The organism is Kitasatospora sp. NPDC030952, from assembly GCF_055571335.1.
The window spans coordinates 398,906-510,341 of the sequence record NZ_JBVIFM010000002.1 but is presented as its reverse complement, the minus strand read 5'-3'; the positions used below and the strand labels follow the sequence as shown (position 1 = coordinate 510,341).

General features: G+C 73.6%; 105 protein-coding genes and 1 riboswitch (2 of these 106 cut by a window edge). Of the genes, 53 read left to right on the top strand and 52 right to left on the bottom strand.

The genetic code is table 11. The features are described 5' to 3' along the window. On the top strand, window positions 1–156 hold the end of the coding sequence (locus ACZ47G_RS07000) for an FtsX-like permease family protein (RefSeq protein ID WP_465740422.1). The gene continues 2,082 nt to the left of window position 1, outside the view; 156 of the gene's 2,238 nt are visible here — the last part of the coding sequence; its start codon lies off the left edge, out of view; the stop codon is at window positions 154–156. A gap of 113 nt (window positions 157–269) precedes the next feature. Here ACZ47G_RS07000 and ACZ47G_RS06995 read toward each other — a convergent pair whose 3' ends face one another. Together ACZ47G_RS06995 and ACZ47G_RS06990 are read right to left on the bottom strand one after the other, a co-directional pair. Further along, window positions 270–722 (bottom strand): nucleotide triphosphate diphosphatase NUDT15, encoded by a 453-nt coding sequence (locus tag ACZ47G_RS06995; protein ID WP_465740421.1) that lies wholly within the window; start codon window positions 720–722, stop codon window positions 270–272. 37 nt (window positions 723–759) lie between these two features. Then, window positions 760–2,259, bottom strand: a complete 1,500-nt coding sequence (locus ACZ47G_RS06990) for an SDR family NAD(P)-dependent oxidoreductase (RefSeq protein ID WP_465740420.1) — start codon at window positions 2,257–2,259, stop codon at window positions 760–762. Between the two features lie 292 nt (window positions 2,260–2,551). Between ACZ47G_RS06990 and ACZ47G_RS06985 the strand changes: the two genes are divergently transcribed. After that, entirely contained in the window at window positions 2,552–3,991 is a 1,440-nt protein-coding gene (locus ACZ47G_RS06985; protein ID WP_465740419.1) for a GuaB1 family IMP dehydrogenase-related protein, read from the top strand. Here the strand turns inward: ACZ47G_RS06985 and ACZ47G_RS06980 are convergent, their stop codons facing one another. Then, the gene (locus ACZ47G_RS06980; RefSeq protein ID WP_465740418.1) at window positions 3,992–5,035 is read right to left on the bottom strand and encodes a DUF5995 family protein; all 1,044 of its coding nucleotides are present in this window, start codon (window positions 5,033–5,035) and stop codon (window positions 3,992–3,994) included. Window positions 5,036–5,215: 180 nt separating this feature from the next. On the opposite strand from ACZ47G_RS06980, the gene ACZ47G_RS06975 reads away from it, so the two are divergent. Continuing rightward, entirely contained in the window at window positions 5,216–6,058 is an 843-nt protein-coding gene (locus ACZ47G_RS06975; protein ID WP_465740417.1) for a poly-gamma-glutamate hydrolase family protein, read from the top strand. Between the two features lie 49 nt (window positions 6,059–6,107). Here ACZ47G_RS06975 and ACZ47G_RS06970 read toward each other — a convergent pair whose 3' ends face one another. Beyond that, window positions 6,108–6,497 (bottom strand): DUF3224 domain-containing protein, encoded by a 390-nt coding sequence (locus ACZ47G_RS06970; protein ID WP_465740416.1) that lies wholly within the window; start codon window positions 6,495–6,497, stop codon window positions 6,108–6,110. A gap of 192 nt (window positions 6,498–6,689) precedes the next feature. Further along, on the bottom strand, window positions 6,690–7,778 hold the full coding sequence (locus tag ACZ47G_RS06965) for a PP2C family protein-serine/threonine phosphatase (RefSeq protein ID WP_465740415.1): 1,089 nt from the start codon (window positions 7,776–7,778) through the stop codon (window positions 6,690–6,692). A 126-nt stretch (window positions 7,779–7,904) separates the two neighbouring features. Between ACZ47G_RS06965 and ACZ47G_RS06960 the strand changes: the two genes are divergently transcribed. The 3 genes from ACZ47G_RS06960 to ACZ47G_RS06950 all read left to right on the top strand — a co-directional run bounded on the left by ACZ47G_RS06960 (window position 7,905) and on the right by ACZ47G_RS06950 (window position 10,853). Next, window positions 7,905–8,852, top strand: a complete 948-nt coding sequence (locus tag ACZ47G_RS06960) for a pseudouridine synthase (protein WP_465740414.1) — start codon at window positions 7,905–7,907, stop codon at window positions 8,850–8,852. A gap of 181 nt (window positions 8,853–9,033) precedes the next feature. Then, window positions 9,034–9,789 (top strand): SDR family oxidoreductase, encoded by a 756-nt coding sequence (locus ACZ47G_RS06955; protein ID WP_465740413.1) that lies wholly within the window; start codon window positions 9,034–9,036, stop codon window positions 9,787–9,789. Then, complete coding sequence (locus ACZ47G_RS06950) at window positions 9,786–10,853, top strand: S-adenosylmethionine:tRNA ribosyltransferase-isomerase (protein WP_465740412.1); 1,068 nt, start codon at window positions 9,786–9,788, stop codon at window positions 10,851–10,853. The genes ACZ47G_RS06955 and ACZ47G_RS06950 overlap by 4 nt, the downstream gene beginning before the upstream one ends. A gap of 30 nt (window positions 10,854–10,883) precedes the next feature. Here the strand turns inward: ACZ47G_RS06950 and ACZ47G_RS06945 are convergent, their stop codons facing one another. The 3 genes from ACZ47G_RS06945 to ACZ47G_RS06935 all read right to left on the bottom strand — a co-directional run bounded on the left by ACZ47G_RS06945 (window position 10,884) and on the right by ACZ47G_RS06935 (window position 17,636). Continuing rightward, entirely contained in the window at window positions 10,884–11,288 is a 405-nt protein-coding gene (locus tag ACZ47G_RS06945) for a nuclear transport factor 2 family protein (protein WP_465740411.1), read from the bottom strand. 113 nt (window positions 11,289–11,401) lie between these two features. Continuing rightward, on the bottom strand, window positions 11,402–15,082 hold the full coding sequence (locus tag ACZ47G_RS06940) for a SpoIIE family protein phosphatase (RefSeq protein ID WP_465740410.1): 3,681 nt from the start codon (window positions 15,080–15,082) through the stop codon (window positions 11,402–11,404). A gap of 1,102 nt (window positions 15,083–16,184) precedes the next feature. After that, window positions 16,185–17,636, bottom strand: a complete 1,452-nt coding sequence (locus tag ACZ47G_RS06935; protein ID WP_465740409.1) for an MFS transporter — start codon at window positions 17,634–17,636, stop codon at window positions 16,185–16,187. Between the two features lie 120 nt (window positions 17,637–17,756). Between ACZ47G_RS06935 and ACZ47G_RS06930 the strand changes: the two genes are divergently transcribed. Continuing rightward, entirely contained in the window at window positions 17,757–18,296 is a 540-nt protein-coding gene (locus ACZ47G_RS06930) for a winged helix-turn-helix transcriptional regulator (protein ID WP_465740408.1), read from the top strand. Between the two features lie 75 nt (window positions 18,297–18,371). Here the strand turns inward: ACZ47G_RS06930 and ACZ47G_RS06925 are convergent, their stop codons facing one another. The 5 genes from ACZ47G_RS06925 to ACZ47G_RS06905 form a co-directional block, all read right to left on the bottom strand. After that, window positions 18,372–19,595 carry an alpha/beta hydrolase family protein gene (locus ACZ47G_RS06925; RefSeq protein WP_465740407.1) on the bottom strand — a complete coding sequence of 408 codons (1,224 nt, stop codon included), beginning with the start codon at window positions 19,593–19,595 and terminating at the stop codon, window positions 18,372–18,374. A gap of 112 nt (window positions 19,596–19,707) precedes the next feature. Continuing rightward, entirely contained in the window at window positions 19,708–20,892 is a 1,185-nt protein-coding gene (locus tag ACZ47G_RS06920) for a thiolase family protein (RefSeq protein ID WP_465740406.1), read from the bottom strand. 77 nt (window positions 20,893–20,969) lie between these two features. Beyond that, complete coding sequence (locus tag ACZ47G_RS06915; RefSeq protein ID WP_465740405.1) at window positions 20,970–21,812, bottom strand: hypothetical protein; 843 nt, start codon at window positions 21,810–21,812, stop codon at window positions 20,970–20,972. A 335-nt stretch (window positions 21,813–22,147) separates the two neighbouring features. Further along, window positions 22,148–23,215 (bottom strand): serine hydrolase domain-containing protein, encoded by a 1,068-nt coding sequence (locus ACZ47G_RS06910; protein ID WP_465740404.1) that lies wholly within the window; start codon window positions 23,213–23,215, stop codon window positions 22,148–22,150. Between the two features lie 220 nt (window positions 23,216–23,435). Then, window positions 23,436–23,858, bottom strand: a complete 423-nt coding sequence (locus ACZ47G_RS06905; protein WP_465740403.1) for an HIT family protein — start codon at window positions 23,856–23,858, stop codon at window positions 23,436–23,438. Between the two features lie 178 nt (window positions 23,859–24,036). On the opposite strand from ACZ47G_RS06905, the gene ACZ47G_RS06900 reads away from it, so the two are divergent. Continuing rightward, complete coding sequence (locus tag ACZ47G_RS06900) at window positions 24,037–24,225, top strand: YegP family protein (protein ID WP_380666389.1); 189 nt, start codon at window positions 24,037–24,039, stop codon at window positions 24,223–24,225. A gap of 226 nt (window positions 24,226–24,451) precedes the next feature. Here the strand turns inward: ACZ47G_RS06900 and ACZ47G_RS06895 are convergent, their stop codons facing one another. Continuing rightward, window positions 24,452–25,147 (bottom strand): MSMEG_1061 family FMN-dependent PPOX-type flavoprotein, encoded by a 696-nt coding sequence (locus ACZ47G_RS06895; RefSeq protein WP_465740402.1) that lies wholly within the window; start codon window positions 25,145–25,147, stop codon window positions 24,452–24,454. A gap of 147 nt (window positions 25,148–25,294) precedes the next feature. On the opposite strand from ACZ47G_RS06895, the gene ACZ47G_RS06890 reads away from it, so the two are divergent. After that, on the top strand, window positions 25,295–25,609 hold the full coding sequence (locus tag ACZ47G_RS06890) for an antibiotic biosynthesis monooxygenase family protein (protein WP_465740401.1): 315 nt from the start codon (window positions 25,295–25,297) through the stop codon (window positions 25,607–25,609). Between the two features lie 77 nt (window positions 25,610–25,686). On the opposite strand, the gene ACZ47G_RS06885 is transcribed toward ACZ47G_RS06890, so the two are convergent. After that, window positions 25,687–25,932 carry an SCO4226 family nickel-binding protein gene (locus ACZ47G_RS06885; RefSeq protein ID WP_465740400.1) on the bottom strand — a complete coding sequence of 82 codons (246 nt, stop codon included), beginning with the start codon at window positions 25,930–25,932 and terminating at the stop codon, window positions 25,687–25,689. 308 nt (window positions 25,933–26,240) lie between these two features. Further along, window positions 26,241–26,368, top strand: a riboswitch (FMN riboswitch). Window positions 26,369–26,585: 217 nt separating this feature from the next. Between ACZ47G_RS06885 and ACZ47G_RS06880 the strand changes: the two genes are divergently transcribed. From ACZ47G_RS06880 to ACZ47G_RS06835, 10 genes are all read left to right on the top strand, one after another. Beyond that, the gene (locus tag ACZ47G_RS06880) at window positions 26,586–27,332 is read left to right on the top strand and encodes a riboflavin synthase (protein ID WP_465740563.1); all 747 of its coding nucleotides are present in this window, start codon (window positions 26,586–26,588) and stop codon (window positions 27,330–27,332) included. Beyond that, window positions 27,329–27,976, top strand: a complete 648-nt coding sequence (locus ACZ47G_RS06875) for a nicotinamide mononucleotide transporter family protein (protein ID WP_380457558.1) — start codon at window positions 27,329–27,331, stop codon at window positions 27,974–27,976. Before ACZ47G_RS06880 ends, ACZ47G_RS06875 begins: the two co-directional genes overlap by 4 nt. Beyond that, on the top strand, window positions 27,973–29,280 hold the full coding sequence (locus ACZ47G_RS06870) for a bifunctional 3,4-dihydroxy-2-butanone-4-phosphate synthase/GTP cyclohydrolase II (protein ID WP_465740399.1): 1,308 nt from the start codon (window positions 27,973–27,975) through the stop codon (window positions 29,278–29,280). The genes ACZ47G_RS06875 and ACZ47G_RS06870 overlap by 4 nt, the downstream gene beginning before the upstream one ends. 82 nt (window positions 29,281–29,362) lie before the next feature. Continuing rightward, window positions 29,363–29,836 carry a 6,7-dimethyl-8-ribityllumazine synthase gene (gene ribH / locus ACZ47G_RS06865; protein WP_188302747.1) on the top strand — a complete coding sequence of 158 codons (474 nt, stop codon included), beginning with the start codon at window positions 29,363–29,365 and terminating at the stop codon, window positions 29,834–29,836. A gap of 102 nt (window positions 29,837–29,938) precedes the next feature. Next, window positions 29,939–30,211, top strand: coding sequence for a phosphoribosyl-ATP diphosphatase (locus tag ACZ47G_RS06860; protein WP_360239859.1), 273 nt, complete (start codon window positions 29,939–29,941; stop codon window positions 30,209–30,211). A gap of 67 nt (window positions 30,212–30,278) precedes the next feature. Beyond that, a complete protein-coding gene (gene hisG, locus ACZ47G_RS06855; protein ID WP_465740398.1) occupies window positions 30,279–31,127 on the top strand; it encodes an ATP phosphoribosyltransferase in 849 nt (282 codons plus the stop codon). 141 nt (window positions 31,128–31,268) lie between these two features. Next, complete coding sequence (locus tag ACZ47G_RS06850) at window positions 31,269–31,709, top strand: PH domain-containing protein (protein WP_465740397.1); 441 nt, start codon at window positions 31,269–31,271, stop codon at window positions 31,707–31,709. Between the two features lie 236 nt (window positions 31,710–31,945). Next, on the top strand, window positions 31,946–33,289 hold the full coding sequence (locus tag ACZ47G_RS06845; protein ID WP_465740396.1) for a hemolysin family protein: 1,344 nt from the start codon (window positions 31,946–31,948) through the stop codon (window positions 33,287–33,289). Continuing rightward, entirely contained in the window at window positions 33,286–34,332 is a 1,047-nt protein-coding gene (locus ACZ47G_RS06840) for a hemolysin family protein (RefSeq protein ID WP_465740395.1), read from the top strand. Before ACZ47G_RS06845 ends, ACZ47G_RS06840 begins: the two co-directional genes overlap by 4 nt. Before the next feature lie 83 nt (window positions 34,333–34,415). Beyond that, window positions 34,416–35,402, top strand: a complete 987-nt coding sequence (locus ACZ47G_RS06835) for an NAD-dependent epimerase/dehydratase family protein (protein WP_465740394.1) — start codon at window positions 34,416–34,418, stop codon at window positions 35,400–35,402. 73 nt (window positions 35,403–35,475) lie between these two features. Here the strand turns inward: ACZ47G_RS06835 and ACZ47G_RS06830 are convergent, their stop codons facing one another. Both ACZ47G_RS06830 and ACZ47G_RS06825 read right to left on the bottom strand, forming a co-directional pair. Further along, window positions 35,476–37,488: an AAA family ATPase gene (locus ACZ47G_RS06830; protein ID WP_465740562.1), complete on the bottom strand. Its 2,013-nt coding sequence runs from the start codon at window positions 37,486–37,488 to the stop codon at window positions 35,476–35,478. 389 nt (window positions 37,489–37,877) lie between these two features. After that, window positions 37,878–38,513 (bottom strand): uridine kinase family protein, encoded by a 636-nt coding sequence (locus ACZ47G_RS06825; protein WP_465740561.1) that lies wholly within the window; start codon window positions 38,511–38,513, stop codon window positions 37,878–37,880. A gap of 330 nt (window positions 38,514–38,843) precedes the next feature. Between ACZ47G_RS06825 and ACZ47G_RS06820 the strand changes: the two genes are divergently transcribed. Beyond that, entirely contained in the window at window positions 38,844–40,007 is a 1,164-nt protein-coding gene (locus tag ACZ47G_RS06820) for an acyl-CoA dehydrogenase family protein (protein WP_465740393.1), read from the top strand. A 124-nt stretch (window positions 40,008–40,131) separates the two neighbouring features. On the opposite strand, the gene ACZ47G_RS06815 is transcribed toward ACZ47G_RS06820, so the two are convergent. Beyond that, window positions 40,132–40,632: a hypothetical protein gene (locus tag ACZ47G_RS06815; RefSeq protein WP_465740392.1), complete on the bottom strand. Its 501-nt coding sequence runs from the start codon at window positions 40,630–40,632 to the stop codon at window positions 40,132–40,134. A 383-nt stretch (window positions 40,633–41,015) separates the two neighbouring features. Here ACZ47G_RS06815 and ACZ47G_RS06810 point away from each other — a divergent pair, with 383 nt between their 5' ends. The 5 genes from ACZ47G_RS06810 to fxsA all read left to right on the top strand — a co-directional run bounded on the left by ACZ47G_RS06810 (window position 41,016) and on the right by fxsA (window position 46,056). Further along, a complete protein-coding gene (locus ACZ47G_RS06810; protein ID WP_030058365.1) occupies window positions 41,016–41,456 on the top strand; it encodes an Lrp/AsnC family transcriptional regulator in 441 nt (146 codons plus the stop codon). Window positions 41,457–41,506: 50 nt separating this feature from the next. Continuing rightward, window positions 41,507–43,114, top strand: coding sequence for an amidohydrolase (locus tag ACZ47G_RS06805; protein ID WP_465740391.1), 1,608 nt, complete (start codon window positions 41,507–41,509; stop codon window positions 43,112–43,114). Between the two features lie 41 nt (window positions 43,115–43,155). Beyond that, window positions 43,156–43,608, top strand: a complete 453-nt coding sequence (locus ACZ47G_RS06800) for an N-acetyltransferase (RefSeq protein ID WP_465740390.1) — start codon at window positions 43,156–43,158, stop codon at window positions 43,606–43,608. A gap of 167 nt (window positions 43,609–43,775) precedes the next feature. Beyond that, the gene (lnt, locus tag ACZ47G_RS06795) at window positions 43,776–45,422 is read left to right on the top strand and encodes an apolipoprotein N-acyltransferase (protein WP_465740389.1); all 1,647 of its coding nucleotides are present in this window, start codon (window positions 43,776–43,778) and stop codon (window positions 45,420–45,422) included. Window positions 45,423–45,477: 55 nt separating this feature from the next. Further along, on the top strand, window positions 45,478–46,056 hold the full coding sequence (gene fxsA, locus ACZ47G_RS06790; protein WP_465740388.1) for an FxsA family membrane protein: 579 nt from the start codon (window positions 45,478–45,480) through the stop codon (window positions 46,054–46,056). Window positions 46,057–46,260: 204 nt separating this feature from the next. Here fxsA and ACZ47G_RS06785 read toward each other — a convergent pair whose 3' ends face one another. From ACZ47G_RS06785 to ACZ47G_RS06775, 3 genes are all read right to left on the bottom strand, one after another. Next, a complete protein-coding gene (locus ACZ47G_RS06785) occupies window positions 46,261–46,635 on the bottom strand; it encodes an RNA polymerase-binding protein RbpA (protein ID WP_380457589.1) in 375 nt (124 codons plus the stop codon). A gap of 277 nt (window positions 46,636–46,912) precedes the next feature. Beyond that, a complete protein-coding gene (locus ACZ47G_RS06780) occupies window positions 46,913–48,523 on the bottom strand; it encodes a hypothetical protein (protein WP_465740387.1) in 1,611 nt (536 codons plus the stop codon). 112 nt (window positions 48,524–48,635) lie between these two features. Continuing rightward, a complete protein-coding gene (locus tag ACZ47G_RS06775) occupies window positions 48,636–48,830 on the bottom strand; it encodes a hypothetical protein (protein WP_189917198.1) in 195 nt (64 codons plus the stop codon). Window positions 48,831–49,262: 432 nt separating this feature from the next. On the opposite strand from ACZ47G_RS06775, the gene ACZ47G_RS06770 reads away from it, so the two are divergent. The 4 genes from ACZ47G_RS06770 to ACZ47G_RS06755 all read left to right on the top strand — a co-directional run bounded on the left by ACZ47G_RS06770 (window position 49,263) and on the right by ACZ47G_RS06755 (window position 51,904). Then, window positions 49,263–49,655, top strand: coding sequence for an ankyrin repeat domain-containing protein (locus tag ACZ47G_RS06770; RefSeq protein WP_380457594.1), 393 nt, complete (start codon window positions 49,263–49,265; stop codon window positions 49,653–49,655). Between the two features lie 24 nt (window positions 49,656–49,679). Next, window positions 49,680–50,195 carry a GNAT family N-acetyltransferase gene (locus ACZ47G_RS06765; RefSeq protein ID WP_465740386.1) on the top strand — a complete coding sequence of 172 codons (516 nt, stop codon included), beginning with the start codon at window positions 49,680–49,682 and terminating at the stop codon, window positions 50,193–50,195. 29 nt (window positions 50,196–50,224) lie between these two features. After that, window positions 50,225–51,298 carry a serine hydrolase domain-containing protein gene (locus ACZ47G_RS06760; RefSeq protein ID WP_465740385.1) on the top strand — a complete coding sequence of 358 codons (1,074 nt, stop codon included), beginning with the start codon at window positions 50,225–50,227 and terminating at the stop codon, window positions 51,296–51,298. 105 nt (window positions 51,299–51,403) lie between these two features. After that, window positions 51,404–51,904 carry an NUDIX domain-containing protein gene (locus tag ACZ47G_RS06755; protein WP_465740384.1) on the top strand — a complete coding sequence of 167 codons (501 nt, stop codon included), beginning with the start codon at window positions 51,404–51,406 and terminating at the stop codon, window positions 51,902–51,904. A gap of 15 nt (window positions 51,905–51,919) precedes the next feature. On the opposite strand, the gene ACZ47G_RS06750 is transcribed toward ACZ47G_RS06755, so the two are convergent. From ACZ47G_RS06750 to ACZ47G_RS06740, 3 genes are all read right to left on the bottom strand, one after another. Then, window positions 51,920–52,573, bottom strand: coding sequence for a vitamin K epoxide reductase family protein (locus ACZ47G_RS06750; RefSeq protein WP_465740383.1), 654 nt, complete (start codon window positions 52,571–52,573; stop codon window positions 51,920–51,922). Between the two features lie 90 nt (window positions 52,574–52,663). After that, window positions 52,664–53,482, bottom strand: a complete 819-nt coding sequence (locus tag ACZ47G_RS06745) for a DsbA family protein (RefSeq protein ID WP_465740382.1) — start codon at window positions 53,480–53,482, stop codon at window positions 52,664–52,666. Window positions 53,483–53,620: 138 nt separating this feature from the next. Beyond that, window positions 53,621–54,292: a hypothetical protein gene (locus tag ACZ47G_RS06740; protein ID WP_380463671.1), complete on the bottom strand. Its 672-nt coding sequence runs from the start codon at window positions 54,290–54,292 to the stop codon at window positions 53,621–53,623. Between the two features lie 196 nt (window positions 54,293–54,488). On the opposite strand from ACZ47G_RS06740, the gene ACZ47G_RS06735 reads away from it, so the two are divergent. Next, window positions 54,489–55,367: a CHAD domain-containing protein gene (locus ACZ47G_RS06735; RefSeq protein ID WP_465740381.1), complete on the top strand. Its 879-nt coding sequence runs from the start codon at window positions 54,489–54,491 to the stop codon at window positions 55,365–55,367. Between the two features lie 99 nt (window positions 55,368–55,466). Here the strand turns inward: ACZ47G_RS06735 and ACZ47G_RS06730 are convergent, their stop codons facing one another. Further along, window positions 55,467–56,240 carry a uracil-DNA glycosylase gene (locus tag ACZ47G_RS06730; protein WP_465740380.1) on the bottom strand — a complete coding sequence of 258 codons (774 nt, stop codon included), beginning with the start codon at window positions 56,238–56,240 and terminating at the stop codon, window positions 55,467–55,469. Window positions 56,241–56,405: 165 nt separating this feature from the next. On the opposite strand from ACZ47G_RS06730, the gene ACZ47G_RS06725 reads away from it, so the two are divergent. Together ACZ47G_RS06725 and ACZ47G_RS06720 are read left to right on the top strand one after the other, a co-directional pair. Beyond that, window positions 56,406–57,434 carry a slipin family protein gene (locus tag ACZ47G_RS06725; protein WP_465740379.1) on the top strand — a complete coding sequence of 343 codons (1,029 nt, stop codon included), beginning with the start codon at window positions 56,406–56,408 and terminating at the stop codon, window positions 57,432–57,434. Between the two features lie 111 nt (window positions 57,435–57,545). Then, complete coding sequence (locus ACZ47G_RS06720) at window positions 57,546–57,998, top strand: CBS domain-containing protein (protein WP_465740378.1); 453 nt, start codon at window positions 57,546–57,548, stop codon at window positions 57,996–57,998. 37 nt (window positions 57,999–58,035) lie between these two features. Here the strand turns inward: ACZ47G_RS06720 and ACZ47G_RS06715 are convergent, their stop codons facing one another. From ACZ47G_RS06715 to ACZ47G_RS06700, 4 genes are all read right to left on the bottom strand, one after another. Then, the gene (locus ACZ47G_RS06715; protein ID WP_465740377.1) at window positions 58,036–60,921 is read right to left on the bottom strand and encodes an FAD-binding and (Fe-S)-binding domain-containing protein; all 2,886 of its coding nucleotides are present in this window, start codon (window positions 60,919–60,921) and stop codon (window positions 58,036–58,038) included. 91 nt (window positions 60,922–61,012) lie between these two features. Continuing rightward, entirely contained in the window at window positions 61,013–62,017 is a 1,005-nt protein-coding gene (locus ACZ47G_RS06710; RefSeq protein WP_465740376.1) for a glycosyltransferase family 2 protein, read from the bottom strand. Window positions 62,018–62,229: 212 nt separating this feature from the next. Then, window positions 62,230–62,892, bottom strand: a complete 663-nt coding sequence (locus ACZ47G_RS06705) for an aggregation-promoting factor C-terminal-like domain-containing protein (RefSeq protein WP_465740375.1) — start codon at window positions 62,890–62,892, stop codon at window positions 62,230–62,232. Window positions 62,893–63,594: 702 nt separating this feature from the next. Next, window positions 63,595–65,037, bottom strand: coding sequence for an amino acid permease (locus tag ACZ47G_RS06700; protein WP_465740374.1), 1,443 nt, complete (start codon window positions 65,035–65,037; stop codon window positions 63,595–63,597). 331 nt (window positions 65,038–65,368) lie between these two features. Here ACZ47G_RS06700 and ku point away from each other — a divergent pair, with 331 nt between their 5' ends. Further along, the gene (ku, locus tag ACZ47G_RS06695; RefSeq protein WP_465740373.1) at window positions 65,369–66,358 is read left to right on the top strand and encodes a non-homologous end joining protein Ku; all 990 of its coding nucleotides are present in this window, start codon (window positions 65,369–65,371) and stop codon (window positions 66,356–66,358) included. Window positions 66,359–66,402: 44 nt separating this feature from the next. After that, window positions 66,403–66,684 carry a hypothetical protein gene (locus ACZ47G_RS06690; protein WP_465740372.1) on the top strand — a complete coding sequence of 94 codons (282 nt, stop codon included), beginning with the start codon at window positions 66,403–66,405 and terminating at the stop codon, window positions 66,682–66,684. Window positions 66,685–66,718: 34 nt separating this feature from the next. Here ACZ47G_RS06690 and ACZ47G_RS06685 read toward each other — a convergent pair whose 3' ends face one another. Together ACZ47G_RS06685 and ACZ47G_RS06680 are read right to left on the bottom strand one after the other, a co-directional pair. Then, window positions 66,719–68,107: an NADP-dependent succinic semialdehyde dehydrogenase gene (locus ACZ47G_RS06685; RefSeq protein WP_465740371.1), complete on the bottom strand. Its 1,389-nt coding sequence runs from the start codon at window positions 68,105–68,107 to the stop codon at window positions 66,719–66,721. Window positions 68,108–68,226: 119 nt separating this feature from the next. Next, window positions 68,227–68,508 carry a DUF6158 family protein gene (locus tag ACZ47G_RS06680; protein WP_465740370.1) on the bottom strand — a complete coding sequence of 94 codons (282 nt, stop codon included), beginning with the start codon at window positions 68,506–68,508 and terminating at the stop codon, window positions 68,227–68,229. Window positions 68,509–68,647: 139 nt separating this feature from the next. Between ACZ47G_RS06680 and ACZ47G_RS06675 the strand changes: the two genes are divergently transcribed. Genes ACZ47G_RS06675 through ACZ47G_RS06660 form a run of 4 tightly spaced genes read left to right on the top strand, consistent with a single transcriptional unit; the run spans window position 68,648 to window position 72,724 of the window. Beyond that, window positions 68,648–69,241 (top strand): ArsR/SmtB family transcription factor, encoded by a 594-nt coding sequence (locus tag ACZ47G_RS06675; RefSeq protein ID WP_465740369.1) that lies wholly within the window; start codon window positions 68,648–68,650, stop codon window positions 69,239–69,241. After that, entirely contained in the window at window positions 69,238–70,536 is a 1,299-nt protein-coding gene (locus tag ACZ47G_RS06670; protein WP_465740368.1) for an MFS transporter, read from the top strand. Before ACZ47G_RS06675 ends, ACZ47G_RS06670 begins: the two co-directional genes overlap by 4 nt. A 47-nt stretch (window positions 70,537–70,583) precedes the next feature. After that, window positions 70,584–71,582 carry an adenosine deaminase gene (locus ACZ47G_RS06665; protein ID WP_465740367.1) on the top strand — a complete coding sequence of 333 codons (999 nt, stop codon included), beginning with the start codon at window positions 70,584–70,586 and terminating at the stop codon, window positions 71,580–71,582. Window positions 71,583–71,638: 56 nt separating this feature from the next. Continuing rightward, complete coding sequence (locus ACZ47G_RS06660) at window positions 71,639–72,724, top strand: hypothetical protein (RefSeq protein ID WP_465740366.1); 1,086 nt, start codon at window positions 71,639–71,641, stop codon at window positions 72,722–72,724. On the opposite strand, the gene ACZ47G_RS06655 is transcribed toward ACZ47G_RS06660, so the two are convergent. The 5 genes from ACZ47G_RS06655 to ACZ47G_RS06635 form a co-directional block, all read right to left on the bottom strand. Continuing rightward, on the bottom strand, window positions 72,705–73,292 hold the full coding sequence (locus ACZ47G_RS06655) for a dihydrofolate reductase family protein (protein WP_465740365.1): 588 nt from the start codon (window positions 73,290–73,292) through the stop codon (window positions 72,705–72,707). The genes ACZ47G_RS06660 and ACZ47G_RS06655 overlap by 20 nt on opposite strands. Window positions 73,293–73,364: 72 nt before the next feature. Next, the gene (locus ACZ47G_RS06650; RefSeq protein ID WP_465740364.1) at window positions 73,365–73,988 is read right to left on the bottom strand and encodes a vitamin K epoxide reductase family protein; all 624 of its coding nucleotides are present in this window, start codon (window positions 73,986–73,988) and stop codon (window positions 73,365–73,367) included. Further along, window positions 73,985–74,779 carry a DsbA family protein gene (locus ACZ47G_RS06645; protein ID WP_465740363.1) on the bottom strand — a complete coding sequence of 265 codons (795 nt, stop codon included), beginning with the start codon at window positions 74,777–74,779 and terminating at the stop codon, window positions 73,985–73,987. The genes ACZ47G_RS06650 and ACZ47G_RS06645 overlap by 4 nt, the downstream gene beginning before the upstream one ends. Window positions 74,780–74,872: 93 nt before the next feature. Further along, window positions 74,873–75,550: a hypothetical protein gene (locus tag ACZ47G_RS06640; protein WP_465740362.1), complete on the bottom strand. Its 678-nt coding sequence runs from the start codon at window positions 75,548–75,550 to the stop codon at window positions 74,873–74,875. Between the two features lie 80 nt (window positions 75,551–75,630). After that, complete coding sequence (locus ACZ47G_RS06635) at window positions 75,631–76,116, bottom strand: SRPBCC family protein (protein WP_465740361.1); 486 nt, start codon at window positions 76,114–76,116, stop codon at window positions 75,631–75,633. A gap of 423 nt (window positions 76,117–76,539) precedes the next feature. Here ACZ47G_RS06635 and ACZ47G_RS06630 point away from each other — a divergent pair, with 423 nt between their 5' ends. After that, entirely contained in the window at window positions 76,540–77,409 is an 870-nt protein-coding gene (locus ACZ47G_RS06630) for an Fpg/Nei family DNA glycosylase (RefSeq protein ID WP_465740360.1), read from the top strand. Between the two features lie 29 nt (window positions 77,410–77,438). Here the strand turns inward: ACZ47G_RS06630 and ACZ47G_RS06625 are convergent, their stop codons facing one another. Beyond that, window positions 77,439–78,299: an SAM-dependent methyltransferase gene (locus ACZ47G_RS06625; protein WP_465740359.1), complete on the bottom strand. Its 861-nt coding sequence runs from the start codon at window positions 78,297–78,299 to the stop codon at window positions 77,439–77,441. A 182-nt stretch (window positions 78,300–78,481) separates the two neighbouring features. Here ACZ47G_RS06625 and ACZ47G_RS06620 point away from each other — a divergent pair, with 182 nt between their 5' ends. From ACZ47G_RS06620 to ACZ47G_RS06605, 4 genes are all read left to right on the top strand, one after another. Beyond that, window positions 78,482–79,348: a polysaccharide deacetylase family protein gene (locus ACZ47G_RS06620; RefSeq protein ID WP_465740358.1), complete on the top strand. Its 867-nt coding sequence runs from the start codon at window positions 78,482–78,484 to the stop codon at window positions 79,346–79,348. A 190-nt stretch (window positions 79,349–79,538) separates the two neighbouring features. Then, window positions 79,539–79,865, top strand: a complete 327-nt coding sequence (locus ACZ47G_RS06615) for a hypothetical protein (RefSeq protein ID WP_465740357.1) — start codon at window positions 79,539–79,541, stop codon at window positions 79,863–79,865. A gap of 137 nt (window positions 79,866–80,002) precedes the next feature. Continuing rightward, window positions 80,003–80,875, top strand: a complete 873-nt coding sequence (locus ACZ47G_RS06610) for a sulfurtransferase (protein ID WP_465740356.1) — start codon at window positions 80,003–80,005, stop codon at window positions 80,873–80,875. A gap of 160 nt (window positions 80,876–81,035) precedes the next feature. Then, window positions 81,036–82,562: a M1 family metallopeptidase gene (locus tag ACZ47G_RS06605; RefSeq protein ID WP_465740355.1), complete on the top strand. Its 1,527-nt coding sequence runs from the start codon at window positions 81,036–81,038 to the stop codon at window positions 82,560–82,562. 118 nt (window positions 82,563–82,680) lie between these two features. Here ACZ47G_RS06605 and ACZ47G_RS06600 read toward each other — a convergent pair whose 3' ends face one another. Continuing rightward, a complete protein-coding gene (locus ACZ47G_RS06600) occupies window positions 82,681–83,481 on the bottom strand; it encodes an AAC(3) family N-acetyltransferase (RefSeq protein ID WP_465740354.1) in 801 nt (266 codons plus the stop codon). Window positions 83,482–83,779: 298 nt separating this feature from the next. Further along, on the bottom strand, window positions 83,780–85,135 hold the full coding sequence (locus tag ACZ47G_RS06595) for a condensation domain-containing protein (protein ID WP_465740353.1): 1,356 nt from the start codon (window positions 85,133–85,135) through the stop codon (window positions 83,780–83,782). Window positions 85,136–85,423: 288 nt separating this feature from the next. Between ACZ47G_RS06595 and ACZ47G_RS06590 the strand changes: the two genes are divergently transcribed. From ACZ47G_RS06590 to ACZ47G_RS06580, 3 genes are all read left to right on the top strand, one after another. After that, a complete protein-coding gene (locus tag ACZ47G_RS06590) occupies window positions 85,424–85,612 on the top strand; it encodes a hypothetical protein (protein WP_465740352.1) in 189 nt (62 codons plus the stop codon). Between the two features lie 33 nt (window positions 85,613–85,645). Beyond that, on the top strand, window positions 85,646–85,885 hold the full coding sequence (locus ACZ47G_RS06585) for a hypothetical protein (RefSeq protein WP_465740351.1): 240 nt from the start codon (window positions 85,646–85,648) through the stop codon (window positions 85,883–85,885). Between the two features lie 180 nt (window positions 85,886–86,065). Beyond that, window positions 86,066–87,406 (top strand): MFS transporter, encoded by a 1,341-nt coding sequence (locus ACZ47G_RS06580; protein WP_465740350.1) that lies wholly within the window; start codon window positions 86,066–86,068, stop codon window positions 87,404–87,406. Between the two features lie 19 nt (window positions 87,407–87,425). Here ACZ47G_RS06580 and ACZ47G_RS06575 read toward each other — a convergent pair whose 3' ends face one another. From ACZ47G_RS06575 to ACZ47G_RS06515, 13 genes are all read right to left on the bottom strand, one after another. Further along, window positions 87,426–88,559: an iron-containing alcohol dehydrogenase gene (locus ACZ47G_RS06575; protein WP_465740349.1), complete on the bottom strand. Its 1,134-nt coding sequence runs from the start codon at window positions 88,557–88,559 to the stop codon at window positions 87,426–87,428. After that, a complete protein-coding gene (gene pgk, locus ACZ47G_RS06570) occupies window positions 88,543–89,718 on the bottom strand; it encodes a phosphoglycerate kinase (RefSeq protein WP_465740348.1) in 1,176 nt (391 codons plus the stop codon). The genes ACZ47G_RS06575 and pgk overlap by 17 nt, the downstream gene beginning before the upstream one ends. Next, window positions 89,715–90,794, bottom strand: coding sequence for an N-acetyl-gamma-glutamyl-phosphate reductase (argC, locus tag ACZ47G_RS06565; RefSeq protein ID WP_465740347.1), 1,080 nt, complete (start codon window positions 90,792–90,794; stop codon window positions 89,715–89,717). Before argC ends, pgk begins: the two co-directional genes overlap by 4 nt. Beyond that, window positions 90,791–91,855, bottom strand: coding sequence for a zinc-dependent alcohol dehydrogenase (locus tag ACZ47G_RS06560; protein ID WP_465740560.1), 1,065 nt, complete (start codon window positions 91,853–91,855; stop codon window positions 90,791–90,793). The genes argC and ACZ47G_RS06560 overlap by 4 nt, the downstream gene beginning before the upstream one ends. Further along, a complete protein-coding gene (locus tag ACZ47G_RS06555; protein ID WP_465740346.1) occupies window positions 91,852–94,347 on the bottom strand; it encodes an amino acid adenylation domain-containing protein in 2,496 nt (831 codons plus the stop codon). The genes ACZ47G_RS06560 and ACZ47G_RS06555 overlap by 4 nt, the downstream gene beginning before the upstream one ends. Next, entirely contained in the window at window positions 94,334–95,245 is a 912-nt protein-coding gene (locus ACZ47G_RS06550; protein WP_465740345.1) for a phytanoyl-CoA dioxygenase family protein, read from the bottom strand. Before ACZ47G_RS06550 ends, ACZ47G_RS06555 begins: the two co-directional genes overlap by 14 nt. Before the next feature lie 134 nt (window positions 95,246–95,379). Next, on the bottom strand, window positions 95,380–96,672 hold the full coding sequence (locus ACZ47G_RS06545) for a condensation domain-containing protein (RefSeq protein ID WP_465740344.1): 1,293 nt from the start codon (window positions 96,670–96,672) through the stop codon (window positions 95,380–95,382). Continuing rightward, on the bottom strand, window positions 96,665–98,395 hold the full coding sequence (locus tag ACZ47G_RS06540) for a thiamine pyrophosphate-binding protein (RefSeq protein ID WP_465740343.1): 1,731 nt from the start codon (window positions 98,393–98,395) through the stop codon (window positions 96,665–96,667). Before ACZ47G_RS06540 ends, ACZ47G_RS06545 begins: the two co-directional genes overlap by 8 nt. Next, window positions 98,392–99,315, bottom strand: a complete 924-nt coding sequence (locus tag ACZ47G_RS06535; RefSeq protein ID WP_465740342.1) for a transketolase family protein — start codon at window positions 99,313–99,315, stop codon at window positions 98,392–98,394. The genes ACZ47G_RS06540 and ACZ47G_RS06535 overlap by 4 nt, the downstream gene beginning before the upstream one ends. Then, window positions 99,308–100,129: a transketolase gene (locus ACZ47G_RS06530; protein ID WP_465740341.1), complete on the bottom strand. Its 822-nt coding sequence runs from the start codon at window positions 100,127–100,129 to the stop codon at window positions 99,308–99,310. Before ACZ47G_RS06530 ends, ACZ47G_RS06535 begins: the two co-directional genes overlap by 8 nt. A gap of 60 nt (window positions 100,130–100,189) precedes the next feature. After that, the gene (locus ACZ47G_RS06525) at window positions 100,190–101,050 is read right to left on the bottom strand and encodes an isocitrate lyase/phosphoenolpyruvate mutase family protein (protein ID WP_465740340.1); all 861 of its coding nucleotides are present in this window, start codon (window positions 101,048–101,050) and stop codon (window positions 100,190–100,192) included. Window positions 101,051–101,109: 59 nt separating this feature from the next. Further along, complete coding sequence (locus ACZ47G_RS06520; protein ID WP_465740339.1) at window positions 101,110–102,315, bottom strand: MFS transporter; 1,206 nt, start codon at window positions 102,313–102,315, stop codon at window positions 101,110–101,112. A gap of 74 nt (window positions 102,316–102,389) precedes the next feature. After that, the gene (locus ACZ47G_RS06515; RefSeq protein WP_465740338.1) at window positions 102,390–102,629 is read right to left on the bottom strand and encodes a phosphopantetheine-binding protein; all 240 of its coding nucleotides are present in this window, start codon (window positions 102,627–102,629) and stop codon (window positions 102,390–102,392) included. Between the two features lie 509 nt (window positions 102,630–103,138). Here ACZ47G_RS06515 and ACZ47G_RS06510 point away from each other — a divergent pair. From ACZ47G_RS06510 to ACZ47G_RS06480, 7 genes are all read left to right on the top strand, one after another. After that, complete coding sequence (locus ACZ47G_RS06510) at window positions 103,139–104,122, top strand: ABC transporter permease (RefSeq protein ID WP_465740337.1); 984 nt, start codon at window positions 103,139–103,141, stop codon at window positions 104,120–104,122. A 13-nt stretch (window positions 104,123–104,135) separates the two neighbouring features. Then, on the top strand, window positions 104,136–105,119 hold the full coding sequence (locus ACZ47G_RS06505; protein ID WP_465740336.1) for an ABC transporter permease: 984 nt from the start codon (window positions 104,136–104,138) through the stop codon (window positions 105,117–105,119). Next, window positions 105,116–107,344 carry a dipeptide ABC transporter ATP-binding protein gene (locus ACZ47G_RS06500; RefSeq protein WP_465740335.1) on the top strand — a complete coding sequence of 743 codons (2,229 nt, stop codon included), beginning with the start codon at window positions 105,116–105,118 and terminating at the stop codon, window positions 107,342–107,344. Before ACZ47G_RS06505 ends, ACZ47G_RS06500 begins: the two co-directional genes overlap by 4 nt. A gap of 69 nt (window positions 107,345–107,413) precedes the next feature. Further along, a complete protein-coding gene (locus ACZ47G_RS06495) occupies window positions 107,414–109,111 on the top strand; it encodes an ABC transporter family substrate-binding protein (RefSeq protein WP_465740334.1) in 1,698 nt (565 codons plus the stop codon). 113 nt (window positions 109,112–109,224) lie between these two features. Continuing rightward, window positions 109,225–109,590: a DUF485 domain-containing protein gene (locus ACZ47G_RS06490; protein ID WP_465740333.1), complete on the top strand. Its 366-nt coding sequence runs from the start codon at window positions 109,225–109,227 to the stop codon at window positions 109,588–109,590. Next, complete coding sequence (locus ACZ47G_RS06485; protein ID WP_465740332.1) at window positions 109,587–111,353, top strand: solute symporter family protein; 1,767 nt, start codon at window positions 109,587–109,589, stop codon at window positions 111,351–111,353. Before ACZ47G_RS06490 ends, ACZ47G_RS06485 begins: the two co-directional genes overlap by 4 nt. A gap of 2 nt (window positions 111,354–111,355) precedes the next feature. Continuing rightward, window positions 111,356–111,436, top strand: partial view of a cysteine dioxygenase family protein gene (locus ACZ47G_RS06480; RefSeq protein ID WP_465740331.1) — the beginning only. The gene runs 507 nt beyond the window's last position; the window shows 81 of its 588 coding nt (coding positions 1–81); the start codon lies at window positions 111,356–111,358; the stop codon falls past the right edge of the window.

Sequence of the window (111,436 nt, the reverse complement as noted above, 5' to 3'; positions counted from 1 at the left end):
TTCCTCAGGTCGCAGATGGGCTACGGCCTGGTCTCGCCGGACCTCACCTATTACGGGCTGACCGGTTTCGGACTGGCCGCCTCGCTGGGCATCATCGCCTCCACCCTGCCGCTGCTGCGGCGGATCACCGGGCCGGAGGCGGCCCGCAACGGCTGAGTCCCCCAGCGGCTCAGTCCCGTACGGCCGAGCTCCGCAACGGCTGAGCCCCGCAACGGCTCAGTCCTGTACCGGAGTCGACCACCCCGTCGCCCGTGGATCCGTCGCGCGGATCAGTGGGCGACGGGGTAGCTGTCCGTCCCGTCCCGCCGTACGCCGTCCAGCCCGGACAGCCAGCTGCCGAGCACCAGCGCGGACGGGTAGAACATCGGCTCGGGCAGCGCGTCCACCGGGAAGCGCTCCCAGCCGGCGCAGGCGTGCGGCTCGGTGACCAGCGCCTCGGCCAGGCTCGGCGGCGCCAGAACGGCGGCGGTCAGCCGGGGCCGGCCGAGCTCGTGGTCCAGGTGCACGGCGAGCACCCGCATCCCGGCCTCGGGCAGCACGATCCCGGTCTCCTCGGCGAGTTCGCGGGCCGCGGTCCGCTCGAAGGACTCGCCCGGGTCGACCTTTCCGCCGGGCAGGCTCCAGGTCGGCGGCTCACCGGCCGTGATGCGCCGGCCGAGCAGCACCCGGCCGTCCCCGGTGGGCACGACGATCCCGGCGCCGAGCAGCGGTGCGGTGGTCAACTCGGTTTCTCCTTGGGGCTGGTGGTGCCGTGGACGGTTACCAGTTGGCGCGCTCGTAGTCCTTGAGGAAGCAGCCGTAGAGGTCCTCGCCCGCCTCGCCGCGCACGATCGGGTCGTACACCCGGGCCGCACCGTCGACCAGGTCGAGCGGGGCGTGGAAGCCCTCGTCGGCGAGGCGCATCTTGTCCGGGTGCGGCCGCTCGTCGGTGATCCAGCCGGTGTCGACGGCGGTCATCAGGATGCCGTCGGACTCGAACATCTCCTGCGCGCTGGTGCGGGTGAGCATGTTCAGCGCGGCCTTGGCCATGTTGGTGTGCGGGTGGCCGGCGCCCTTGTAGCCGCGGTGGAACACGCCCTCCATCGCGGAGACGTTGACCACGTACTTGCGGCGGGACGCGGACGCGGCCATCGCCGGGCGCAGCCGACTGATCAGGATGAACGGCGCGGTGGAGTTGCAGAGCTGGACCTCCAGCAGCTCCACCGGGCCGACCTCGCTGACGGTCTGCACCCAGCTGTTGGTGGGCGCGAGGTCGGGCACCAGGCCGCCGGCGTCGATCGCGGTGCCGGCCTCGATCCGGGCCGGGGTGGCGGAGCCGGTGACCAGGGCGAGCGAGGTGACGTCCTCGGCGGCCAGCCGCTGCCCGCCGTCGCTCGCCTGGTGGGGGAGGGCGGGCAGGTCGACGCTGCCGCTGTTGAACCGGCCGATGGTGGTGGACTGGGGCAGTTCGCCGGCGGGCAGCGGGGCGCCCTCGGCGTTGACCAGCTCGCGGTAGGACTCCGCCGGGCGGCGGACGGTCTGCGCGGCGTTGTTGATCAGGATGTCCAGCGGGCCGTCGGCGGCGACCTCGTCCGCGAGGGCCATCACCTGGGCCGGGTCGCGCAGGTCGATGCCGATGATCTTGAGGCGGTGGATCCACTCGGCGCTGTCCGGCATCGCCGTGAAGCGGCGGATGGCGTCGTTGGGGAAGCGGGTGGTGATGGTGGTGTGGGCGCCGTCGCGCAGCAGCATCAGCGCGATGTACATCCCGATCTTGGCCCGGCCGCCGGTCAGCAGCGCGCGCTTGCCGGTGAGGTCGGCCCGGGCGTCCCGGCGGGACCGGTTCAGGACGGCGCACTTCTGGCACAGGTTGTGGTAGAAGGCGTCGACCTCGACGTAGCGGGTCTTGCAGGTGTAGCAGGAGCGCGGCCGCTCCAGGATGCCGGCGATCTCGGTGGTGGTGACGGTGGTCAGGCCGAAGGCGCCGGCCGTCTCGTCGTCGATCCGGGACGGGGCGCCGGTGGCCGTGCGGGCGGTGACCTCGCGGTCGTTGGCCGTCTTGCGGGCCCGGGTCTCCTGGCGGCGGCGCTGCTTGAGGGTCCGGAATATGCCGCCGACGGCCTGGCGGACGGTGATCGCGTCCGGGTGGTCGACGTGCAGCTCGTCCAGCTCGGCGAGCACCTCCAGACAGAGCTTCAGCCGCTCGGGGTCGAGACCAGGACCGTAGTCGATCTCCTCCTCGCCTAGACCCTGCCCGATGTCCGTCTGCTCGATGCTCACGCCTGGTGCCGCTTTCCCACTCGCCTCGCCGTTACCGCCTGAATGCTACGGGAGCGGCCCCGGCCGGGGCGAAAGCCGGAGCCGGGGCCGGGGCTTTGGAGGATCGCACATGTCTACGCGCGGAGCATTGATCATGGTTTGTGCACACCCCCAGCAATGCTCCTCGAACTGGCATTTGCCCCCGTCCTCACGGAGAATCGAATGCTGGGTGCCGGGCGCCCGAGTGCGCCCCGGCGGCATCGCCGCAACCGCACCCGAGGTGTACCTTCCCCCAGCCGGAGAGCCCCCCTTCATGCGCTTCCTGAACGACCTCAAGCCCTCGTACGACCTGACGTACGACGACGTCTTCATGGTCCCCAGCCGTTCCTCCGTGGGCTCCCGGCAGGCCGTCGACCTCTCCTCGAACGACGGCACCGGCACCACCATCCCGCTGGTGGTCGCCAACATGACCGCCATCGCCGGCCGCCGGATGGCCGAGACCGTCGCCCGCCGCGGCGGCCTGGTCGCCATCCCCCAGGACATCCCCACCGAGGTCATCGCCGACGTCATCTCCTGGGTCAAGCAGCGCCACCTGGTGGTCGACACCGCGATCACCCTGTCCCCCGGCGCCACCGTCGCCGAGGCCCTCTCGCTGCTGCCCAAGCGCGCCCACGGCGCCCTCGTGGTGGTCGAGGACGGCAAGCCCGTCGGCGTCGTCACCGAGTCCGACTGCCAGGGCGTCGACCGCTTCACCGGCCTCGCCGACATCATGTCCCGCGACCTGCTGCTGCTGGACGAGGGCACCGACCCGCGCACCGCCTTCGACAAGCTCACCGAGGCCCACCGCAAGCTCGCCCCGGTCGTCGACGGCGAGGGCAAGCTGGTCGGCCTGCTCACCCGCAGGAACGCGCTGCGCGCCACCCTCTACACCCCGGCCGTGGACGCGAACGGCAAGCTGCGGATCGCCGCCACCGTCGGCATCAACGGCGACGTCGCGGGCAAGGCCAAGGCGCTGATCGACGCCGGCGCCGACGTGCTCGTCGTCGACACCGCGCACGGCCACCAGGAGAGCATGATCAGCGCCCTGCGCGCGGTGCGCGGCCTGGACCCGCGGATCCCGATCGTGGCCGGCAACGTGGTCTCCGCCGCCGGCGTGCGCGACCTGGTCGAGGCGGGCGCGGACATCCTCAAGGTCGGTGTCGGCCCCGGCGCCATGTGCACCACCCGGATGATGACCGGCGTCGGCCGCCCCCAGTTCTCCGCCGTCCTGGAGTGCGCCGCCGAGGCCCGCCGGCTCGGCAAGCACGTCTGGGCCGACGGCGGTGTGCGCCACCCGCGCGACGTCGCCATGGCGCTGGCCGCCGGCGCCTCCAACGTGATGATCGGCTCCTGGTTCGCGGGCACCTACGAGTCCCCGGGCGACCTCCAGACCGCCGCCGACGGCCGCCAGTACAAGGAGAGCTTCGGCATGGCCTCGGCCCGCGCCGTCAGCAACCGCACCGCCCAGGACTCCTCCTACGACCGGGCCCGCAAGGCGCTGTTCGAGGAGGGCATCTCGCACTCCCGGATGTTCCTCGACCCGGCCCGCCCGGGCGTGGAGGACCTGATCGACTCGATCGTGGCCGGTGTGCGCAGCTCCTGCACCTACGCGGGCGCCAACACCCTGGAGGAGTTCCACGAGAAGGCGATCGTGGGCATCCAGAGCGCGGCCGGCTACGCCGAGGGCAAGCCGCTGCACTCCAGCTGGGCCTGATCAGGCACAGCACGCGTCCGTACCGTCGGCCGTCCGGGCCCCCGTCGCGGGGGGCCGGGCGGCCGCGGCCGTCTCCGGGGCGCCGTTCCGGGGGTGCCCGGGGTGGCTCTGGTAGCTGTCGTGGCTCTGGTGACCTTGGTGACCTTGGTGACCTCGGTGGCCACCGTGGCTGTGGTGGGCGCCGTCGGGGCCGTTGTCGCAATGGACGCGGTGGTCGCAATGGACGCGGTGATCGCTGCGGCTCTCGTACGGCACCAGCGGGAGCAGCAGGGCGTGGCCGAGCAGCCCGACCGAGCCGTCCAGCGCCGCGTCGAAGGCCCGGGTGGCGGACGGGAGCGCGCGCAGCGCCCAGAGCGCCTGGACGGCGGACCAGGCCCCCTCCCGGGCGGCCTCGACCGACCAGGTGCCGAGCAGGTGGGCGAGCGGAGCGGTGTGGTTGAGGTGACCGGTGTGGTTGAGCGGGCCGGTGGCGGTGGGCGGACCGGTGTGGTTGAGCGGCCCGGCGTGGGTGAACAGGCCGGCGCACTCCGGCAGCTCGGGCCCGGGCAGCAGCTGCTCCCGGGCGACCGCCTCGACCTCGGCCAGCACCCCGTTGATCCGGTGGTAGTCCTGCTCGACCTCGGCCGGCGCGCAACCCCGGCGGCGGCAGAGGTCCACCACCGCCAGCGGCAGGTCGTGCTGGATGTGGGCGTTCATCCCGGCCAGCGCGAACTGCAGCGGGTGCACGCCCGGGTGGGCGCGCAGCGCGAACAGCGGCCGCCAGCAGGCGGGCGGCTCCCGCCCCGCCGCGTCGCTGTCCACGGCCAGCAGGTACCGCCCGGCGAACACCGCGTCAAGCTCGGCCATCGCCGGCGGATCGGCGAAGTACCCGTCCGCCAGCCGGTCGCGGACCGCCTCGGTGACGGTGAGGTAGAGCCGATTGAAGACCGCCACCCCGTCGGAGAGCGGCAGGGCCGCCGCGATCTCCCGCAGCCGGCCGACCACCTCCTCGACCGTCGCCGGCGTACGGGCCGTAACCGCAGGGGCAGTTGCTGTTCCGGGCATGTGCCACCCTCCGATGCCGATCGTGCACTGATCGCATCATCGTGGCAGTGTGGAGTGGCGCCCGGCGCTCGCGGCACGCGCCCGTCGGGCCGGTGTCACACGATCAGGCCGACCCCGCCGCGCCAGATGCGGCCCCGGCCGTGACTTTGCTCCGACTTTACCTATCTCCCACCTCCTGCCATGATCCCGATCGTGATCAACCGTCGTACCCTGATCGCCGCGTTCGCCGCGGCCCCGGCCCTCAGCACCCTCGGCGCTGCCGTCGGCGGCACCCCCGCGAGCGCCGCAGACAGCTATCCCTCCAACACGGCGCTCTACGCCGACCCGGCCCTGACCGAGGGCGTGGACTACGGCCGCCGCTACCGCCGGCACCTGATCGACGACCAGAGCCCGCAGGACCGTGCGGCCCTCGTCCGGACCACCGTCATCGCGCCGCACGGCGGCGGCATCGAGGGCGGCACCTCCGAACTGTGCCTGGCCGTGGCCGGTTACCACCCCGTCGGCCTCGCCCCGACCCCGGCCGCCGGGCCGGTGCACGACTTCTGGATGTTCGAGGGCCTGCGGGCCACCAACAACGGCGCGCTGCACGTCACCTCGACCCACTGCGACGACACCGTGGCGCGGGCGATGTGCTCCGGCAGCCTCAATGTGCTGTCGCTGCACGGCTGCACCACCGCCCAGGCCGGTCTGGAGGCGGGCGCCCAGGCCGTGCTGGTCGGCGGCCTGAACTCCGCCTTCCGCCAGTACCTGATGGAGGAGTTCGCCACGGCGGGCATCCGTGCCGTGACCGCCTCCGGGGAGGAGGAGATCGCCGGCATCGCCCCGGAGAACATCTGCAACCGCAGCATGCTCGGCATGGGCGCCCAGCTGGAGCTGACCACCGAGCTGCGGGCCGCGATGTTCGCCCCGGGCAAGAACAACCGGTTCGACCGTGCGGCCAACACGCTGCCGCTGTTCTGGAGCTTCACGGCGGCCGTCCGGGCCGCGATCCAGCGCCTGGAGGCGACCCAGCCCGTGCTGTGACACCCGGCTCATCCGCCGTGCCATGCCCGCCGGGCGAACGGGACGGGCGTCAGCCCAGCTCGTACGCCAGCACGTAGGTGTGGGTGCCGGACTCGTCGACGGTCAGCCGGAACTCGCCGGTGATCCCGACCAGTTCGCCCGACCCCGTGCCCGGCACCACGCGTATCGTCACCCCGGTGGTGTCCCAGGCCGCGTGCTGGAGCACGAACGAGCCCGCGCGCCCGTCCAGTTCGCCCGTCACGTGCTCCACCGCGACGTAGGAGGCCGGCCCGCCCGACACGTCGCCGACGGACAGCATCCGGACCTCGCCGTGCCCGCTCAACCCACCGGTGAAGGTCTTGGCGATCCTGACCCGGCCGAAGGCGGAGCCCGCCTCGTGCTGCTCCGTCTCCACCGGCTCGAACGCCGTCACCGCGAACGACCCGCTCGCCTCCGCCATGGCACGCTCCCCTCGTCGGTTCCCATCAGCGGTCGGGCCGAATGCCCATGCACCCGTGCCCGTGCACCCGTACACCCGTGCACCGGTACACCCGTGCACGCGGCCGCCCCGCACGATCGATACCTGGTCGACCGTGGGTGAAGCCTCGCACGCGCCACTGACAATCGCGCCCGCACTCCCGCCCCGGCCGCCTCAGTGGTCCCAGCGCAGCGCCAGCAGCGCCGCGTCGTCGGCCAGCCCCGGGTCGCCGACCCAGCCCCGGACGTCCGCCAGCACGGCGTCCAGCAGGTCCGCCGGGCTGCTGCCGTGCAGTCCGGGCAGCCGCTCCGCCAGCGGGTAGAACCGGCCGTCGGCGTCCCGGGCCTCGGACACCCCGTCGGTGTGGAGCAGCAGCAGGTCGCCCGGGCTGGGATCGAAGCGGCTCGCCGAGTAGTCCTGCCCGGTCAGCTCGCGCAGGCCCAGCGGCGGCGCCGTCACGGCCGGCGCCAGCTCGTCCACCGCGCCCGCGCGGCGCAGCAGCGGGGGCGGATGCCCGCAGTTCACCACCCGTACCGGCTCCCGGCCGGCCGGGACGTCCAGCAGCAGCGCGGTGGCGAACCGCCCGTCGCCCGGCCGGGCGGTGAGCGCCGCGTCGAGCCGCTCCGCCAGCCGCCCCGGGTCGGGCTCGGTGCGCGCCGCCTCCCGGAACACCCCCAGGACGTCCGCCGCCGTCTCCACGGCGGGGAGCCCGTGCCCCTGCACGTCCCCCAGCAGGATCCGCACCCCGAAGCGGGTCTCCACCACGGCGTACAGGTCCCCGCCGATCCGCGCCTCGGCGGTCGCCGCGACGTACCGCACCGCCAGCCGCAGCGGCCCGATCCGCTCGGCGGGCGGTCGCAGCAGGGCCCGCTGGGCCGCCTCGGCCACCGTCCGCACCTGGTACAGCTCCCGTTCCCGGGCCGCCACCAGCAGCACGCTGGCCGCGCTGGCCAGGGTCGCGGCCAGCACGGTGACCGGCACGCTGATCCGCACCGAGAGCGGCAGCACGGTGTTGGTCGACTCCAGTACGGCGACCGCCAGCAGTGCCGCCGCACCGACCAGCAGTGGTACCCGGGCCTTGCGGGTGGTGGCCCCGACGAGCACCGGGGCCACCGCGAGCAGCGGCGACAGGGTCGCCCCCGGGCCGAGCGCCAGGGCCGCCACCACGGCGGCGACCAGCAGCACGAGGGCGCCGTACAGCAGCAGCCGGGTCCGCCGTGGCAGGTGCAGCGGCGGAAGCCCGTCCGGGCCGTCGGCGCTCACGCGAATTCCTCCAGGAATCGAAAATGCTTCGGGCCCCGAGGGCCTTCGAACCACTTTCCCCGCCCGGCCCCGGGTCAGCACCTCGGCGCGGGCCCGACGGGGCCGCGCACTACCCTTGGCCGGGAGATGAGACGCAAGAGCCACCGCCCGACCTCCCCCCTCCCGCAGCGCCGCGGCGTGGACCCGGTGCACCTGCGGCTGCCGCCGGAGGGCGACTGGCCGACGGTCCGGGACCACCTGGTCGAGCGGCTGCCCGCGGTGGCCGCGGCGCGGATCGAGACGGCGCTGCGCGACGGCGAGATCGTCGGCGAGCAGGGCCCGATCGCCTACGACGAACCGTTTCGCCCCGGTGCGCACCTGTGGTTCCACCGGGACCACCCGGAGGAGGTGCCGGTCCCCTTCGAGCTGGTGGTGCTGCACCGCGACGAGCACCTGGTGGTCGTCGACAAGCCGCACTTCCTGGCCACCACCCCGCGCGGCCGGCACGTGGTGGAGACGGCGCTGTCCCGGCTGCGGCACGACCTCGACCTGCCCGCGCTCAGCCCCGCGCACCGGCTCGACCGGCTCACCGCGGGCCTGGCCATGTTCGTGGTCCGGGCCGAGGAGCGCGGCGCCTACCAGACGCTGTTCCGGGACCGCCAGGTGCGCAAGGAGTACCGGGCGGTCGCCCGGTACGACCCGGAGCTGAGCCTGCCGCGCACGGTGCGCAGCCACATCGTCAAGGAGCGCGGGGTGATCGCCGCCCGGGAGCTGGACGCGCCGCCGAACAGCGAGAGCCGGATCGACCTGCTGGAGCACCGCGACGGCCTCGCCCGCTACCGGCTGCGGCCGCTCAGCGGGCGCACCCACCAGCTGCGGCTGCACATGAGCGGCCTGGGACTGCCGATCCTCGGCGACCCGGTGTACCCGGTGGTGCTGCCCGAACCGGCCCCGGACGACTTCCGCCGGCCGCTGCAACTGCTCGCCTCGGCGATCGAGTTCACCGACCCGCTGACCGGCCGGGAGCGCCGCTTCGAAAGCCGCCGCACGCTCGCCGCCTGGACCGACCCGTCCGGCTGGCGGGCCGGAGCCTGACCGTGGCCTGACCCGGCTCCCGGCCGGGCCTGGCTCCCTCCAGGCCGGGTTCCCCTCCAGACCAGACCAGACCAGACCAGGCCCGGTCCTAGGTCCGGCCGGCGATCTAGGGCGAACGGAGGACCCGGTCCCGGTACCGGTGGCCGATCCGCCGACGGCGCCGCGGCGCGATCGTTGGGCCATGAACGCAGCAGCGCACACCCCCGCCCCCGTCGCCCTGGTCACCGGCGCCTCCCGCGGCCTCGGGCTGGCCCTCGCCCACGCCCTCGCCGCCGAGGGCTGGCGCCTGGTGATCACCGCCCGCGGCGCGGCCGAACTCGCCGACGCCGCGGCCGGCCTGGCCGCCGTCACCGAGGTCGTCGCCCTGCCGGGCTCCATCGTCGACGACGACCACCGGGCCCACCTGGCCGAGGCCGCCGAGCGCCTCGGCGGCGCGAGCCTCCTGGTCAACAACGCCGGTACGCTCAACGGCGCCGCCGCCCCCGGCAGCGAGCCGCTGCCCCGGCTGGCCGACTTCCCGCTGCCGGACCTGCTGGAGGTCTTCGAGGTCAACGCGCTCGCCCCGATCGCGCTCACCCAGCTCGTCCTGCCCCAACTGCGCGCCCACTCCGGCGCGGTGCTCAACATCAGCTCGGACGCCGCCGTGGTGCCCTACCTCGGCTGGGGCGGCTACGGCGCCAGCAAGGCCGCGCTCGACCTGGCCACCGCCGTACTCGCCCGGGAGGAGCTGGAGTTGCGCGTCTGGGCGGTCGACCCGGGCAGCATGAACACCCGGATGCTGCTGGAGGCCAGCCCCGGCGAGGACATCTCGGGCGAGCCGCTGCCGGAACAGGTCGCGCCCGTCCTGCTCGGCCTGCTGCGCGACCGCACCCCCTCCGGCCGCTACCGTGCCGAGGACCTGGCCGCGGTGCCGGCGACCGACCGGGGCGGGCGATGACGACCCTGGCCGAGTTGGGTCTCGACGTGACCGTCCCGCCCGAACTCTCCGCCCGCGCACCGGCGGAGGCGCGCGGCGGATCCCGGGACGGCGTGCGGATGCTGGTCGGCCGGCGGGCCACCGGCGCGGTGGAGCACCGCCGGTTCGCCGACCTGCCCGAGGTGCTGCGCCCGGGGGACCTCCTGGTGGTCAACAACTCGGCCACCCTCCCGGCCGCGCTGCCCGGACGGCTGCCGGACGGCACCCCGGTCGCGCTGCACCTGTCCTCCGCCCAGCCGGACCAACAGGGCTCCCACCTGGTCGAGTTGCGCCGGGTGGAGCCGGGCCGGGCGGCGTCCTACTACCCGCCGGGGGAGTCCCCGGCTCGCCCGGGCCTGCGTGTCGCGCTGCCGGCGGGTGGCGCGGCCGAGCTGGTGCAGTCCTTCACCGCCCGCCTCTGGTACGCCGAACTGGACCTGCCCGCACCCCTGTTGCGTTACCTGGAGCTGCACGGTCGGGCGATCCGGTACGGCTACGTGGACCGCGACTGGCCGATCGAGTCCTACCAGACGGTCTTCGCGACCGTCCCCGGCAGCAGCGAAATGCCCAGCGCCGCCCGTCCGTTCACGCCCGGTACGGTGGCGCGGCTGGCCGGTCGGGGGGTGCTGGTCGCGCCGGTCACCCTGCACACCGGGGTGGCCTCGCCGGAGGCCCATGAGGCCCCGTACGCCGAGCGCTTCCACGTCCCGGCGGCCACCGCCCGGTTGGTCGGCCACGTCCGCGCCGGGGGAGGGCGGGTGATCGCCGTCGGTACCACCGTCGTCCGCGCCCTGGAGTCGGCGGTCGCACCGGACGGCACCCTCCAGGAGGCGGACGGCTGGACGGAGTTGGTCATCACCCCGGAGCGCGGGGTCCGCGCGGTGGACGGCCTGCTCACCGGGTGGCACGAGCCGCGCGCCTCCCACCTGCTGATGCTCGCCGCCGTCGCGGGTCGCCCGCTGCTGGCGTCCTGCTATCGCGAGGCGGTTCAACGGCGGTATCTGTGGCACGAGTTCGGCGACGTCAATCTGCTGCTGCCGGACTGAGTCGCGGCTGGGCCCCGGAGCGCGCGCCGTTCAGGCCAGCAGGGTGCGCGCCACGAGCTCGGTGTCCAGGTACTCGCGGACGGCGGTGATCAGGCCGTTCTCCACGGTGAACACGCCCAGGCAGTGGTTCTCGTACGCGGCGCCGTCGGCGGCCGTCCCGACGGCCGTCCACTCGGCCACCGCCCGCGGGCCGTCGGCGAGGACGCCGGTCAGGGTGATGACGGGCAGGCCGTCGGGGGCGAACAGGGTGCCGACCCGGCCGAGGAAGTCGCCGAAGATCTCCTGCTTGCCGCGCCAGGTGCGGGAGAGCTCCAGGCTGCCCGGGTAGGTCCAGATGGCGTCCTCGGCGAACAGGGCGATGGCGGCGTCGAGTTCACCGGCGGCGAGCCGGGTGACGTACTCGGTGACGACGGTGCGGGCGTCGGTCTGCTGCATGGTGGGCTCCTGTGGTCCGTCCGGCCGGGGCTGTCCCGCCGTGGCACCAGCAAAGCCCGGGGGCCGTACGGGCGGCCAACAACCCCGGGTGCCGGCCGACAGCCGTCCGTTGTTCATGCAGGTGGGAAGTCCGGCGGCAGCTCCAGTTCGAACCAGACCACCTTGCCGTCCCCGGTCCGGCGGCTGCCCCAGCGGTGCGCCAGCTCGTTGACCAGGTGGATGCCGCGCCCGCCCTCGTCCTCGGTGCGGGCCTGGCGCATCCGGGGCGTCCCGCTCTCCCGGTCGGCCACCTCCACGGTGAGCACCCGGTCGCAGAACAGCCGCAGCTGGGTGGGCGATCCGGCGTGCACCAGGGCGTTGGTGATCAACTCGCTGGTCAACAGTTCGGCCCAGTCGGTGAGTTCGGCCAGGCCCCAGGCGGTGAGCGTCTCGCGGGTGAAGCGGCGCGAGTGGGCGACCATCGCGTGGTCGCCGGTGAGCGGCAGGGCGGCGATCCGGTCGGCGCCCGCCGGGCGGACCTGCGCCATGATGACGGCGATGTCGTCCTCGGAGGTGGGCCCGGTGAGCCGGGTCAGGACGGCGTCGCAGGTCTGCTCCAGCGAGCGGCGCCGGTCGGCGACGGTACGGCGGAGCAGGTCCAGGCCCTCGTCCAGGTCGTGGCCGCGGCGCTCGACCAGCCCGTCGGTGTAGAGGGTCAGGATGGCCTGCTCGGGGAGGGTGAACTCGACGCTCTCGAACGGGACTCCGCCCACGCCGAGCGGCGCGCCGGCCGGTAGTTCGACCAGGCGGGCGTTGCCCTCGGCGTCGGCGACCACGGGTGGCAGATGGCCGGCGCCGGCGGCGGTGCAGCTGCGGTCCGCCGGGTCGTAGACCACGCAGACGCAGGTGGCGAACTGGTCCTCACCGAGGGCCGCGGTGGCCTCGTCCAGCCGGTGCAGGACCCGGGTCGGGCTCAGCTCCAGGGTGATCAACGTTCTCGCCACCGTACGCAGTTGGCCCATGGTGGCGGCGGCCCGGATGCCGTGGCCCATCACGTCGCCGACGATCAGCGCGACCCGCCCGGAGGACAGCGGCACCACGTCGAACCAGTCGCCGCCGACCTCGCTGACCACGCTGCTGGGCAGGTAGCGGTAGGCGAGCTCCAGACCGAGCGTGCGGTGGATCTCCTGGGGCAGCAGGCTGCGTTGGAGGGTCAGCGCGGTGTCCCGCTCCCGCCGGTAGAGCCGGCCGTTGTCGATCGCCAGCGCGGTGCGCGCGGCCAGCTCCTCGGCCAGCGAACGGTCCGCCGGGCCGAACGGCACCGGATTGTGGGTGCGGATGAACTCCGCGCCGCCGAGTACGAGCCCGCGGGCCACCAGCGGCACCATCAGGTACGAGTGGATCCCGGCGGCCAGCCCCGGCTCCACCCGGTCCGGGGCCGCGACGATCCGCCGCAACTCCCGCTCGGTCACCTCGGACACCAGGATCGAACGCCGGGTGCGCAGGCTCTGGGCGTACACCTCGGCCGACTGCGAGGTCTCGCCGACCTGGTCCGCGGCCGCCGTCATGCTGCCGTCGGGCGCCGTCTCCCCGACCGCCACCGCCCGCATCAGCACCGGTCCGACCTGCGGCACCGGCTCCGGCTCCTCACCACCGAGCACCGCGTCGCGCAGGTCCACGGTGACGAAGTCGGCGAAGCGCGGCAGCACCACGTCCACCAACTCCCGTGCGGTGCGGTGCAGATCGAGCGTGGTGCCGATCCGGTTGCTGGCCTCGTTCAGCAGACCCAGCCGCTGCTGGGCGGCCCAGGCCTCGTCCAGCGCCCGTTGCCGGGCGGCGGCCGCGTCGCGCTCCCGGGTGAACAGCAGGGCGTTGTCGATCGACACCGCCGCCCGCACCGCCAACTCCCCGGCCAGCGTGAGGTCGTCGTCCTCGTACGGGCGCTCGACCAGGGTCCGGTAGAAGCCCGCGACACCGACCGGATTGCCGCGCGCGATCAGCGGCACGACCATGAACGAGCGCACGTTCTGCTCCCGCACCGCGGCGGTGCGCACCGGATCGTCGGCGAACCAGGCCATCCCCTCCTCGTCCATCCGCGGCACCAGCACCGGCCGCCGGTGCGCCAGGCTCCACGCGTACGGCGAACCGGGCAGGAAGCGGTGCACCCCGCCCAGCCTGGCGATCGGCGTCAGCGTCGAGCCGCGCACCGAGTGGAACGCCATCCGCCGCAGCAGCGCCGAACCGTCCTCCGGCGCGCGGACCTCCCGCTCGCCGCGCACCAGCTCCTCCAGCACCTCCACCACCACCGTGTCGGCCAGCCGGGGCGTCGCCACCTCGGCCAACTCATGGGCGGTGCGGTCGAGATCGAGCGTGGTGCCGATCCGCGCCGACGCCGCGTTGACCAGCGCCAGCCGCTCCTGCGCGGCCTTCGCCTCGCGCAGCGCCTGCTGCCGGGCCAGCACGGTCTGGTGCTGGCGCAGGTACAGCCGGGCGTTGTCGATCGCGACGGCCGCCCGCGAGGCCAGCTCGTCACCCAGGGTGATGTCGGCCTCCGCGAAGGACTCGCGGTCGCCACGCCGCGAGTACACCACCATCCCGAGCGTGGTGCCGCGCGCCACCAGCGGCGTGATCCGCACCGAGCGCGGCCGGTCGCCCAGGAACGCCTGGCGGCGGCTCTCACTCAGGCCGTCGGCCAGCGGCGACAGCTCCCAGGACGGCACCACCACCGTCCGCCCGGTGATCAGCGCCCGGGCGTACGGGGAGTCCGGCGGCAGCTCGTACACCGCATCCATCGGCAGCGCCTCGGCCGGGTAGAGCGGATCGGCGGAGGTCAGCGCCAGCCGGCGGACCGACTGCGGGGCGTCCGGGACGGGCGGCTCGACGTTGCGCCCGGCGATCAGCGCCTCCAGCGCGAACACCCCGCTCAGGTCCGCGACCCGGGGCACCATCGCATCGGCCAGTTCCCGGGCGGTCTGCCGGAGGTCCAGTGTGGTGCCGATCGAGGCGGTCGCGTCGACCAGCAGCGACAGCCGCTCCTGCGCCCGGGCCGCCCTCGCGTCCGCGCGGTAGCGCTCCGTGACGTCGATGATGGTGGCGCTCACCCCGAGCACCCGCCCGCCCCGGTCCGCCAGCCGGAAGTACGAGGCCGACCAGGCGTGGTCCCGCTGCGGATTCCCCGGCGTACGGCCGTGCGAACGGAAGTCCACCACCGGCCGGCCGCTCGCCAGCACCTGCCGCATCACCGCCTCGGCCTCGGCGCCGTTGATCCCCGGCAGCACCTCGGTGAGCCGGCGGCCCAGGTGCTCCCCGACCGGCAGCCCGTTGGCCAGGGCCAGCGCCTCGTTCAGCCGGACGTACCGCAACTCCGCGTCGAACACGGCCATGCCGACCGGGGACTGGGTGAAGAAACCGTCCAGCACGGCCAGGTCCGACTGGATCCGGCGCAAGGTCGTCACCTCGGACGCCACCGCCAGCACCAGCGGCACCCCGCCGGGCCCGCGGACCGGATGGGTGCGGAACTCCAGGTTCACCAGATGCCCGTCCCGGTGCCGCACCGGGAACACCCCGGACCACTCCCGGCCCGCCAGGATCTCCCGGAACAGCTCCAGCACCTCGGGCCGCTGCTCGTCGGAGGTCAGCAGCCGGGCCGCCTTCGCTCCCACCGCCTCGTCCGCCCGGTAGCCGAGCAGTGCCTCCGCGTCGCCGCTCCAGTGCAGGATCCGCCCGTCGGCCTCGATCAGCGCCGTGGCGATCGGAACCAGCAGCAGGGCGTCCTGCTGAGGCTCCCCCCGGCGCTGCGCGTCGTCGTCCACCATGGCCAGAGAACCGCCCGGAGCTCGTTCCCACCAGCCCTGCCATCCTCGCACGCAGCCCCCGCGCCCCGCCCCTCGTGCCCCCCCGCACACCGCGCCCCTCGAACCCCGCCCGGCCCCACGCCTCCCAAGCAGCCCCCCCGCCACTCCGCCGGCCCATCCACCGCCCGGCCCCCGCACGGAAAGCCGGCGGGCCCGAGCCCGACCTCCTACGTCCGCCCGCCCGCGCGGCGCGTGGCGTTTGCCCCCGGTGGGGAACCCCTGCTGCACAGGAGCTCGGCGGGCCCGACTTCCTGTGCTCCCCCCTGCAAGTCCCGCTGCGCACGGGAAGTCGGCGGGCCCGACTTCCTACGTCCGCCGGGGGCAGAGGCCGAGCCCCTACGCCCTCTCGCCCTTCCGGAGGAGCCGCTCCGCGCGCAGGAAGTCGGCCGACCAGCCTTCCTGTGCTCGCCCCCTGCGGGACGTTCCGCTGCGCACGGGAAGTGGGCGGGTCCGACTTCCTGCGTCTGTCGGGGGCAGACGGCGAGCCCCTACGCCCTTTCGCCCTTCCGGGGGAGCCGCTCCGCGCGCAGGTAGTCGGCCGACCCGACTCGGCGGCCCCGGCTGATCTCCTGCACTTCTTTGGGTCTTGAGTTGGCTTCGCTGCGCACGAAAAGTCGACAGGGCCGACTTCCTACGCCTGCTCGGCGGCAATGCCGCCGGGCGCAGGGGGCCACTCTGTTCGGTCTCCTGCGCCAACGAAGGAACAGGGCAGGCCCGAGTTCCCGGGTCGGGCTAAGCGGGCGAGTGCGGTGTCGCCGGGGCGGGCGTTCGAGGTTGGGCCGGGCGGTTCGCTGTGCGCAGGAAGTCGGCGGGCCCGACTTCCTGCGCTTGCCCCCAGCGGGAACTCCCGCTGCGCACGAAAAGTCGGCCTGGCCGACTTCCTGTGTTCGGTGGGGCAAGGTGCGAGCGGATGCTGCCGGGGCCGGCCGGTGGGCTTTGGAGGAGCTGTGGGGTGCATCGGAAGTCGGCCGGTTCGACTTCCTGTGTTCAGCCTTTTGGCTTCCGTGCCCTGCGGGCTTGGGAGCTTCGCTGCCCACGGGGAGTCGGCGGGGGCCGGTGCGGGTCAGTGGGCGGCGGTGGCGGGTTCGCGGGTGGGGGGTGTGGGCTGTGGGGGCGGGGTGGCGCGGCGGGCGGCGAGGGCCAGGCCGGCGCCGATGAGGCAGAGGACGGCGGCGACCAGGACGGCGCGGTCGGTGCCGGTGGCCAGGGCGTCGGCCGCGGCCCTGGGACCGGGGGCGGTGGGGTGGGCGGAGCCGGCGACGGCGACCGTCACGGCCACGCCGAGGGCCGAGCCGATGTAGCGGGAGGTGTTGTTGGCGCCCGAGCCCATGGCGGCGCGGTGGGCGGGGACGCTGCTGACCGCGAGCCGGGCGAGGGCCGCGTTGAGGACGCCGCTGCCGAGGCCGGCCACCGCCAGGCCGGGCGCCAGCCGGAGCCAGGAGGAGCCGGGCGTCAGCCCGTATAGTCCGGCCTCGCCGAGGCCGCAGATCAGCAGGCCGAGGGCGACCTGGGTGGTGGCCGACAGGTGGGCGGCCAGTCGTCGGGCCTGGAGTGCGGCGACCACGGACAGGCCGGACCACAGAGCGAGCACACCGCCCGCCGCCAGGCCGGAGAGGCCGAGCACGCCCTGGAGCAGGGTGGGCAGGTAGCTCATGAACCCGACCAGCGAGAGCCCGGTGAACAGGGCGCCGCCCGTCGCGGCGATGAAGCCGGGGCTGCGGAACAGCGCCAGGTCGAGCATCGGCTCGCGGACCGTCGCCTCGACCACCACGAAGGCGACGAGCAGCGCCACGCCACCCGCGAGCAGCGTCACCACCGTGGGCCGCCCCCAGCCGCTGCGGCCCTCGGCGAGTCCGGCGATGAGCAGGGTGGTGCCGGCGGCGAGGGTGAGCACGCCGTACGGGTCGAGCGGGCGGGGCCGCTCGGCCCGGGATTCGGTGAGGCAGGCGGCGGCGCCGGCGGCCACGGCGGCCGAGACCACGGCGAGTCCGCCGCCGACCGCGCGCCAGCCGGCCCACTGCTGGACGAGCGCGCCGTAGACCGGTCCGACCGCGATGCCGAGGCCGACGGCCGCGCCCCAGATCCCGAGCGCCCGGATCCGGCCGGGCCCGGTCGGGTGGGCGTGGCTGATCAGGCCGAGCGCGGGCGCCAGGATCGCGGCGGAGGCGATGCCGAGCAGGACCCGGGCGGCCAGGTAGACGGCGCCGCCGGGGGCGAGGGCGGCCAGGGCCTCGGCGGCGGCGAACAGCAGCACGCCGATGGTGAAGACCCGCTTGCGGCCGTGGTCGTCGGCGGCGCTGCCGGCGGTGAGCAGGAGGGCCGAGATGCCGACCAGGGTGCCGGTGAGGATCCAGGTGCGGCCCGAGGCGCCGAGGTGGGCGGCCTGGGCGGTGGCGGCGAGCGAGGCGGTGGGGGCGGTGTAGGCGACGGTGACCAGGGCGGTCGCGGCCGCGGTGACCGCGAGCGTGGCGCCGGGCCGTACGGGTGTGGCTGAGCCGGGTGGTGCGGGGGACATGGGTGTTCCCTCCGGAGGGCGAACATTGAGTCTGGTGAATGAACCTTCGTCTCGGGCAAGACGCTACCACCACAAGTCTGTTCATTGAACCAACCTCGACAGTGGACTACGCTGGCCCGCATGGCGCTGGGAACCGACTACGAACTGCAGGACTGCGCACTGGCCCGCGCCCTGGAGGTGATCGGCGAGCGCTGGAGCCTGCTGATCCTCCGCGACGCGTTCTACGGCGTGCAGCGCTTCAACGACTTCCTCGCCCACCTCGGCATCCCGCGCGCCGTCCTCACCGCGCGCCTCAACGCCCTGGTCGCGGCCGGGGTGCTGCGCAAGGAGCCGTACCAGCAGGCGCCGTTGCGCCACGGCTACCTGCTCACCGATGTCGGCCTCGAACTCTGGGGACCGCTCTACCAGTTGAGCCGCTGGGGCGGCCGGCACGCCACCCCGGGCGGCCCGCACCACCTGTTCGCGCACGTCGTCTGCGGCACCGATCTGGACCAGATCGGCGCCTGCCCGACCTGCGGCGGCGGGCCCGTCCCCCCGACCGAGGTCGCCATGCGCCCCAACCCGGCCCGTACCGGCGGTCACCGCGAGGACCCGGTCTCCCGGGCCCTGGTCCGCCCGCACCTGCTGCTCGAACCGATCGCCTCGGCCGCGGTGGCCTGACGGGGTGCCGACGAGGCCGCCGGCAGCTTGCCGACGGCCTCGGGGGGTGGCGGATCCGGGGGAACCGGGTGTCGGTCAGGAGTGGAACCGGACCTCCGGGTCGGCGGCGGTCGGGCCGTCCAGCAGCGGCTGGTCGAGGCCCTTCAGCTGGAGGTCGAAGAACGCCGCGACGTACTGGCGGGTGAGTTCGACGGCGCGCTTGCCCGTCATGGTGGTGTCCGGGCCCTGGGGGAGGCCGAGCCCCTCGAGGAAGAGCGGGAAGTCGGTGAAGCTGCCGTGGTCGGTGCCGTCGAACGTCAGCCACCGCTTCCAGCCGTCGAGCCGCGGCCAGCTGTCGGTCCAGCTGCCGTCCTCGGCGCCGTCGGGCAGCGGGTGGCCGATCATCAGGTACGGCTTGCCGCCGATGCCGGACTCGGGCACCTCGTAGTCCATGGTGCCGTCCAGGTCGGCCCCCGCCCGGATCCGATCGTCGGTCAGCAGCGCCGGGACGCTGGCCGCGCCGCCGGCGGAGTGCCCGGCCATGCCGATCCGGTCGCGGTCGATCATGCGGGCGTAGCGCCAGGCCGGGTGGGGGCGGTCGGTCAGCTGGTCGATGACGAAGGAGACGTCCTTCGCCCGGCTCTCGTCCAGGCCCTTCCAGGCCTCGGGAGTGGTGAGCTTGCCGCACTCCACGCAGGGGAGCGTCTGCCCGTCCGGGAAGGTGGTGCCGGTGTTCTCGTAGGTGTGGTCGACCAGCGCGACCACGTACCCGCGGCTGCCCAGGTCCTCGGCGAGGCTGGTGAGGGAGGTGCGCGGCATGGTGAAGCCGGGGGAGAGGACCACCAGCGGGTAGTGGCCGCCCTGGGGGCGGGCGTCGGTCCTGGACCACGTCCGGGTGTCGGTCACCGACTCCGTCGGGATGGTGTTGCCCGAGAGCTTGCCGTCCAGCAGCATCCGGGCGGCCGCGGCCGTCATGTACGGGGCCGGGCTGCCGGTGCCGGCGTGCGCGGGGTAGTACATCGTGACCATCAGCTGGCGCGGCCCGGCGGAGGGGACCCATGGGTCCGGCCGGTGCTGGTCGACCAGGTGCAGCACCTCCTGCCCGACGGCGTACGGCCCGGTCGGGCGCGGGAGTTCGAGGTGGAGGGCGCTCGGCGCGGTGCCGCTGGCCGGGCCGCCCGTGGCCGCGGCCGTGGCGGCGGCCGGGGTGGCGGGCGCGGCCAGGGCCGGTGCGGCGGCGGCGACGGACAGGGGCAGGGCGAGCAGCAGCGCCGCTGCGGCGGTGGTGCTGGTGCGAAGTCGGCTCGAGTGTCGGCTCATGTGGGCGACGGTAGGCCGCGGACACGGGAGTTGACGTCGGCTCGGCGGTGTACTGATCCCTTCCGGGAGGGACCGGCTTCGCCCCCTAGGGGGTCGGCCTGGGCGGGCGGATTCAGTCGATCGCCTCCAGGATCGTCGCGTTGGCCAGCCCGCCCGCCTCGCACATGGTCTGCAGCGCGAACCGCCCGCCGCTGCGGCGCAGTTCGTGCACCAGCGTGGTCATCAGCCGGGTGCCGCTGGCGCCCAGCGGGTGGCCGAGGGCGATGGCGCCGCCGTTGACGTTGAGCCTGGCCGGATCGGCGCCGGTCTCCTGCAGCCAGGCCAGGACGACGCTCGCGAAGGCCTCGTTCACCTCGAACAGGTCGATGTCGGCGAGCGACAGGCCTGCGCGGCGCAGCACCCTCTCGGTGGCGGGGAGCACCCCGGTGAGCATCAGCAGCGGGTCCGAGCCGGTGACCGCGAAGGAATGCAGCCGGGCCAGCGGGCGCAGGCCGAGCCGGGCCGCGGTCTCGCCGCTGGTGATCAGGACGGCGGAGGCGCCGTCGTTGATCGGGCTGCTGTTGCCGGCCGTCACCGACCAGGAGATCTGCGGGAAGCGCTCGGCGTAGGACGGGTCGGCGAAGGCGGGGCGCAGGCCCGCCAGCACCTTGGGGGTGGTGCCCGGGCGTACCGACTCGTCCATGGTCACCGGCCCCGCGGGCGTCGGCACCGGGACCAGTTCGTCGGTGAACCGGCCGTCCGCGTGGGCCCGGGCGGCCTTGGCGTGCGAATCGGCCGCGAACTCGTCCATCGCCTCCCGCGTGAGCGACCACTTGGCGGCGATCAGCTCGGCGCTGACACCCTGCGGGACCAGCCCGCCCGGGTAGCGGGCCGCGACCGAGGCCCCGAACGGGTCGGCCCCCGGCGGCACGTTCGACCACATCGGCACCCGGCTCATCGACTCGATCCCGCAGGCCACCACCATGTCGTACGCCCCGGCGATGACCCCCTGGGCCGCGAAGTGCACGGCCTGCTGGGAGGAGCCGCACTGCCGGTCGACGGTGGTGGCCGGAACGGACTCCGGGAAGCCGGCCGCCAGCCAGGCGTAGCGGGTGGTGTTCATCGCCTGCTCCGCGACCTGGTCCACGCAGCCGCCGATCACGTCGTCGACCAGGGCCGGGTCGACGCCGCTGCGCCCGATCAGGGCCTGGAGGGTGTGGGCGAGCAGCTCGACCGGGTGGACCGCCGAGAGGTAGCCTCCCGGCTTGCCCTTCCCGACGGGCGTGCGGACGGCTTCGACGATCACGGCATCGCGCATGGTTGGCCGCCTCTCCTCGATGAGTGGATTGGAAAACCAAACGTACTGGAGGAGGGCGAGTTTGGGAATCCAACTCTCTAGGGGTTCGCCGGGAGGTTCCGGGACCGGACCTCCTCCAGGAACTCCGCAGCCGCACGGGCGTTGGGCACCGGGAAGGTGAGCGGCAGTCCGACCGAACACGTCCGGATCTCCAGCTCGCCGAGCCCGGAGGCCCGCGCCGAGAGCACCTCCGCCCACCGGTAGACCTCCGCCGTGCCCAGCGGGTGCGGCGGCCGGTGCACCAGTCCGCCGGCTGTCACCGTCAGCCGCCCCCGGGCGAACCGGACGCTCCCCTCGGTGCGCAGCGACTCGTGCAGCGCGCTCCGGAGGCCGGGGGAGAGGCGCTCGTCCACCTCCCGAACCAGCTCCGCCAGTCCGTGCAACTGGGCCAGCAGCACCGGCTCGTCCGCACCGGTGGCCCATATTCGACCCCGCTCGGGCTCCCCGCGCCGCCCGCCGGGGGAGTACTCGGCGGCCTCGATCCGCTCCCACGGCAGCAGCCGCTCGTCGCCGTCGGCCCCGACCAGTGCCAGTCCGCCCCCATGGACCCGGACGGAGCGCAGCCCGGGGGCGGGCCGCAGCAACCCGTACCCGCTCACGGCCGCCACCGCCACGGCCGCCACCACGGGCGCGGGCCACCACTCCTGGAGCGTCAGGCAGACCACCAGTGCGAGGACCGCCGCAACGGCGTCCAGCCACGTCCGCGCCCGCCACGGGACGGACCGGAAGGCCCGGTGCACCCGCACCACCGGCCCGAGCGGACCGGCCTGCCCGCGCCGCGTCTGGCCACCCTCCACGAGCGACCGCGCCCACGACGGCGACCACACCATCGCCACTTCGGCCTCCTTGTACTCGCCGGTCTCCCCAACCGGAACTGCCACTGTCGGATCACCAGGATCGACCGTCCACGACCCTCCGGAACAGTGCCAATCGACACCCTTTGGCCCGAAACAACCGAACTGTGTCCGGAGCCCCGGGGGTGCCGTTCGGCAGGGGGCGGCCAGGGCGCCAGGAGGTCGGGACGTCAGGGCGCCGGGACGTCAGGGCGGCCAGGGCACCGGGACGTCAGGGCGTCAGCGACAGGCAGCAGCCCGCGGAGTCGTCACCCGGGCAGGAGGAGGCCCAGCGTGCCCGCTCCGACAGCGCCCGCCCCGACAGCGCCCCGCCCGAACGCGCCGCGCCCCGTCAGCGCCCCGCCCGAACGCGCCGCGCCCCGTCAGCGCCCCGCCGCGCCGAACCCGACCTGCAGCCGCCGCAGCAGCGCCGTGCCCGCAGGGTCCACCGACCGCCGGGTGTTGGCCAGCACCACCACCCCCACCTGCTGCTCCGGGTCGAAGGCGACGAAGGAACTGAACCCGCCCGTCCCCCCGTTGTGCCACAGCTGCAGGTGTCTGCCCTGCTGGGCGTGCAGCCGGTGGCCGAGCCAGCCGAGGTGCGTCCAGGCGAACGGGTTGACCCGGTGCCGGGTCTCCCGGGTGAGCAGGATCGCGGGCGTCAGCGGCGCGTCCGGCTCGCGGTCGGCGGCCAACTGCGCCCGCAGGAAGGTCGCGAGGTCGGCGGCGGTGGAGCGCAGCCCGCCCATGCCCGGGAGCGCCGCGAAGTCCCAGGACGGCACCGGAGCCCCGCCCGCGGTGTGGCCGCGCGCCAGCCGCTCGGACTGCTCGGCGTCCGGCTGCAGGCAGGTGTCCGCCAGCCCCAGCGGGGCGCAGACCTCGCGCGCCACCAGCTCCCCGTACCCGGTGCCGGCCCGGTGGGCGAGGGCCAGCCCGAGCAGCCCGGCGCCGAGGTTGGAGTAGCGGAAGTTGCGCCCGGGGGCGGAGCGCAGCCGCGTGCGGGCGAGCCCGGAGAGTATGCGCCCGGCGGTGCAGTGGGCGTACGGGTCGGACCTGTTGGGCCGGAGCAGGGCCCGCAGCACCATGCCCCGGGGGAGCCGGGGGAGCCCCGAGGTGTGGGTGGCGAGGTGTCGCAGCGTGATCGCCTCCCCGCCCCGGGCGGGGACGGTCACCGGCCCGGGGAGCACCTCCGCGAGCACCTCCGCGAGCGGCTCGTCGAGGCGCACCGTCTCGTCGAGCACCAGCCGCGCGAGCACCAGCGAGGTGAACACCTTGCTGACGGACCCGATGTCGAACAGCGTGTGCGCCCCGGGCACCCCGCCGCCCGGGCTCGTCCGCCCGACGCCGTGGATCTCCACGGCGCCCCCGGCCAGCCCGGCGACCACCGCGCCGACGTGCCGGTCCGAGAGCCGGTCGGCGGTCTGTTCCACGAGGCGGGCGAGTTCGTTCATGGTCGTGAGCCTAGGCGGCCGCGACCTGCGAAGTCCTCCGCCCGGAAGATGAGTTCGACCGCCCTGGATGCTCCCCGGGGCGTATGCCCCGATTCGCCCGGCTGCGCCCCGCGTTGTACGGCTGCCGAGGCCCAAGAGCGATGCCCCTTCGCCCTCCCCGCCCCCTATCCTTCGCCCTCCCCGCCCCCCTACCCTTCGCCCTCCCCGCGTACCCCGCCCCCTACCCCTCGCCCTCCCCGAGCGCCGCCCGAAGCCGCGCCGCGACCTCCGCCGCCCCCGCCTCGTCCGGGTACTTCCCCCGCGGCCAGAAGAACCCGCGCAGCCCGTCCTTCGGATTGCGCGGCACCACGTGGACGTGCAGGTGCGGCACCGACTGGCTGATCCGGTTGTTCGCCGCCACGAAGCTGCCCGCCGCGCCCATCCCCCGCTCGACCGCCGCCGCCACCCGCTGCACCCGCAGGAAGAACGGCCCGACCTCCTCGGTCGGCAGGTCCGCCAGGGTCCGGTGGTGGGCGCGCGGCACGACCAGCACGTGGCCGGGGAACAGCGGCCGGCGGTCCAGGAAGGCCACCGCCGTCCCGTCGTCGAGCACCCGGTGCGCGGGTTCCTCGCCCGCCACCACCGCACAGAACACGCAGTCCATCCGTCCATTCAAACCACCGGCGGCGCCCCCGGCACCCCCGCAAACCCGGCTCGGCCCGGCGTCACCCGTCCGGCGGCCGACCGGGTGCGCCCGCCCCCGCACCGGGCGCACGGTGCAGCGAGGGGGCAGGGGGACGGACCGACGCGGCGCACCCGTGCCGCACGAGGAGGTGGCCCGGATGTCGGGCAAGTTCGAGGTCTACCAGGACGCCGGCGGCAAGTACCGGTTCCGGCTCAAGGCGGGCAACGGCGAGATCGTCGCCACCGGCCAGGGCTACGCCAGCAAGGACGCCGCCCACAAGGGCGTGGAGGCCGTCCAGCGGGCGGCCGACGGCGCCCCGGTGGTCGACGTCCCGAAGGCCGCCTGACCCGGGCCGGGACGCGCCGACGCCCCGCCCCCGGGCCCATCAGGGCCCGTCGGCGGGGCGCACCGATCGCCGCAGCAGCCGCCCGGACGGGTCGCGCGCCCACGCACAGCCGGGCCGCACGCCTGCTCGCAGCCGGACCACATGCCCACACGCAGCCGGGCCGCATGCCTGCTCGCAGCCGGGCCGTACGCCCACGTGCAGCTCGCAGCTACCCGCAGCCGCCCGCCTACTCGTACCGGTACAGCAGCGCCTCCCGCTCCGTCTGCTCGATCATCTCGACGGTCAGCGAGTCGTCCCGCAGGTGCGACAGCGTGACCTCCGCCGAGGTCGGCTGGGCGTCCTTGGCCAGCCAGTTCTCCGGCTTCCAGGCCGATCCGCGCAGGAGCGACTTCGGGCAGTGCGCGTACACCTCCTCGACGGCGACCACGATCGCGCTGCGCGGCGGCTTGCCGACGGCGGTCAGCTGCCGCAGCAGCTCCGGGTCGGTGGAGACGCAGGCCCGCCCGTTGACGCGCAGCGTGGTGTCCCGGCCGGGGACGACGAAGAGCAGCCCGACCCGTCCGTTCTCCAGGACGTTGTGCAGGGTGTCCAGTCGCTTGTTGCCGGTGGCGTCCGGAATGGCCAGGGTGTACTCGTCCAGCACCGAGACCAGCCCGGCCGGCCCGCCGCGCGGGGAGACGTCGCAGCGGCCGTCGGCGTCGGAGCTGGCGACGAACACCAGCGAGGCGCAGGCGATCAGCCGCTGGGCGACCTCGTGCAGTCGGTCGACCTGCTTGCGGCGCGCGTGGTCGCCGGGCTGCTCGTAGACCTCGCGCAGCTGGGCCGCGTCGGTGAGGGCCGTCGCGGCGAGGGCGGCGAACAAGCTGTTCGGGGCGTCCGGAGCGGGGGTTGACGGTGCGGTGGCTTCCGGTATGAGGGTCATGCCGGGAATCTAGCGGAGGCCTCGCTCCGCACCACCGGCCCCGGCCACCTCCACTCTCCGTGAAAGAGTCGCCACACCCGTCGCCACCAGCGGTTTTCCGCTCATAATGGGGCCAAGGACTCCAGCCAGCCGGAGGTGGTGGTGGCCGTGATCGTCAGAATCTGGGCCGGGCAGGTCACGGCCGATCGCATCGAGGAGTTCTGCGCGCACCTGCTCAGCCAGGTGTTGCCGCAGCTGGGGCGGACGGACGGCTGCCTCGGTGGTGAGCTGCTGCGCTCGGTGACCGAGGGCGGGCACCGGGTCCTCGTGGTGAGCCGCTGGCGCGACGAGGAGGCCCTGCGCGGGTACGCCGGGCCGATGTGGCGGATCCGGCCGGTCTGGTCGGAGGGCGAGCTGCACTACCTCGCGCACCCCCCGGAGGTCACCCACTTCACGTCGATCGCCGCACCCGCCACGCTCTGAGCCCGGCCGCACGCTCTGAGCCCGGGCGCATGCTCTGAGCCCGGCCGAGAGCCCTCGGGCCTTTGGGTCGGCGGCCGTCAGATCGCCAACCGCACCGAGTGGATCTCGTCCGCCGGGTGCCCGGTCCGGTCGTGGACCCGCTGCACCGCTTCCCTGGACGGCGCTTCGGACAGGCAGTACACCGTGCCCGAATCCGGGTCCGCCCAGGCCTGCTCGAAGTGCACGCCCTCCTCGCCCTCGACCGCCAAGTCGGCCGCGTGGGCCGCCTTGAGCTGCTCCGCCGTGATCCCGACCATCCCGTGATGGACGTCCATGAACTTCATCGTCGTCGCCTCCGAGCCGTACGCATCAGAACCGTTCGGATCCGCTCGGAACCGTTCGGATCCGCGCCGTACGGATCCGAACCGTACGGGCTCCCGGTCCCGCGGACCTTTCGGCCCTACCACCAGCCTCACCCTCCGCGCACGGCAGCGCCACCGCCACCGCCACCGCCACTGCCGTCACCGCCGGTGCGACCGCCGCCACCACCCCGTCGCGCATTCCCCGCAAGGCCGTGAAACAGGCCACACCGGAACACTCTCCCTGGGCTTGCGTCCCGCGTGGCACAATGACGTCAACAGCAGTGACGTTCAGCGCACTCCGGGGTCGGTGAAAATCCGAACCGGCGGTTACAGTCCGCGACCCGTCCGCAGCCAGCGGCCGGTTGACCAGGTGAAATTCCTGGACCGACGGTTAAAGTCCGGATGGGAGGCGTGCGCGGGCGGACGAAGAGCAGTATCCGTGGTCCATCACGTACCGGACCGGACCACGGTCAGGTGAACGGCGGGAGAGGTGTCTCCCGGGTCGGGTGAGCGATCTCCCGGCGGCTTCGGCATCCCGGCGACGGGTCGTGTCGACAGCGCTGCGCACCGTTGCCCGTCCGTGTCATCTCCCCATGTCGCCCCGGAGTCCGCGCCCCAAGCGCGAGGAGACCCGGGTGTTCACCGGCATCATCGAAGAGCTCGGCGAGGTCGTGTCGATCGAGGAGATCGGCGACTCCTCGCGAATCCGCCTGCGAGGCCCGGTGGTTCGGGACGGCGCACGCCACGGGGACTCCATCGCGGTCAACGGCGTCTGTCTGACGGTCGTCGACAGTGCCGAGCAACTGGCCGACGAGCCGGGCGAGTTCAGTGCCGACGTGATGGCGGAGACGCTGCACCGGTCCAGCCTGGGCGAGTTGGAGCCCGGCTCCCCGGTCAACCTGGAGCGCGCGATGGCGCTCGGCGCTCGGCTCGGCGGCCACCTGGTCCAGGGCCATGTCGACGCCACCGGAACGCTGTTGAGCCGCGAGCCCGGCGAGCGTGACGCGGACGGCAACCTGCGCTGGGAGGTGCTGCGCTTCTCGCTGCCCGAGTCCATCTCCCGCTACCTGGTGGAGAAGGGCTCGATCACGGTCGACGGGGTCAGCCTCACCGTGGTGGAGGCCGCCCGCGACAGCTTCACCGTCAGCCTCATCCCGGCCACCCTCGCGCTGACCACGCTCGGCTCGAAGGCCATCGGCGGCAGCGTCAACCTGGAGGTGGACGTCCTCGCCAAGTACGTGGAGCGGCTGCTCGAATCGCGCACTCTGCCCAACCTGCCCAACCCGCCGATCGACCTGCTCGACGCGACAACCAAGCTGCCGAACCCGGCTGCCGGGCCGTCCGCCCCGGCCGCCGACCACACCACGGGGGAGAACAAGTGAGCTGGCTCAGTGGAGAGGCGTTCAGCGTCCTCGGTGAACACGTGAAGTGGGCCGACATGATCGGCAACCTGCTCGGCTTCGGCGGTCTGGCGCTCGGCTGGCGCCGCTCGGTGTGGAGCTGGCCGGTCCAACTCCTGTCCGGCGCCGTGCTGATCGCCGCCTACCTCGGGGGTCACGTCCCCGGCCTGATCGGCAAGCAGCTGATCGTCATCGTCACCGCCGCCTGGGGCTGGGCGCAGTGGCGGCGCGGCCGCCGCGACACCGGCACGATCTCGGTGCGGTTCGCGAGCTGGCCCGAGCGGGCCGCCCTGGTGGCCGGCACGGCCGTCGGCACCGTGGCCCTGGCGCTGCTGTTCACCGCCTACCCCAGCCTGTCCTGGAGCCCGTGGTCGGACGCCTACATCTTCGTCGGCACGCTCGCCGCGATGGTCGCCCAGGCGCGCGGCTGGCTGGAGTTCTGGTTCGCCTGGATCGCGGTCGACGTGGTCGGCGTCCCGCTCGCCTTCAACAGCGGCTACACCTTCTCCGGCCTCACCTACTCCGTCTACTTCGTCCTGGTGCTGCTCGGCCTGCGTTCCTGGTGGCTGAGCACCCGTGAGCCGCGAGTCACGTCCTCCAACGTCCCGCAGGGAGCCACGGCATGACCGAGAACCAGAACCCCGGCAACGGCGCCGCGCACGGCACCGCCCACGGCAACTCCCGCGGCGCCGACGACGAGTTCGTGCTCGACCCCGTCGAGCGGGCGATCGCCGACATCGCGGTCGGCCGCGCGGTGATCGTGGTCGACGACGAGGACCGCGAGAACGAGGGCGACCTCGTCTTCGCCGCCTCCGCCGCGACGCCCGAGCTGATGGCCTTCACCATCCGCTACAGCTCCGGTGTGATCTGCGTCCCGATGACCGGCGAGGAGCTGGACCGCCTCAAGCTCCCGCCGATGACCCAGGTCAACGAGGACCGCAAGGGCACCGCGTACACCGTCTCGGTGGACGCCCGCGAGGGCGTGGACACCGGCATCTCCGCCGCCGACCGCGCCCGGACGGTACGGCTGCTCTCCTCCCCCGGCACCGAGCCGGGCGACCTCACCCGCCCCGGGCACGTCTTCCCGCTGCGCGCCGTCGAGGGCGGGGTGCTGGTCCGCCCCGGGCACACCGAGGCCGCCGTCGACCTGGCCCGGCTCGCCGGGCTGGCGCCGGCCGGCGCGATCGCCGAGGTGGTCAACGACGACGGGACGATGGCCCGGCTGCCCGAGCTGATGGCCTTCGCCCGCGAGCACGGCCTGGCGATCATCTCCATCGAGGACCTCATCGCCTACCGCCGCCGCACCGAGCTGCACGTGGACCGGGCCGCCGTCACCGCCCTGCCCACCGTGCACGGCGAGTTCACCGCGGTCGGCTACCAGGGCATGATCGACGGCGTCGAGCACATCGCGCTGGTGGCCGGCGGCCTCGGCGCGGACGGACGGCTGCCGGACGGCGAGGACGTGCTGGTGCGGGTCCACTCCGAGTGCCTGACCGGCGACGTCCTCGGTTCGCTGCGCTGCGACTGCGGCCCGCAGTTGGAGGCCTCGCTGCAGCGGGTCGCCGAGTCCGGCCGCGGCGTGGTGCTCTACCTGCGCGGCCACGAGGGCCGGGGGATCGGCCTGGCCCACAAGCTGCGCGCGTACGAGCTGCAGGAGCAGGGCCGGGACACCGTCGACGCCAACCTGGATCTCGGCCTGCCCGCCGACGCCCGCGACTACAGCATCGCGGCGCAGATGCTGGTGGACCTCGGCGTCCGCTCGCTCACCCTGCTGACCAACAACCCGCAGAAGCTGAACGCGCTCACCGACCACGGGCTCAAGGTCAAGGGGCGCGAGGCGGTCGAGATCGCGCCCGGCGAGCACAACCTGCGCTACCTGCGCACCAAGCGCGACCGGATGGGACACGACCTGCCCGGCCTCGGCTCCTGACGCGACGCAGGCACCCGAATCCGTAGCGAGTGCGACGCAAGCACCCGAACCCCCGTACCGAGCAAGGACAGGAAGTAGAGACATGAGCGGCCACGGAGCCCCCGAGCTGACCATCGACGGCGCCGCCGACCTCAAGGTCGCGGTGATCGCCGCCCAGTGGCACGACCAGGTCATGAACGGCCTGCTGGACGGCGCCCACCGCGCGCTCAAGGAGCTGGGCGTGGCCGAGCCGACCGTGCTGCGCGTCCCGGGCACCTTCGAGCTGCCGGTCGCCGCCAAGCGCCTCGCCGAGCGCGGCTACGACGCCGTCGTCGCCCTCGGCGTGGTGATCCGCGGCGGCACCCCGCACTTCGACTACGTCTGCCAGGCGGCCACCGCGGGCCTCACCCAGGTCAGCGTGGACACCGGTGTCCCGGTCGGCTTCGGCGTGCTGACCTGCGACAACGAGCAGCAGGCGCTCGACCGGGCCGGCCTGCCGGGCTCCGCCGAGGACAAGGGCCACGAGGCCGTCACCGCCGCCGTCGCCACCGCGGTGACGCTGCGTGCCGCGCTCTGACGCGAACCCCTGAGGTCCCGGACCGTGGACGTCCAGCCGACCGTCCACGGTCCGGGACCGTTTACCGTCCGTCCGCCCGCACGCCGTATGGTGAGTCCCATCATGGCTTCGAAGACATTCGAGGAGCTCTTCGCCGAGCTCCAGCAGAAGGCCGCCACCGGCGACCCCTCGTCCTCCCGTACCGCGCAGCTCGTCCAGCAGGGCGTCCATGCGATCGGCAAGAAGGTCGTCGAGGAGGCCGCCGAGGTCTGGATGGCCGCCGAGTTCCAGTCGGACGAGCAGACCGCGGAGGAGATCTCACAACTCCTCTATCACGTTCAGGTGATGATGATCGCCCGTGGGCTGACGCTCGACGACGTCTACAAGTACCTCTAGAACACCCGTGCCCGCACTGGCACGCCCCCCTCTCCCGCAGGTCCGACAGGTAAGGAAGCAACCTCCCATGCTGCGCATCGCCGTCCCCAACAAGGGTTCGCTCTCGGGTCCCGCGGCGGAGATGCTCCATGAGGCCGGCTACCGCCAGCGCAAGGACCCCAAGGAGCTCGTGCTCGTCGACCCCAACAACGAGGTCGAGTTCTTCTTCCTCCGCCCGCGCGACATCGCCGTCTACGTCGGCTCCGGCCGACTCGACGTCGGCATCACCGGCCGCGACCTGCTGCTGGACTCGCACTCCAACGCGGAGGAGGTGCTCGCCCTCGGTTTCGCCGGGTCGACCTTCCGCTTCGCCCGCCCCGAGGGCCTGGACGTCAAGGACGTCCAGGGCCTGGAGGGCCTGCGGATCGCGACCTCCTACACCGGCCTGGTCGAGCAGCACCTGGCCGACCACGGCGTGACGGCGACGGTCACCAAGCTGGACGGCGCGGTCGAGACCGCGGTGCAGCTGGGCGTCGCCGACGTGATCGCCGACGTGGTGGAGACCGGCACCAGCCTGCGCAACGCCGGACTGGAGGTCTTCGGCGAGCCGATCCTGATCTCGGACTCCGTGGTGATCCGGCCCAAGGGCGCCGGCGAGGACGCGCGGGTCGAGCAGTTCCTGCGCCGCCTGCAGGGCGTGCTGGTGGCCCGCCGCTACGTGCTGATGGACTACGACATCCGCGCCGAGAAGGTCGGGGCCGCCGTCGCGCTCACCCCCGGCCTGGAGTCGCCGACCGTCTCCCCGCTGCACACCGAGGGCTGGGTGGCCGTCCGGTCGATGGTGCTCCGCAAGGAGGCCCAGCAGATCATGGACGACCTGTGGGGCATCGGCGCCCGGGCGATCCTGGTCACCAACATCCACGCCTGCCGCCTCTGACCTGCACGGACGTCCCCGACGGCCCGGTTCGTCCGTGACCTGCCCGCACGTCCGAGAGTAAAGAACGGTTCAATGGGGCGGGGATGCCGGTCGGCGTCCCCGCCCTACTGCTGTCGCACCCAGAACCACCGGAGACCCCACGTGACCACGCCGCCCGTCGAGATCCCCGTCACCTGGGCGCCCCGCCGCACCCGCGCGGTGCTGCTGCCGGTCTGCGCCGTGCTCGTCGTGCTGTTCGTGGTGCTGGCCCTGCTGCTCCCGGCGAACTGGCAGCTCAACGACCGGATCATGATGATCGCCAGCGGTGTGGTGTTCGCCGGCGCGGGCCTGATGCTGGCCCGTCCGCGGGTGACCGCCGACGCGGAGGGCGTGACGGTGGTCAACTTCGTCCGCCGGCGCCGGCTGTCCTGGGCCGAGATCGTCCGGGTCAACTTCCGCCAGGGCGACCCGTGGGCCACCCTCGACCTGGCCGACGGCACCTCGCTCGCCGCGGTCGGCATCCAGTCCGGGGTCGGCAAGGCCCGGGCGATCGCGGACGCCCGGGCGCTGCGCGACCTGGTCGAGCACCACGCCCAGGTCTGACCGGGCGCCGCGCGACCCGGTCGAGCACCACACCCAGGTCTGACCGGAGGGTGCGAACACGCTTCCTACCGGCGCGGCGGTATGGTCTACGCTGGTAAAAGCGGGGCAAAACTTCGGCCCCGCCCAGAACGACCAGTACCGTACCGACCTGAGGAGTGACACTCCCCCTCGATGGACGATCCGTCCGGTAGTACCTGCGCCGCCTCGCTTCCGCTCCCCGGAAGGCAGGCGGCACTGTGATCACCGCCTGGCTGCTGTTGCTCGCCGCCCTGCTCCTGATCCTCGCCAACGGCCTCTTCGTGGCCGCCGAATTCGCCTTCGTGACCGCCGACCGCGGCGAGGTGGAACGTTCCGCCGAGACCGGCGATGCGAAGTCCCGCCGGGTCTCCCGGGCCCTGCGGCACCTCTCCTTCGAGCTCTCCGGCGCCCAGCTGGGCATCACCGTCACCTCGCTGGTGGTCGGCATGCTCGCCGAGCCGGCCCTGTCCACCCTGCTCCAGCCCGTGATGTCGGGCGTCGGGGTGCCCGACTCGGCCGCCCGAGGCGTCGCCGTGGTGGTCGGCATGGTGCTGGCCACCGTCGTGCAGATGGTGATCGGCGAGCTGGTCCCGAAGAACTGGGCGATCTCCCGCCCGCTCCAGGTGGCCCGCGCGGTCGCCGCCCCGCACATGGCCTTCTCCTTCGTCTGCCGCCCGCTGATCAGCTTCCTGAACGGCACCGCGGACCGTACGGTCCGGGCCTTCGGCATCGAGCCGCAGGAGGAGCTGGAGCACGCCCGCACCCCGGCCGAGCTGGTCTCGCTGGCCCGGCACTCGGCCAAGGCCGGCGCGATAGACGAGGAGTCGGCGACCCTGTTCGTCCGCACCCTCGGCCTGGGCGACCTCACCGCCGAGTCGGTGATGACCCCGCGGATCGACGTGGCCGCCCTCCAGCGCGACGCCACCGCCTCGGACGTCATCAACCTGACCCGGGCCACCGGCCTGTCCCGCTTCCCGGTCTACGCCGACACCGTGGACGAGGTCACCGGCATCGTGACGCTCAAGGACGCCCTCGCCGTCCCGGCCGCCCGCCGCGGCCTGGTCCGGGTCGCCGAGCTGGCCTCGCCGCCGCTGCTGGTGCCCGAGACGCTGCCCGCCGAGCGGCTGCTCGACCAGCTGCGCCGCCTCCAGCCGATGGCCATCGTGGTCGACGAGTACGGCGGCACCGCCGGCGTCGTCACCGTCGAGGACATCGTCGAGGAGATCGTCGGCGAGGTGCAGGACGAGCACGACCCGGCCGACCACCCGGACCTGCTCCCGCTGCCGGCCGTCGACGGCCTGCCCGCCTGGGAGGCCGACGGCCGCGCCCGGCTCGACCAGCTGGAGGCGATCGGCCTGTACGCGCCGGACGGCCCGTACGAGACCCTGGCCGGGCTGGTCTCCGACCTGCTCGGCAAGCTGCCCGCGGTGGGCGAGCGGGCCGAACTGCCCGGCTGGCGGCTCACCGTGACCGGCGTCGACCGGCACCGCACCAGCCAGGTCCGGGTGGAGCGCACCAGCGCGCCCGGCCTGTTCGGCGAGGGTGGGGAGGACGTCCGATGACCGTGCTCCAGCTCGCCGTCGCCGTGCTGCTGCTGCTCGGCAACGCCTTCTTCGTCGGCGCCGAGTTCGCCGTCGTCTCGGTGCGCCGCAGCCAGATCGAGCCGCTCGCCGAGGCCGGGCACAAGCGCGCCCGGACGGTGCTGCACGCGCTGTCCAACGTCTCCGCGATGCTGGCCGCCGCCCAACTCGGCATCACCGTCTGCTCGCTGGGCCTCGGTGCGCTCGCCGAGCCGACCATCGCCGCTCTCCTGGAAGGCCCGTTCCACGCGATCGGCGTCCCGTCCGGCCTGATGCACCCGCTCTCGTACGGGATCTCGCTCGCCCTCGTGGTCTTCCTCCACATGGTCTTCGGCGAGATGGTGCCGAAGAACATGGCGATGGCGGGCCCGGAGCGCGCCGCGCTCCTGCTCGGCCCGCCGCTGGACCGGCTGGCCCGCTGGCTCGCCCCGGTGATCCGGGTGCTCAACGCGCTCGCCAACGGCGTGCTGCGGCTGTTCCGGGTCGAGGCCAAGGACGAGGTCGAGTCGGTCTTCACCACCGAGCAGCTGATGTACCTGCTGGTCGACTCCCGGGACGCCGGCCTGCTCGACGAGGACCGCCAGGAACGCCTGGAGGACGCCCTGGAGCTGGGCCGCCGCCCGATCACCGACGTGCTGCTCCGCCCCGAGCAGCTGGTCACCGTGGACCCGAAGGCGACCGCTGCCGAGGTCGAGGAACTCGCCCTGCGCACCGGCTTCTCGCGCTTCCCGGTCTCCGACGGCGACCCGGCCGGCCACGGCTACCTGGGCTACCTCCACCTCAAGGACATCCTCGACGTGGACGACCCGTCGGCGCCCGTCCCGGCCCGGCTGTGGCGGCCGATCACGGTGCTGCGCGGCAGCCTCCCGCTGGACGACGCGCTCGGCGCGATGCGCAGGGCCACCTGCCACCTGGCCGCCGTGCTGGACCAGGACGGCCGGACGGTCGGCGTGGTCATGCTGGAGGACGTGCTGGAGGAACTGGTCGGCGAGATGCACGACCCGGACCACCGCACCACGGCCTGACCCGCCCCCGTTCGCCGACGGCGATTCTGCCCACAGCAGCCAACGGTTCCCATGTCGGCCACCCGCACCGCAGGGTGGTCGGCATGAGACTGCTGCTGCTGGGTGGAACGAAGTTCGTCGGACGGGCCGTCGCCGAGGAGGCACTGGCCAGGGGCTGGGAGGTGACGGCCCTCAACCGCGGCACACGGCCCGCGCCCGAGGGCGTCCGGGTGCTGCACGGGGACCGCACCGCCGAGGACGGCCTCGCGGCGCTCGGCACGGGGGAGTGGGACGCGGTGGTGGACACCTGGTCCTGGGCCCCGGCCGCGGTGCGCGACAGCGCCCGACGGCTGAACGGCCGGGTCGGCCACTACGCGTACGTCTCCAGCCGCTCGGTGTACGACCACCCGCTGCGCGCCGGGGCGGACGAGACGGCGCCGGTGGTGCCCGCCTCGCCGGACGCCACCGGCGAGGTCGGCTACGCCGAGGCCAAGCGCGGCGCCGAGCTGGCCCTGGAGCAGGAGTACGGCGGGCGCGCCCTGCTGATCCGCGCCGGGCTGATCCTCGGCCCGTACGAGGACATCGGCCGGCTGCCCTGGTGGCTGAACCGGATCGCCCGCGGCGGCCCGGTGCTCGCCCCCGGCCCGCGCGACCTGCCGCTGCAGTACATCGACGGCCGCGACCTCGCCGGCTGGACCCTGGACGCGGTGGCGGCCCGGCTCAGCGGCCCGTACAACGTGGTCAGCCCGGCCGGCCACACCACCATGGGCGGCCTGCTGGAGGCCTGCGTGCGGACCACCGGCTCGGACGCCGAACTGCGCTGGACCGACCCGGAGCGGATCGTGGCGGCCGGCGTGCAGCCGTGGACGGAGCTGCCGATCTGGCTGGCGCCCGGTGAGCTCTACGACTTCCTGCACGGCGCCTCGGTGGCCCGTGCGGTCGACGCCGGGCTGCGCTGCCGCCCGGTCGCCGAGACGGTCGAGTCCACCTGGGCCTGGTTGCGGTCGATCGGCGGCGAGGCCCCGCAGCGCGCCGACCGGCCGAACGTCGGGCTCGACCCCGAGCGGGAGGCGCGGCTGCTCGACGGGTGAGCCCCGGCGGGGGAGCCGGTCGTCAGCCCGGGCCGTGGCTCAGCCGGGGCCGTGGCTCAGCCCCGGTGGTGGATCAGCCCCGGCCGTCGATCAGCTCCCCGTACGCCTGCACCAGATCCGGCAGCCGCAGCGTCGCCAGGTCCTCCCGGCCCGGCGGCTCGCGCAGCAGGGAGAGTCTCAAGTCCCGGTAGGCGCAGGACTTCTCGTACAGGGTGCGGATGAACCGGCCGTTGCCCAGCTCGTCGATCCAGCCCTCGCGCACCACGTGGGTGCAGATGCTGGCCAGCTCCTCGGCGGCGTCCTCGTCCCAGCCGTCGCCGTCCCGGCCGGCCAGCGCCGCGCCGATCGCGGTCAGCTCGTTCGGCCGGTAGCTGGGGAAGTCGACCCTGGTGGTGAAGCGGGAGTTGAGGCCGGGGTTGGTGGCGAGCAGCCGGTTCATCCCCTCGGGGTAGCCGGCCAGGATCACCACCAGCCGGTCCCGGTTGTCCTCGGCCCGCTTGAGCAGCACCTGGAGCGCCTCGTCGCCGTACGCGTCGCCCTTGGTGTAGCCGGAGTTGGAGAGGCTGTACGCCTCGTCGATGAACAGCACGCCGTCCAGCGCGGAGTCGATCAGGTCGTTCGCCTTGACCGCGGTCTGGCCGAGGAACTCGCCCACCAGGTCGGCGCGTTGGGCCTCCACCAGGTGGTCGCCGGAGAGCAGACCGAGGGCGTGGAAGACCCGGCCGAGGATCCGCGCCACGGTGGTCTTGCCGGTGCCGGAGGGGCCGGAGAAGACGAAGTGCCGCTTCGGTGGCTGGACCGGCAGGCCCTGTTCTGCCCGCAGTCGGGACATCCTCAACTGGGCGGAGAGCGCCCGCACTTGGCGCTTGACCGGCTCCAGGCCGACCATCAGCGAGAGTTCGGCCAGGGCCGCGTCCAACTCCCGTTCGTTGCCCGCGATCCGGGGCGCCGGAGGGGGCGCGGACCGGGGCTGCGCCTCACCGCGCACCGGCAGCGGCGCGGGGGCGGCGGGACCGACCGGGGCGCCCGCCCCGCCGGTCCGCTCGCCGGCCGCCTGAGGGGCGTTGCCCGCCAGGGCGGTGTCCGGTTCGGGTGCGGCGAGCGGGCCGTCCACCAGCGTGGCGTCCACCGAGGGCCCGCCGCCGGCCGGGGTGCCGCCGGTGCCGAACTCGGCGTCGTAGAGCGGGCTTTCGGCATACCCGGGGTCGTCCTGGAAGGCCGGCTCGCCGCCCGGTCCGCCGCCGCCCGGTCCGCCGCCGCCCGGTCCGCCGCCGTCCAGTCCCGTGCCGTCGAGTCCCGTGCCGTCGAGCCCGCCGTTGTCGAACCCACCGCCGTCCAGCCCGCCCGAGCGCCCGTCGGCGAGCAGCCCGTCCGCGAGCGAGTCATCCGCCGAGATCGCCGTCAGCCGGGCCGAGGTGTCCATGAACGCCGGATCGGCCCGGTGTACGGCCCGGTACAGCGGCAGCGCCGCCGCGCTGCGCCCCGCGCCCTCGTACGCCCGGGCCAGCCAGTAGCGCAGCTCCTTGCGCTGCGGCTGCTCGGAGCGGCAGCGGGCCAGCGAGGCCGCCAGCGGGGCCTGGGCCTGGGCGCACATGTCCAGCCGCACCCGGGCCATGCCCGCGAAGAGCCCGGCCTCGATGCCGAGCAGGGGGTCGTCCAGCAGTCGGTCGGTGTCCCGGATCAGCTGCTCCCAGTCCTTGAGCAGGTAGGACCGGCAGGCGTACAGGAACTGCGCGGACGGGTCCTCGCTGGGCGCCGGGCACTGCTCCAACGCCCGGTCCAGCTCGGCCAGGTGGCGGCCGTCCAGCCAGTGCGAGGCGTGCGCCAGCGCCAGGTCGCGGGCGTCCTCCAGCACCGGCTGCACCCACCAGCCCAGCCAGTACCAGGAACTGAGCGGGCGCCGGTGCAGCCGCCGTTGTTCGCCGAAGCGGTTCTGGTTGCGGTACATGGCCAGCAGTGCCGCCGAGGTGTCGCTGCGCAGCGCGTGCAGGCCGAGCCAGGCGTCGGCCATGCCCGGGTCGAGCCGGACGGCCGCCCGGAACTCCTCCTCGGCCCGGGCGTAGGCGCCCGCCGTGTAGGCGTCCATGGCTCGCTGCCAGGCCCGGTCGGCGAGCCGGTCCGGACCGCCGGCCGTGCTGTCGGAACTGTCCACCGTCGTCACTCACGCCCCCCGCGGTGTGGCCCGGGGCTCGGCCGGCGGATCGTCTGTGCGCAGCCGGGCCGGTGGTCGTCGAGCCCCCGGGGCGCATATGCGCCTACCGGGAATCGTACCGGCGCGGGGCTGATCCGGAAGGGTGCCGTACAGGGTCAAATGCGATCGCGCGCACGGTGGTTGAGCGGCCGGATGGCCGAAAAACCGCTGACCGGGCAGGCCGGGGGAGGGGACCGGACGGCGCCCCCGGCTCACGGGGGAACAAGCCGGGGACGCCGGGTCCGAGGCGGCCGGAGCGGTGGGTTCCGGCGGCTGAGGAGAACCTAGATCCTGGTGATGTCGCAGGTCAAGGGCCTAGTTGAAGGTTCACCGACGGTGCTCGGCGCGATCCGCCCGGTCACCCCGTCGACCCTCGTCGCGGCGTGCGGACGGCTCGGGTCGGCGGCGAAGTGCGCCGCCTCCGCGCGGGCCCAACCGGCCCAGAACCCGGCGAGTTCCGGCCCGTCCCGCTCCTCGCCCCGCCGCCGGGCCGCGGCCGCGTCCAACTCCATCCAGATCACCCGGGCCAGCCACGGCCGGACCTCCCGGCGCCCCGCGCCGACCCCCTCCACCAGCACCACCGGCGCGGCCGGCACCCGGGCGGTGCCCGCGAAGCGGCGCAGCGTCCAGTCGTACACCCGGTGCTCGGCGTCCCGGCCGGCCGCCAGCGGCTCCAGTACCTGCTCGCGCAGCCGCCCGGTCCAGCCGAAGAGCTCGGTGTGGGTGGCCAGGTCGTCGAGGTGGATCACCGGCGCCCCGCCGAGCGCCGCCGCCAGCCGCCCGGTGAAGGTCGTCTTGCCGGAGCCGGCGTGCCCGTCCACCGCGACCAGCCGCACCGGCCCGCAGGAGGGCGGCAGCGCGCGCAGCTCCGCGGCCAGCCGGGCGAGCGCCCCGGCCGTGTCGGCCCCGCCGGTGGCCACCGCCGCGCCGTCGCCGGTCGCGCCGTCGCCGGTCGCGCCGAGGCCGGTCGCGCCGAGGCCGGTCGGCGGATCGGCGGGAACGGGCGGAGAGGGGCGGTGAGCGGTTCCGGATGCAGCCACATCGTCAACCCTACGGTGCCGTAGCCCACCACTGCGGACAGTTGATCTGTGCAGGTCGTGACGGCAGCGCGGGTTTGGGGCATACTCGCCTTCGCCACGCCTGTGAACGGCCGTTCACCGCAACCCGGTGCCGGTCGGGCCGACCTGCCACACCGCGCCGGACCACCCGCCACCCCGGGCCGGCGCCCGATCGAGGAGGCGACCCTCGCCATGACCCCGTCCCCCGTGAAAGCCGTGGACCGCCAGCTGCCCAGCGAGGAGGCCCGCGAGCTGCTGAGCCTCACCCGGGACCTGGTCCAGCGCGAGCTGCAGCCGCGCGCGGCGGAGGACGAGGCGGCCGGCCGCTTCCCCCGGGAGGTCTTCCGCACCCTCGGCGAGGCCGGCCTGCTGTCCCTCCCGTACGGCGAGGAGTACGGCGGTGGCGAGCAGCCCTACGAGGTGTACCTCCAGGTGCTGGAGGAGCTGGCGGCCGGCTGGCTGGCCGTCGGCCTCGGCGTCAGCGTGCACACCCTGTCCTGCCACGCGCTGGCCACCTTCGGCAGCGAGGAGCAGCGCCGCACGTGGCTGCCCGGCATGCTCTCCGGCGAGCAGCTCGGCGCCTACTGCCTCTCCGAGCCCCAGTCCGGCTCCGACGCGGCGGCCCTGCGCACCCGCGCCGACCTCGACGGCGACGAGTACGTCGTGAACGGCACCAAGGCGTGGATCACCCACGGCGGGCAGGCCGACTTCTACAGCGCCCTGGTGCGCACCGGTGCCGACGGCCCGAAGGGCATCAGCTGCCTGCTCGTCCCCGGCACCCAGCAGGGCCTGTCGGCCGCGCCGCCGGAGCACAAGATGGGCATGCGCTCCTCCCCGACCGCCCAGCTGCACTTCGACGGCGCCCGGGTGGCCCGGGAGCGGCTGGTCGGCGAGGAGGGCCAGGGTTTCCAGATCGCGCTCGCCGCGCTGGACTCCGGCCGCCTCGGCATCGCCGCCTGCGCGATCGGCGTCGCCCAGGCCGCGCTCGACCTCGCGGTCGACTACGCGCGCACCCGGCGCCAGTTCGGCCGCCCGATCGCCGACTTCCAGGGCCTGTCCTTCATGCTCGCCGACATGGCCACCCAGATCGAGGCCGGGCGGGCGCTGTACCTCGCCGCCGCGCGGCTGAAGGACGCGGGCCGCCCGTTCTCCAAGGAGGCGGCGATGGCCAAGCTGTTCTGCACCGACGCGGCGATGCGGGCGACCACCGACGCCGTCCAGGTGCTCGGCGGCTACGGCTACACCCAGGACTTCCCGGCCGAGCGCTACATGCGCGAGGCGAAGGTGCTGCAGATCGTGGAGGGCACCAACCAGATCCAGCGCCTGGTGATCGGCCGCCACCTCACCAAGGGCTGAGCCGGGGCCGGACGGAGGGCCGCGGCCCTCCCCGATACGGCCTCCGGCCGTCGCTCCAGGGTGCGGAGCGGCGGCCGGAGGCGACTTTCCGACCGAACGTCAACTCACCGGCGGGCCGGGGGAGTCAGCGACGCGCGAGCCGCCGACGCTGCTCCGGGATGGTGGCCAGCGGCACGGTCGCGACGATCGGCCGCACGGTCTTCACCGGGGCGGCGACACCGGCCGCCGCGCCGCGCACCGGGCGGTGCACCAGCGCGTGCGAGAACGGCTGGGTGCGCCAGTCGAGTTCGCTCGGGAGCTTGAACAGCGCGCCGAACCCGGTCGGTTCGTCGTCCTCCGGGCTCTCCACCTCGGCCAGGTCGTCGGTGAGGGTGCCCGAGCCGGGGCAGATCGCGGGGGCGAAGGGGTTCCAGGCGGTGGGCAGCAGCGCGTGCTGCGGCAGCCGCTCCTCGTCCGCCACCAGGGCGATCGGGCGACGGCACTCGGGGCAGTGGACCCGGAAGATGTCCCAGCCCTCGGCCTCGCCCGGGTCGCCGCCCGGCACGTGGTCCACCGCGAGGTCGTCGCGGCCGGTCGGATCGTCGGTCTCGTCGGCGGCCAGCACGCGCTGGTCAGTAGCAGGCATGAGGATCCCCCTAGGATCGGGCCCGGCGTGGTCGCTCAGGGCCACAACCAGCACTTCCCTGCCATCCGGGCTCATAATCCTGCGGAGTTGCGCACCGTGATGCACCGGGTGTGTCCTTGGCCACACCGGCTGCCACATTCACCCGGCACATGCCCGTCTGACACCTGCCGTCCCACTGTGATCCGCCCGCTCGCCTCCGTGCGCTCTTGACCCGGCGCCGACGTTCGCCCTCCACGCCCGCCCCCGGGCAGGAGGGGCCCACTCTCCGGCGCTCGTCCCTCGCTTGTCGCTCGTCGCCTTCGCCGCCGGCGCGCCCTTCGGCTCCGGGCGGGTGCGCAACCACCGTGCACCCCCGTGTCCCCGACCCGGTAGGTTTGCGCACTGTGGAGGATCTCGACCAACGCATCGTCCAGCTGCTCCTAGAGGACGGCCGGATGAGCTACACGGACCTGGGCAAGGCCACCGGCCTGTCCACCTCGGCGGTGCACCAGCGGGTGCGCCGCCTCGAGCAGCGCGGGGTGATCCGCGGCTACACCGCGATCATCGACCCCGACGCCGTCGACCTGGCGCTGACCGCGTTCATCTCGGTCAAGCCCTTCGACCCCAGCGCCCCCGACGACACCCCGGACCGACTGGCCGGCCTGCCCGAGATCGAGGCCTGTCACAGCGTCGCCGGCGACGAGAACTACATCCTCAAGGTGCGGGTCGGCGCCCCCGGCGACCTGGAGGACCTGCTGGCCCGCATCCGCAGCGCCGCCGGAGTCTCCACCCGCACCACCGTCGTGCTCTCCACCCCGTACGAGGCCCGGCCGCCGAAGCTCTGAAGGCCGAGCCGGACTCCGCGGAGCGAAAAGCAAGGTGCAGACTTAGCCGCATGACCGAACGCACCTCCCGGACCGTCCTGCTGCGCGGCGGCGCCGTCTACAGCCCCGCCGACCCCTTCGCCACCGCGATGCTCGTGGAGGGCGGGCACATCGCCTGGGTCGGCAGTGACGGCGCCGCCGAGGCGTACGCCGCGACGGCGGACGAGATCGTCGAGTTGGACGGCGCCCTGGTCACCCCCGCCTTCGTGGACGCCCATGTGCACGCCACCGCCGCCGGACTGGCGCTCACCGGCCTCGACCTCACCGGCAGCCCCTCGCTGGCCGCCACCCTGGCCGCGGTCACCGCCTTCGTCGAGGCCCGGCCCGAGGACGGCGGGGTGCTGATCGGCCACGGCTGGGACGAGACCGGCTGGCCCGAGGGCCGTCCGCCCACGCTCGCCGAGCTCGACGAGGCCGCCCGCGGCGCCGCGCTCTACCTCTCCCGCACCGACGTCCACTCCGCGCTCGCCACCACCGCGCTGCGCACCCTCACCGAGGGCCTCGCCGAGCGGCCCGGCCACGACGCCGAGGGCCCGCTCACCAAGGACGCCCACCACGCCGTCCGGCGGACCGCCCTCGCCCGGCTGACCCCCGAGCAGCGCCGCCGGGCCCAGCGCGCCACCCTGGCCCGCGCGGCCGAACTGGGCATCGGCGCCCTGCACGAGTGTGCCGGTCCGGAGATCTCCTCGGCGGCCGACCTGACCGACCTGCTGGCCCTGGCCGCCGACGGCGAGGGTCCCGAAGTGTACGGCTACTGGGGCGAGTTGGGCGGAGTCGAGACCGCCCGCCGGCTCGGCGCGGTGGGAGCCGGCGGCGACCTCTTCGTGGACGGCGCGCTCGGCTCGCACACCGCCTGCCTGCACGCCCCCTACGCCGACGCCGAACACACCGGCACCGCCTACCTGACGGCCGAGCAGGTCGCCGACCACGTCGCCGCCTGCACCGAGGCCGGGCTGCAGGCCGGCTTCCACGCCATCGGCGACGCCGCCCTCGCCGCCGTGATCGAGGGCGTGCGCACGGCCGGCGAGCGGGTCGGCGCCGACCGGGTCAAGGCGCTGCGCCACCGCGTCGAGCACGCCGAGGCCCTGGACGACAAGGCCATCGCCGCCTTCGCCGAGCTCGGCCTGACCGCCTCCGTCCAGCCCGCCTTCGACGCCGCCTGGGGCGGCCCGGACGGCATGTACGTGCAGCGCCTGGGCGCCGAGCGGGCCGCCGTCCTCAACCCGTACGCCGCGCTGCTGCGGGCCGGCGTCCCGCTGGCCTTCGGCTCGGACGCCCCGGTCACCCCGCTCGACCCCTGGGGCACCGTCCGCGCCGCGGCCTTCCACCGGACGCTCGAACACCGGATCTCGGTCCGCGCCGCGTTCACCGCCCACACCCGCGGCGGCTGGCGCGCGATCGGCCGCGACCACGACGGCGTGCTGGTGCCCGGCGCGATCGCCAACTACGCGGTCTGGGCCGCCGACGAGCTGGTCGTCCAGGCCCCCGACTCCCGGGTGGCCGGCTGGTCCACCGACCCGCGCTCCGGCACCCCCGGCCTGCCCGACCTCACCCCCGGCCACGAGCTGCCGGTCTGCCTGCGCACCGTGGTCCGCGGTCGCACGGTGTACCAGCGGTAAACCGGATGATCGGCGGGCGGCCGCCTCGTAGGGTGCCGACCATGACCGAACTGGTACCCGCCGACTTCACCGTCCCGCGCGAGCTGCTCGCCCCGGAGTTCCGCCTGGAGCCCCTGGGCGAGCAGCACAACGCCTCCGACCACGCCGCCTGGACGGGCAGCGTCGAGCACATCCGCGCCACCCCCGGCTGGGCCGGCCGCGGCTGGCCGCCCGTCGACGGCATGCCGCTCGAGGACAACCTCGCCGACCTGCGCCGCCACGCCGCCGACTTCGAGGCCCGTCGCGGCTTCACCTACACCGTCCTGGAACCGGACCGGGACGAGGTGATCGGCTGCGTCTACATCTACCCGGACCGCGAGGACCCGTCGGTGGTCTCGGTCAGCTCCTGGGTCCGCGCCGACCGCGCCGAACTGGACGCCCCCCTCTACCGCGCGGTCTCCGCCTGGCTCACCGACCACTGGCCGCTGGGGCGCCTCCACTACTCCGAGCGCTGAGCCGGAGCCGGGCGGGAGCCGGAGCCGGAGGGAGAGACGGGAAGGGGAAGGGCCCGGAGAGGCCGGGGCGAAGGGCCCTACCACCCTGACCTCACGCGACCCCGACCTTCCGGGGTACCTTCTTCGCACAGCGTCCGAACAGCAAGCCCCAGGAAGATGGTGCGCCGGTGGCCATTCCCGTCACCCAGGAGCGGTCCGGGACCGCTCCCGAGCCACAGGATCCGGCCCCCACCCCCGGTCGCGGCGCCCGCGCGCTCGCCAAGGTCCGGGCCGGGCTGCCGCGCACCGGTCTGGCCGCGCTGGCCGGCCTGCTGCTGGCCCTCGCCTTCCCCCCGTACGACCTGTGGCCGCTGTCCCTGCTCGGCGTCGCCGCACTCTCGCTGCTCACCCGCGGCCGCACCTTCCGTCAGGGCGCCTGGACGGGCTTCGCCTTCGGCTTCCCGTTCTTCCTGATGCTGCTCAGCTGGCTGCGGGTGGTCGGCTGGGACGCGACCGTCGGCCTGTCGGTGATCGAGGCGCTGTTCCTGGCCCTGCTCGGCGGGGCGCTGGCGCTCACCTCCCGGCTGCCCGGCCGGCCGCTCTGGGCGGCCGCCCTGTGGGTCACCCAGGAGTGGGCGCGGGACCGGCTGCCGCTCGGCGGCTTCCCCTGGGGCCGGCTGGCCTTCGCCAACACCGCCACCCCGTACACCCCGCTGGCCGCGCTCGGCGGCGCCCCGCTGGTGACCTTCGCGGTCGCGCTCTCCGGCACGCTGCTGGCCTGGGCCGCGCTGCGCGTGCGCGGTCCCGGCCGGGCCCCGAGGGCGGCCGCGCTGGCGGCGCTGGGCGCGGTGGCCGCGCTGCTGGCCGGCTACCTCGTCCCGGTCCCCACGGCCGCGGCCGACACCGTGAAGGTCGCCATCGTCCAGGGCAACGTGCCCAATCCGGGGATGGACTTCCTCGGCCGCCCGATGATGGTGCTCAACAACCACGCCTCGGCCACCGAGCGGCTCGCCGCCGACGTCCAGGCCGGCAAGGTGCCCAGGCCCGACGTGGTGATCTGGCCGGAGAACTCCTCCGACCTCGACCCGTTCAGCGACCCGCTGGCCCGCCAGCGCATCGACGAGGCGGTCAAGGCCGTCGGGGTGCCCACCCTGGTCGGCACCCTGGTGGACGGCCCGGACGCCCAGCACGTCCAGAACGAGGGCATCGTGTGGGACCCGGTCACCGGCCCCGGCGCCTCGTACACCAAGCAGCACCCCGTCCCGTTCGGCGAGTACGTGCCGTTCCGCGCCCAGCTGATGAAGGTGATCACCCGCCTCCAGCGGGTCGCCCGCGACTTCTACCCCGGCGACCACAACGGCGTGATGCAGCTCGGCCCGGCGCGGATCGGCGACGTGATCTGCTTCGAGGTGGCCTACGACGAGATCGTCCGGGACACCGTGGACAGCGGCGCCCGCGTCCTGGTGGTCCAGACCAACAACGCGACCTACGCCAAGACCGGCCAGCCCGAGCAGCAGCTCGCGATGAGCCGGCTGCGCGCGGTCGAGCACGGCCGGGCCGTCCTGATCGCCGCCACCAGCGGCATCAGCGCGGTGATCGCCCCGGACGGCACCGTGGAGCAGCGCACCGCGGAGCTGACCCCGGCCGAGCTGTCCGCCACCGTCCCGCTGCGCGACGGCACCACGGTCGCCGACCGGGTCGGCGCGGCCCCGGAGTGGACGCTGGCCGTCGGAGGCCTGCTGGCCTGCGCCGCCGCCGTGCTGCTCGGCCGCCGCCGGAAGTCCGCGGACGGAACACCGGCCGCCGGGGAATCGTTGGACCGGGTGGTGCCGTAGCCGGCCCGGACCTCCCGTGCGGCGCGCAGAGCACCGCTTGGAGTGGATTCGTACCGTGACCCAGCAAGCTACCCCCACCCCTCCGGTCCCGCGCAGCAGGCTCCGCCGGGTGCTGCCGCTGCTGATCACCGCCTGGCTGGTGCTGGAGATCTGGCTGCTGGTCCTGGTGGGCTCGTGGCTGGGCGGGTTCGCCGTCCTGTCGCTGCTCATCGCCGGCGGGGTGATCGGCGGCTGGCTGATCAAGCGGGCCGGGCTGAAGGCGCTGTCGGCGGCGATCGAGCAGAGCAAGAACCCGCAGTCCCAGCAGCCGCAGACCGGCACCAGCCTGACCGTGCTGGCCGGACTGCTGCTGATCATCCCCGGCTTCCTGTCCGACCTGATCGCCCTGACCCTGCTGTTCCCGCCCACCAGGGCGCTGTGGCGGGCGGGCGGCCGCCGGGTCGCGGACAAGGTGATGCGGAGCACCGCCACGGTCGGCACCGACCCGTTCGCGGACGCGATGCGGCTGCAGGAGCAGCTGCGCATCCACCGCCCGGACGGCAAGGTCATCCAGGGCCAGGTGGTGGACCCGGAGACCGGCCCGCCCGGCCCGCAGGGTCCGGACACCGGCTACCGCCCGCCGATCGACGGCTGACCGCGCAAGGCCCTGTCCGGGGCCTGGAGGCCGCGGACACACCTGCTGGAGGCCGCGGACACACCTGTGGGCCGCCCGGAGAACCGGGCGGCCCACAGTCGTACCGCGCCCCGCCCGGCCGGGGCCGGGCGGACAACGCGAAAGGGACCCTGGTGACCAGGGCCCCTTTTCGCGTCCTCCCGCTCGCGGCGGGAGCGAAGTGGGTCAGGCGCTCTTACGGGTGTCCCGCGGGTGCACCGCGAGATTCATCCCGCCGGAGCGGAGCACGGCCAGCCGTTCGGCCAGCACCTCCTCCAGCTCCTCGCGCGTCCGGCGCTCCATCAGCATGTCCCAATGGGTGCGCGTGGGCTTGGCCTTCTTCTCCTCCGGCTCGTCACCGTCGAGAAGAGCCGCTTCCTGACCGCAGAAGCGGCATTCCCAGGTCGCGGGGATCTCGGCCTCGACCGAGAAAGGAACCTCGAATCGGTGTCCGTTCTGACATGCGTACTCGACGGTCTGGCGGGGAGCCAGATCGATACCACGGTCGGTCTCGTAGCTAGTGGCCCCGAGTCGCGTGCCGCGGAGAGCTCGCTCGCTCATGAATCGTGCCTCCCGGGCTTATGGCCCACAGGACTAGTGGTCGCTGTTCTTCGTCGTTCGGTCAACGCTCGGCTTCCGACGAAGATTCCCGTCCCGGGACATGCGTCGTCTGTCGTGCCGCCCCTGTTTGTACCCACCGTCGCCCGATTTGTCACATCTGGCCGGTGATATCACCCCAGGTGTCACCTATTTCACATCTGGTGATCGTGCGGACTTTCTGTGACGAGCGTACCCGGAGGGGATTCCGGGGCGGTCGGCGCCCCCGCTTCCCGGGCGGTCAGGAGATCGGTCGGGAACGGATCATCGGCTCGCCCTTGCCGAGGTCGACCGGGTGGGCGGGCGGGGCGTCCGCCGGGACGACCGGCGGGCGGTCCGGGCGGGGAGGGGCCTCGGAGGCCGGCTCGGTCCGGCTGTCCCGGTGCGGCAGCAGGGCGATCACCGCGTCCCGCAGCTGGGCCGGGGCGTCCTCGTCCAGCGGGTCGACGGTGGCGGGCACCTGGAGCCGGACCGGGGTGCCGTTGCCGATCCGGGCGTAGCCGCGGCCGACCGGGGCGTGCGCGGCGGGCACGATGTCCAGCGGCGCGCCGAGCGCGGCGCGGCCCTCCTCGGGCCCGGCGGGGCCGAGCAGCACCCGGGCCCGGGTGGTGGACCGGACGGTCGGGGTGATCCGGTCCCGGGCCTCGACGTCGTCGGCGATCACCACGGTGACCCGGGCGGCCCGGCCGTGCCGCAGCGGCAGCTCCAGCAGTTCCTGGGGGTCGGGGCGGCCCTCGGCGTGGGCGAGCTCGCCCAGCTCGGTGGGGTGGTCCAGCAGCAGCCACAGCGGCCGGGTGAGGTCCTCGGGCAGTGCCGTGCCGGTGTGCCGGGCGGCGTTCAGCGCGGCGAGCCGGCGCTCCGTCTCCTGGGCGGCCCACTCCAGCGCGGCCAGCGCGCCGTGCAGGCTGGTCTCCACGGTGTGCACGCCGGGCCGGTTGACCAGGCAGGCGTGCTCGCCCGTCCCGGCGCCGTCGATCACCACCAGGTCGCCGTACGGGAGGGCCTGGAGCGCGATCGAGCGGATCAGGCTGGAGGTGCCGTAGCCGGCGACGCCGAGCGCCAGCAGGTGCGGCTCGGAGGAGCGCGGTCCGGTGCGCCAGACCACCGGGGGCTGCTGGGCGGTGGTGCCGCCCTGGTGGACCGGGATGGTGCGGGCGGTGCCGTCCTCGTCGGTGAAGCCGAGCACGATCTCGCCCGGGGCGGCGACGAAGCGCTGGGCGGCGATGTCGGTGGCGAGCGGGGCCAGCGCGGTGATCCGCAGCCGGTTGGACTCCTCGTCCCAGTCGAAGCGGTACTCCCGGGCACGTCCGGCCTTGCCCTGGACGACCTGCTCGATCCGGGCCCGGGCGGTGGGCTCGGTGTCGGTGAAGTACGCCGGGTAGCTCAGCTCCAGCCGGGACAGCCGGCCCTCGCCGTCGAACTCCCAGGAGCCGAAGGCGTTCTTGTAGCTGCCCTCGAAGTGGTACAGCGGGTTGGCGTCCTCGGGCCCGCACAGGTACGGCGTCAGTGCTGAGTAGAGGGCGCCGAGCTTGACGTCGGCGACGTCGGGCGCGGGCGGGGCGGCCGCCGCCTTGGGGGCCCGGCCGGCCCAGGCGGCGCTGGCCATCAGGCCGACCAGGGCGAACAGCAGGCCGTGCGGCAGCAGGTAGATGCCGACCAGCACGGCGGCGGACAGGAACAGCGTCGGGCCGCGGCGCTCCTTCGGGGTGGCCTGCCAGCGGTCCTTGGCCCAGCCGGCGTGGTGGCGCAGCCCGCGGCCGATCACGCTGAGCGGGGCGAACATGTCGGTGGCGTGGTCCCCGGCGGTTCGGGCGATCTCGCGGCCCTTGCTGAGATGGCGGTGGAGCGGCATTCCGTGACTCCCCGGACGAATGGGACGGGTGGGGTGAGGGGGGACTGCTCGTGGTACGACGGGGCCCGGGGCGGTGGGATCCGCGCCCGGGCCGGTGGGGGAGTGGCGCCGCCTAGAAGCGGATGCCGCCGAGCAGGCTCGCCAGGCTGGCGCCGCCCGCGGTGATGCTCGGGGCGATCGAGGAACCGGCGATGTAGAAGCCGAGCAGGGCGCAGACGATGGCGTGCGAGACCTTCAGTCCGTCCCTGCGGAAGAACAGAAAGGCGATGGTGCCGAACAGGACGATGCCGGAAATCGAGAGGATCACTTCTGCTCCTCGGGGAGGGGGACGGGGGACAGTGTTACTTAAAGTGTCATAATCGTGACAAAAAGTAATAGATGATGGAACGGCGCAAATGGGTGGTTCTATCGCCTGATGCCGCGCCGGAAGCCGGACGGCGGTATGCGAACCGGCCGGGTGTGGGGGCCTCGGGCCGCATGGCTGCTGGGTGGAAGCCGCGTGGAATCGGTGCCGCGAGGCATTCCCGGGGGGTGGGCGGGAAGTTTCCGAGGGGTCCGGGAAGTTCGCTCGGATGGCGGCGCATCCGAGCGGCCGCACGTCGTACCGCACCCGCACCGGCGCGGCCGCCGTCCGGAATCCGGACGCCTGCTGGCCCCGGGCCGGCGCCGGCCGCTACGGTGCGGTACGCACCGGCCCCCGCCGTCCCACCGGAACGGCCCACAGGAAAGGCAGCCCGACATGACCGATGCCCCCGACGCCGAGGTGATCGCGCTCGCCGGGAAGCTCTTCGACGCCGCCCGTGCCGGAGAGACCGCCACCCTGGTCACCGCCCTGGACGCGGGCGTCTCGGCGGACCTCACCAACGGCAGCGGCGACACCCTGGTGATGCTGGCCGCCTACCACGGCCACGCCGCCACCGTCGAAGCCCTGCTCCAGCGCGGCGCCGACCCGAACCGCGCCAACGACAAGGGCCAGACCCCGCTGGCCGGAGCCGTCTTCAAGGGCGGCACGGACGTCGTCGAGGCCCTGCTGGCCGGCGGCGCCGACCCGAAGGCCGGGGTGCCGTCCGCCGTCGACGCCGCGGCGATGTTCGGCAAGACCGAGCTGCTCGCCCGGTTCGAGGGTCGCTGAACCGGCGCCGTAGGCTCTCTCACCATGGAGAGCACCACCACCCGGGTCACCGGCACCGTCGAGTTCCGCATCACCGGGTACGCCCACCCCGACGCGCAGGCCCTGTCGGCGGAGGTGCAGCAGGAGTACGTCCGGCGCTACGGCGACCCGGACGAGACCGTGCTGCACCCCGAGGACTTCGAGGCGCCGGCCGGCCTGTTCCTGATCGCCTACCTGGACGGCCGCCCGGTCGCCTGCGGCGGCTGGCGGGCCAAGCAGGCCGGCCCGGACGACCTGCGCGACGGCGACGCCGAGCTGAAGCGGATGTTCGTCATCCCCGACGCCCGCGGCCGGGGCCTGGCCCGGGCGGTGCTGCACCGGCTGGAGCAGGCCGCCGTCGAGGCCGGCCGCACCCGCCTCATCCTGGAGACCGGCACCGAGCAGCCCGAGGCCATCGCGCTGTACGGCTCCGAGGGCTACGCCGCGATCCGCAAGTTCGGCATCTACAAGGACCACCCGCAGAGCATCTGCCTCGGCAAGGAACTCCCGGCGGCGGTCTGAGCGCTCGGCGCCCCGGGTAGACACCCGGGGTGAATCACCGAGCACCCGAGGCGGAACGCCTCCCCGCCCTGGCCGCGCCCGGCGGGGAACTGGACCGGCTGGTCCGGGACGGCGCCCACGCCGTCGGCCTGGGCGCCGTCTGGGCCGTCGGCGACGCCGGCGGCACGCTCGGCGGCGGCAGTCACGGCACCCTCGGGCAGGGCCCGTACGCGCGGCTGCGGCCGGGGCCGGACACCCTGTACGACCTCGCCAGCCTCACCAAGATCGTGGCGCTCTGGCCCTGCGCCGGGGTGCTGTGGCAGTCCGGCCGGCTGCCGCTGGACGACCCGCTCGGCCGCTGCTGGCCGCCCGCCGCCGGACACCCGGTCGGCGTGGTGACGATTCGTCAACTCCTCGCCCACACCGCCGGGATGCTGCCGTACACCCGTTTCGAGCAGCTCTACGGGCGGGAGCCGGCCACGATCCGGGCCGGGGTGGTCGCCGCCCCGCTGCACCGGGTGCCGGGAGCCGCCGTCGAGTACACCGACCGTGCCGCCGTGCTGCTCACCTACCTGGTCGAGGACCTCGGCGGTGCGCCGCTGGACGAACTCGCCGCCCGCTGGGTCTGGCGGCCGCTCGGGATGACCGACACCCGGTACGGGCCGCTCGGCGGCGCGGACCTGGCCCGGACGGCCCCCACCGAGTACCACGAGCCGACCGGCGCCCACCTGCGCGGCGTCGTGCACGACCCGTCCGCCCGGCTGCTCGGCGGCGTCTCCGGCAACGCCGGCGCCTTCTCCACCGCCTGCGACCTCGCCCGCTTCCTCGCCGCCCTGCTCGCCCCGCCGCCCCGACTCCCCTGGGGTGAACCGTGGATCACCGAATCGCTGCGCGAGCAGACCGGCGGCCTGGCCCCCGCGCGCGGCCTGTCCTGGCTGTACGCGGCCGGCACCGAGCCGGCCGAGGGGACCTTCGTCCACTACGGCTTCACCGGCACCGGCATCTGGGTCTCCCGCCGGCTCGGCCGCTGGGCCCTGCTGCTCACCAACCAGGTGCACCACAGCAGGGTCACCCAGGGGCTCACCGATCTGCGCAACGCCCTCCGGCGAGCGGTCTTCGGCTGACGGAGACCGGCACCCGATCGGGTGGATTAGGTACGAACCACCTTTCGCGCGGCGGTGATTGCGGCAGAGTGGCCGCGACGGGGAGCAGCCGGCGAAGGAGGCGCGATGACGGAGACCTGGGCACTCTCGGAGGAGGAGTGGCTCTCCGGGATAGTGCGTGCCTACGTCGGGTGCAGCGTGCTGCTCACCGGCGAGGACGGCAAGGTCCTGCTGCTGAAGGCGAGTTACCGCGACCAGTGGCAGTTCCCCGGCGGCGGGATGGACCCGGGGGAGGGGCCCGCCGAGTGCGCGGCCCGCGAACTGCGCGAGGAGACCGGGCTGTTGGCGGGCGAGCTGCGGCTGCTGGTGGTGGAGTGGCGGGAGGCGATCCCGGACCAGGGCCAATACGCCCACCCCGCCGTGCACTTCATGTTCGACGGTGGCGCGCTCGAACCGGGCACCGCGGTCCGGCTGCAGGCCGAGGAGATCGCCGACCACGGCTACTTCACCCCCGCCCGGGCGGCCGTCCTGCTGCACCCCTGCGCGGCGCGCCGGCTCACCGGGGCCCTGGAGGCCCGGCGGACCGGCGCCGTCACCCTGCTGCACTCGGCGGGGTACGTGGGGTGAGCCCGCTCCGGCCGGTCAGAGCAGGGTGCTCCAGTAGTACCAGAACCGGTTGAGCACCAGGAGCGCGATCACCGCGGCCCACAGCACCGGCAGCGCCCAGTGGTAGCGCGCCGCCTCCCGGACGACCGCCCGCATCCTGGGCCCGACCGGGATCACGCCCGTGCGCAGGTTGTGCAGCGTGGTGTACCAGAACAGCACCACCACCGTCGCCCACACCACCATGCAGTACGGGCACAGCGCGCCGATGTCGTACAGCGCCTGGTCGACCAGCCAGTGCACGAACACCACGCCCAGGGCCGTCCCGGCGTGCAGGCCCAGCCAGAACCAGCGCCGGTAGGCGGCCCCGGCCAGCAGCCCCGCCCCGATCGCCGCCAGCGCGCCGAAGGCGGCCAGCCCGAGCAGCGGGTTGGGGAAGCCGAAGACCGACGCCTGCTCGGTGCGCATCACCGAGCCGCAGCTGATGATCGGATTGATGTTGCAACTGGGGACGTACGACGGGTTCTCCAGGATGCGGAGCTTGTCGAAGGTCAGGACGGCCGAGGCGGCCAGCCCGACCAGTCCGCCGAGGAACAGCAGCAGGGCGAGGGTCCGGCTCGCGCCGATCGGGGTCCGGCCGGCGGCGTCGGGGGCGGGTGGGGAGGAGGGGTGCACGGTGGTCGCGGCGGTCATGGCAACACACTCCGGTGGCTGGCTGGGAGGGGCCGGCCCGGCCGGGAGTTCGGCCGGGCCGGTGGTGCCGTGCGGTGCGGTGGGGTGGGCCTACTGCAGGCCGGCGGCCTGCTTGACCTGGGCGGTGAACTGCTCGGGCGTCGCGGTGGTGTTGCCCGCGAACAGGTTGATCGGCTTGCCGTCCACCTTGACCGTCGGGGTGCCGGTCACCCCGCTGTCGTTGAACGCGTCGGCGACCTTCGCCGCCCACGGCGCGTAGGTCCGGTCGGTGACCGCCTTCACGAAGGCGTCCGTCTTCAGCCCGGGCACCTGGCCGGCCAGGTCCAGGAGGTGGTTGACGTCGCCGAAGTCGTCGCTGCGCTCGTCGGGCTGGTTGGCGTACAGCACGTCGTGGAAGGCCTTGAACTTGTCCACGCCCTCGTTCAGCGCGGCCCCGGCGGCCGCCAGCGCGGTGCGCGAGCCCTTGCCGCCGAGGTTCTTGTCCAGGAAGGCGGCCAGGTGGAACTCCACCTTGATCTGGCCGTCCTCGGTGAGCTGCTTGACGGTCTGGCCGTTCGCCGCCTCGAAGTGCTTGCAGACCGGGCAGCGGAAGTCCTCGTAGACCTCCATGGTGTGCGGGGCGTCGGCCTTGCCGAGGGTGATCACCGTGCCGCCGGGGCCGGTGGCGTTGGCCGGGACGACGAGCGGGGCGGCGGACGCGGCCGCGGCGGCCTTGTCGTCGTTCTTCTTGCCGCCGTTGATGGCGAGCGCCACACCGCCCGCCAGGGCCAGCACGACGACGGCGGAGACCGAGACGACGATCAGCTGACGGCGCTTGGCGGTCTGCTGCTCGCGGCGCTGTGCCTCCTGGATGCGCTCACGGGCGCTGATGCGCTTGGCCTCGCGCTTGGTGGGCTGGTTCTGAGCCATGGGGAAGTCAACTCCTGTACGCGGCGCGCGGGTGCGCGCGGGTGGCCGCACACGGGTGCGGCGGGGCAAGTGACGCGGGAGTCGTGCGCACTGCCTGGGGGCGTACGGAACCGTGCTTACGGAAGGGGGGGTACGCGCTCAGCAGGCAGGCGCGAAGACCGGCGGACCACGCCGGGGAGCCGGGCTCAGCACCACGTCCTCGCGGCGCGGCCGCTCGTGGTCCGACACCGGCAGTGGCACCCGCAGCACCGGGCGCACCGGGGCGGGGACCAGCAGCAGGAGCAGCGCCCGCAGCGGGCGGGCCAGTGACTGGTGCAGCGCGCGCAGCGCCCGGGCCAGGCCCGACAGCGCCGCGTCGCCCAGCCGCAGCCAGGCCGAGGCGGCCAGCGCGATCGCCAGGTGCACCACCAGGAGCAGCAGTTGGGTCGCCACCGGCGCCAACTCCCCGGCGTGGCCCAGCGGACCGCCCAGCAGCGAGCCGTCCACCGAGCCGCCGCCGCAGACCAGCAGGTTCACCCCGCGGGCGGACACGTGCTCGGACAGCACCGGCCCACAGCCGGTCTGGCCCAGGTTGAAGGTCGTGTTCAGCAGCAGCTCGACCGGCACCATCACGGCGGAGATGTGCAGCAGCCGCCGCTCCCCACCGGCCAGCACGGCCGAGACCAGGAACACGACGGCGCTCGCCGTGGCCACCAGCGACAGCGGCAGCGGGCGACCGGTGATGACCACCTGGCCCAACGCGGCCATCGGCACGGCGAGCGCGGTGAACACCGCGGCCCGCAGGGCCCTGGTCGCATGGGTGGAGGTCATCACGCTCCGGAGTATGCCATGGCCCTCACACCGGGCACGAGGGCGCGTACGGGTGCTCCCTCCGGGTGACAGCCCCTCAGCCGGTCGCGGGGTCGCCGGGCGCGACCCCGCGACTAGGCCCTGTCCGGCAAGGTCGGCCGGACAGGGCCTAGCCTGGAAGGCGTTCCCAGTGACCCCGACGAGGGGGTGCACGTCCATGGCGAGACCCGAGACCACGGCAGGGCGGGTACTGCTCGACCGCATCGAGGCCCAGGCGGTGGTGCTGGCCGGGCTGGAGGACGCCGTCCGGGCGGACGAACCCGACGCGGTCCACCGGATGCGGGTCGCCTGCCGGCGGCTGCGCAGCGCCCTGCGGACCTTCCGGCGGCTCCTCGACCCCGGCGCCACCGACGCCCTGGTCGCCGACCTGCGCTGGCTGGGCGCCGCCCTGGGCCGGGCCCGGGACCGCGAGGTGCTCACCGAACGCCTGGCCGCCCGGGCCCGCGAGCTGCCCGCCGCCTGCGGGCCGGAACGGGTCGCGGGGGTGCTGGAGCAGTCCGGCGCGGCCGAGTACCGGCGGGTCCGGCCCGAGGTGGTCGCCGCCCTCGACAGCCCCCGCCGCCGGGGCCTCACCGCCGTCCTGACCGCGCTGCTCGCCGACCCGCCGCTGCGCCCGCGCGCCGCCCGGGCCGCCGCCCCCGAGCTCTCCCGGATCGCGGCCCGCGAACAGCGCCGCACGGCCGCCCGGGTCCACACCGCCCTCGCCGCCGGCCCCGCGGAGCGCGACGGGGCCCTGCACGCGGCCCGCAAGGCCGCCAAACGCGCCCGCTACGCCGGCGAGACGGCGGCCCCCGCGATCGGCGCGGCGGCGGAGCGGTACGCGGAGCGGATGAAGGCCGTCCAGGAGGTGCTGGGAGAGCACCAGGACGCGGTGGTCGCCGCGGCGGCCCTGGCCGACCAGGCGGCCGCCGACGGCGAGCCCTTCGCCTACGGCGTGCTCTACGCGGGCCAGCTCGTGGAGGCGGAACGGGCCCGGGACCGGCTGCCGGGGGTGTGGGCGGCGGCGTCGGGCCGGAAGCTGGCCCGGTTCGCTTAGGGCCTGTCCGGGGCGCCTGCTGCCGGGGCCGGGGCCGGGGGAGCCAGGGCCGGGGGAGTGCTGCCGGTGGCGGGCGGGAGGCGGTTCGACGGGGTGGCCCTACCGGGGGCTCAGCCCCGCCGAGCGGGCTGCCTCGCGCAGCAGGTCGCGGAGCATCGTGGTGGTCAGCCGGCCGGTGTTGGTGTTGCGCGGGCTCACGTGGTAGCAGCCGTAGAGGCGCAGGTCGGGGCCGCCGTCGCGGGCGGGGAGGGTGGCCAGGGCGGCGTGGCCGAAGGCGGGGCGGGGGCGGGGGACGGTCCAGCCGGCGTCGGCGATCACCGGCAGCATGGCCTGCCAGGCGAAGCCGCCGAGGGCGACGACCGTCCGTACGGTGGGGCGCAGCAGCTGGAGTTCGCGGGTGATCCAGGGGCGGCAGGTGTCGCGTTCCACGGTGCTGGGCTTGTTGTCGGGCGGGGCGCAGCGGACCGGGTCGGTGATCCGGACGCCGTACAGTTCGAGGCCGTCGCCGTGGCGGACGGACTCGGGGCGGTTGGTGAGCCCGAGGTCGTGGAGGGCGGCGTAGAGGAGGTCGCCGGAGGGGTCGCCGGTGAAGATCCGGCCGGTGCGGTTGGCGCCGTGGGCGGCGGGGGCGAGGCCGACCAGGACGAGCGGGGCGTCGGGCGGGCCGAAGCCGGGGATGGGGCGGGCCCAGTAGTCCCAGTCCTGGTAGGCGCGGCGTTTGGTGCGGGCGGTCTCCTCGCGCCAGGAGACCAGCCGGGGGCAGGCCCGGCAGTGGGTGACGACCCGGTCGAGGTCGGTGAGCCCGGTGGCGCGGGCGGCGGCCTCGGCGGGGTGGCGAGGGTGGTTCGGGTCATCGGCGGGGGCCGGCTGCATGGCCTGATCCTAGGGCCCGGGCCCGGGCCCGGGCTCTGTCCCGGTCCGGCCCGGCGGTCTTCGGGCAGGCGTAGCGTTGAAGGAGTTGCTCCGGTGGCCCCCGGCCCGGCCGGGCCGGGGGTGGTCGGGCGCGCCGGTGTGCGCGGAGGCCGCGAGGAGGCCGCGATGATCGTCGATGCGGTGCTGGGGGCTCTCGGGGGGCTGGTCGGGCTGGGGGCGGTCTGGGCGGGGCTGAGCATCCGGGTGGTCCAGCAGTTCCAGAAGGGCGTGGTGTTCCGCTTCGGGCGGGTGCGCGAGGAGGTCCGGGAGCCCGGGCTGGTCGCGTTGATGCCGATCGCGGACCGGCTGCGCCGGGTGAACGTGCAGATCGTGACGATGCCGATCCCGGCGCAGGAGGGCATCACCCGGGACAACGTGACCGTACGGGTGGACGCGGTGGTCTACTTCCGGGTCGAGGACCCGGTGAAGGCGACCGTCAACGTGCAGGACTACAACTTCGCGATCTCCCAGGTCGCGCAGACCTCGCTGCGGTCGATCATCGGCAAGAGCGAGCTGGACGACCTGCTGGCCAATCGCGAACCGATCAATCAGGGGCTGGAGCTGATGATCGACAGCCCGGCGCTGGGCTGGGGCATCGAGATCGACCGGGTGGAGATCAAGGACGTCGCCCTGCCGGAGTCGATGAAGCGTTCGATCGCGCGGCAGGCGGAGGCCGAGCGGGAGCGGCGGGCCCGGATCATCACGGCGGACGGCGAGTACCAGGCCTCGGAGCGGTTGTCGGAGGCGGCGGCGGTGATGAGCGCGACTCCGGCGGCGCTCCAACTGCGGTTGCTGCAGACCGTGGTGGAGGTGGCGGCGGAGAAGAACTCGACGCTGGTGCTGCCGTTCCCGGTGGAGCTGCTGCGGTTCCTGGACAGCGCGACGGAGTCCCAGCAGCGGGATCTGCTGGCCGCCGCCGCGGTGGCCGCGGCCGCGAAATCGGCGGAGCGGGCGGTGGAGAGCGGTGAGGTGTCGGAGGCCGAGGTCAGCCGTGAGGTGCCCCGGCACGAACTCCCGCCGCTGGAGGAGGTGTTGACCAGATCGCCGGTGGAGCCCACGGGCCTGGAGGAGCGTACGGACCTGGAGGACCGCCCGGCGGAGCCGGACGGCCGGCAGCAGGCGGCGGAGCACAGCGAGCCCGGGACGACGTCCTGAGCGATGCCTGAGCGGGGCCCGGGGCGGTGCCGGGCGCGGCGCCCGGTGGCGTGGGTCACCCGGTCGGACCAGGATGGACGGGGGGCTGGAAGCCAGGTCAGGAGGCGGACCATGACCATCGCCAGCGACATCATGCACCCGGGGGCGGAGTGCATCCGCGAGCACGAGACGCTCGCCGCCGCCGCCCGGATCATGCGGGAACGGAACGTGGGCGCACTGCCCATCTGCGGGGAGAGCGACCGGCTGTTGGGCATCGTGACCGACCGCGACATCGTGCTGCGCTGCGTCGCGGAGGGGCGCGACCCGGCCGCGGTGACGGCGGGCGAACTGGCCCAGGGGCGGCCGATGACGGTGGAGGCGGACGAGGACTGCGAGCAGGTGCTGCGGGTGATGGAGCAGTACCAGGTGCGTCGGCTGCCGGTGATCAACCACCCGGAGCACAAGCTGGTCGGCATGATCAGCGAGGCCGACATCGCGCGCGGGATGCCGCAGGCCCGGGTCGCGGAGTTCGTGTCGGCCGTCTGCGCGGAGGAGGCACCGAAGAAGGAGGCCCTGCAGGGCTGACCCCGGCCGGGCGGCGCCGGTTCGGCACGGGCCGAACCTACCGGGGCAGCTCCCGGGCGATCAGCTCCGCCAGGTGCAGGGCCCTGCGCCCGTCCGCGAGTTGGGCGATCTGGGTGCGGCAGCTGAAGCCGTCCGCCAGTACCACGGTGTCCGGGTCGGCCGCCCGTAGCTCGGGCAGCAGCACCCGTTCGGCGATCGCCTCGGACACCTCGAAGTGGCCCTGCTCGAAGCCGAAGTTGCCCGCCAGCCCGCAGCAGCCGGAGTCCAGCACCCGGTTGTGCAGGCCGAGTCGGGACTCGACCCGGCGGTCGGCGGCACTGCCGAGCACCGCGTGCTGGTGGCAGTGGGTCTGGGTGACGGCCTCCAGCCGGACCCGGGGGAGCGGGGCGTCCGGGGCGTACTCGTCGATGAACTCGGCGAAGGTGCGGGTCCGTTCGGAGAGCGGGCGGCCGTCCGCGCCGAGCAGTCGGGGGAGGTCCTCGCGCAGGGTGGCGGTGCAGCTGGGGTCCAGGCCGACCACGGGGGTGTCGGCCGGGAGCCCGGCGGCCGCCAGTGCGTCCAGGCTGCGCCGCAACACCCGCCGGGCGGTGCCGAGTTGGCCGGTGGAGTACCAGGTGAGGCCGCAGCACACCGGGCCGTCCGGCAGCCGGACGTCGAAGCCCAGGTGTTCCAGCACCTCGACGGCCGAGCGCAGCACGTTCGGCTGGAGGTGGTTCGAGAAGGTGTCCGGCCACAGCAGTACCGGCCGGGCGCCCGCCGGTGCGGGGTGCTGCGGGCGCCGCCGCCGGTACCAGCGGGTGAAGGTCTCGGGCGGGAAGACCGGCAGCACCCGTCGCCGGTCGATCCCGCCGAGCCGCTTGAGCAGGGTGCCGGCCGGGGAGCGGACCAGTGTGTTGGCCGCCGCGGGCGCCCGCTCGACGGCCCGCAGCCACAGCGGCAGCCAGCCCATCGAGTAGTGGGCGAGCGGGCGCGGGCGGTGCCGGTAGTGCTGGTACAGGAACTCGGTCTTGTAGGTCGCCATGTCGACGTGCACCGGGCAGTCGCTCGCGCAGCCCTTGCAGCTCAGGCAGAGGTCCAGCGCCTCCCGCACCTCCGCCGAGCGCCAGCCGTCCGGGACGGCGTCGCCGCGCAGCATCTCGGCGAGCAGCCGGGCCCGGCCCCGGGTGGAGTGCCGCTCCTCGCCGGTGGCCATGTAACTGGGGCACATCACCCCGGTGGTCGGGTCCACGCACTTGGCGACGCCCACGCAGCGGTGCACCGCCCGGGCGAGGCTGCCGCCGTCCTGCTCGTACGGCAGGGCCAGTGGCAGCGGGCGGCGCGGGGCGGTGACGAAGCGCAGGTCGGCGTCGAGCGGGCGCGGGTCGACCAGTACGCCCGGGTTGAGCAGGTGCTCCGGGTCCCAGATCCGCTTGAACTCGCCGAACAGGGCGATGACTTCGGGCGGGTACAGGCGCGGCAGCAGCTCGCCCCGGGCCTGTCCGTCGCCGTGCTCGCCGGAGAGCGAACCGCCGTAGGAGACCGCCAGATCGGCCGCCTGCTCCAGGAACTCCCGGAACAGCGGCAGCCGTTGCGGGTCGTCCAGCGGGAAGTCGATCCGCAGGTGCACGCAGCCGTCGCCGAAGTGCCCGTACGGGACGCCGTGCAGGCCGTGTCGGCGCAGCAGGGCGCGCAGTCCGCGCAGGTAGTCGCCGAGCCGCTCGGGCGGGACGGCGGAGTCCTCCCAGCCGGGCCAGGCCTCGCCGCCCCCGGGCAGCCGGGTGACGATCCCGGCGCCCGCCTCCCGCACGGCCCACAGCTGGCGCTGCTCGGCCGGGTCGGTGACCAGGGAGACGGTGGCGGTGCGCTCGCGGCGCACCGCGTCGGCGAGCCGGCGGGCGCCCTGGTAGGCCTCCAGGGCGGTGGCGCCGCCGGTCTCCAGGAACAGCCAGCACTCGCCGGCCGGCAGTCGGTCCAGGGCGGGCGGGCGCGGGCCGGTCGCGAGCAGCGCGGCGACCAGGTCGGCGGCCATGCCCTCGGCGGTCAGCGGGCCGTACGGCAGCAGCGCCGGGACGGCGTCGGCGGCGGCGCCCTCGTCGGGGTAGCCGGCCACCACCAGGGCGCGGGCCGCGGGGGCATGGACCAGGCGGACGGTGGCGCCCAGCAGCAGGGCGCAGGTGCCCTCGGTGCCGGTCAGGGCCCGGGCGAGGTGGTGGCCGCGCTCGGGCAGCAGGGCGTCCAGGGGATAGCCGGAGGTTCGGCGGGGCAGTTGCGGCATGCCCTGCCGGATGGTGGCGAGGTTGCGGTCGGTGAAGTCCTGGAGCTCGCGGTGCAGCTGCCCGACCCGGCCGGGTGCGTCCGGCAGTGCCGCGCGCTCGGCGGGGGTGAGCGGGCCGCCGACGGTCAGCTCGGTGCCGTCGGCGAGCAGCAGCTCCAGCTGCTCCACGTTGTCGGAGGTGCGCCCCCAGGCGAGCGAGCGGGCGCCGCAGGCGTCGTTGCCGATCATGCCGCCGAGGGTGCAGCGGCTGTGGGTGGACGGGTCGGGGCCGAAGCGCAGCCCGTACGGCGCGGCGGCGCGCTGGAGGTCGTCCAGCACGGTGCCGGGCTGGACGCGCGCGGTGCGGGCCCCGGGGTCGACCGCCAGCACCGCGCCGAGGTGGCGGCGGAAGTCCAGCACCACCGCGCCCGGCCCGATCGCCTGCCCGCCGATGCTCGTCCCGGCCCCGCGCGCCACGACCGGCACGCCGTACTGCCGGCACAGCGCCAGCGCGGTGCGCACGTCGTCCGGGTCGGCGGGCTTGACCACGCCGAGCGGCAGCTGCCGGTAGTTGGAGGCGTCATGGCCGTACACCGTGCGCTCGGCGGCGCCGAACCGCACCTCGCCGCGCAGCACGGCGGCCAGCTCACGGGCCAGTTCGGCGCCGGGAACGGCGGACGGACGGCTCACCAGGGCCTCCCAGGAAGTGGACTCCGCCGATGATGGCAGCCACCCCGCCGCCCGGCCGCCGGGCACGACGCCCGGCTCACCCGGCTGGGGGCTACTTCCGGCCGGTGAGGGTGCCGCGGGCGATGTGGGAGAGCTTGGCGACCTCGAAGGCCGGGTAGGCGCCGCCGGCCAGGAGGGAGAACTTGATGCCCTCGCGGCCGGTGGGCTTGCGGTGGCCCGGGGGCTGGAAGCGGCGGTGGTGTTCGGCGGCGCGGTGGAAGAACTGGGGGCGCTCGGCGCGGGTGACGCAGCCGGCGAGGTCGAACACGAAGAGGTAGTGCCGGATCATCCGGACGAACAGGGCGTCGCGCACCGCGTAGAGGTGGGGCTGCTCCTCCAGCAGGGCGAAGCTGCGCTCGTACTGGTCGAAGAGGTCGAAGACGCTGCTGCCCGGGCCGCCGACCGGGTGGACGGTCTCCCGGCGGCGCAGCTGGACGCACTCGCGCGCCAGCACGGCGGCCGTGCGGGCGCCGAGCAGGGCCGCGTGGACGACCGGGATCTCCTCGTAGCGGCCGTCGGGGAAGGCGAGCCCGAGGTCCTCCCAGTGGCCGCGGCGGATCAGCCGGTCCCAGATCAGCGGCGGCGCGCCGAACAGCTCGGGTCGGTCGAAGGGGGCGAACGGCTCGGGGCCGGCCTCGGCGAGCAGGGCCTCGGCGCCGCCCGGCCAGTCGCGGTCGTTGTGGCGGCGGGAGTGGCCGAACAGCAGGACGTCGACCGGGCCGGTCTGCTGGAGCCGGTCGGCGAGCGTCTGGAGGGCGTCCCGGGGCAGCAGGTGGTCGGCGTCCAGGAACAGCAGGTGGTCGCCGGTGGCCCGTGCCGCCCCCGCGTTCCGGCTCACCCCGACCCCGACGGCCGCGTTCAGGTGCAGCACCGACACCCGCGGGTGGCGGGCCGCGTAGGCGTCGGCGAGCCCGCCCGCGGTCTCGGGGGAGCGGTCGGCGACCACGATCACCTCGACGTTCGCCAGGGTCTGGGCGAGCAGCGAGTCCAGGCAGTCGGCGAGCTGTCCGTGCTGGTCGTAGGCGGGGAGCACGACGCTGATCAGGGGTGAGGGCATGACGCCGGAGCGTAAGAGGGCCCGCGAACCGTGGCAAAGTGCTGACGGCGCGTAATTAGGACCAATTAGCGGCAAATCGTACGAGCGTACGCCATATCTTCACGCCGCCTTCCGGACGCGTCCACGCCAGGCGACGACGCCGCCAGGCCCGCGACGCGGAGTGCGTCGCGGGCCTGGGGCGTGTACGGAGGGCGGCTCGGCCGGGGGCCGGCTCAGTACCAGTGGTGGCTCTGCCAGAACGCCCAGGCGCCGCAGGGGCTGCCGTAGCGGGAGTTCATGTAGTCCAGGCCCCACTTGATCTGGGTGGCCGGGTTGGTCTTCCAGTCCGAGCCCGCCGAGGCCATCTTGGAGCCGGGCAGCGCCTGGACCAGGCCGTAGGCGCCGGAGGAGGCGTTGACGGCCATCGGGTTCCAGCTGCTCTCGCGGGACACGATGTTGCTGAAGCACTGCAGCTGGCCGGCCGGCACGATCTGCGCGGCGATCTGCTGCGGGGTGCCGGAGGGGGCGGCGAGGGCCTGGCGCTGCTGGGAGCGGGAGGCGGCGGCGTCGGCCTGGGCCTTGGCGTCCGCCTGGGCCTTCGCGTCGGCCTCGGCCTGCGCCTGGGCGGCGGCCTGGGTCTGGGCGGCGGCGTCCGCCTCGGCCTTCGCCTGGGCGTCCTGGGCGTCCTGGGCGGCCTTCTGGGCAGCGGCAGCGGCGTCGGCCTGCACCTGGTCGGCCACCGGCTTGCCGTCCACCGTGACGGCGGCCGCGGGGGCGGCGGCCTCGGTGGAGGTCCCGCCCTGCGGGAGGGCGAGCGCGGCGGTGGCGGCGCTCGCGACCACGAGGGTGGCGATGCCGGTGATCAGGGAGTTGCGGCGGGCATGGCTGAGCTGCATGGAGCGGTCGATCCTTTTCCGTCGGGGGCCGTGCCGGGGGCACCGGGCGCGGGGCATCGCACGGGCTCCGGGTGAGCGGGGCCCGCGCGGCCGTCCGGGACGGCCGTGGCGCCCCGGCGGAGAACGGCGGGGCGGGCGGGCTGCGCACGGCGGACGGGGCCGGCCAGCGCTGCCTGGCGACGGGCCATTCTTGGCAGGGCCGGGGACGGGTGGCAAAGGCGCTCGCTACTACGCCGCGTAGTGGCTGAGGGGCGGGTGCGGCCGGACGCGCCGATGGTTTTGGGGAGGTTTGTCCGGTTTTGGCGTCCGAGGGTCAGGGGCGGGCGGCGTCGGCGGAAGATGAGGCCCGGAGGCTCGATGGCCTGGGTTCTTCAGGCCGGGCCCGGCTGTGGGGCTGGCGGCCGGCGGTCGGAGAGCGGTGCCGGGTGCCAGGTGGACCGACCGTGACAACTATCCAGGACCGTAGATACGAAACCCCCTGTGGGCGGGCTCACACGGGCGCGGCACCGACATCGACGCAGCGTGACCGACCGATGGCGGCCCGGTGGACGGGGACGGACCGGGCGGGAACGGGACCGGGCGGGGAACGGCACCGGACGGGGAACGGGGCCAGGTGGGAACGGCACCGGGCGGGAACGGGACCGGGCCCGGGAGCCTCCGCAACGGCTCCCGGGCCCGGCGTTCAAGCGCGGCGCGGACGGGTCAGGAGCCCGCCGCCACCGCCGCCCGCCGCCGTCGGCCCACCACGGCCGAGGCGCCGAGCACGATCGCCGCGGCGACCAGCGAGAGGTACATCTGCTTGCGGCCGTCCTCGGTGGTGAACATGTACGCCATCACGAACCCGATCATGCCCATCGCGGTCCAGGTCAGGTACGGGAAGAGCCACATCCGCACGGTCAGGCGCTCGGGCGTCTCCCGCTCGATGATCCGGCGCATCCGCAGCTGGGTCGCGCAGATCACCAGCCAGACGAACAGTGCGACCGCGCCGGAGGAGTTGAGCAGGAAGGCGAAGATGGTGTCCGGCGAGTAGTAGTTGAGGAAGACGGCGATGAAGCCGAAGACCACCGAGGAGAGGATGGCCACCCGCGGCACGCCGCGCGAGGTCACGGTCGCGAAGGCCTTCGGCGCGTCGCCGCGCTGACCGAGCGAGAAGGCCATCCGGGAGGCGGTGTACATCCCGGAGTTGAGGCAGGACAGCACGGCCGTCAGCACGATCACGTCCATCACCTGGCCCGCGTGCGGGATTCCCACGTGGTTCAGGACCGCCACGTACGGGCTGGCCTTGACCTCGGCCGAGTCCCAGGGCAGCAGGGTGACCACGAGCAGGATCGAGCCCAGGTAGAAGACGCCGATCCGCCAGATCACGCTGTTGGTGGCCTTGGTGACAGCCTTCTGCGGGTCCTCCGACTCGCCGGCGGCGAGCGTGACGATCTCGCTGCCCATGAAGGCGAAGACGACGGTCAGCATGCCGGTGAACACCGCGCCCACGCCGTGCGGCAGGAAGCCGCCGTGGCCGGTCAGGTTGCTGAGGCCGACCGCGTGGGTGTTCGGCAGCACGCCGAAGACGGCGAGGGCGCCGATGACCAGGAACGCCGCGATCGCGACCACCTTGATCCCGGCGAACCAGAACTCGAACTCGCCGTACGAGGACACCGAGAAGAGGTTGGTGGCGGTCAGCACCGCCATCACGATCAGTGCCCAGCCCCACTGCGGGACGCCGGGCACCCAGTTGTGGAGGATCTTCGCGCCGGCCGTCGCCTCGACCGCGAGCACCACGACCCAGAAGAACCAGTACAGCCAGCCGATGGTGAAGCCGGCCCAGCGGCCCAGCGCGCGGTCCGCGTACGCCGAGAACGAGCCGCTCTGCGGGTCGGCCGCCGCCATCTCGCCGAGCATCCGCATCACCAGCACCACCAGCACGCCGGCCAGGGTGTAGGAGAGCAGGATGCCGGGACCGGTGGTGGCGATGCCCGCGCCGGAGCCGACGAACAGGCCGGCGCCGATCACACCGCCGATGGCGATCATCGACAGGTGGCGGTTCTTGAGCCCGGCCTTCAGGTGGCCGTCGCCACCGTGTCCGACCGGGCCGAGCTGGTGGGGGACCTGGGTGGTGTCCGCCGCCTGCTTGGTGGAGTCCGCACTCATGGAGGGTGTCCTCTGTTCTTTCCCGCGCGGCATGACCCTCGGCTCGTCGCGCCGGAGGGTGGGGGGACAGACCCGCGCATTGCGGTGCAACCTACTTTCTACGCCCGGGTATCGGAACAGCTGTTTGATAACTGTTCGCTCACCGGACACAAAAGGCCAGGTCAGAGCCGGTGGAAAAGTGGCGGGAAAGGCTCAAATCTGACGCATCGTCACCCTGGCGGGAACCCGCCAGGCCGTGCGGAGGCCCGGACTCCCCGCCCGCGGCCGGCGGCCCCGCGCCCGGAGCCCCGCGCTGTGGCCGATCCGGGCGAACGCGCGCACAGTGGGAAACATGCAGACCACCTGGAAGGGGACGATCAGCTTCGGGCTGGTCAGCATCCCCGTCCACCTCTACTCCGCGACCCAGGAGCACGACGTCCCGCTGCACCAGGTGCACGCCAAGGACGGTGGCCGGGTGCGGATGAAGCGGTACTGCGAGCGGGAGGAGAAGGAGGTCCCGTACGCGGAGATCGCCAAGGGCTACGAGTCGCCCGACGGCCGGACGGTCACGCTCAGCGACGAGGACCTCGCCGACCTGCCGCTGCCCAGCAAGAAGGTCATCGACGTGCTGGCCTTCGTGGACGCCGGCGAGATCGACCCGCTGATGTTCTCCAAGGCCTACTACGTGGGCGTCGCCGACAAGGCGGCCGCCAAGCCGTACGCCCTGCTGCGCGACGCGCTGGTGGAGTCCGGGCAGATCGCGGTCACCAAGATCGCGCTGCGCACCCGGGAGTCGCCCGCGGTGCTGCGGGTGCACGACGGGACGCTCGTCCTGCAGACCTGCATCTGGCCCGACGAGGTCCGCCCGGCGGCCGGGATCGCGCCCGAGGAGGACGTCACGGTGCGGCCGCAGGAGCTCAAGATGGCGCGCTCGCTGATGGACACCCTCTCCGAGGACTTCGACCTCGCCCAGCTGCACGACGACTACCAGCAGGCGCTCCAGCAGGTGATCACCGCCCGGCTGGAGGGCGTCGAGCTGCCGCACGAGGAGGAGTCCGGCGAGGCGCCGGACAACGTGATCGACCTGATGGAGGCGCTGCGCAGCAGCCTCAAGCAGGCCAAGGGCGGGCGGGCACCGGCCGCGGCGGCGCCGGAAGAGCCGGAAGAGCCGGAGAAGGCGGAGAAGGCGGAGAAGCCGGAGGGCGGGAAGCCCGCGCCCCGCAAGCGCGCCGCCGCGAAGAAGACCGCCGCGAAGAAGACCGCCGCCGGGGCGGCCGGGAAGGCCGCCACCGCGAAGAAGACCACCACCCGTAAGTCCACGGCTCCGCGCAAGGCCTCCTGACCGCGCGGGCCGGGGAGCCCCCCCGACGACCGCAGGAGATCCCGATGGACCTGCTCACCTACAAGGAGCTCGACAGCGGCCCCGACGCCCCGAAGGACCGGAGCTGGGGCTACCGGGCCTGGCACTGGCTGCTCAGCCTCAGTCCCACCGTCGTGACCTTCATGGTCGCGCTCTCGATCGGCCTGCTCATGGTCGAGGTCCAGACGGAGTGGGACCCGATGATCGGGCTGATGGCCTTCTTCTGGCTCCTGACCTTCATCGCACTGGTCGGCATGGTCGCCCGCTGGGTGACGCCCGGCCGGGGCAGGCACCGGATGGCGGCCTGACGGTCGGCCGGGCGGCACGCGGCTCCGGGCGTACTCAGCCGATCCACACCGTGGTGACGTTGCAGAACTCCCGGATGCCGTGCCCGGAGAGCTCCCGCCCGAAGCCCGAGCGCTTGACCCCGCCGAAGGGCAGCGCGGGGTGGGAGGCGGTCATCCCGTTGAAGAACACCCCGCCGGCCTGGATGTCGCGGACGAAGCGCTCCTGCTCGTCCCGGTCGGTGGTCCAGACGTTGGAGCTGAGCCCGAACGGGGTGTCGTTGGCCAGCGCCACCGCCTCGTCCAGGTCGGCGACCCGGTAGACGGTGGCGACCGGGCCGAAGGTCTCCTCCTGGTGGATCCGCATCGCCGGGGTGACGCCGGTCAGGACGGTCGGCTCGTAGAACCAGCCGGTGTCCCAGCCCATCGGGCGGTTGCCGCCGCACTCGACCCGGGCGCCGTGGGTGCGGGCGTCCTCGACCAGCTCCTCCAGGTCGTCCCGGCCCTGGCGGCTGGCCAGCGGGCCGACGTCGGTGGCCTCGTCCATCGGGTCGCCGATCCGCAGCGCGCGCATCGCCTCGGTGAAGGCGGCGGTGAAGCGGTCGTAGACGTCGGTGTGCACGATGAAGCGCTTGGCGGCGATGCAGGACTGGCCGTTGTTCTGCACCCGGGCCCGGACGGCGGTGGCCACCGCGGCGTCCAGGTCGGCGCTCGGCAGCACCACGTACGGGTCGCTGCCGCCCAGCTCCAGCACCGCCTTCTTCACCTCGTCCGCGGCGGTGGCCGCGACCGCCCGCCCGGCCGGCTCGCTGCCGGTGAGGGTGACGGCGGCGACCCGGCGGTCCCGGATCACGCCCTCGACCGCGCCCGAGCCGATCAGCAGGGTCTGGAAGCAGCCCTCGGGGAAGCCGGCCCGCCGGAACAGCTCCTCGATCGCGAGCGCGGTGCGCGGCACGTTGGAGGCGTGCTTGAGCAGGCCCGTGTTGCCCGCCATCAGGGCCGGCGCGGCGAACCGGATCACCTGCCAGAACGGGAAGTTCCACGGCATCACGGCGAGCACCGGGCCGATCGGGCGGTAACGGACGTACGCGCGGGCGGCCCCGCTGTCGGCCACGTCGGCCGGGGCGGGGTGCTCGTCGGCGAGCAGCGCCTCCGCGTGGTCGGCGTACCAGCGCATCGCCTTGGCGCACTTGGCGGCCTCGGCCCGGGCGGCGGCGAGCGGCTTGCCCATCTCCTCGGTCATGGTGCGGGCGAGCGGTTCCTGGTCCTGGTCCAGCAGGTCGGCGGCGCGGTGCATCAGTTCGGCGCGGGCGGCGAAGGAGGTGCCGCGGTAGCCGTGGAAGGCGGCCTCGGCGCGGGCCAGCCGCCGCTCGACGCCGGCCGCGTCGAGCGGTTCGAAGGTCTGGATGATCTCGCCGGTCGCGGGGTTGACGCTGGCGATGGGCATGCGGGGCTCCCAGTGGCGGGTTCGGGTCCGGTGCGTCTGCTCTCACACCCTCCCCGACGGCCCGCCCCCGGGCGCGCCACCGCTGCCCGGCGTGTCCCGCCGGGCAGCGGTGGCGCCCCTCACTCGGGCAGCGACTCCACCCGGGCCGCCACCTCCCGGGCCCGGGCTCCGGCCCTGGTCCGGGCGGCGGTCACCTGCCGGAGGGGGAAGCGGTGCAGGTACTCGGCCTCCAGCTCGCCGGTGCGCAGCGTGTGCCGGTTCAGCGCCTCCTCCGAGCCGTACAGGAAGGTCTCGTGGCGGGTGCGGTGCAGCTGCTCCAGCTCGTGCAGCAGGGTGTCGTTGCCCAGGGCGTGCGGAGAGACGCCCCCGGGCCGGATGTGCGGGTCGTTGACGTGGCGCATCTCGGTACCTCCTCGGCGCGGGCCCCTCCTCCAGTGTCGGGTGCCCGGCGCCGGTGCACCCGTTCTCGTCGGACGAATTGGACAAGGGGTGTTGTAAAAGAGATGTCGTACAAGAACTCTTGTGGATATTCTCCGGGGCATGGACGACACCACGGACCGATCGCGCGGCGCCCGGGAGATCCAGGACTCCCGGGTGCTCGCCGCCCTCACCCACCCGCTGCGCCGCCGACTGATCGACCTGCTCAAGGTCGACGGCCCCGCCACCGTCGGGCGGCTGGCCGAGCGCACCGAGCAGGCGGTCGGCAACGTCAGCCACCACCTGAGGGTGCTGGCCGAGAGCGGACTGATCGAGGAGGCGCCCGAGTTCGCCCGGGACCGGCGCGAGCGGTGGTGGCGGCTGGCCGACCGCGAACTCAGCTGGACCAGGGCCGACTTCGACGGGGACCCGGTCACCGAGGCGGTCGCCGACGCGGCCGGGTCGATCCTGCTGGAACGCCAGGTCGAGCTGGTCCGCGAGTGGGCGGTGCGGCGCGGCGGCTACCCGCCCGAATGGCGGGACGGCTGCTCGGTGGCCACCCAGACCTGGCTGCGGCTCACCCCGGAGGAGGCCCGGGAGCTGGCGGCCGACCTGCACGCGGTGATCCAGCAGTGGGCGCGGCGGTCGGTGCCCCAGGACGGGCGGGAGCGCGAGACCGTCCTGGCCTTCGCCCACAGCGTCCCGGCGCGCCCGTGACCGCCGTCACCCCGTCCGCGTCGCCCGGCGCGCCCGAAGTCCGCGCCCGCTGGGGCCTGTTCGCCCAGCGGGACTTCCGGCTGCTGTGGGCCGGGCAGACCGTCAGCCGGCTGGGCAGCAGCGTCACCACCGTCGCGCTGCCGCTGGTCGCGGTGCTCACCCTGGACGCCGGGCCGCTCGCCACCGGCCTGCTGACCAGCGCGGTCTGGCTGCCCTGGCTGCTGTTCGGCCTGCCCGCCGGGGTGTGGGTCGGCCGGGCGCCCCGGCGGGCCGTGATGATCGGCTGCAACCTCGGCTCCGCCGCGCTGTTCGCCAGCGTGCCGGTGGCGGACCGGCTCGGGGTGCTCACCCTGGCGCAGCTGCTGGCCGTGGCCTTCCTCAGCGGGGTCTCGGCGGTGTTCTTCGGCGCGGCCGAACAGGCCTACCTGCCCGAACTGGTGGCGCCGGAACACCTGATCGAGGGCAACGCCAAGCTGGAGGGCAGCGGCTCGGCGGCCGAGGTGGCCGGCCGCGGCCTGGCCGGGCTGACCGTCCAACTGCTCGGCGCGGCGGCCGGGTTGCTCATCGACGCGGTGAGCTTCCTGATCGCGGCCGGCACCCTGCTGCGGATCCGCTCCCGGCCGCAGCCGGTGGCCCCCGAGCGGGCGGGCCTGCTCGGACAGGTCCGGGAGGGCCTGTCCTTCCTCCTGCGCGACCCCTACCTGCGGGCCTTCCTGTGCTTCGGTGCGGCGGCGAACTTCGCGCTCATGGGCTACCAGTCGATCCTGGTGCTGTTCCTGGTCCGGGAGGCCGGGATCGCCCCCGGCTGGGTCGGCGCGCTCGCCTCCGCCGCCGCGGTCGGCGGGGTGCTCGGCGCGTCCGCGGCCCGACCGCTGTGCCGCCGGCTGGGCACGGCCCGCGCGGTGCGGACCGTGCTGCTCACCGCCGTACCGCTCGGGCTGCTGATGCCGCTGGCCGCCCCGGGGCTCGGCACGGCGCTGTACGTGGTCGGCGCGCTCGGGGTGGTCGCGGCGGTGGTGCTCTGCAACGTGGTGCTCGGCAGCTTCCGGCAGTCCTACACCCCGCCCGCGCTGCTCACCCGGGTGGCGGCCGGCTCGATGTTCGCCGTCCACGCCACCATCCCGCTCGGCGCCCTGGCCGGCGGCGCGCTGGGCGCGGCGATCGGGCTGCGGACCACCATGTGGGTGATGACCGGTCTGCTGGTACTGGCCGGCACGCTGCCGCTGTTCTCGCCACTGCGCACCCTGCGGGAACTGCCCACGGCGCCCCCGAAGATCGGGAAGATCGTAGGATGAATTCCGTTCCTTCAGGCCCGTTCCCCGACAGCTCGGACAGATCGCCCATGCCGCTTCCCAAGGCCGAACTCCACCTGCACATCGAAGGCACCCTCGAACCCGAGCTGGCCTTCGCCCTCGCCGCCCGCAACTCCGTCACGCTGCCGTACGCCGACACCGAGGCACTGCGGAAGGCGTACTCCTTCAGCGACCTGCAGTCCTTCCTCGACCTCTACTACGCGCTGATGGCCGTGCTGCGCACCGAGCAGGACTTCGCCGACCTCGCGGACGCCTACCTGGCCCGGGCCGCCGAACAGGGTGTGCGGCACGCGGAGATCTTCTTCGACCCCCAGGCGCACACCGCGCGCGGGGTGCCGCTCGGCGTGGTGGTGGACGGTCTGACCCGGGCGCTGTCGCGCAGCGAGGAGCGGTACGGCATCAGCACCCAGCTGATCATGTGCTTCCTGCGCGACGAGTCCGCCGAGTCCGCGCTGGACACCTTCGAGGCCGCCCGCCCGTACTTCGACCGGATCGCCGGCATCGGCCTGGACTCCGCCGAGGTCGGCAACCCGCCCGCGAAGTTCCGCGAGGTCTACCGCCGGGCCGCCGAGGCCGGGCTGCGCCGGGTCGCCCACGCGGGCGAGGAGGGCCCGGCCTCGTACGTCACCGAGGCACTGGACGTCCTCGGCGTCGAGCGGATCGACCACGGGCTGCGCTGCCTGGAGGACGGCGGACTCGTCGCCCGGCTGGTCCGCGAGCAGATCCCGCTCACCCTCTGCCCGCTCTCCAACGTCCGGCTGCGCTGCATCGACACCCTCGCCGACCACCCGCTGCGCGAGATGCTGGACGCCGGCCTGCTGGTCACCGTCAACTCCGACGACCCGGCCTACTTCGGCGGCTACGTCGAGGACAACTTCCGCGCCGTCCGGCAAGCCCTGGCCCTCGACCAGGAGACCCTGCGCCGGCTGGCCGCCAACTCCTTCCGGGCCTCCTTCATCGACGACCGGCGCCGGGCCGAACTCCTGGCCGAGGTCGAGCGGTTCAGGTTCGAACCGGCCGAGGAGTGAGCACGGATCCGGGCGAATGCCCGACCCGGACGGGCTGGTCTCACTAGCCTGTCCGGGTGACCACCCCACCGCCGGAGCAACTGGCTCAGTTCGGTCTGCTGGACCTCGCGGTCGACCTCTCCGTGCCGCAGGTGTACTCGGGCACGGACTTCACGGTGTACCTGCACGTGAAGAACCCGTTCTCGGTGCCGGTCTGGCTCGACGCGGTCGAGCTGAGCCTGCCGACCCAGCTGGAGTGGCGGGCGCCGGAGCAGCCCGAGAAGCCGGCGGAGCCCGCCCTCCCGGAGGGTGAGGTCGAACGGTTGATCGCCGCCATCGGGGACCGCAACGCCCGTCGGCGGCGGTTGGCGGCGGGTCTGTCGTCGCTCCTGCTGTCGACCGAGAAGCGGCTGGAGATCGAGGACGAGATCGCCGCGCTGGACCAGGCGAACGACCGTGACCAGGCCCTGCTCGACGGCACCGGGGACCAACTGCACGTCCGGGCCTACGACGGATCGAGCGTGACCGTGGTCGGAGGGGCTCGGCAGACCCACATCCGCTCGTACGACGGCGCGGCCGTGACGGTGTACCCGGAGCGGTCGGCGGAGCAGGAGCGCGTGCCGCTGGTCGGCTCGCTCCCCCGGGGGACGGCGCTGGAACCAGGGTCGACCGACGTCTGGACCATCCGCCTCGGCACCGGGCGCAGCCCGTTCTTCGTCCCCGCGAGCTACCGCCTGCAGTTCACCGTCGTCTACGGGCTGACCCCGCGACAGGAGATCGCCCCGCCGCCCGGATCGGACCGGGCCGCGTCGGAGCGTCGGCGGGTCCTCTCCAACACCACCGCGCTGACCGTCCCGCTCAAGGCCGCCCTGTGGAACGTGATGACCGGCGGGGTCACCGGTGGCCTGGTCGGCAGCGTGGCCCGCTCGCTCCAGGAGGCGCAGAGCCTGGGCGCGCTGGTCGAGCAGCACCTGGGGACGGCGATGGGCTCCCTGGTGCTGGCCGTGATCCTCAGCGGTGCGGCGATCGTGTTCGCCGCGCGGAAGTCGGAGGCGCCGTCCTTCGTCACGGTCGAGGACTTCTGGGGCGGCGTGCTGGTGGGCTTCCTGGTCGGCTACTCGGGCACCGCCGCGTTCGCCCTGCTCACCGGGGTGTCGACGTAGCGTCGCGGTCCCGGGCGTAGTGCAGCAGGGTCACGCCGTTGGTGAAGCGGTGGGTCTCCAGCAGGGTGAGCGGGACGGGCTGCTCGGTGGGGCGGAACAGCAGGGTGCCGCGGCCGAGGACGACGGGGTGGACGTAGATCCGGAACTCGTCGATCAGGTCTTGGGCCAGGAAGGACTCGGCCAGCTCGGCGCCGCCGAGGGAGAGGTCCCCGCCGGGGCCGGCGGTGAGGGCGGCGACGGTCTCGGGGGTGACCTCGCGGACGACGGTGGTGTTCCAGCCGGCGTGGTCGAGGGTGCGGGAGAAGACGGTCTTCGGCATCGCCCGCCAGATGCCCGCGAACTCCTTCATCGGGCCGTCGGCGGCCGGGTCCCGGTCGGCGGTGGGCCAGAACGCGGCCATCAGCTCGTGGGTGCGCCGGCCGGAGACGAAACCACCCATTCGGGCGAGTACGCGGTTGAAGTGGGTGTGCACCTCGTCGTCGACCCGGTGCCAGCCGAGATCGTGGTCCGGGCCCTCGAAGTAGCCGTCCAGGGAGACGTTGGAGAAGTGGACGATCTTGCGTCGCATGGCGGCCTCGTCAGGGGGAGGGTCCGCCGCCCCCTCGGCTGGGGGTGGTGGGGAGGGGGCGGCGGACGGGGATCAGAGCAAGGTGCTCCAGTAGTACCAGAACCGGTTGAGCACCAGCAGCGCGATCACCGCGTACCAGAGCGCCGGGACGACCCAGTGGTAGCGCACGGCCTCCCGCACCACCGTCCGCGTCCTCGGGCCGACCGGGATCACCCCGGAGCGCAGGTTGTGCAGGGTGGTGTACCAGAACAGCGGGATCATCGCGGCCCACACCACCATGCAGTACGGGCAGAGCGCGCCGATCCGGTACAGCGCCTGGTACATCAGCCAGGTCACGAAGCCGACCCCGAAGACCGTCCCGGCCTGCAGGCCGAGCCAGAACCAGCGCCGGTACGCCGCCCCGGCGAGCAGCCCGGCGCCGATCGCCATCACCACCCCGAAACCGGCCAGGCCGATCAGCGAGTTGGGGAAACCGAAGGCCTCCGCCTGCTCGCTGCGCATGATCGAACCGCAGCTGATGATCGGATTGATGTTGCAGCTGGGGACGTACGACGGGTCCTTCAGCAGCCGGATCTTGTCCAGGGTGAGGACCGTCGAGGCGAACAGGCCGACCGCGCCGCCGATCAGCAGCAGCCAGGCGAACGGGCGGCTCGCGCCGAAGGTCCGCGCGGTGGGGGCGGGTGCGGCGATGGTCACCCGGTCACCTGCTTGACCATCGCGGTGAACTGCTCGGGGGAGGCGGCCTTGCCGTTGGTCAGCACGTCCAGCTTCTTGCCGTCGAGCTTGACGGTCGGGGTGCCGGTGACGTCGCTCTTGTTGAACTCCTCGTTCACCTTGGCCGCCCACGGGGCGTAGGTGCCGTCCTGGACGGCCTTGACGAAGCCGTCGGTCTTCAGGCCGGGGACCTGTCCGGCCAGGTCCAGGAGGTGGTTGACGTCGCCGAAGTCGTCGCTGCGCTCGTCGGGCTGGTTGGCGTACAGCACGTCGTGGAAGGCCTTGAACTTGTCCACGCCCTCGTTCAGCGCGGCGCCGGCGGCGGCCAGCGCGGTGCGCGAGCCCTTGCCGCCGAGGTTCTTGTCCAGGAACGTCGCCAGGTGGTACTCGATCTTGTACGTGCCGTTGTCGGCCAGCTGCTGGACGGTCTTGCCGGTGGTGGTCTCCAACTGCTCGCAGAACGGGCAGCGGAAGTCCTCGTAGATCTCCAGGGTGTGCGGCGCGTCGGCCTTGCCGTAGCTGATCACGGTGCCGTCGGTGCCGCCCGCGTTGGCGGGGACGACCAGTGGGCCGTTCGCCCCGGCGGCCGAGGAGGAACCGGAGGAGCCGCCGACGGCGAAGGCGACACCGGCCGCGAGGGCGAGGACGGTGGCGGAGGCGGCGCCTCCCACCACCCGGCGGCGGATCCGGTCGGAGCGCTCGGCCTGGGCGCGGGCGGCGCGCATGCGGTCGGTGGCGTTGGTCTTCGGGGCGGTCTTGCGGGTGTTGCTCATGGGGTGTCGTCCTGTTGCTCTCGGGCGTACGGGAGTGCGGCACGACCGGCATCGGGTCGGCGCGACGGAGAGACGACCGCTGGGCGAAGGGGCTCAGACGGCCAGGGCGAACACCGGCGGACCGCGCCGGACGGCCGGGCGCACCACCACGTCCTCGGCCGGGACCAGCACGCGGCTGGCCCGGGGGAACGGCACCCGGACCACCGGGCGGCCCGGGACGGGCGCGGCCAGCAGCCGAAGCCAGCGGGCGGCGGCCGGCAGGTGGGAGTGCAGGAACTCGCCCAGCACCTGGAGGGCCCGGGTGAGGCCGCTCAGGGCGGCGTCGGCGCGGCGCAGCCAGAAGGCGCCGGCCAGTGCGATCGCCGTGTGCAGCAGCAGGAGCAGCAGGACGCCGCTCTGCTCGGACACGCCGTGACCGAGCAGGAAGCCGCCGAGCGAGCCGCCGCCGCAGAGCAGCGGGCGGAAGCCCTGCCCGGCGTCGGCGGGCAGGGAGGGGCAGGAGCGCTGCGCCAGGTCGAACAGGGCGCTGACGCCGAGCTGGAGCGGGAGGAACGCCGCCGCGACCGCCGGGTAGCCGCGTTCGCGGCCGGCCAGGGCGAGGGCGAGGGCGAAGACGGCCGCCGCGGCCAGGCCCATCGTGCCGACCGGCAGCGTCCGGCCGGTGACCAGCACCTGGCCCAGCCCGGCGAGCAGCACGACCAGCGCGGCGAAGACCGCCGCGCGGAGCGTCCTGGTGACCGGGCCGATGTCCATGGCATCCGAGTCTGCCACAGGTTGAAAGTGGAACGGTCTTGTCGTCGGCGGGCTGTGAACAGCCTCACCACCCGTGCTGAGCTGGGCTTATGTGGTTCTTATGGGGCGGCGTGGGGTTCGGCGGGGACGTTGTGGGGGTGGCTGTCGGCGGCGCTCACCCGGGCCTCCAGCAAGTCCCGGAAGTGTTCGAGGTCCCCGCGCACCGCGCGCTCGATCGCCCCGGCCTGGGCGAAGCCGCGAGGGCCGCCGAACTCCTGGTGCACGGCCTCCGGGTCGTACTCCACCCGGATCTGCAGTCGGGTGTGCCGGGGGTCGAGCGGCAGCAGCGCGAACGCGCCGCTCAGGTGGACGGAGTCCAGGGTCCGCCAGGCCATCACCCGGCCCCGGCCGCGGTCGGTGATCTCGGTGTCCACCGAGCGTTCGGTGCTGCCGACCAGGACTCCGAGGTGGGCGAGGTTCCGGCCGTGGGGGTGGGCGCTGCGGACGCCGTCGACGAACTGGGGGTAGTCGTGGACGCGGTGCAGTTGCTCCCAGGTGGCGAGGACGGGGGCGGCGATGTCGATCTGTTCCTCAAGGGTGGTCATGGGGGGTTCCTCCGGGGACCAGCCTGCGCTTTGTTGGGGGGTGGGGCAAAGGGGGGCGCTGCGCGGGGCTGGGGGGTGGGGGTGGGCTTTCGGGAGGGTGGGTGGCCGTGGGCGGTTCCGGGGGTGGGCGCTCCGGGGGCTGGATGATTTTCCGACCGCCGACCCTGTGGGCAGATGGCCGGGCGCCGTTGGCGGTCTGAAAATCACCCGTTACGCCCCTCTCCGCACCCACCCCCTCCACCGCCCCCTTCCGCAGCGCGTCCCTCTCGCCTGGGGCGGGTGAGGGGGAGGTGGGGGTGGAGGGGGTGGGTGGGTGCGGGTTGGGGGTGCTGGGGGTGGGTGGGTGCGGGTTGGGGGTGTTGGGTGTGGTGGGCGCGGGGGCTTTGGCCTGCGTGGTCGTGGGGGGTGGGGGAGACTGGGCGCATGCCGGAGTTGCCCGAGGTGGAGGCGCTGTGCGCGTTCCTGGCCGAGCGGTTGACCGGGCGGGAGATCGCTCGGGTGCAGCCGGTCGCGATCAGTGCGTTGAAGACGTATGACCCGCCGGTGACGGCCCTGGAGGGGCGGGTGGTGGGGGCGGTGGGGCGGCGGGGGAAGTTCTTGGACGTGGAGGTGGGCGGGCTGCACCTGGTGGTTCATTTGGCGCGGGCAGGGTGGTTGCGGTGGCGGGATGTCCTGCCGGTGGAGCCGCCGCGGCCGGGGGCGAGGAATCCGTTGGCGGTGCGGGTGCGGCTGGTGGGGGAGGCCGGGGACGGGTTCGACCTGACCGAGGCGGGGACGAAGAAGGGGCTCGCCGTCTATGTGGTGAGGGATCCGGCGGAGGTGCCGGGGGTGGCCAGGTTGGGGCCGGATCCGTTGGATCCGGGGTTCGGGGTGGAGGAGTTCGCCGCTCTGTTGCGGGGCGAGCGGCGTCGGCTCAAGGGGGTGTTGCGGGACCAGAGCGTGTTGGCGGGGGTGGGCAACGCCTATTCGGACGAGGTGTTGCACGTGGCGCGGATGTCGCCGTACAAGTTGGCGTCGAGCTTGACGGAGGAGGAGACGGCGCGGCTGTACGAGGCGCTCGGGGGCACACTGCGGGATGCGGTGGAGCGGTCGCGCGGGTTGGCGGCGGGGGAGCTGAAGGCGGAGAAGAAGCTGGGGATGCGGGTGCACGGGCGGACGGGCCTGCCCTGTCCGGTGTGCGGGGACACGGTGCGGGAGGTGTCCTTCGCGGACTCGTCGTTGCAGTACTGCCCGACCTGTCAGACCGGGGGCAAGCCGTTGGCGGACCGGCGGATGTCGCGGCTGTTGAAGTGAGACCGGCGTCAACAGCCGCGACGGGGGTTTCAGCGCTTGATGGCGACGCCGCCCCAGTAGTAGGCGGCCTTGGGGTCGGCCGGGGGCTCGCCGTCCGGGCGCCAGGCGAGCACCGGGGAGAGGCCCGGCTCGACCAGGTCCCAGCCGTCGAAGAAGCGCAGCACGTCGTCGTAGCCGCGGGGGACCAGGGTCATCCCGCCGGCCCGGGCGGCTTCGGCGACCTTGCCGACCGCCTCCGGGGCGAAGTCCGCGGTGGGGGTGGTGAGGGCGATGCAGCTGCCGGCGGGCAGGGCGTCGCGCAGGGCGGCGACCCGGCCCCACGGGTCGTCCTCGTCGGCGATCAGCATCAGGACGGCGATCATCAGCAGGCCGACCGGCTGGGTGAGGTCCAGCGTGGAGGTGAGCGCCGGGTCGGCGAAGAGCTCCTCGGGCTTGCGCAGGTCGGCGTGGATGTAGGTGGTGCGGCTGGCCGGGCTGGAGACCATCAGGGCGCGGGCGTGGGCGAGCACGATCGGGTCGTTGTCGACGTAGACGACGCGGGTGCCGGGGCTGACGGCCTCGGCGATCTCGTGGGTGTTCGGCGAGGTGGGGATGCCGGTGCCGAGGTCGAGGAACTGGCGGATGCCGTGCTCCTGGGCCAGGTGGCGGACGGCCCGGCCCTGGAAGGCGCGGTTGGCCCTGGCCATCTCCTTGACGCTCGGGACGGCCTCCTCGATGGCCTGGCCCATGGCGCGGTCCGGCGGGAAGTTGGTCTTGCCGCCCAGCCAGTAGTCGTAGACCCGTGCGGAGTGCGGAGTGGTGGTGTCGACGCCGAAACGTTCCCACTGGCTCGGCTCGGCGGCGTCCTCGTCCTGCGGGCCCTGCTGGGGAAAGTCCTGACTTGTCGTCATGGCCACGTCCTCTGATGGCAGATCATCACACTGGTGGACGCACAGCGTAGCGGTCCTGGGGGGAGGTGTGCCGGTGGGCCGTCAGAGTGGTGATCGGGGCCGTCCGGGGTGCCCGAGGAGAGGGCCGGTGGGCAGCGGGGCAAGCATCAAGAATGCTGTCTGATCGTCAGATTAAGTTGTCGGTGACCTCTCGGATCACCTCGCGCAGGCTGTTGATGGTGGCGGCCGGGATGTCATTGCTCGGCGGTGCCGCCGCCTGTAAGAGCCCCTGGGCCACCACTGCTGCTCCGGAGGGGCGGACGGAGGTCCTGGCGACGGAGACGCCCGGGGCTCCGGTGCCCTCGGCGGCGGCCTCCCCCACGTCGTCCTCTCCGACGCCCTCCCCGGTGCCGCCGTCCGCCAGTCCTTCGGTCGCGCCGACCGTCCAGCCCGTCCGCAAGGCGCTCAGCGAGGCGGAGAGCAAGCCGGTGTACGACCTGGACCCGGCCCAGCGGGTGGTGGCGCTCACCATCGACGACGGGCCGGACCCCCGGTACACGCCCCAGGTGCTGGCGCTGCTCCAGCAGCACGGGATCCGGGCGACCTTCTTCCTGATCGGCGAGAACGCCGTCGAGCACCCGGCCCTGGTGAAGGAGATCGCGGACCGGGGCCACCACATCGCCAACCACACCTGGACCCATCCGGATCTGCGGCACATGTCGGAGGGCGCGGTCCGGGACGAGCTGGAACGCACCTCGGACCTGCTGCACCGGACCACCGGGCGGCTGCCCACCTGGTTCCGGGCGCCGGGCGGGGACTTCTCGCCGGTGTCGCTGCGGGTGGCCGCCGACCTGGGGCTGCGGAACATGTCCTGGTCGGTGGATCCGCGGGACTGGTCCCGGCCTGGGACGTCGTCGATCATCGACACCGTGCTCAAGGAGGTGCGGCCCGGGTCGATCGTGCTCAACCACGACGGCGGCGGGGACCGCTCGCAGACGGTGGCGGCGCTGAAGGCGTACCTGCCGGTGCTGATCGACTCGGGGTACCTCTTCACGGCGCCGCCGAACTGACATATGAATATCCGGGGGTTGGAAATTGAATATCGGCGGGGGTCGATATGTGGGTCGGGTAGCGGGTTTGCTGTTTAAACCACTCGAATGGGTGGATTAGAAGAAGCGTTTCTGCGGATTTCGGGCCTTTAGGGTGATCTCGCACCAGTTCGCCAGGTACCCCCGAGTACCACCTGAAAGGCCCTTTCCTATGCGTCTTCGCAATGCCGTGCTCGCCGTCGCCAGCGCCGCCGCCCTCGTCCTCGCCGTTCCGATGTCCGCCAATGCCGCCATCGGCGATTTCCTCTACAAGATCGGCCCGGGCGTGGAGACCGGCATCGCCGACCCCGAGAGCGGGAAGTGCATCGACCTGCCCGGGACGAGCGATGTGGATCCGGGTTTCGCGCCCGACAACCGCACCCGGTCGACGGCCACCGTCTTCCTGGACTTCGGCTGCCAGGGCGACGTCTTCTTCGTGATGGAGCCCGGCAAGCGGTTCGGTAAGCGGCTGCAGCTGCGCTCGGTGGTCTTCTCCTGAGCCGGGTGGCCCGGGCCGGACGGTCGGCGTAGCGTCGAACTGTCCGGCCCGGTCGCCGGCGCCTCGTCGTGCCCTCGTGGGCTGGCTGTGCCCGTGGTCGGGCGTCGCGGTCTGGGGAGAGCGAAGGAGGGCCTGGGATGACCGGCAACGGTTACGCGCATCCTGAGGCGCTGATCGGCACGGAGTGGCTGGCCCGCCATCTGGACGACGGGACGGTTCGGGTGGTCGAGGTCGACGAGGACAGCAGCGCGTACGAGCGGGACCACATTCCGGGTGCGGTCGGCTGGAACTGGACCACCGACCTGCACAGTCAGGTCGGGCGGGACTACGCGGACCGGGGGGCCGTCCAGCACCTGCTGCGGGCGGCCGGGGTGGAGGACGACACCACCGTGGTGCTGTACGGCGGCAACAACAACTGGTTCGCCGCGTACGCGTTCTGGCTGTTGCGGTTGCGGGGGTTCGGGCCGGTGAAGCTGCTGGACGGCGGGCGCAAGAAGTGGGAGCTGGAGGGGCGGGAGCTCACCCACGAGGTGATGGACTACCAGCACAGCCCGTATGTGCTGACCGGGCCGGAGCGGCCGGAGCTGCGGGCCCTGCGGGACGAGGTGCTGGCCAAGGCGGAGGTGTTCGCCAAGCCCGGCGCGGACTCGGTGCTGGTGGACGTGCGCTCCCCGGCGGAGTTCCGGGGCGAGCTGATCGCGCCACCCCATCTGCCGCAGGAGCAGGCCCAGGTGCCCGGGCACATCCCCGGGGCGGTGAACGTGCCCTGGTCGCAGGCGGCCAACGACGACGGCTCGTTCCGTTCGGCGGAGGAGCTGCGGGCGCTGTACGGGGGCAAGGGCGTCGGGCCGGAGCGCGAGGTGATCGCCTACTGCCGGATCGGCGAGCGGTCGGCGCACACCTGGTTCGCGCTCACCGAGCTGCTGGGGTACCAGCACGTGAAGAACTACGACGGCTCCTGGACGGAGTACGGCTCGCTGGTGCGGGCGCCGGTGGTGCTCGGGGCCTGAGGCGGCGCCGGTGGGGCGGGTGGGGCATGTGACGGTGGTGGGGCGCCGTCATTTCGGCGCGTTTCTTTTCATGAACATCTCATAGTTGGGGAGTGGACCGCGGGCCGCCGGGACAAGGATCGATCCGACCCGATCGTTCCGGTGATCCTGGAGGACCACGTTGCGCAAGAGACTGATCGTCTCCGCGGCCAGTGCCCTGAGCCTGTTCCTGGCCGTCCCCGCCTCGGCAGCCGACTTCCAACCCGGCGCGGCCGGGATCGGCGACCCCTACTACCCGACCTACGGCAACGGCGGCTACCGCGTCTCGCACTACGACATCCGGCTGAAGTACCAGCCCGCGACCGACGAGCTGGAGGGCACCACCACCATCCTGGCCACGGCGACCCAGGACCTCTCCCGGTTCGACCTGGACTTCGCGCTGAACGTCTCCGAGGTGCGGGTCAACGGGCGGCTCGCGACCTTCGCCACCAGCGGCGAGCAGGAGCTGCAGATCACCCCGGCCCGGCCGCTGGCCAAGGGCAGCCAGGCCACCGTGGTGGTCCGGTACAAGGGCGTGCCGTCGGAGGTCAAGAAGTACGGCTTCACCGCCTGGCACCGCACTCCGGACGGCGCGGTGGCGGCCGACGAGCCCGAGGCGGCCTGGTGGTGGTTCCCGAGCAACGACCACCCGAGCGACAAGGCCACGTACGACGTCTCGGTGCTGGTGCCGGACGGCAACCAGGTGATCAGCAACGGCGTCCTGACCGGCACCAGCTCGCAGGCCGGGTGGACCCGCTACAGCTGGCGCGAGAACAAGCCCCAGGCGACCTATCTGGCCACGCTCGCCGTCGGGAAGTTCGACATCACCACCGACACCACCGCGAGCGGGGTGCCGGTCTACAACGCGTACAGCAGGGACCTCGGCGAGAACGCGGACGCGGCCCGGGCCAGTGTGGAGCGCACCGGCGAGCTGGTGGACTGGCTGAGCGGCTACTTCGGCGACTACCCGTTCAGCTCGGTCGGCGGCTACGTGCCCAACGTCCCGACCGGCTACGCCCTGGAGACCCAGACCCGGGTCTTCTACAGCCCCAAGCAGTTCGCCAAGGGCACCAACACCTCGGTGGTCGTGCACGAGCTGGCCCACCAGTGGTACGGCGACAGCGTCTCGCTCTCGCGCTGGAGCGACATCTGGCTGAACGAGGGCTTCGCCCGGTACGCCCAGCTGCTCTGGTCCGAGCACGAGAACGAGGGCACCGCGCAGGAGCTGGCCGACTACATCTACGCCTCGCACCCGGCCGACGACGCGTTCTGGACCGTCAAGCCCGGCGACCCGGGCCCGGACAACCAGTTCGCCACCGCCGTGTACGACCGGGGCGCGGTGGCCATCCAGGCGCTGCGCAACACCGTCGGGGACGAGAAGTTCTTCCGGATCCTCAAGGGCTGGCCCACCGAGCGCAAGTACGGAAACGCGACCATCGCGGAGTTCCAGGCCTACGCGGAGAAGGTGTCCGGGCAGAAGCTCGGGGACCTCTTCACGACCTGGCTGTTCACCGCTGCCAAGCCGGCGGTGGGGCCGGTGGCGCCGGGCACCCCGGCGGCGGCTGCCTCGCTGGCGCCGGGGGCGCGGGACGACGCCCGGGCGCTGGTGGAGCCGAAGTCGTGGAAGAAGATCGAGGAGACCAACTCCGTCCACGACGCGGGGCGTTGACGCCCGGGATCGTGGTGCGGTGACGGGTGTGGTCCGGGAGGCCCTAGGTCCGGTCCGGCAAGATCGGCCGGACAGGGCCTGGGGCACGGGAGCGCGAACGGGGGCCGGGCCACACCGCTCAGGAGCCGTCCGCCGCCAGCAGTTCGGTCAGGCGGCGGACGGCGAAGGGTATGAGCTCGCGGACCGGGACGAGGCGGCAGGGCGCGTTGCCGACCAGCACCTCGCGGATGCCGGCCAGCTCCTCGAACTCCCGGCCCACCACCGGGAAGTGGGTGTCGTTGTCGTCGCCCACGTCGGGCGCCTCGATCCAGACCCGCTCGCCCTGGATGGCCATCGGGAAGCGGCGGAGCTTCAGCCGGCGGTTGGGCGCGAAGGTCTCCGCGTAGTGCAGGAAGGTGTTGCGGTTGTGGCCGACGCCGACCAGCAGCACGTACCCGCCGAGGTCGTGCAGCGCACCGAAGGGTGACTCCCGGCCGACGGCGAAGCCCAGCGAGCGGCGGGCCGTCACCTCCCGGGCGTGGGCGCCGACGGCGGCGACCGAGGCCTGCGGATGGGTGCTGCGCAGGCTCTGCGGCAGGGCGCGCAGCGTCTCGGCTATCGCGCCCATCGGGGACGGCAGATCGGGGTGGAACAGCGGGACCCGGGAGCGGAGTTCGGCGACCTCGGGGGTGGGCAGGCCGGCGTGGCCCGGCGCCGGGTCGCAGACCGTGGAGCCGGTGAAGGCGGGCACGGCCACCGTGCCGCCCGGCCCGACGGCCTCGCGCAGACTGGCCACCACGGCGGCGGCCCCGCCCTCGACCCGGCCGAGGCTGGACAGCGAGGAGTGCACGATCAGCGCCATGCCGGGGCGGACGCCGACGCGGTGCCAGCCGTCCACGAGGTCGGCGGTGGTGAGCGGGCTGGTGCCCGGAGTGGTCATGGTCCCCCCTGGTGGCGGTGGTGCTGGGCGGTTCTGCGTGCGCTGGGTCTGGCTGGGTCTGCTGGGCGTACTGGGCGTGCTGATGCCGGTTCGTACCGGTGTGGTGCGATTGTTCGGGCCCGACCCTAGCGGGTGGCACTGACAATCGGTCAGGAGGGGGTGCCGTGCGTCAGTCCTCTACGAGGATCCGCACGGGCTCCAGGCTAGGGTCCGGGTCAACCCGTTTGTTCGCTGGCCGGCCGCGTACCGTCCCCGGGGGCGGCCGAGGACGGTACGGGCTGGGCAGGTGCGGTGGTGGTCACGCCGGGACGGCGGCGCCTGACGTGGCGGCCTCGGTGAGGATCAGCTGCTCGACGCCGCGCAGGAAGCGCTCCATCGCCGGGCGCGGGAGCACGGCCGGGTCGGCGGTCATGGCCAGGCTGAGGGCCTCCGGGGACTGCAGGGCGTCCAGGGCGTAGGTCAGGCCGGGGCGGGGCTCGAACTCCACCGGCCAGCTGAGGGTGGTGCCGTCCTCGCCCGGGTCGGGGGCGGCCGGGAGCAGCTCGCGGGTGTCGTTGAAGACGCAGGAGCGGTCGGCGAGCGGCACGCCCTCGGCGGTGAGCCGCTCGGTCTCGGCGGCCAGGGCGAGCTTGTCGAAGTACGCGTGCCGGTAGGTGCCGATGGCGGCGGCGTGGGTGCGGCGCACGACCTCGCCGAACTCGGCGGTGGCGTCCGGGAGATGGAACAGGCCGTCGCCCGCGACCACGCTCACCGCGTTGGTCAGCTCGGGCAGGAAGCGGTTGTTGACCACGACGTGGAGCACCGCGTCGGAGCGGCCGGCCAGCCGGGCGGTCATCGCGGCGGTGGCCGCCAGCAGGACCGAGGAGGTGCTCACCCGGTGCGCGGCGGCGACCAGTTCGACCGCGCGGGGCAGGGCGGGGGAGCGCAGGACGGCATTGGGGAAGCGGGCCGACGGCGCCCCGGCCGCCGCGGGCTGCGGGAACAGCCGCGGCGGGCCGAGCCGGAGCTTGCGCAGGACCTGCTTGCGGGCCGCCTCGTCGCGGCGCCGGCCGCGCTCGGAGGCCTGGAACCCGGCCTCCTCCAGGGGCTGTTGGGCCGGTGTGCGGAGCCCGGCGAGCTCGGTGGGGGAGGTGCCGAGGCTGAGGGCGGTCAGGTCGGCGACCAGGCGGCTCATCCCCGAGCCGTCGACGGCGGTGTGCGAGAGCACCAGGCTGAGGTGCCGGGCCAGGCCGTCGGCCGTCACCACGCCGACCCGGAGCGGCCAGTGGGCGGCGGTGTCGAAGGGGCGCCCGGCCAGCTCCCGGTGCAGCCGGGCGCCGGTCCCGGCCGGGTCGGCGCCGTCCGTCACCGGCTCCACCTCGACGGTCAGCACCCCGGCCGGGTCGACGACTTGCTCCAGTCGACCGTCGGGCGTCGGGCGCAGCCGGGTGTGCAGCGAGTCGTGCAGGTGCAGCAGCCGCTCCAGCGCGTCGAGCAGGACGGGCAGCGGCAGGCCCGGGTCCAGCGGGGCGGCGGTGGCGATGTTGTAGCGCGGGGCGTCGGCCGGGGGCAGCCGGCGGACGGCGTCCCAGATGGCCCGCTGGCCCCAGGTGGCCGGTCCGGAGCCGGACCGGCCGGACGAGAACGCGATCTCCAGCAGTTGGCGAGTGGTCACCGTGTGGCTCTCCGATGTGCGGTGGGTCGGTGCGTCGGTGCCGGTGCGTTGGGAGCGCGGGTGCTGCTGGGGAGAGTGTGGCGCACCGCCGCCGGGGCGTCGAGAGCGCCGACCGGCACCCGGAGGCCGTCCCGGCGGGCCAGGTTCGCGGAGCTGACCCGCGAGACCTGGTGAGGCCCTGGTGGCCGGCGTCACGGCGTCCGATCGTCGGTGCCGGGGGCGGAGGCCGTTTCGGGGGCGGGGTCTGGCTCTGGGTCGCTCTCGGGGTGGCCGGGCCGGGTCGCCGAGGTGGCGGATCAGCCGGCGCAGCTGCTCGCCGTAGTAGCGCTCGAACTCCGGGTCGTCCGGGGCCAGGCCGCTGGCCTCCCGGGCGGTCTGCGGGAGCATCACGGGGGCCAGGATCATGCCCAGCACGGCGAGCCGGACGAACCCCGGGCCGAGATCAACGACGCCACCCCGCAGCTCAACGTGGCGTAGCGGGTCGGCGGCTCGGTCGGCACCGCCGTCTTCGTGGTGGTGCTCCAGCAGCACCTCGCCGGCCGGACCGACCCGGCCGCGCAGGCGAGCGCCTTCGGCGACACCTTCTGGTGGGTCTTCGGCGCCGCGGTGCCGGCCGTGCTGCCGACCCTGCTGATGGCGGCCGTCGAACGCCGCCACCAGCGGGACCGGCCGCCCGGCGAGCCCTCCGCCCCGCACCTCGGGACGAGGGCGAGCCGGTCTGAGGCCACCGCCGGGTGCGCTCAGGGGTAGGGGTCCCGCCTTCTCCTGGCGTGCCGGACGGGGGGCCGCCGTCCCACGGGGCGACCGCCGACTGGGGGTCGATCACCCGGCGGATCATGGTGGGGTTCCGGATCCGGGGGTTCCTTGTCTATCTCGACGTGAAGTATCTTGATGTCGAGATTGATGGTGGACGTGAAACGGGGGCCCGTCATGCGGGGGAACGGACTGTGGGCACAGCTGCGGCGACCGCCGGGCGGGCGGGACGCGCGGATCATGCTGCTGGCCCAGGGCGTGGACCGGACCGGCACCGGGGTGTGGGCCGCCGCCTCGGTGCTGTACTTCAGCTACGTCTGCGGGATGGACGCCGGTCGGCTCGGCCTGCTGCTCGGCGTCGGCGCGGTGGCCGGAGTCATCGGCTCCCCGCTCGCCGGGCGGGCCGCCGAACGGCTGTCGGTGCGCGGGCTGTTGATCGGCTGCCACCTGCTGCGGGTGGCCACCATGGCGCTGCTGCTGGTGGTCGACGACTTCACCGCGCTGCTGGCGGCCGTCGCCCTGACCTGCCTCGCCGAACGCGGCGCCAAGACCCTGGAGATGCTGTTCGCCACCCGGGTCGCGGGCGAGCGCCGGGCCACGTACCAGGCGCTGTTCCGCAGCGTCGCCAACGGCGGGTACGCGGTCGGGACGGGCTTCGCGGCGATCGGCCTGGCCGTCGGGACCACGACCGCCTACCGGGCGCTGATCGTGGCCAACGCGCTCTCCTACCTGCTGGCCGCCGCGCTGATCCGGCGCACCGGGGAGCCGGCCGGCCGCGTTCTGGTGGCGGCCGACTCGGCGGCGCCGGTGCCGTCGGGCGGCACGGCGGACGCTGCTTCGGGCGGTCCGTCGACCGGTGCGGCGGCGCCCGCCGGTGGGGCCGCGCCGAGCCCCTGGCGGGACCGCGGCTACCTGCTGTTCGTCCTGCTGGACCTGCCGATGTGCCTGGACGACTCCGTCCTCAACGTCGGCCTCCCGCTCTGGCTGATCCACCACACCGCCGCGCCGCACGCCGTCGTCCCGGCCTTCCTCACCCTCAACACCGTGCTGGTGGTGCTGCTTCAACTCCGGGTCTCCAACTGGGCCGAGCGCCCGGGCGGCGCGATCAGGGCGGTCGGCTGGTACGGCGTCGCCCTGCTCGCGAGCTGCCTGCTGATCGCGCTCTCCACCGGCGGCGGACCGCTGACCGCCTCGCTCGCCCTGCTGGCCGCCGCGGCGCTGGTCACCCTCGCCGAACTGATGCGCTCGGTCAGCTCGTGGGAGCTGGCGGTCAGCCTCGCCCCGCCGCGCGCCCGGGCCTCCTACCTGGGCGTCGCCGGAATGTCCCAGTCCGTGCAGAAGTCCGTCGGCCCGATGCTGCTCACCGGCGTGGTGATGGTCGCCGGCCCGGCCGGCTGGGTCACCCTCGGCGCGGCCGGCACCGGTCTCGCCGCCCTCCAGCGCCGGGCCAGCCGGCGGCGGCTGGCGTCCCTGGCGGCGCCGTCGGCGGTGCCGGTGGAGCCGGTCGCGGTCGCCTGACGGAGGTGGCCGACCGGGCTCACGGCCTGCGGAAGGAGTCCGCGTAGAGGTGCCGGATGAGGTCGGTGTCGATGCCAGGGGTGGGGTCGTTGTCGAGGTTTCCGCTGATGCCGTCGACGAAGGTGTCGATGTCGCGCACGGTGAACCCCCAGTCCTCCAGGCCGGTCGCCAGCCCCGCGGTGTCCAGCACGGTGGCGACGGCCCGGTGGATGTCCCGGTGACCCAGGGCCTCGGCGACCTCGGCGAGGCCCGCCTCGGCGTGCGGCCGGACGACGCGCAGCCAGGCCGGGTAGAGCAGGGCCAGGCCCCGGCCGTGCGGTACGTCGACCCGCCGGACCGCGCCCATCGCCTGCTGGAGGCGGTGCGGCAGACAGGTGCTGGCGCAGGCGACGTTGACGCCGCCGAGCAGGGCGGCGCGGGCCATCGCCTCCCGGGTGCGCGGGCCGGTGCGCCCGGCGGCGACCAGCGGCAGGTGCTCGCCGATCAGCGCGATCGCCTGCCGCGCGTGGGAGCGGCTCTCGTCGGTCGCGCGGACCGCCACCTGGCCCTCGATCGCGTGGGCGAGCGCGTCGAAGGCGGTCTCGACGGCGACCGCGACCGGGAGCGGCGCGGTGAGGTCCGGGTCCACGACGGCGACCTTGGGGAAGACGTCCTCGCCCCGGATGCCGGACTTGAAGCCCCGGACCACGTCGGTGACGATGGCGCCCTTGGTGACCTCCGACCCGCTGCCGGCCGTGGTCGGCACGGCGATGACCGGCAGGGCGGACGGCGAGGGGGCGAGCGTCTCGCCGATGATGTCGCGCACCGTGCCGTACGGGCCGGCCACCGCCACCGCCTTGGCCGCGTCGATGGCGCTGCCGCCGCCGAGGCCGATCACGACGTCGCAGGAGCGCGACCCGGCCAGCGCGACGGCCTCGTCGATCTCGTCCGACCGGGGGTTGGCGCCGACCTTGTCGAAGACCGTCACGGACAGGCCCGCCCGGCGCAGCGAATCCACCGCCCGGTCCAGGAAGCCGTGGCGGCGCATCGCGGTGCGCCCGCACACGATCAGCGCGTGCCCGCCCCAGCGGGCCGCGAGCGTGCCGACCTGGTCCAGGGTGCCGCTGCCGAAGACCACATGGGTGGGGACGGGGAGTTCAAGCCGCACGGTCACCGACTCCCTTCTTCCGGTTCTCTTCCAGTGCCTCCAGGACGGCGCAGCTGCCGTCGGCGAGGTAGTGCAGGGCGGAGCCGCCGCCGGTGGAGCGGGGGCCGGTCCAGGGCAGCTCCGCGACGGTGTCGCCACCGAGCAGCAGGGTGTGCGGGTCGCCGGGTGTCCGGGCGCCGAGCACCGCCGCCGCGGCCCGGTGGTTCCCCTCGGCGTACCGGCCGGGGGTGCCGGCCACCAGGACCCGGCCGGCCTCCCGCACCGCGTCCACCGCCCACGGTTCGAGGTCGAAGTCGACGATGGCCCAGCCGTCCGGGACACCCGCCTCGACCGCGACCGTCCGGGTGGCGCCCCGCGGGCCGGCGATCAGGACCGTCCGGGGCAGGTGGATGCGGGCCCGGTGGCGGCGGCCGAGCACGGTGCGGGCCACGGCGGCGCAGCGCTCGGCGTCGGTGCCCAGCTCGGAGCCGCCGATGGCGTGACCGGCGGCCGCCAGCAGGGTGTTGAGCACCACGCCGCCGGGGATCACCACGTCGTACGCGCGGGTCAGGCTCTCCAGCCCCACCACCGTCTTCTCCGGCTTGACGCCGCCCAGCACGGCCACCGAGCCCGCCGCCCCGCCGGCGGCCGCCCACGGTTCCAGCAGCGCGGTCTCGTCGAGGAGGCTGGTGGCCGCGTACCCGGGGAGGAAGTCGAGGATGCCGACGTTGGAGGCGTGCCGGCGGTGCGCCTTGGAGAAGCCGCCGACCGCCACCCGGTCGCCCAACCCGGCCAGCGCGGCGGCCAGTTCGCGGTCACCGCGTTCCTCGCCCGGCTCCAGCCGGACGTTGCCGAACAGGGCGATCTCCCCGTCGCGCAGTTCCGCCGCCCAGCGCCGGGCCCGCGGCGACGAGCACTCCGGCAGGTAGCGGACCTCCCGGCCCAGGCGTCGGCCGAGGTAGTCGGCCAGGTGGTCCAGGTGCCGGGCGGTGCCGTCCTCGGCGCTGCCCTGGTGGCTGAGCAGCGCGACCCGGGCGCCCGCCGCGGCCAGGGCGCGCAGGTCGCCCAGCTCGGTGTCGATCCGGCCGGTGTCGGTCAGCGCGGTGCCGACGTTGAACCCGGCGGAGTAGACCCAGCGTTCGCCGGGTGTGACGGTGTGGTCGCGCAGCCGCCGCAGTGTGCTCACAGCCCGTACTGGCACAGGCCGGTCCGCTCGTCGAGACCGGACATCACGTTCATGTTCTGGATCGCGGACCCGGCCGCGCCCTTGACCAGGTTGTCGGTCACCGCGACCACCCGGACGAAGCCCCGGGCGGCGTCGTAGTCCACACCGAGGTGGCAGAAGTTGGAGCCGGTGACGGCCGTCAGCCGCGGATAGAGGCCGTACTCCTTGGCGTTGAGCCCGGCCTTCCTCGGGGCGCTGTTGACCCGGACGAAGAACTCGTCGGCGTAGAAGCGCTCGTAGAGGTCCAGCAGGGCGGCCCGGTCGAGGTGGGCGCGCTCCTGCCGGCGGACGGCCAGGCTCGCCTGGATGTGGATGCCCCGGGCGAAGTTGCCGTGCGCCGTGGTCATGTCGACGCACAACTCCCGTTCGGCCAGCGGCGCGAGGTGCTCCTCCAGCTCCGGGGCGTGGCGGTGCCCGTCGAGGCTGTACGGGAGCATGGTGCCGAACGCCTCGGCGTGCATGATCTCGGTGCGCGGCTTGTTCCCGGCCCCGGTGGTGCCGTTGACGGCGGCGAGGTGGACGGGCAGGTCGAGGTCGGCGAGACCGCTGCGCAGCAGCGGGGCCAGGCCGAGCACGGTGGTGATGGCGTAGCAGCCGGGGTTGGCCACCAGCCGGGCTCCGGCGATCTGTTCGCGGTGGAGTTCGGTCACCCCGTAGACGGCCTCGTCGAGCAGTTGGGGGGCGGCGTGCGGGGCGCCGTAGACCTCGGCGTAGCGCCGCGGGTCGCGGAAGCGGAAGTCGGCGCTGACGTCGATGACCTTCACCCCACGGTCCAGGAAGAAGGCGGCCGAGCGCATCGCCTCGCCCGACGGGGTGCAGAAGAACACCACGTCGAGGTCGTCGGCGCGGCGCCGGAGTTCGTCCACCTCGACGAAGTCCAGCCCGCAGCCGAGCAGATTGGGGTGGACCCGGTCGAACTCCTCGCCGCCCCGGGCGGTGGGCGTGATGGAGCCGACGCCGGGGTGGTTGAGCAGCAGCCGGGCGAGTTCGCCGCCGGCGTGGCCGGTGCCTCCCACGATGCCGATGTGGAGCGTCATGTGTCACCTCGCGGAGTAAGGATGATCTTGCCGGTGGTGGCCCTGCCCTCGGCCATCAGGCGCATCGCCTCGGCGGTGTCGGCCAGCGCGAAGCGGTGCGTGACCATGGGGCGGGGGTCGATCTCCCCGGCGGCCAGCCAGGAGATCACGGTGCGGAAGTCCGCGGGCGTCGACAGGGCGGAGCCGATGACGGTCACCTCCCGGCCGACCAGGGCGTTGGCCGCCAGCGGCACCGGGCCGTCGAAGAAGCTGACCGCGATCACGGTGCCGCCCGCCCGTACCGCCTCGACCGCCTCGTCGAGCGCGCCGGGGTGGCCGGCGGCGACCACGACGACGTCCGCCTCGGCGGTCGGGCCGGTCGGGCCGGTCGGGCCGGTCGAGCTGGTCGAGCCGGTCGGGCCGGTCAGGGCGGACGGGGCGGTCGGGGCGAGCACGTCGGCGTACGCGTCCGCGCCGAGGGCCAGGGCGCGTTCGCCCTTCTCCCGGCCGAGGTCGGTGCAGGTGATCCGGCTGAAGCCGAGTCGGCGGGCCGCGATCAGGCAGGCCAGGCCGATGGTGCCGGAGCCGATGACCCGCAGCGTGCGCCCCGCCGCCGGGCCGGCCAGCCGGACGGCGTGCAGGCCGATGGAGAGCGGTTCGACGAGCGCGCCGAGCTCCGGATCGAGGCCCGGGGGCAGCGCGAAGGTCATGCTCGGCCGGAGCGTCACGTACTCCGCGAAGGACCCCTGCCACCCCAGGTGGCACAGGTTCCGCTTGTCCCGGCAGAGGTTGGTGAGCCCCCGGGCGCACCGGTCGCAGCTCCCGCAGTGCGCGTAGGCCGCCGCGCAGACCAGGTCGCCGACGGCGAAGCCGCCCGCCGCCCGCTCCACGACGCCGCACAGCTCGTGGCCGAGCACGACCGGTGCGGTCTTGTAGGGGTGCGCGCCCCGGTAGGTGGCGAGGTCCGACCCGCACACCCCGGTGGCGAGCACCCGGACCAGCAGGTCCGCCGCCCCGGCGGCGGGCAGCGGACCGCTGCGGTACTCGATCCGCCCGTACTCCGTGAGCACGGCGCTGTTCATCGGCACGAGGTGGCCACCCGGCGTCCGGCCAGCACCTCGTGCAGCGAGTCGAGCAGGATCCGGCCGATGCGTTCCTGGGAGTCCGCCGACATCGCGCCGATGTGCGGCGTGATCACGACGTTGTCCAACTCGGCGCGCCGGCCCGGGTCGCCCTCCTCGGCCACCACGTCGAGCGCGGCGCCCGCGATCGCGCCGTCGGTGAGCGCCCGGTACAGCGCCTCCTCGTCGACCACCGGCCCGCGCGAGACGTTGACCAGCAGCGCCGAGCGCTTCATGGCCCGCAGCGCGCGGTCGTCGATCAGGTGGTGGGTACGGTCGGTGAGCGGCACGGCCAGGCACACCACGTCGGCGGTGGCCAGCAGGTCGTCCAGGCCTGCGGTCCCGATGCCCCGCTCGCGCAGTTGCGCCCGGCGCTCGGGCGTGTCCCGGTCGACGGTGGCGACCACCCGCATCCCGATGCCCTGCGCCAGCTCGGCCAGCCGCGAGCCGATCCGGCCCAGGCCCACCAGTCCGAGGGTCCGCCCGCCGAGTTCGATGCCGGCGAGGGCGGCCTTGTTCCAGACTCCGGCCCGCACCTGGCGGTCGGCCAGGACGAGGTGCCGGGCGGCCGACAGCATCAGCCCCAGCGCCAGTTCGGCGACGGCCGGCGCGGAGACGCCGGGCACGTTGAACACGGCCACCCCGGCGGCACCGGCGGCGTCGAGGTCGATGTTGTCGACCCCGGAGCCGGCCCGGGCCACCACCCTCAGCCGGGGCGCCGCCCGGATGACGTCCGCGTCGATGCGGACCCCGCTGCGCACCACGATGACCTCGGCGTCCTCGACCAGTCGCAGCAGGCGCTCCGGATCGGGCCGCAGTTCGACGTGGACGTCGTGGCCGCGGCGCAGTTCCGCCAGGGCGCTCTCGTGGATCGGGTCCACCACCAGGACCCGGGTGCGCGCGGCGGCGGGCGCGGGCGGCGGGGCGCCGCCGGCCTCGGCCAGCTCCTGGACGGCGCGCCGGTCCAGCTTGCCGGACGGGGTCAGCGGCAGCGTGTCCACCCGCAGGTAGCGGTTGGGCACCAGGTGGGCGGGCACGGTGGCGCGGGCGTGGCGGCGCAGTGCGGCGACGCTGAAGGCGCCGTCGCCGGCCGGGACCACCAGGGTCACCAGCGCGGCGGTGCCGTCGGCGTCGTACGTCACCGCGGCGGCCGCGTCGTGGACGGCCGGGTCGGCCCGCAGGGCCTCCTCCACCTCGGCCAGCTCCACCCGGTGCCCGCGGATCTTGACCTGCTGGTCGTTGCGGCCCAGGTACTCCAGGGTGCCGTCCGACAGCAGCCGGGCGAGGTCGCCGGTGCGGTACCAGCGGGCCCCGTCGAAGGAGCGGAAGCGGTCGGCGGTGAGTTCGGTCCGGTGCAGGTAGCCCGCCGTCACCCCGGTGCCGGCCACCCACATCTCGCCGGGCTCGCCGGCCGGCACCGGGGCGAGGTCGCCGTCGAGGAGCCGGACCGTCAGGTGGGGGAGCGGTACCCCGATGGGGGAGCGCACGGCGCCGGCGAGGTCCTCGGGGGTGAGCGCCCTGGCGGTGGTGAACACCGTCGTCTCGGTGACGCCGTACATGTTGACGAACTCCGGTGCCCGCGCCCCGGCGGCCTCGGTGTACGCCCGGACCACGTCCAGGTCGACGTTCTCGCCGCCGAAGACCACGTAGCGCAGGGCGAGTTCGGGCGCGCCGGAGTCGGCGTACTCCCGGGCCAGGAAGCGGAAGACGGACGGCACCTGGTTGAGCACCGTGACGCCCTCCTCGGCCAGCAGCCGCAGGAAGTCCTCGGTCGCGCGGGCCGCCGCGGTGGGCACCACCACGGCGGTGCCGCCGGTGGCCAGCGCCCCCCACAGCTCCCAGACGGAGAAGTCGAAGCTGAAGGAGTGGAAGAGCGTCCAGCGGTCCCGCGGCCCGAGGTCGAACAGCGGCAGGGTGGCCTCCAGCAGCGCCAGCACGTTGGCGTGGGTCACCACGCAGCCCTTGGGCTGCCCGGTGGAGCCGGAGGTGTAGATCACGTACGCCGGGTCCTGCGGCCCGGGTGTGACGGCGGGCGGGGCGCCGGGCGCGGGCCGGCGGGGGTCGATGACCTCGACGCCGTCCAGCCCGCAGGCGGCAGCCTGCTCCGGGTCGCCGACCAGGGTCTTCAACTGGGCGTCGGCGGCCATGTAGTGCAGTCGTTCGCGGGGGTACGTCGGGTCGAGCGGGACGTAGGCCGCGCCCGCCTTGAGCACACCGAGGATCCAGCCGGGCACCCGGTGGGAGCGCTCCAGGAGCACGCCCACCAGGTCGCCCGGGCCCACCCCGGCGTCGGCGAGCAGTGCGGCGACGGCGTCCGAGGCCTGGTCGAGCTCCGCGTAGCTGGTCTCCCGGCCGCTCTCGCGCAGGGCGGCGGCCCCGCCCCGCAGCCTGACCGACCCGGCGAACAGGTCGGTCAGGCTGCGGGCGCCGACCAGGGGGTCAGCGCTGGTCATAGCTGCCTCCGGTGGCCATCACGTCGCCCTGGTCGACCGGCTTGTAGAAGTCGGTGGGGTGCGCGGCGTCGCCGAAGTCGCCGAACATCCGGCGGAGTCGGGGCGACATGCGCTCCAGGACCTCGCGGGGCTGGTTGAAGTAGTCGTGCGGGCGGTGCCACAGCTGGCCGTAGCGGAGGATGAACGTCTTCCGCTCCTGCCGGGTGTTGGGCGCCACCGCGTGCCAGAGCGAGTACGGGAAGAGCAGCACGTCGCCCGGCGCGGCCCGGACGTCGACGGCCTCGTCCGGCAGCACGCCGCGGCGCAGCGGCTCGTCCAACTCCTCCATGTAGCAGAGCGCGTTGGTGGTGGTGGGCACCTTGCGGTGGCTGCCGGGGATCAGCAGGAAGTTGCCGCTGTCGGGCTCGGTGACGTCGGTGAGGAAGACCTGCGCCTTGACCTGGAGGCCGGGGCTGCCCGGGGTCAGCTGGATCCGCTGGAGGTACTCGCCGCCGTCGGTGTGCCAGTACTCCAGGGCCTCCTGCTGGAGGGAGCGGACGAAGATCTCCGTCCCCAGGATCTGGACGCTGCCGTTCAGCACGGACATCAGCGGCCCGACCAGCTTGGGGTGGTCGAGGAAGTAGTCCATCCCCGCGGTGCGGCTGACCGCGTCGCGGACCCGGACGGTGTGGCTGCGGTCGGTGAAGCTCGCGTGGTTCTCGATCGTCGGGGCGCCCTCGGCGACCACCTGGTCGATGATCTCCAGGCCGCGGGCCACCTCGTCGGCGTCGAAGACGCCCTTGAGGTGGATGTAGCCGTCCCGCTCGTAGCTCTCGAACTGCTCCTCGGTGAGCGGCGTCCAGTCGCGCTCGCGCTGCGTCACCAGGGTGGAGTCGCGCATGGTCGAAACGTGCATCATGGTGGATCCTCTCTGCGGTGGGGGGGTACGCGCCGTCAGTGGCGCTGGGGGGTGTCCTCGGGCTTCAGGCTTTGGGTTGCGGGTTGCGGGTTGCGGGTTGCGGGCTGCGGGCTGCGGGCTGCGGGTTTCAGGCTTCAGGCGGACCAGGTGCGCAGCAGGGTGTCGACGCCGTCCCAGAGGGCCTCGACGTCCGCCCGCGCGTACCAGTCGGTCTTGAAGTTGACGGTGGCCGTCACGCCGTCCTCGTCCTCGACCCAGAAGGTGGCGATCGAGGCGTCGTGCCAGCCCACGGCGATCGGCAGCGGCCGGGCCTCCACCCCGGGCATCCCGACGGTGCCCACCGTCTTGCGCATGCCGAGCGGGCGGGCGTTGAAGGTGACGTAGGGGACGCGGGACTGCCGGCCCACGGCGTCCGGGTCCATCCGGTGGATCAGGGCGGGCCAGGGCAGGTGGGCGTGGTCCAGGGTGTCGAGCATCCGGCGGCGGAAGTGCCGCAGGTAGTCCGCCGGGTCGGGCCGGCTCCCCGGCTCGCTGATCAGGACGGCCTTGCTCGCCAACCAGCCGGTGGTCTGGTGCAGTTCGGGCAGCTCCCGGTTGGCGGTGGAGAGCGTGGTGGCCACCGACGCGCTGCCGGAGAGGTCGAACAGCGCGCGGTGCAGCGCGGCGTGCATCAGGTTCAGCGCGGTCATCCGCAGTGGCCTGGCCACCGTGTCCAGGCGCCGGCAGACGTCGAGCGGCAGCCGGCGGCTGAAACCGTCCTTCTCCTCGTAGCGGACGGCGGACGTCCCGCTGAAGCCGGAGATGGGCATCGCCGGGATCGCCCCGACCCCGCTCAGCCCGGCCGCCAGCCGGTCCAGGGCCTGCCGGCCCTCGGGGGAGTCCGTCAGCCGGTTCTGCCGCCGGACGAAGTCGGGGTAGCTCAGCCGCACGGGCGGCAGTTCGAGGCCCGAGCCGTCGCGCTCGAGGGCGTAGAGCGCCGCGAGGTCGCGCATCAGGACGTTGAGCGACCAGCCGTCGCTGACCAGGTGCTCGATGACGAGGGCGAGGTGGGTCTCCTGGTCGGGGCGGCGCACCACCAGCAGCCGGGCCATCGGGCCCCGCTCCAGGTCGAAGGGGGCCGCGCAGGCCGCCCGCAGGGCCGCCAGGTCGGCGTCCGCGCTCCCGGCGGTGGACAGTTGCTCGATGTCCACCGGATCGGCCAGGCCGATGTGCCACACCAGGGCGTCCAGGTCGAAGCCGCTCAGCAGCACCGGGTGGCGCCGCTGCAGGGCGTGCCAGGCCCGGTTGAGGGCGGACAGGTCCAGCGGGCCGGTGAACGCCATTGGGAGGGTGGCGTGGTGGGGGTTGAAGACCCCGCGCCCGGCGTCCTCCAGGGTCTGGCCCAGGCGGTGCCGCTGGTTCCAGGAGACCGGCATCGACTCACGCATGGTTGAGCTCCCCCACCGGCCGCAGTGAGGCGCCGTCGTGGGCCCGGGCGCCGCCGTCGGCCCGCAGCGGGCGCAGCAGCAGCTGCTCCGGGTCGCACATCACCTCGACGAGTTCGGGGCCCGGGTGCGCCAACAGCCCGGCGAGGTCGGCGTCGAGCGAGGCGGCGCGCTCCAGCCTGCGGTAGGGCAGGCCGAAGGCCGTCGCCACGTCGCGGAAGTTCAGCGTCTCCGGCTCCGCCAGGGCGGGGCCCTCGCACAGCGCCTCCTGGGACTCCCGGATCGAGGCGTAGCCGCCGTTGTTCAGCACGAACACCTTGACGTCCAGGCCGTACTGGCGGATGGTCGCCAGCTCCTGGATGTTCAGCTCGATGGCGCCGTCGCCCACCAGCACCAGCACCTGGCAGTCGGGCCGGCTGAACGCCGCGCCGACCGCCATGGGCACCGCGGCGCCCATGTTGAGGAACGCCGCCGAGGTGATCTCGCGCTGCGCGGCGGCGAACTCCAGCGTCTGGCCGGTCACGTAGTAGGCGCTGCCGGTGTCGACCACGAAGACGTGGCCGGGGCCGGTGTGGGCGTCCAGCCGCTCGACGAAGCGGTACGAGTCGAGCGGTTCGCGCGGCTCGCCGCCGGTGATCGTGGGGTGCGCCGCCTTCAGCTCGGCGCAGGTGGCCAGCCAGCGTTCGCCGCCGACCGGCCCGGTCGACTCGGCGGACTCGATGAGCAGCGCGTCCAGCAGGTCGCGCACGTCCATGCAGACCGGGAAGTCGACGCGCACGCCCTTCTTCTTCAGCTGGGACGGGTCGATGTCCACCGCGACGACCGTCGCGTCCGGGTCGAAGCCGTCCGCGTCCTCGCCGACGAAGGCGGTCGACAGGCTGGACCCCAGGGAGAGGACCAGATCCGCCTGGGCCATGATCAGGTTCGGGTAGAGCCGCCCCCGGATGCCGCCCTGGCCGAACCAGAGCGGGGAGTCGTACGGCAGCAGGTCGTTGCCCAGCCGGGAGGCGACCACCGGCAGTCGCAGCCGCTCGATCAGCGTCCGGAACTGCTCCTCGGCCGCACCCTGGCGGATGCCCTGGCCCGCGACGACCAGCGGCCGTTCGGCGCAGCGCAGCATCGCCATGATCTGCCGGGCGGCCTGCCGGGCGCCCGCGCCCCTCGGCTCGCCCTCGGCGGACGGCGCCCCGCGCAGGGTCGCCGGGTCGATCTCGGCGGCCTGCACGTCGAGCGGGATGTCCAGCCAGACCGGGCCCGGCCGGCCGGAGAGCGCCTCCCGGACCGCCCGGTCCAGGTGCGCCCGGATGTCGGACGGGTGCTCCACCACCGCCGCGTACTTGGTCAGGCTGCGGGCGCTCTTCACCACCGCGAAGCCCTGGACGCCGAACGACCGGGCGTCCTCGTCGATGTGCCGGGTCTCGACCTGGCCGGAGACGACCAGGACGGGCACGCCGTCGGCGTAGGCGTCGACCAGCCCGGCGAGCGCGTTCACCGCGCCGGGGCCGCTGGTGACCAGGGCGACCCCGAGGTTGCCGGTGAGCTTGGCGGCGCCGGTGGCCATCAGCGCGGCGGCGGTCTCGTGCCGGGCGCAGACGGAGAGCAGCCCGGGCTGCCGGGCGAAGGCGTCGTCGAGGTGGATGGAGCCGGTGCCGGACAGGCTGTAGCAGGTTCGGACGCCCAGCGAACTCAGGTAGGAGGCCACGTAGTCGGCCACGCGCACGGTCATGCCAACCACTCCCGTACCCGCCGGGCCAGCTGCGGCGCCGTCAGCCCGAACTGCTCGTACAGGAACTCGGCGGGGCCGATCGGGGCGAACACCTGCGGTACGCCGATCTGCAGCACGGGAACCGGGGTGGTGCGCACGACGACCTCGGCGACCGCCCCGCCGAGCCCGCCGTTGACCACGTGGTCCTCGGCGACCACCAGCCGGCCCGTCTCGCGGGCCGCCCTGGCGACGGCCCCGGCGTCGATCGGCTCGACGGAGCCCAGGTGCAGCACCCGGGCGTCCACGCCGTCCTCGGCGAGGAGGCGGGCGGCCTCCGCGAGCCGGGTGGTGAGCAGACCGGTGCCGATCAGGGTGACGTCGGCGCCGTCGCGCAGCTGGGCCGATCCGCCGTAGCCGAAGGTGTGGTCGGCCGGGAACAGCTCGGGGGTGTCCAGCTTGCTGACGATCCGGAGGTAGACCGGGCCGTCGTGGGCGAGCGCCTCATGGAGTGCGGCGACGGTGTCGCGCGGCGTCGCCGGTGCGAGCACCTTCAGCCGCGGGATGGCGCGCATCCAGGCCAGGTCCTCGACGGCGTGGTGGGTGCCGCCGAGCGCGCCGTAGGCCAGTCCGCTGACGAAGCCGCAGAAGACCACGTCGGAGCCGGTGTAGGCGGCGTTCTTGATCTGCTCCAGGGCCCGGGAGGCCATGAAGCAGGAGGCGGAGTAGACGAACGGGCGCAGGCCGCTGTTGGCCAGGCCGATCGAGACGCCCACCAGGTTCTGCTCGGCGATGCCGACGTCGACGAAGCGGTCGGGGAACTCGGCCTGGAAGCCGAGCGCGGAGTGGGTCTCGGCGGAGTCGTTGTTGACGATGCAGATCCGCTCGTCCGTACGCGCCAGTTCGAGCAGGGCGGCGGAGAACGCGGTGGCGCAGTCAGGCACGGGAGGCCTCCTCAAGCTCCTTCAGCGCCCGCTGGAGGAGGTCCGGGGTGATCTGGCGGCTGTGCCACTCCAGGTTGCGTTCCATGAAGGACACGCCCTTGCCCTTGACGGTGGCGGCGATGACGCAGGTCGGCCTGCCGGGGGTGAGCGGCGCCGAGCGGAACACATCGAGCAGCGCGTCGACGTCGTGGCCGTCGACGGTGACCACCTCCCAGCCGAAGGAGCGCCACTTCTCGTCCAGCGGCTCCAGGGCGTTGACGTCCTCGGTGCTGGCGCCCTTCTGGGCGAGGTTGCGGTCGACCACCGCGACCAGGCTGTCCAGCCCGCGCGAGGCCGCGAGCATGGCGGCCTCCCAGTTGCTGCCCTCCTGGAGCTCACCGTCGCCGGTCAGGACGAACGTCCGCCGGGCGGAGCCCTGGACGCGGGCGCCGAGCGCGGCGCCGACGCCGAGGGACAGGCCGTGGCCGAGCGAGCCGGTGTTGAACTCGATGCCCGGCACCCGGGTCGAAACCACGGTGCTCAGACGGGAGTTCGGGCCGCCGAAGGTCGCCAGCTCCGCCTCCGGGAGCAGCCCCTTGAGCGCCAGCACGCTGTACATGGCCGCGGACGCGTGTGCCTTGCTGAGGATGAACCTGTCCCGGTCCGCCTCCTCGGGGCCGCCGCGCAGCACGCCGAAGTGGAGCGCGCAGAGGATGTCCATGGCGGAGAGGTCCGCACCGATGTGGCCGGTCCCGGCGGTGCTGACCGTGGTCAGCGCCAGCGCCCGGGCGCGCGCCGCCTGGCGGCGCACCGTGGCCGCGTCTTGCAACAACACTGTGGCCCTTTCTGGTTCGGATTCTGACGGAGTGTCAGATGGGGGACGAGTGGGGGACGGTCAGACGCCCAACTGCTGCCACTCGTCGAGCCGCTGGAGGGCGAAGACGTCCTGGACCCCGGAGATGCCGTCCTCCAGGTGGGCGGTGTGGCCGGTCTCGTAGATCGACTCGAAGGTGGTGCGCAGCGAGGTGATGGTGGCGCGCAGCCCCTGGTTCGCGTAGATGACGGCCGAGACGCCGGCGGCCCGGGCGTCGTCGGCGTGCCAGTCGGGGTAGGTGGTGGGCACCACGACGACGGGCAGCCGGTCGTCCCACTGGCCGAGGAACTCCAGGACCTGGTCCTTGGTCTTCTGCTTCGAGTGGACGAGCACCGCGTCCGCGCCGGCGTCGGCGTAGGCGTGGCAGCGCTTGAGGGCCTCGTCGACACCGAGTCCGCTGATCATGGCCTCGGTGCGGGCGATGACGAAGAAGTCGTCGGTCCGCTGGGCGTTCTTCGCCGTCTCGATCTTGTGGGCGAAGGCGTTCACGTCCAGCAGGGTGTGGTCGGCGGCCGCGAAGCTGTTCATCTTCGGGAAGACCTTGTCCTCGATGCTCACGGCGGTGATGCCGGCGCTCTCGTACTCGGCCACCATGTAGGCGACGTTCATGCTGTTGCCGAACCCGGTGTCGCAGTCGGCGACCACCGGCACGGAGAGCGCCTTCTGGATGTTGGCGGCCGCCTCCAGGTAGTCGGTCATGCTCAGCAGGCTGGCGTCGGGCAGGCAGCGCGCCGCGGAGATCTCGAAGCTCGACGCCCACACGGCCTGGAAGCCGCTCTGCTCGGCGATGCGGCCGCCCAGGGAGGAGTGCGCACCGGCGATCTTGGTGAGGGGGTTGTCGGCCAGTACTTGCCGGAACGACGGGTAGCTGTTGCGGATCACGGGGGTGGCTCCTCTGGTGTAGCGGCAGCGGGGGATGCTGCCGGGGTGGTTCGGGTGGTTCAGATGTCTTGGGTGCTTCGGGTCTCCCGGCCGAAGGCCCGCCCGGCGACGAGGCCGGTGACCAGGAACAGCGCGGCCAGGACCAGCCAGCCGGCGCCGCCGAGGCCCGTCGTGAGCACGGTGACCAGGGCCGGGCCCAGGAACTGCTGGAGGCCCCGCGCGAGGGCGAACACGCCCTGGTACTCGCCCATCCGGCCGGGCGGCGGCAGGGCGAAGGCCAGTCCCCAGCTGCCCGAGGCCTGGGCCAGCTCGCCCAGGGTGAGCGCGATCAGCGCGGGCACCAGGAACACCGTGGCCCGGACGGCTCCGCCGTCCCCGGACAGCGCGAACAGCCCACAGGCCGCCGCCAGCAGCACGCCCGCCCGTACGAGCAGGCGGCCGGAGCCGTGCACCGTCTCCGAGCCCTTGCTCGCGGCGCGCTGGAAGAGCACCACCAGGAGCGCGTTCAGGGCGACCAGTACGGCCGTCAGGGCCTCGGGGGCACCGGTCCGGTGGGCGATCCACAACGGCATGCCCACGGTCAGGACCGGCAGGTAGAACTCCAGCACACCGCTGAGCCCGGTCGCCAGCAGGAAGCGCCGGTCCCTGATCGCGACCCAGGACCGTCGTGCGGGTTCTGCCGGTACGTGCTCTGCCGGTACGGGCTCCGCCGGTACGGGCTCCGCCCCGGCCGGCGGCCGCAGCCGGAAGGCGATGACGGCGCAGCCCAGTTGCAGCACCGCGTTCGCCGTGGTGACCGCGGCGAACGCGGTCCGGCTGCCGTCGGCCAGCGCCAGGCCCGCCAGGGCCGCCCCGCCGGTGAAGCCGAGGTTGAAGAGGCTGCGCAGCTGGGCGCGCACCCCGGTGGCCCTGGCCCGGCCGAACAGGGCGTGGATCAGGGCCCCGCGGAGCGGGCCGCCGGCCCCCGTCTCACAGACCCCGATCAGGGCCGCGACCACGGTGAACCCGGCCACGTCGTCGACGAAGGGGTAGACGAAGAACAGCGGACCGAGCAGCGCGTAGCTGACGGTCAGTGGAACGCGCGCCCCGAACCGGTCGGCGATCCGCCCGGCCGGCATCGAGCAGAGGAAGCCGCAGACGCCCGCGACCGAGAGGGCGAACGCCAGTTGGTCGGCGGAGAATCCCGCGGTCCGGGTGAAGAAGATCGCGCTGGAGGTGAGGAAGAGCCCGGTGCCCAGCGACTGCGCGAGCGTCAGGACGGCCATCGGGCGGGCCGCGCCGGGCTCGGGGACGAGGTCGCGCAGGTCGAGTGGTCGGGTGTGGGTGCTGGACAGCGGACTCAGTCCTGTTCGAAGAGTTCCGGCCGCTCCACCGCCGCCGCGAGCTCCCGGATGGTGCTCCGCCGGAGCACCCCGGAGCGCGGCATGGGCAGGCCGGCGTCGATCGCGCGGGTCGCGATCGTCAGCGCCATCAGCGAGTCGCCGCCGAGGTCGAAGAAATCGGCGTCGATGTCGGTGACGGGCTCGCCGAGGGCTTCCTCCCAGAGGCGGGAGAGCGTCGTGACGGTGCTCTCGTTCAACATGTCGATCCTTTCGAACCCGACGCCGGGGCAGGAGCCTGCTCGGGTCGGTGGGGTGCGTGCGTTCGGCTGGGCCCGTGGTGTCGCACCATCGTGTCGGCGGGTGCGGCGGGCGGGCATCAGTCACGTGACTGTCGTCGGAGGCGTAGGTCCTGTACCCGGTCCGTCGATCGGCTGTTCCACGGGCCGTCATCGCGCTGTCATGCGGCCCGTCGGCGACCGCGCCCGCCCGGCCTGCCGGGCCACCGCGCCCGGCGGCCCCGGAGACCGCTCCGACCTGCGAATTCGACGGGAATGTGACGCGAGCACAACCTGTGCTGCGGGGGTGTTTCGTCTTCGTGGCCAGATGCCTCGATCCCTGGTGCGACGGGTCCGCTCGCACACAGACTGGCCACTGCACGGTCGTGCACCCACCCCTTGGACCGAGGAAACCCCACCCGCATGCGTACCTCCCCCAGACCCGGCGCTCCCCAGCCGCACCCGCCGCATCCTGTGGGGAGGTGCCGTCCGTGCTCCGGTACGTGACCCGCCGGGCGCTGGGCTGGTTCCTGGTGATCGCCGTGGCCACCAACGCCACGTACTTCCTGGCCAGTTGGTTCCTCGACCCGCGCTCGAACTTCAAGGAGCTGCGCCCGGTCCGTACCGAGGAGCAGTTGTCCCGGGCCCTGGCGCCCTACAACCTCGACCCGCACGAGCCGCTGCTCCACCGCTGGTGGGACTGGCTGACCGGGGTGGTCCTGCACTTCGACTGGGGCCGCTCCCCGGTCGGCGTCCAGGTGAACGGGGAGATCGGCTACCGCTCCCTGGTCAGCGCGGAACTGGTGATCGGCGCGACGGTGCTGTCCGTCGTCGTCGGTGTCGCGCTCGCGGTCCACACCGCCTCGCGCCAGTACGGCTGGCGGGACCGGGCCGCCCAAGCCCTCTCCATGGCGCTCTTCAACGTCCCGGTGTCCATCGCCGCCCTCGCCCTGGTGCTGCTGGCCATCCGGTTGAACGAACACGCGGGCTGGCACTTCCTGTACGTCGCGGGGGAGAACTCGCCCGACGTGGAGGGGTTCTGGGCGACGGTCGGGGACCGGCTGCTGCACCTGATCCTGCCGACGCTGACCCTCACCCTGACCGGGTACGTGGGCTACCACCTCACCCAGCGCTCGCTGCTGCTGGACGTCATCCACTCCGACTTCGTCCGCACCGCCCGGGCCACCGGGCTCACCCGCGCCCAGGCGATCCGCCGGCACGCCCTGCGCACCGCGCTGATCCCGACCGCGCAGTCCGTGGCCTTCAGCATCCCGGCCGTCTTCACCGGCGCGGTCCTCACGGAGACGATCTTCGGTTGGAACGGCATGGGCCAGTACTTCATCCAGACCATCAACAAGAACGACGTGCACGGCACCGTGGCGACCGCGGCCTTCGCCGCCGCCCTGACCGCGATCGGCGCGATCCTCGCGGACATCGCCACCGTTCTCCTCGACCCGAGAGTGCGGGTGAACTGAGATGGGCACTCCGGTGAGTTCCGACGCCACCTCCGAAGGCGTCCTCGCCAGCGCCACTGCACCCGCACCGGCGGCAGGACCGCCGCCGCACGGGCAGGACGGGCACGAGGCGCAGGACGGGCACGACGGGCGCTACCTGGGCCGGCGCCGGCTCTACCTGCGGCGCTTCCTGCGCAACCGGATCGCCGTCGCCGGTGTGGTGATCTTCCTGCTGCTGGTGCTGTTCAGCGCCCTCGGCGACCTGTTCACCCCGTACGGCTACGCGGACGCCGACTTCTCGGCCCTGACCCAGGCCCCCGGCGCCGACCATTGGTTCGGCACCAACCAGGGCGGCAACGACGTCTACGCCGCCGCCGTGCACGGCCTCCAGCGCTCGCTGGTGATCGCGGTGAGCGTGTCCCTGCTGACCGTCGCCATCGCCGCGGTGGTGGGCGCGGGCGCCGCCTACGTCGGGGGCCGGGTGGAGAAGACCACCCTGGCCGTCATCCACTTCCTGCTGATCGTGCCCTCCTTCCTCGTCCTCGCCCTGGTCTCGCACCGGCTGGCGGGCGACTGGCGGGTCCTCATCCTGGTGCTGACGCTGTTCGGCTGGATGTCCACCGCGCGCGTGGTCTGGTCGGTGTCGACGTCCCTGCGCGAGCGCGACTACGTGCGCGCCGCGGAGTACATGGGCGTGCGCCCGTTGCGCATCGTGCTGCGCCACATCATCCCCAACCTGGGCTCCCTGCTCATCGTCAACCTCACCCTGGGCGTGGTCTCCACCGTGCTCAGCGAGACCGCCCTGTCCTTCCTCGGCTTCGGCGTGCAGACCCCGGACGTGTCGCTGGGCACGATGCTCGCCGACGGCGCGGGCACCATCACCAGCGCCCCCTGGCTCTTCGCCTTCCCCGCCGGGCTGACCGTCCTGCTCACCGTCTCGATGACCTTCGTCGGCGACGGCCTGCGCGACGCCCTCGACCCCACGTCCACCACCGGCGCGGCAGGAGGCCGACGATGACCCTCGCACCCAGCCACCGCACCGGACCCGACGCCGGGTCCACCGCCGGGCCGATCGCCGGATCCACAGCCGGGTCCACCGTCGGGCCGACCGAGCCGGAACCCGTCCTGTCCGTCCGCGACCTGCGGGTCTCCTTCCCCTCCGAGGCCGGACCGGTGGAGGCCGTGCGCGGCATCGACTTCGACCTGCTGCCCGGGCGCACCCTGGGCATCGTCGGCGAGTCCGGCTCGGGCAAGTCCGCCACCGCCCTCGCCGTCATGGGCCTGCTGCCGCCCACCGCGCGCCTCGGCGGCCGGATCCTGCTGGGCGGCCGCGACCTGGCGGCGATGAACGACAAGGAGCTGTCCCGGGTGCGCGGCAAGTCCATCGGCATGGTCTTCCAGGACCCGATGTCCGCGCTCACGCCCATCTTCAGCGTCGGCCGGCTGCTCTCCCAGGCCCTGCGGGTGCACCGGGAGCTGTCGAAGAGGGACGCGTGGGAGCAGGCGGTGGAACTGCTCGACCTGGTCGGCATCCCCGACCCGCGCGAACGCGCCAAGTCGTTCCCGCACGAGTTCTCCGGCGGCATGCGTCAACGCGTCGTCATCGCCCTGGCCATCGCCAACAAGCCCTCGGTCCTCGTCGCCGACGAGCCCACCACCGCGCTCGACGTCACCGTCCAGGCGCAGATCCTGGACGTGCTGCGCCTCGCCCAGCGCGAGACCGGCGCCGGGCTCGTCCTGATCACCCACGACCTGGGCGTGGTGGCCGGTCACGCCGACGACGTCGCCGTCATGTACGCCGGACGGATCGTCGAGCACACGAGTGTCGACGAGTTGTTCCGCCGCCCGACGATGCCCTATACCGCCCGGCTGCTGGCCAGCGTCCCCACGGTGGACAGCGGCGTCGAACGGCCCCTGATCCCGGTCGGCGGCGAGCCACCGTCCCTGGTCGGCCTGCCCGGCGGCTGCCCCTTCGCACCCCGCTGCGCGGTGGCCCAGGACGTGTGCCGGACCACCGAACCGGCCCTGACCGTAACGACGTTGACCGAACCGGCCTTGACCGTACCGACGTTGACCGAACCGGCCCTGACCGAACCGGCCCTGACCGTACCGACGTTGACCGCACCGAGCGGGCGGCACGGCCGGGTCGCCTGCCACCGCGCGCAGGAGATCGTGGACGGGACCCTCGACCCGGCCGGGGGCGCCGCCCCCGTGCCACCGCCCGGCGCCGGCCGCCGGACCGTCGGCGAGGTGGTGCTGCGGGTCGAGGACCTGGTCAAGACGTTCCCCGTCACCAAGGGGGCCCTCCTCAAGCGCCGGGTGGGCACCCTGCACGCGGTCAACCACGTCAGCTTCGAACTGCGCGCGGGCGAAACCCTGGGCCTGGTGGGGGAGTCCGGCAGCGGCAAGACCACCACGCTGCGCGAGGTGCTGGGGCTGCGCGCCCCCGAGGGCGGCCGCATCGAACTGGCCGGCACCGACGTCGCCACCCTGCGCTCGGCGGCCCGCGTGCGCGAGCTGCGGCGCGACGTCCAGATCGTCCTCCAGGATCCGACGGACGCCCTGGACCCCCGGCTGACCGTCTTCGACCTGCTGGCCGAACCGCTCCAGGCCGCCGGCGCCGACCGGGCGGCCATCCGGTCCCGGGTCACCCGGCTCCTGGACCTGGTCGGCCTGGACCGCGCCATGGGCGACCGCTTCCCCGCCGCCCTCTCCGGCGGCCAGCGCCAGCGGGTCGGCATCGCCCGCGCCCTGGCCCGTGAGCCGAAGCTGCTGGCCCTGGACGAACCGCTGTCCGCCCTGGACGTCTCGGTGCAGGCCGAGATCATCAACCTGCTCGCCCGGCTGAAGCACGAACTGGGCCTGGCCTACCTGGTGGTGGCCCACGACCTGGCCGTGGTGCGCCACGTCTCCGACCGCATCGCGGTGATGTACCTCGGGCACATCGTCGAGTCCGGCGCCACCGAGGAGATCTTCGCCCGGCCCCGGCACCCGTACACGAAGGCCCTGCTGTCGGCGATCCCGGTGCCCGACCCGGAGCGCGAGCGCCGGCGCGAGCGCATCGTCCTGGTGGGCGAGCAGCCCAGCGCCGCCCGGCTGCCGGAGGGCTGCGTGTTCGCCGACCGCTGCCCGCTGTACCGGGAGGCCGACGAGAGCGTACGGACGCGCTGCCGCACCGAACGCCCGGCGACCGTCGGCGCCCCGGACGGCTCCGACCACCAGTACGCCTGCCACGCGGTCTGACCCCCGCGCCGCTCCACCCCTTCCCAGCGATTCCCGCTGGTTTCCGCCGATTCCCACCAAGGACACCCCATGCTCAGGAAGTTCGTCCTGCCCCTCGCGCTCGTCGCCGCCGTCTCGGTCGCCGCCACCGCGTGCTCCTCGTCCTCCCCCTCCCCGTCCTCCTCCGGAGGCTCCGCCGGGCAGGGCGCCCAGAACGCCGCCAAGGTCGCGTCCTCGGTCACCGACTACAACCCCCAGCCGTACGAGAACATCAAGGACGGCGGCACCTACACCACCGCGGGCACCTTCGACGAACAGGGCAACCCCTTCAACGTCAACAGCACCCTGAACGCCCTGCGGATCTGGTCCTGGTACAACGCCGACGCGATCACCTACTCGCCCACCGGCGAGGTCCAGTACAACCCGGACTACTACAGCGACGTGAAGGTCTCCGTCGAGGGCGGCGACCAGAAGGTCGTCATCACCCTCAACCCCAAGGCCGTCTTCAACGACGGCACCCCCATCGACTGGCGGGCCATCGAGGCCACCTGGAAGGCCGACAACGGCTCGAACAAGGACTACGCGGCCAACTCCACCGACGGCTACGACCGCATCACCTCCGTCACCCGGGGCGCGGACGACAAGCAGGCGGTCATCGCCTTCAAGGGCGTCAACGCCTCCTGGTCGGCGCTGTTCACCACCTTCCTGCACCCCGAGGCCGCCACCGTCGACAACTTCAACAAGGCGTACGTGAAGACGGCCCACCCCGAGTGGGGCACCGGCCCGTACACCGTGGGCACCTGGGACGCCCACTCGGGCAACGTCACCTTCGTGCGCAACCCCAACTGGTGGGGCAGGAAGGGCAAGCTCGACAAGCGCGTCTACGTCAACCTGGAGAGCGCCGCCTCGATCAACGCCTTCAAGAACGGCGAGCTGGACTACACCTCCGCCGTGGACGCGGAGAACCTCAAGCAGGTGAAGGCGGTCAAGGACGCCGAGATCCGCAGCGGCGGCAGCCCCTTCGAGTACTCGCTGTACCTCAACGCCAAGTCCCCGCTCCTCGGTGACATCCAGGTCCGCAAGGCGGTGCAGGAGAGCATCGACCGGGCGCAGATAGCGAAGATCCGGTTCCAGGGCCTCGACTACACCGAGCCGCTGCCCGGCTCCGCGGTGCTCTACAGCTTCCAGCAGGGCTACCAGGACAACGTCGCGGCCGTTCTGAAGTACGACCCGCAGGAGGCCCGGAAGACCCTGGACGCGGCCGGCTGGACGCCCGGGGCCGACGGCATCCGCACCAAGGACGGCAAGCAGCTCGCACTCGGCTACACCCTCCTCGGCGACGACCCCATCGAGAAGGCCACCGCCGGGGCGTTCACCGCGATGCTCAAGGCGGTCGGCGTGAAGGTGGACGTCAACAAGGTCTCCGAGAACGACTTCTCCAAGGTGCTCAGCGAGCGCCGCTTCGACCTGTTCATCTCCGGCAACCGCTCGACGGACCCCTTCGGCGCGCGCTACCTGTGCGACTTCTACTGCTCTGACCGCGACTCCAACCTCACCGGAGCCGGCACCCCCGAGCTGGACCAGGAGATCCGCGCCACCGGCCAGATCGCCGACCTCGGCCAGCAGGCCGCGGCCGTCAACAAGGTCGAGCAGAAGGCCCTCCAGCAGTACGCCTTCCTGCCGCTCTACAGCGGTCCCTCCACCTACGGCATCCGGAAGGGCCTCGCCAACGTCGGCGCCACCATCTTCTACAGCCCGCTGCCCGAGACCATCGGCTGGCAGAAGTAGCCACCCGTGCGCCGGCGCCGGGGCCGGGGGCGCTTCGCGCGTTGATCACTTGTCTACCGGGCACTTCTACGGTCGGGCCATCGGCAAGTTCCGCACCGTTCCGAAGGACCCACATGACTGACCCGGCCGCGTCGTCGCGCGGTGACACACCCTGGATCGGCGACGATCCGAGATTCACCGAACTACGCTCCACCTACCGCAGGTTCGTCTTCCCCGTGACGGCGGCGTTCCTGCTCTGGTTCCTGGCGTACGTCCTCTGCTCCGCCTACGCCCGTGGGTTCATGGCGACCAAGGTCGCCGGGCACGTCAACGTGGCCCTGGTCTTCGGACTGCTGCAGTTCGTCTCGACCTTCGCCATCGCCCTGGCCTACGGCCGGTTCGCCGCCCGGCGGCTGGACCCGCTGGCGGCGGCGCTGCGGAAGGCGGCGGCCTCCGGTCGCCGCGACGGTGACCAGGAGCCGACGGAGATCCAGGCATGACACAGCACCTTTCCCACGCCGCCGCCGCGGCGGTACAGGCGACACAGGCGGCGTCGACGTCGGCGTCGGCGTCGGCGTCGAACAAGGGCCTGACCATCGGCCTGTTCGTGGCCCTGGTGGCGGTGACCCTGGTCATCACCCTGTGGGCCCGGCGCAGCACCCGGGGCACCGGCGGTTTCTACACCGGCGGCGGCGAGTTCTCCGCGCTGCAGAACGGGATCGCGATCTCGGGCGACTACCTGTCCGCGGCCTCCTTCCTCGGCATCGCCGGGATCATCGCGCTGGCCGGGTACGACGGCTTCCTGTACTCGATCGGCTTCCTGGTGGCCTGGCTGGTCGCGCTGCTGCTGGTGGCCGAACTGCTGCGCAACACCGGGCGGTTCACCATGGCCGACGTGCTCGCCGCGCGGCTGCGCAGCGGACCGATGCGGACCGCCGCGGGCGTGTCGACCATCGTGGTGTCGATCTTCTACCTGATCGCGCAGATGGTCGGCGCGGCCACGATCGTGGGGCAGCTGCTCGACGTCAAGGGCAGCGCCGCGCAGGTGTGGACCATCGTCGGGGTCGGTGCCCTGATGATCGTCTACGTCGTGGTCGGCGGGATGAAGGGCACCACCTGGGTGCAGATCGTCAAGGCGGTGCTGCTGATCGCCGGCGCGGCCACCATGACGGTGTGGGTGCTGGCGAAGTACGGGTTCAACATCAGCCACCTGCTCGGGGACGCCGCGGCGGCCTCCAAGAAGGGCGACGCCTTCCTCCAGCCCGGCCTGAAGTACGGGGCGACCGACGGCTGGTCGAAGCTCGACCTGGTCAGCCTGGGCACCGCGCTGGTGCTGGGCACCGCGGCGCTGCCGCACGTGCTGGTCCGCTTCTACACCGTTCCGACCGGCCGGGACGCCCGCAAGTCGGTCAACTGGTCGATCGGCATCATCGGGGTCTTCTACCTGATGACCCTGGTGCTGGGCTTCGGCGCGGCCGCGCTGGTCGGCACGGCGACGATCAAGGAGAAGGACCCGTCCGGCAACACCGCCGCGACCCTGCTGGCCGAGCACCTGGGCGGCGGCGCGGGCACCACCGGCGGCTCGCTGATGCTGGCGTTCATCGCGGCGGTCGCCTTCGCCACCATCCTGGCGGTGGTCGCCGGGCTCACCCTGACCTCCTCGTCCTCGTTCGCCCATGACCTGTACGCCAGCGTGATCCGCAAGGGTCGGGCCACCGAGCGGCAGGAGCTGATCACCGCGAAGATCGCCGCCGTGGTCATCGGCGCCGCCGCGGTCGCCCTGTCGATCTTCGCCCGGGACCTCAACGTGGCGTTCCTGGTGGCGCTGGCCTTCGCCATCGCGGCCTCGGCCAACCTGCCCGCCATCCTGCTGACCCTGTTCTGGCGGCGCTTCACCACCTTCGGCGCCAAGTGCGGCATCTACGCCGGCCTGGTCAGCGCGATCGGCCTGGTGCTGCTCTCCCCGATCTGCTGGGGCGGCGCCAGCGCCACCGTCCCCGCCGTGAAGCTGACGGCCGCCCAGGCGAAGGACTGCGGGGTGCCGGCCGCCAGCAAGGAGGTCGGCAACGCCACGGCGCTGATCTCCTGCACCACCACCGCGCCGGTCCCGCTGCAGAACCCCGGGGTCATCTCGATCCCGATCGGCTTCGCCGCCGCCATCCTCGGCTCGCTCGCCGGCGGCCGTCGCCGCCGGGACGAGGACGCGGACGGACGATCCTTCGCGCAGCTGGAGGTCCGCGCGCTCACCGGGGCGGGGCGGTAGCCATGACGACGGGTTCCAACCTCGACGAGTTCCTCTCCGACCTCGATCGCTACGCCGCCGCTGACGTCCTGACCGCCCAGCTC

Excerpts from the sequence above, each read along its gene's own strand:
- ACZ47G_RS06705 (WP_465740375.1), bottom strand. The coding sequence starts at position 62,892 with ATGCAGCTCAGCCATGCCCGCCGCAACTCCCTGATCACCGGCATCGCC.
- ACZ47G_RS06490 (WP_465740333.1), top strand. The coding sequence starts at position 109,225 with ATGACTGACCCGGCCGCGTCGTCGCGCGGTGACACACCCTGGATCGGC.
- ACZ47G_RS06500 (WP_465740335.1), top strand. The coding sequence starts at position 105,116 with ATGACCCTCGCACCCAGCCACCGCACCGGACCCGACGCCGGGTCCACC.
- ACZ47G_RS06935 (WP_465740409.1), bottom strand. The coding sequence starts at position 17,636 with ATGTCCCCCGCACCACCCGGCTCAGCCACACCCGTACGGCCCGGCGCC.
- ACZ47G_RS06930 (WP_465740408.1), top strand. The coding sequence starts at position 17,757 with ATGGCGCTGGGAACCGACTACGAACTGCAGGACTGCGCACTGGCCCGC.
- ACZ47G_RS06925 (WP_465740407.1), bottom strand. The coding sequence starts at position 19,595 with ATGAGCCGACACTCGAGCCGACTTCGCACCAGCACCACCGCCGCAGCG.
- ACZ47G_RS06645 (WP_465740363.1), bottom strand. The coding sequence starts at position 74,779 with ATGAGCAACACCCGCAAGACCGCCCCGAAGACCAACGCCACCGACCGC.
- ACZ47G_RS06830 (WP_465740562.1), bottom strand. The coding sequence starts at position 37,488 with ATGGACGCCTACACGGCGGGCGCCTACGCCCGGGCCGAGGAGGAGTTC.
- ACZ47G_RS06750 (WP_465740383.1), bottom strand. The coding sequence starts at position 52,573 with ATGACCGCCGCGACCACCGTGCACCCCTCCTCCCCACCCGCCCCCGAC.
- ACZ47G_RS06600 (WP_465740354.1), bottom strand. The coding sequence starts at position 83,481 with ATGACCACTCCGGGCACCAGCCCGCTCACCACCGCCGACCTCGTGGAC.
- ACZ47G_RS06680 (WP_465740370.1), bottom strand. The coding sequence starts at position 68,508 with ATGCGCCACGTCAACGACCCGCACATCCGGCCCGGGGGCGTCTCTCCG.
- ku (WP_465740373.1), top strand. The coding sequence starts at position 65,369 with ATGCAGACCACCTGGAAGGGGACGATCAGCTTCGGGCTGGTCAGCATC.
- ACZ47G_RS06800 (WP_465740390.1), top strand. The coding sequence starts at position 43,156 with ATGACCGAACTGGTACCCGCCGACTTCACCGTCCCGCGCGAGCTGCTC.
- ribH (WP_188302747.1), top strand. The coding sequence starts at position 29,363 with ATGAGCGGCCACGGAGCCCCCGAGCTGACCATCGACGGCGCCGCCGAC.
- hisG (WP_465740398.1), top strand. The coding sequence starts at position 30,279 with ATGCTGCGCATCGCCGTCCCCAACAAGGGTTCGCTCTCGGGTCCCGCG.
- argC (WP_465740347.1), bottom strand. The coding sequence starts at position 90,794 with ATGACGCTCCACATCGGCATCGTGGGAGGCACCGGCCACGCCGGCGGC.
- ACZ47G_RS06675 (WP_465740369.1), top strand. The coding sequence starts at position 68,648 with ATGGACGACACCACGGACCGATCGCGCGGCGCCCGGGAGATCCAGGAC.
- ACZ47G_RS06735 (WP_465740381.1), top strand. The coding sequence starts at position 54,489 with ATGGCGAGACCCGAGACCACGGCAGGGCGGGTACTGCTCGACCGCATC.
- ACZ47G_RS06665 (WP_465740367.1), top strand. The coding sequence starts at position 70,584 with ATGCCGCTTCCCAAGGCCGAACTCCACCTGCACATCGAAGGCACCCTC.
- ACZ47G_RS06840 (WP_465740395.1), top strand. The coding sequence starts at position 33,286 with ATGACCGTGCTCCAGCTCGCCGTCGCCGTGCTGCTGCTGCTCGGCAAC.
- ACZ47G_RS06785 (WP_380457589.1), bottom strand. The coding sequence starts at position 46,635 with ATGAGCGAGCGAGCTCTCCGCGGCACGCGACTCGGGGCCACTAGCTAC.
- ACZ47G_RS06975 (WP_465740417.1), top strand. The coding sequence starts at position 5,216 with ATGATCCCGATCGTGATCAACCGTCGTACCCTGATCGCCGCGTTCGCC.
- ACZ47G_RS06910 (WP_465740404.1), bottom strand. The coding sequence starts at position 23,215 with ATGAACGAACTCGCCCGCCTCGTGGAACAGACCGCCGACCGGCTCTCG.
- ACZ47G_RS06835 (WP_465740394.1), top strand. The coding sequence starts at position 34,416 with ATGAGACTGCTGCTGCTGGGTGGAACGAAGTTCGTCGGACGGGCCGTC.
- ACZ47G_RS06580 (WP_465740350.1), top strand. The coding sequence starts at position 86,066 with ATGCGGGGGAACGGACTGTGGGCACAGCTGCGGCGACCGCCGGGCGGG.
- ACZ47G_RS06550 (WP_465740345.1), bottom strand. The coding sequence starts at position 95,245 with ATGATGCACGTTTCGACCATGCGCGACTCCACCCTGGTGACGCAGCGC.
- ACZ47G_RS06540 (WP_465740343.1), bottom strand. The coding sequence starts at position 98,395 with ATGACCGTGCGCGTGGCCGACTACGTGGCCTCCTACCTGAGTTCGCTG.
- ACZ47G_RS06870 (WP_465740399.1), top strand. The coding sequence starts at position 27,973 with ATGACCGAGAACCAGAACCCCGGCAACGGCGCCGCGCACGGCACCGCC.
- ACZ47G_RS06900 (WP_380666389.1), top strand. The coding sequence starts at position 24,037 with ATGTCGGGCAAGTTCGAGGTCTACCAGGACGCCGGCGGCAAGTACCGG.
- ACZ47G_RS06730 (WP_465740380.1), bottom strand. The coding sequence starts at position 56,240 with ATGCAGCCGGCCCCCGCCGATGACCCGAACCACCCTCGCCACCCCGCC.
- ACZ47G_RS06495 (WP_465740334.1), top strand. The coding sequence starts at position 107,414 with ATGCTCAGGAAGTTCGTCCTGCCCCTCGCGCTCGTCGCCGCCGTCTCG.
- ACZ47G_RS06690 (WP_465740372.1), top strand. The coding sequence starts at position 66,403 with ATGGACCTGCTCACCTACAAGGAGCTCGACAGCGGCCCCGACGCCCCG.
- ACZ47G_RS06740 (WP_380463671.1), bottom strand. The coding sequence starts at position 54,292 with ATGACCTCCACCCATGCGACCAGGGCCCTGCGGGCCGCGGTGTTCACC.
- ACZ47G_RS06755 (WP_465740384.1), top strand. The coding sequence starts at position 51,404 with ATGACGGAGACCTGGGCACTCTCGGAGGAGGAGTGGCTCTCCGGGATA.
- ACZ47G_RS06820 (WP_465740393.1), top strand. The coding sequence starts at position 38,844 with ATGACCCCGTCCCCCGTGAAAGCCGTGGACCGCCAGCTGCCCAGCGAG.
- ACZ47G_RS06635 (WP_465740361.1), bottom strand. The coding sequence starts at position 76,116 with ATGACCACCCTTGAGGAACAGATCGACATCGCCGCCCCCGTCCTCGCC.
- ACZ47G_RS06950 (WP_465740412.1), top strand. The coding sequence starts at position 9,786 with ATGACGACCCTGGCCGAGTTGGGTCTCGACGTGACCGTCCCGCCCGAA.
- ACZ47G_RS06560 (WP_465740560.1), bottom strand. The coding sequence starts at position 91,855 with ATGAACAGCGCCGTGCTCACGGAGTACGGGCGGATCGAGTACCGCAGC.
- ACZ47G_RS06545 (WP_465740344.1), bottom strand. The coding sequence starts at position 96,672 with ATGCGTGAGTCGATGCCGGTCTCCTGGAACCAGCGGCACCGCCTGGGC.
- ACZ47G_RS06610 (WP_465740356.1), top strand. The coding sequence starts at position 80,003 with ATGACCGGCAACGGTTACGCGCATCCTGAGGCGCTGATCGGCACGGAG.
- ACZ47G_RS06980 (WP_465740418.1), bottom strand. The coding sequence starts at position 5,035 with ATGCCCGGAACAGCAACTGCCCCTGCGGTTACGGCCCGTACGCCGGCG.
- ACZ47G_RS06905 (WP_465740403.1), bottom strand. The coding sequence starts at position 23,858 with ATGGACTGCGTGTTCTGTGCGGTGGTGGCGGGCGAGGAACCCGCGCAC.
- ACZ47G_RS06625 (WP_465740359.1), bottom strand. The coding sequence starts at position 78,299 with ATGACGACAAGTCAGGACTTTCCCCAGCAGGGCCCGCAGGACGAGGAC.
- ACZ47G_RS06765 (WP_465740386.1), top strand. The coding sequence starts at position 49,680 with ATGGAGAGCACCACCACCCGGGTCACCGGCACCGTCGAGTTCCGCATC.
- ACZ47G_RS06860 (WP_360239859.1), top strand. The coding sequence starts at position 29,939 with ATGGCTTCGAAGACATTCGAGGAGCTCTTCGCCGAGCTCCAGCAGAAG.
- ACZ47G_RS06945 (WP_465740411.1), bottom strand. The coding sequence starts at position 11,288 with ATGCAGCAGACCGACGCCCGCACCGTCGTCACCGAGTACGTCACCCGG.
- ACZ47G_RS06885 (WP_465740400.1), bottom strand. The coding sequence starts at position 25,932 with ATGAAGTTCATGGACGTCCATCACGGGATGGTCGGGATCACGGCGGAG.
- ACZ47G_RS06780 (WP_465740387.1), bottom strand. The coding sequence starts at position 48,523 with ATGCCGCTCCACCGCCATCTCAGCAAGGGCCGCGAGATCGCCCGAACC.
- ACZ47G_RS06895 (WP_465740402.1), bottom strand. The coding sequence starts at position 25,147 with ATGACCCTCATACCGGAAGCCACCGCACCGTCAACCCCCGCTCCGGAC.
- ACZ47G_RS06940 (WP_465740410.1), bottom strand. The coding sequence starts at position 15,082 with ATGGTGGACGACGACGCGCAGCGCCGGGGGGAGCCTCAGCAGGACGCC.
- ACZ47G_RS06615 (WP_465740357.1), top strand. The coding sequence starts at position 79,539 with ATGCGTCTTCGCAATGCCGTGCTCGCCGTCGCCAGCGCCGCCGCCCTC.
- ACZ47G_RS06770 (WP_380457594.1), top strand. The coding sequence starts at position 49,263 with ATGACCGATGCCCCCGACGCCGAGGTGATCGCGCTCGCCGGGAAGCTC.
- ACZ47G_RS06970 (WP_465740416.1), bottom strand. The coding sequence starts at position 6,497 with ATGGCGGAGGCGAGCGGGTCGTTCGCGGTGACGGCGTTCGAGCCGGTG.
- ACZ47G_RS06985 (WP_465740419.1), top strand. The coding sequence starts at position 2,552 with ATGCGCTTCCTGAACGACCTCAAGCCCTCGTACGACCTGACGTACGAC.
- ACZ47G_RS06700 (WP_465740374.1), bottom strand. The coding sequence starts at position 65,037 with ATGAGTGCGGACTCCACCAAGCAGGCGGCGGACACCACCCAGGTCCCC.
- ACZ47G_RS06720 (WP_465740378.1), top strand. The coding sequence starts at position 57,546 with ATGACCATCGCCAGCGACATCATGCACCCGGGGGCGGAGTGCATCCGC.
- ACZ47G_RS06920 (WP_465740406.1), bottom strand. The coding sequence starts at position 20,892 with ATGCGCGATGCCGTGATCGTCGAAGCCGTCCGCACGCCCGTCGGGAAG.
- ACZ47G_RS06745 (WP_465740382.1), bottom strand. The coding sequence starts at position 53,482 with ATGGCTCAGAACCAGCCCACCAAGCGCGAGGCCAAGCGCATCAGCGCC.
- ACZ47G_RS06710 (WP_465740376.1), bottom strand. The coding sequence starts at position 62,017 with ATGCCCTCACCCCTGATCAGCGTCGTGCTCCCCGCCTACGACCAGCAC.
- ACZ47G_RS06725 (WP_465740379.1), top strand. The coding sequence starts at position 56,406 with ATGATCGTCGATGCGGTGCTGGGGGCTCTCGGGGGGCTGGTCGGGCTG.
- ACZ47G_RS06805 (WP_465740391.1), top strand. The coding sequence starts at position 41,507 with ATGACCGAACGCACCTCCCGGACCGTCCTGCTGCGCGGCGGCGCCGTC.
- ACZ47G_RS06630 (WP_465740360.1), top strand. The coding sequence starts at position 76,540 with ATGCCGGAGTTGCCCGAGGTGGAGGCGCTGTGCGCGTTCCTGGCCGAG.
- ACZ47G_RS06960 (WP_465740414.1), top strand. The coding sequence starts at position 7,905 with ATGAGACGCAAGAGCCACCGCCCGACCTCCCCCCTCCCGCAGCGCCGC.
- ACZ47G_RS06815 (WP_465740392.1), bottom strand. The coding sequence starts at position 40,632 with ATGCCTGCTACTGACCAGCGCGTGCTGGCCGCCGACGAGACCGACGAT.
- ACZ47G_RS06555 (WP_465740346.1), bottom strand. The coding sequence starts at position 94,347 with ATGACCAGCGCTGACCCCCTGGTCGGCGCCCGCAGCCTGACCGACCTG.
- ACZ47G_RS06955 (WP_465740413.1), top strand. The coding sequence starts at position 9,034 with ATGAACGCAGCAGCGCACACCCCCGCCCCCGTCGCCCTGGTCACCGGC.
- ACZ47G_RS06685 (WP_465740371.1), bottom strand. The coding sequence starts at position 68,107 with ATGCCCATCGCCAGCGTCAACCCCGCGACCGGCGAGATCATCCAGACC.
- ACZ47G_RS06520 (WP_465740339.1), bottom strand. The coding sequence starts at position 102,315 with ATGGCCGTCCTGACGCTCGCGCAGTCGCTGGGCACCGGGCTCTTCCTC.
- ACZ47G_RS06485 (WP_465740332.1), top strand. The coding sequence starts at position 109,587 with ATGACACAGCACCTTTCCCACGCCGCCGCCGCGGCGGTACAGGCGACA.
- ACZ47G_RS06655 (WP_465740365.1), bottom strand. The coding sequence starts at position 73,292 with ATGCGACGCAAGATCGTCCACTTCTCCAACGTCTCCCTGGACGGCTAC.